The sequence below is a fragment of the Vibrio sp. dhg genome, assembly GCF_003443775.1.
Lineage (GTDB): Bacteria > Pseudomonadota > Gammaproteobacteria > Enterobacterales > Vibrionaceae > Vibrio > Vibrio natriegens.
Map to the genome: position 1 here is coordinate 288,357 of NZ_CP028943.1, position 115,343 is coordinate 403,699.

94 protein-coding genes, 1 tRNA gene, 1 pseudogene and 1 riboswitch (2 of these 97 cut by a window edge) are annotated in these 115,343 nt (G+C 43.6%); of the genes and pseudogenes, 49 read left to right on the forward strand and 47 right to left on the reverse strand.

From position 1 onward, the window contains the following. Positions 1-30, reverse strand: partial view of a class 1 fructose-bisphosphatase gene (gene fbp, locus DBX26_RS01415; RefSeq protein ID WP_020335825.1) — the beginning only. 984 nt of this gene lie to the left of the window's left edge; 30 of the gene's 1,014 nt are visible here — the first part of the coding sequence; the start codon lies at positions 28-30; its stop codon lies off the left edge, out of view. A gap of 311 nt (positions 31-341) precedes the next feature. On the opposite strand from fbp, the gene mpl reads away from it, so the two are divergent. The 5 genes from mpl to thiQ all read left to right on the forward strand — a co-directional run bounded on the left by mpl (position 342) and on the right by thiQ (position 5,946). Further along, positions 342-1,700, forward strand: a complete 1,359-nt coding sequence (gene mpl, locus DBX26_RS01420; RefSeq protein ID WP_118117627.1) for a UDP-N-acetylmuramate:L-alanyl-gamma-D-glutamyl-meso-diaminopimelate ligase — start codon at positions 342-344, stop codon at positions 1,698-1,700. Positions 1,701-1,705: 5 nt separating this feature from the next. After that, entirely contained in the window at positions 1,706-2,341 is a 636-nt protein-coding gene (locus DBX26_RS01425) for a flavin prenyltransferase UbiX (RefSeq protein ID WP_118117629.1), read from the forward strand. 92 nt (positions 2,342-2,433) lie between these two features. After that, positions 2,434-2,582: riboswitch (TPP riboswitch) on the forward strand. A 71-nt stretch (positions 2,583-2,653) separates the two neighbouring features. Continuing rightward, on the forward strand, positions 2,654-3,646 hold the full coding sequence (gene thiB / locus DBX26_RS01430; protein ID WP_118117630.1) for a thiamine ABC transporter substrate binding subunit: 993 nt from the start codon (positions 2,654-2,656) through the stop codon (positions 3,644-3,646). Between the two features lie 9 nt (positions 3,647-3,655). Then, positions 3,656-5,248, forward strand: a complete 1,593-nt coding sequence (gene thiP, locus DBX26_RS01435) for a thiamine/thiamine pyrophosphate ABC transporter permease ThiP (RefSeq protein WP_118117631.1) — start codon at positions 3,656-3,658, stop codon at positions 5,246-5,248. Then, complete coding sequence (thiQ, locus tag DBX26_RS01440; protein WP_065299084.1) at positions 5,242-5,946, forward strand: thiamine ABC transporter ATP-binding protein; 705 nt, start codon at positions 5,242-5,244, stop codon at positions 5,944-5,946. Before thiP ends, thiQ begins: the two co-directional genes overlap by 7 nt. Positions 5,947-6,021: 75 nt before the next feature. On the opposite strand, the gene DBX26_RS01445 is transcribed toward thiQ, so the two are convergent. The 4 genes from DBX26_RS01445 to argR form a co-directional block, all read right to left on the reverse strand. After that, complete coding sequence (locus DBX26_RS01445) at positions 6,022-6,459, reverse strand: universal stress protein (RefSeq protein ID WP_014230704.1); 438 nt, start codon at positions 6,457-6,459, stop codon at positions 6,022-6,024. Between the two features lie 43 nt (positions 6,460-6,502). Beyond that, positions 6,503-9,082: a TRAP transporter permease gene (locus DBX26_RS01450; RefSeq protein ID WP_020335831.1), complete on the reverse strand. Its 2,580-nt coding sequence runs from the start codon at positions 9,080-9,082 to the stop codon at positions 6,503-6,505. Positions 9,083-9,549: 467 nt separating this feature from the next. Continuing rightward, entirely contained in the window at positions 9,550-10,518 is a 969-nt protein-coding gene (locus DBX26_RS01455; protein ID WP_014230706.1) for a TAXI family TRAP transporter solute-binding subunit, read from the reverse strand. A 402-nt stretch (positions 10,519-10,920) separates the two neighbouring features. Then, positions 10,921-11,391: a transcriptional regulator ArgR gene (gene argR / locus DBX26_RS01460; RefSeq protein WP_014230707.1), complete on the reverse strand. Its 471-nt coding sequence runs from the start codon at positions 11,389-11,391 to the stop codon at positions 10,921-10,923. A gap of 358 nt (positions 11,392-11,749) precedes the next feature. Here argR and mdh point away from each other — a divergent pair, with 358 nt between their 5' ends. Next, complete coding sequence (mdh, locus tag DBX26_RS01465; RefSeq protein ID WP_014230708.1) at positions 11,750-12,685, forward strand: malate dehydrogenase; 936 nt, start codon at positions 11,750-11,752, stop codon at positions 12,683-12,685. A 113-nt stretch (positions 12,686-12,798) separates the two neighbouring features. Next, positions 12,799-12,990 carry a hypothetical protein gene (locus DBX26_RS01470; protein ID WP_014230709.1) on the forward strand — a complete coding sequence of 64 codons (192 nt, stop codon included), beginning with the start codon at positions 12,799-12,801 and terminating at the stop codon, positions 12,988-12,990. 123 nt (positions 12,991-13,113) lie between these two features. Here DBX26_RS01470 and ispB read toward each other — a convergent pair whose 3' ends face one another. Beyond that, positions 13,114-14,085 carry an octaprenyl diphosphate synthase gene (ispB, locus tag DBX26_RS01475; protein ID WP_162889654.1) on the reverse strand — a complete coding sequence of 324 codons (972 nt, stop codon included), beginning with the start codon at positions 14,083-14,085 and terminating at the stop codon, positions 13,114-13,116. A 256-nt stretch (positions 14,086-14,341) separates the two neighbouring features. Between ispB and rplU the strand changes: the two genes are divergently transcribed. The 6 genes from rplU to folA all read left to right on the forward strand — a co-directional run bounded on the left by rplU (position 14,342) and on the right by folA (position 18,387). Further along, positions 14,342-14,653, forward strand: coding sequence for a 50S ribosomal protein L21 (gene rplU, locus DBX26_RS01480; RefSeq protein ID WP_005383096.1), 312 nt, complete (start codon positions 14,342-14,344; stop codon positions 14,651-14,653). A 20-nt stretch (positions 14,654-14,673) separates the two neighbouring features. Next, entirely contained in the window at positions 14,674-14,931 is a 258-nt protein-coding gene (rpmA, locus tag DBX26_RS01485) for a 50S ribosomal protein L27 (protein WP_005383095.1), read from the forward strand. Positions 14,932-15,141: 210 nt separating this feature from the next. Next, on the forward strand, positions 15,142-16,317 hold the full coding sequence (gene cgtA, locus DBX26_RS01490; protein ID WP_014230711.1) for an Obg family GTPase CgtA: 1,176 nt from the start codon (positions 15,142-15,144) through the stop codon (positions 16,315-16,317). 307 nt (positions 16,318-16,624) lie between these two features. After that, positions 16,625-17,428: a threonine/serine exporter family protein gene (locus DBX26_RS01495; protein ID WP_065296297.1), complete on the forward strand. Its 804-nt coding sequence runs from the start codon at positions 16,625-16,627 to the stop codon at positions 17,426-17,428. Continuing rightward, the gene (locus tag DBX26_RS01500) at positions 17,425-17,898 is read left to right on the forward strand and encodes a threonine/serine exporter family protein (protein ID WP_014230713.1); all 474 of its coding nucleotides are present in this window, start codon (positions 17,425-17,427) and stop codon (positions 17,896-17,898) included. Before DBX26_RS01495 ends, DBX26_RS01500 begins: the two co-directional genes overlap by 4 nt. A 9-nt stretch (positions 17,899-17,907) precedes the next feature. Beyond that, positions 17,908-18,387, forward strand: coding sequence for a type 3 dihydrofolate reductase (gene folA / locus DBX26_RS01505; protein WP_118117633.1), 480 nt, complete (start codon positions 17,908-17,910; stop codon positions 18,385-18,387). A gap of 73 nt (positions 18,388-18,460) precedes the next feature. Here folA and apaH read toward each other — a convergent pair whose 3' ends face one another. The 6 genes from apaH to lptD form a co-directional block, all read right to left on the reverse strand. Then, the gene (gene apaH, locus DBX26_RS01510) at positions 18,461-19,267 is read right to left on the reverse strand and encodes a bis(5'-nucleosyl)-tetraphosphatase (symmetrical) ApaH (protein WP_118117634.1); all 807 of its coding nucleotides are present in this window, start codon (positions 19,265-19,267) and stop codon (positions 18,461-18,463) included. A 16-nt stretch (positions 19,268-19,283) separates the two neighbouring features. Further along, positions 19,284-19,664, reverse strand: coding sequence for a Co2+/Mg2+ efflux protein ApaG (gene apaG / locus DBX26_RS01515; RefSeq protein WP_014230716.1), 381 nt, complete (start codon positions 19,662-19,664; stop codon positions 19,284-19,286). Positions 19,665-19,729: 65 nt separating this feature from the next. After that, positions 19,730-20,539, reverse strand: coding sequence for a 16S rRNA (adenine(1518)-N(6)/adenine(1519)-N(6))-dimethyltransferase RsmA (rsmA, locus tag DBX26_RS01520; protein ID WP_014230717.1), 810 nt, complete (start codon positions 20,537-20,539; stop codon positions 19,730-19,732). Next, positions 20,536-21,534: a 4-hydroxythreonine-4-phosphate dehydrogenase PdxA gene (pdxA, locus tag DBX26_RS01525; protein WP_118117635.1), complete on the reverse strand. Its 999-nt coding sequence runs from the start codon at positions 21,532-21,534 to the stop codon at positions 20,536-20,538. The genes rsmA and pdxA overlap by 4 nt, the downstream gene beginning before the upstream one ends. Beyond that, positions 21,524-22,807, reverse strand: a complete 1,284-nt coding sequence (surA, locus tag DBX26_RS01530) for a peptidylprolyl isomerase SurA (RefSeq protein ID WP_118117636.1) — start codon at positions 22,805-22,807, stop codon at positions 21,524-21,526. The genes pdxA and surA overlap by 11 nt, the downstream gene beginning before the upstream one ends. A 59-nt stretch (positions 22,808-22,866) precedes the next feature. After that, on the reverse strand, positions 22,867-25,212 hold the full coding sequence (gene lptD / locus DBX26_RS01535; RefSeq protein ID WP_020335841.1) for an LPS assembly protein LptD: 2,346 nt from the start codon (positions 25,210-25,212) through the stop codon (positions 22,867-22,869). A 317-nt stretch (positions 25,213-25,529) separates the two neighbouring features. On the opposite strand from lptD, the gene djlA reads away from it, so the two are divergent. Further along, positions 25,530-26,384 (forward strand): co-chaperone DjlA, encoded by an 855-nt coding sequence (djlA, locus tag DBX26_RS01540; protein ID WP_014230721.1) that lies wholly within the window; start codon positions 25,530-25,532, stop codon positions 26,382-26,384. A gap of 108 nt (positions 26,385-26,492) precedes the next feature. Here djlA and DBX26_RS01545 read toward each other — a convergent pair whose 3' ends face one another. The 5 genes from DBX26_RS01545 to leuA form a co-directional block, all read right to left on the reverse strand. After that, the gene (locus tag DBX26_RS01545) at positions 26,493-27,275 is read right to left on the reverse strand and encodes a DUF547 domain-containing protein (protein ID WP_118117637.1); all 783 of its coding nucleotides are present in this window, start codon (positions 27,273-27,275) and stop codon (positions 26,493-26,495) included. 133 nt (positions 27,276-27,408) lie between these two features. Then, the gene (gene leuD, locus DBX26_RS01550; RefSeq protein ID WP_014230723.1) at positions 27,409-28,011 is read right to left on the reverse strand and encodes a 3-isopropylmalate dehydratase small subunit; all 603 of its coding nucleotides are present in this window, start codon (positions 28,009-28,011) and stop codon (positions 27,409-27,411) included. 11 nt (positions 28,012-28,022) lie between these two features. Beyond that, a complete protein-coding gene (gene leuC / locus DBX26_RS01555) occupies positions 28,023-29,423 on the reverse strand; it encodes a 3-isopropylmalate dehydratase large subunit (RefSeq protein ID WP_014230724.1) in 1,401 nt (466 codons plus the stop codon). Positions 29,424-29,496: 73 nt separating this feature from the next. Next, complete coding sequence (leuB, locus tag DBX26_RS01560; RefSeq protein ID WP_020335844.1) at positions 29,497-30,588, reverse strand: 3-isopropylmalate dehydrogenase; 1,092 nt, start codon at positions 30,586-30,588, stop codon at positions 29,497-29,499. An 81-nt stretch (positions 30,589-30,669) separates the two neighbouring features. Then, on the reverse strand, positions 30,670-32,217 hold the full coding sequence (gene leuA, locus DBX26_RS01565) for a 2-isopropylmalate synthase (RefSeq protein ID WP_014230726.1): 1,548 nt from the start codon (positions 32,215-32,217) through the stop codon (positions 30,670-30,672). A gap of 600 nt (positions 32,218-32,817) precedes the next feature. On the opposite strand from leuA, the gene DBX26_RS01575 reads away from it, so the two are divergent. From DBX26_RS01575 to ilvN, 7 genes are all read left to right on the forward strand, one after another. Further along, on the forward strand, positions 32,818-33,594 hold the full coding sequence (locus tag DBX26_RS01575) for an SH3 domain-containing protein (RefSeq protein WP_118117639.1): 777 nt from the start codon (positions 32,818-32,820) through the stop codon (positions 33,592-33,594). 185 nt (positions 33,595-33,779) lie between these two features. Next, a complete protein-coding gene (locus DBX26_RS01580; protein WP_014230728.1) occupies positions 33,780-34,328 on the forward strand; it encodes a phosphatase PAP2 family protein in 549 nt (182 codons plus the stop codon). A gap of 3 nt (positions 34,329-34,331) precedes the next feature. Continuing rightward, entirely contained in the window at positions 34,332-35,378 is a 1,047-nt protein-coding gene (locus tag DBX26_RS01585; RefSeq protein WP_014230729.1) for an MJ1255/VC2487 family glycosyltransferase, read from the forward strand. A 528-nt stretch (positions 35,379-35,906) separates the two neighbouring features. After that, a complete protein-coding gene (calR, locus tag DBX26_RS01590; protein ID WP_020335847.1) occupies positions 35,907-36,866 on the forward strand; it encodes a LysR family transcriptional regulator CalR in 960 nt (319 codons plus the stop codon). Positions 36,867-37,193: 327 nt separating this feature from the next. Then, positions 37,194-38,993, forward strand: a complete 1,800-nt coding sequence (locus DBX26_RS01595; protein ID WP_118117641.1) for a long-chain fatty acid--CoA ligase — start codon at positions 37,194-37,196, stop codon at positions 38,991-38,993. A gap of 460 nt (positions 38,994-39,453) precedes the next feature. After that, positions 39,454-41,178: an acetolactate synthase 3 large subunit gene (locus DBX26_RS01600; RefSeq protein ID WP_020335849.1), complete on the forward strand. Its 1,725-nt coding sequence runs from the start codon at positions 39,454-39,456 to the stop codon at positions 41,176-41,178. 1 nt (position 41,179) lies between these two features. Beyond that, positions 41,180-41,674: an acetolactate synthase small subunit gene (ilvN, locus tag DBX26_RS01605; protein ID WP_014230733.1), complete on the forward strand. Its 495-nt coding sequence runs from the start codon at positions 41,180-41,182 to the stop codon at positions 41,672-41,674. A 154-nt stretch (positions 41,675-41,828) separates the two neighbouring features. On the opposite strand, the gene pykF is transcribed toward ilvN, so the two are convergent. Beyond that, a complete protein-coding gene (gene pykF / locus DBX26_RS01610) occupies positions 41,829-43,241 on the reverse strand; it encodes a pyruvate kinase PykF (RefSeq protein WP_014230734.1) in 1,413 nt (470 codons plus the stop codon). 432 nt (positions 43,242-43,673) lie between these two features. Between pykF and DBX26_RS01620 the strand changes: the two genes are divergently transcribed. Beyond that, entirely contained in the window at positions 43,674-44,435 is a 762-nt protein-coding gene (locus DBX26_RS01620; protein WP_118117643.1) for a DeoR/GlpR family DNA-binding transcription regulator, read from the forward strand. 117 nt (positions 44,436-44,552) lie between these two features. Beyond that, positions 44,553-46,385 carry a glutamine--fructose-6-phosphate transaminase (isomerizing) gene (gene glmS / locus DBX26_RS01625; protein ID WP_065299096.1) on the forward strand — a complete coding sequence of 611 codons (1,833 nt, stop codon included), beginning with the start codon at positions 44,553-44,555 and terminating at the stop codon, positions 46,383-46,385. A gap of 154 nt (positions 46,386-46,539) precedes the next feature. Here glmS and DBX26_RS01630 read toward each other — a convergent pair whose 3' ends face one another. From DBX26_RS01630 to DBX26_RS01660, 7 genes are all read right to left on the reverse strand, one after another. Beyond that, positions 46,540-47,385 carry a MurR/RpiR family transcriptional regulator gene (locus DBX26_RS01630; RefSeq protein WP_118117645.1) on the reverse strand — a complete coding sequence of 282 codons (846 nt, stop codon included), beginning with the start codon at positions 47,383-47,385 and terminating at the stop codon, positions 46,540-46,542. A gap of 55 nt (positions 47,386-47,440) precedes the next feature. After that, positions 47,441-48,817, reverse strand: coding sequence for a PTS transporter subunit EIIC (locus tag DBX26_RS01635; protein WP_014230738.1), 1,377 nt, complete (start codon positions 48,815-48,817; stop codon positions 47,441-47,443). 1 nt (position 48,818) lies between these two features. Continuing rightward, positions 48,819-49,721, reverse strand: a complete 903-nt coding sequence (gene murQ / locus DBX26_RS01640) for an N-acetylmuramic acid 6-phosphate etherase (protein ID WP_118117647.1) — start codon at positions 49,719-49,721, stop codon at positions 48,819-48,821. Between the two features lie 305 nt (positions 49,722-50,026). Beyond that, on the reverse strand, positions 50,027-50,557 hold the full coding sequence (locus DBX26_RS01645) for an MltR family transcriptional regulator (protein ID WP_014230740.1): 531 nt from the start codon (positions 50,555-50,557) through the stop codon (positions 50,027-50,029). Between the two features lie 58 nt (positions 50,558-50,615). After that, positions 50,616-51,764: a mannitol-1-phosphate 5-dehydrogenase gene (locus DBX26_RS01650; protein WP_118117649.1), complete on the reverse strand. Its 1,149-nt coding sequence runs from the start codon at positions 51,762-51,764 to the stop codon at positions 50,616-50,618. Between the two features lie 112 nt (positions 51,765-51,876). After that, positions 51,877-53,826 carry a PTS mannitol transporter subunit IICBA gene (locus tag DBX26_RS01655; protein WP_014230742.1) on the reverse strand — a complete coding sequence of 650 codons (1,950 nt, stop codon included), beginning with the start codon at positions 53,824-53,826 and terminating at the stop codon, positions 51,877-51,879. A 579-nt stretch (positions 53,827-54,405) separates the two neighbouring features. Beyond that, positions 54,406-56,160 carry a lysophospholipid acyltransferase family protein gene (locus tag DBX26_RS01660; protein WP_118117651.1) on the reverse strand — a complete coding sequence of 585 codons (1,755 nt, stop codon included), beginning with the start codon at positions 56,158-56,160 and terminating at the stop codon, positions 54,406-54,408. A gap of 317 nt (positions 56,161-56,477) precedes the next feature. Between DBX26_RS01660 and DBX26_RS01665 the strand changes: the two genes are divergently transcribed. After that, positions 56,478-57,836: an 8-oxoguanine deaminase gene (locus DBX26_RS01665; RefSeq protein ID WP_118117653.1), complete on the forward strand. Its 1,359-nt coding sequence runs from the start codon at positions 56,478-56,480 to the stop codon at positions 57,834-57,836. A 71-nt stretch (positions 57,837-57,907) separates the two neighbouring features. Here DBX26_RS01665 and DBX26_RS01670 read toward each other — a convergent pair whose 3' ends face one another. Continuing rightward, positions 57,908-58,957 (reverse strand): DUF4382 domain-containing protein, encoded by a 1,050-nt coding sequence (locus DBX26_RS01670; protein ID WP_118117654.1) that lies wholly within the window; start codon positions 58,955-58,957, stop codon positions 57,908-57,910. Between the two features lie 379 nt (positions 58,958-59,336). Between DBX26_RS01670 and DBX26_RS01675 the strand changes: the two genes are divergently transcribed. The 3 genes from DBX26_RS01675 to DBX26_RS01685 all read left to right on the forward strand — a co-directional run bounded on the left by DBX26_RS01675 (position 59,337) and on the right by DBX26_RS01685 (position 61,750). Beyond that, positions 59,337-60,110 (forward strand): EAL domain-containing protein, encoded by a 774-nt coding sequence (locus DBX26_RS01675; protein ID WP_118117656.1) that lies wholly within the window; start codon positions 59,337-59,339, stop codon positions 60,108-60,110. A gap of 236 nt (positions 60,111-60,346) precedes the next feature. Continuing rightward, complete coding sequence (locus tag DBX26_RS01680) at positions 60,347-61,054, forward strand: helix-turn-helix transcriptional regulator (protein WP_014230747.1); 708 nt, start codon at positions 60,347-60,349, stop codon at positions 61,052-61,054. Between the two features lie 405 nt (positions 61,055-61,459). Next, positions 61,460-61,750 carry a hypothetical protein gene (locus DBX26_RS01685; RefSeq protein WP_014230748.1) on the forward strand — a complete coding sequence of 97 codons (291 nt, stop codon included), beginning with the start codon at positions 61,460-61,462 and terminating at the stop codon, positions 61,748-61,750. Positions 61,751-61,892: 142 nt separating this feature from the next. Here the strand turns inward: DBX26_RS01685 and DBX26_RS01690 are convergent, their stop codons facing one another. Continuing rightward, positions 61,893-62,696, reverse strand: a complete 804-nt coding sequence (locus DBX26_RS01690; RefSeq protein ID WP_118117658.1) for a MetQ/NlpA family ABC transporter substrate-binding protein — start codon at positions 62,694-62,696, stop codon at positions 61,893-61,895. A gap of 315 nt (positions 62,697-63,011) precedes the next feature. Here DBX26_RS01690 and DBX26_RS01695 point away from each other — a divergent pair, with 315 nt between their 5' ends. Both DBX26_RS01695 and DBX26_RS01700 read left to right on the forward strand, forming a co-directional pair. Further along, positions 63,012-64,142: a flagellin gene (locus DBX26_RS01695; RefSeq protein ID WP_118117659.1), complete on the forward strand. Its 1,131-nt coding sequence runs from the start codon at positions 63,012-63,014 to the stop codon at positions 64,140-64,142. 531 nt (positions 64,143-64,673) lie between these two features. Further along, positions 64,674-66,041, forward strand: a complete 1,368-nt coding sequence (locus DBX26_RS01700) for a site-specific integrase (protein ID WP_032080360.1) — start codon at positions 64,674-64,676, stop codon at positions 66,039-66,041. A 50-nt stretch (positions 66,042-66,091) separates the two neighbouring features. Here the strand turns inward: DBX26_RS01700 and DBX26_RS01705 are convergent, their stop codons facing one another. Both DBX26_RS01705 and DBX26_RS01715 read right to left on the reverse strand, forming a co-directional pair. Continuing rightward, positions 66,092-67,423: an ATP-binding protein gene (locus DBX26_RS01705; protein WP_118117661.1), complete on the reverse strand. Its 1,332-nt coding sequence runs from the start codon at positions 67,421-67,423 to the stop codon at positions 66,092-66,094. A gap of 288 nt (positions 67,424-67,711) precedes the next feature. Beyond that, entirely contained in the window at positions 67,712-68,506 is a 795-nt protein-coding gene (locus DBX26_RS01715) for a metallophosphoesterase (RefSeq protein ID WP_005392197.1), read from the reverse strand. Between the two features lie 319 nt (positions 68,507-68,825). Between DBX26_RS01715 and DBX26_RS01720 the strand changes: the two genes are divergently transcribed. Next, positions 68,826-69,113, forward strand: a complete 288-nt coding sequence (locus tag DBX26_RS01720; RefSeq protein WP_025506926.1) for a hypothetical protein — start codon at positions 68,826-68,828, stop codon at positions 69,111-69,113. A 13-nt stretch (positions 69,114-69,126) separates the two neighbouring features. Here the strand turns inward: DBX26_RS01720 and DBX26_RS01725 are convergent, their stop codons facing one another. Beyond that, positions 69,127-69,513, reverse strand: coding sequence for a hypothetical protein (locus DBX26_RS01725; RefSeq protein ID WP_005392195.1), 387 nt, complete (start codon positions 69,511-69,513; stop codon positions 69,127-69,129). A 3,324-nt stretch (positions 69,514-72,837) separates the two neighbouring features. On the opposite strand from DBX26_RS01725, the gene DBX26_RS01730 reads away from it, so the two are divergent. The 3 genes and pseudogenes from DBX26_RS01730 to tnpA all read left to right on the forward strand — a co-directional run bounded on the left by DBX26_RS01730 (position 72,838) and on the right by tnpA (position 75,931). Further along, positions 72,838-73,458, forward strand: a complete 621-nt coding sequence (locus tag DBX26_RS01730) for a plasmid pRiA4b ORF-3 family protein (RefSeq protein WP_228084526.1) — start codon at positions 72,838-72,840, stop codon at positions 73,456-73,458. A 786-nt stretch (positions 73,459-74,244) separates the two neighbouring features. Continuing rightward, positions 74,245-75,072 (forward strand): hypothetical protein, encoded by an 828-nt coding sequence (locus DBX26_RS01740; RefSeq protein ID WP_118117665.1) that lies wholly within the window; start codon positions 74,245-74,247, stop codon positions 75,070-75,072. A gap of 430 nt (positions 75,073-75,502) precedes the next feature. Continuing rightward, positions 75,503-75,931, forward strand: a pseudogene (gene tnpA / locus DBX26_RS25625) (IS200/IS605 family transposase). A 484-nt stretch (positions 75,932-76,415) separates the two neighbouring features. On the opposite strand, the gene DBX26_RS01755 reads toward tnpA, so the two are convergent. Then, complete coding sequence (locus tag DBX26_RS01755; protein ID WP_102780345.1) at positions 76,416-76,955, reverse strand: hypothetical protein; 540 nt, start codon at positions 76,953-76,955, stop codon at positions 76,416-76,418. Positions 76,956-77,625: 670 nt separating this feature from the next. Here DBX26_RS01755 and DBX26_RS01760 point away from each other — a divergent pair. The 3 genes from DBX26_RS01760 (at position 77,626) to DBX26_RS01770 (ending at position 80,312) form a co-directional block, all read left to right on the forward strand. Further along, positions 77,626-77,913, forward strand: coding sequence for a hypothetical protein (locus tag DBX26_RS01760; RefSeq protein WP_118117671.1), 288 nt, complete (start codon positions 77,626-77,628; stop codon positions 77,911-77,913). 631 nt (positions 77,914-78,544) lie between these two features. Continuing rightward, the gene (locus DBX26_RS01765; RefSeq protein ID WP_029861041.1) at positions 78,545-79,135 is read left to right on the forward strand and encodes a recombinase family protein; all 591 of its coding nucleotides are present in this window, start codon (positions 78,545-78,547) and stop codon (positions 79,133-79,135) included. A gap of 205 nt (positions 79,136-79,340) precedes the next feature. Further along, entirely contained in the window at positions 79,341-80,312 is a 972-nt protein-coding gene (locus tag DBX26_RS01770; RefSeq protein ID WP_041157130.1) for a hypothetical protein, read from the forward strand. Between the two features lie 454 nt (positions 80,313-80,766). Here DBX26_RS01770 and DBX26_RS01775 read toward each other — a convergent pair whose 3' ends face one another. The 7 genes from DBX26_RS01775 to DBX26_RS01815 all read right to left on the reverse strand — a co-directional run bounded on the left by DBX26_RS01775 (position 80,767) and on the right by DBX26_RS01815 (position 93,147). Beyond that, entirely contained in the window at positions 80,767-82,644 is a 1,878-nt protein-coding gene (locus DBX26_RS01775) for an ATP-dependent endonuclease (RefSeq protein WP_118117673.1), read from the reverse strand. A 53-nt stretch (positions 82,645-82,697) separates the two neighbouring features. Further along, the gene (locus tag DBX26_RS01780) at positions 82,698-84,452 is read right to left on the reverse strand and encodes a restriction endonuclease subunit S (RefSeq protein WP_118117675.1); all 1,755 of its coding nucleotides are present in this window, start codon (positions 84,450-84,452) and stop codon (positions 82,698-82,700) included. Continuing rightward, positions 84,452-85,942 (reverse strand): N-6 DNA methylase, encoded by a 1,491-nt coding sequence (locus DBX26_RS01785; RefSeq protein ID WP_041157132.1) that lies wholly within the window; start codon positions 85,940-85,942, stop codon positions 84,452-84,454. The genes DBX26_RS01780 and DBX26_RS01785 overlap by 1 nt, the downstream gene beginning before the upstream one ends. 139 nt (positions 85,943-86,081) lie before the next feature. Then, a complete protein-coding gene (locus DBX26_RS01790) occupies positions 86,082-87,407 on the reverse strand; it encodes an MATE family Na+-driven efflux transporter (protein WP_041157133.1) in 1,326 nt (441 codons plus the stop codon). A gap of 3 nt (positions 87,408-87,410) precedes the next feature. Further along, on the reverse strand, positions 87,411-88,697 hold the full coding sequence (locus DBX26_RS01795; RefSeq protein WP_041157134.1) for a nucleotidyltransferase domain-containing protein: 1,287 nt from the start codon (positions 88,695-88,697) through the stop codon (positions 87,411-87,413). 56 nt (positions 88,698-88,753) lie between these two features. Further along, the gene (hsdR, locus tag DBX26_RS01800) at positions 88,754-91,198 is read right to left on the reverse strand and encodes an EcoAI/FtnUII family type I restriction enzme subunit R (protein ID WP_041157139.1); all 2,445 of its coding nucleotides are present in this window, start codon (positions 91,196-91,198) and stop codon (positions 88,754-88,756) included. A gap of 791 nt (positions 91,199-91,989) precedes the next feature. Next, the gene (locus DBX26_RS01815) at positions 91,990-93,147 is read right to left on the reverse strand and encodes a MarR family transcriptional regulator (RefSeq protein WP_025508609.1); all 1,158 of its coding nucleotides are present in this window, start codon (positions 93,145-93,147) and stop codon (positions 91,990-91,992) included. A gap of 100 nt (positions 93,148-93,247) precedes the next feature. Here DBX26_RS01815 and DBX26_RS01820 point away from each other — a divergent pair, with 100 nt between their 5' ends. The 7 genes from DBX26_RS01820 (at position 93,248) to DBX26_RS01855 (ending at position 100,902) form a co-directional block, all read left to right on the forward strand. Continuing rightward, positions 93,248-93,412, forward strand: a complete 165-nt coding sequence (locus DBX26_RS01820; protein WP_025500610.1) for an AlpA family transcriptional regulator — start codon at positions 93,248-93,250, stop codon at positions 93,410-93,412. A 456-nt stretch (positions 93,413-93,868) separates the two neighbouring features. Then, entirely contained in the window at positions 93,869-94,684 is an 816-nt protein-coding gene (locus tag DBX26_RS01825) for a restriction endonuclease (RefSeq protein ID WP_041157135.1), read from the forward strand. Positions 94,685-95,195: 511 nt separating this feature from the next. Then, a complete protein-coding gene (locus tag DBX26_RS01830; protein WP_041157136.1) occupies positions 95,196-95,804 on the forward strand; it encodes a hypothetical protein in 609 nt (202 codons plus the stop codon). A gap of 158 nt (positions 95,805-95,962) precedes the next feature. Next, positions 95,963-96,796, forward strand: coding sequence for an abortive infection family protein (locus DBX26_RS01840; RefSeq protein ID WP_041157137.1), 834 nt, complete (start codon positions 95,963-95,965; stop codon positions 96,794-96,796). A 131-nt stretch (positions 96,797-96,927) separates the two neighbouring features. Next, a complete protein-coding gene (locus DBX26_RS01845; protein ID WP_239354750.1) occupies positions 96,928-97,572 on the forward strand; it encodes a hypothetical protein in 645 nt (214 codons plus the stop codon). A 261-nt stretch (positions 97,573-97,833) separates the two neighbouring features. Continuing rightward, complete coding sequence (locus DBX26_RS01850; protein WP_041157138.1) at positions 97,834-99,075, forward strand: SIR2 family anti-phage-associated protein; 1,242 nt, start codon at positions 97,834-97,836, stop codon at positions 99,073-99,075. Positions 99,076-99,078: 3 nt separating this feature from the next. Continuing rightward, a complete protein-coding gene (locus DBX26_RS01855) occupies positions 99,079-100,902 on the forward strand; it encodes an ATP-binding protein (protein ID WP_152919206.1) in 1,824 nt (607 codons plus the stop codon). Between the two features lie 137 nt (positions 100,903-101,039). Here the strand turns inward: DBX26_RS01855 and DBX26_RS01860 are convergent, their stop codons facing one another. The 7 genes from DBX26_RS01860 to rpsU all read right to left on the reverse strand — a co-directional run bounded on the left by DBX26_RS01860 (position 101,040) and on the right by rpsU (position 107,897). Further along, positions 101,040-102,446 carry a HipA domain-containing protein gene (locus tag DBX26_RS01860; protein ID WP_162889655.1) on the reverse strand — a complete coding sequence of 469 codons (1,407 nt, stop codon included), beginning with the start codon at positions 102,444-102,446 and terminating at the stop codon, positions 101,040-101,042. Next, complete coding sequence (locus DBX26_RS01865; RefSeq protein WP_118117681.1) at positions 102,439-102,774, reverse strand: helix-turn-helix domain-containing protein; 336 nt, start codon at positions 102,772-102,774, stop codon at positions 102,439-102,441. Before DBX26_RS01865 ends, DBX26_RS01860 begins: the two co-directional genes overlap by 8 nt. Positions 102,775-103,109: 335 nt before the next feature. Beyond that, positions 103,110-103,185, reverse strand: a tRNA-Ile gene (locus DBX26_RS01870). A gap of 152 nt (positions 103,186-103,337) precedes the next feature. Then, a complete protein-coding gene (rpoD, locus tag DBX26_RS01875) occupies positions 103,338-105,209 on the reverse strand; it encodes an RNA polymerase sigma factor RpoD (protein ID WP_014230751.1) in 1,872 nt (623 codons plus the stop codon). A 99-nt stretch (positions 105,210-105,308) separates the two neighbouring features. Next, on the reverse strand, positions 105,309-107,066 hold the full coding sequence (gene dnaG / locus DBX26_RS01880; protein ID WP_020335861.1) for a DNA primase: 1,758 nt from the start codon (positions 107,064-107,066) through the stop codon (positions 105,309-105,311). A gap of 143 nt (positions 107,067-107,209) precedes the next feature. After that, positions 107,210-107,653, reverse strand: coding sequence for a GatB/YqeY domain-containing protein (locus DBX26_RS01885; protein WP_118117683.1), 444 nt, complete (start codon positions 107,651-107,653; stop codon positions 107,210-107,212). 28 nt (positions 107,654-107,681) lie between these two features. Next, on the reverse strand, positions 107,682-107,897 hold the full coding sequence (gene rpsU, locus DBX26_RS01890) for a 30S ribosomal protein S21 (protein ID WP_001145625.1): 216 nt from the start codon (positions 107,895-107,897) through the stop codon (positions 107,682-107,684). Positions 107,898-108,126: 229 nt separating this feature from the next. Between rpsU and tsaD the strand changes: the two genes are divergently transcribed. Both tsaD and DBX26_RS01900 read left to right on the forward strand, forming a co-directional pair. After that, positions 108,127-109,143, forward strand: coding sequence for a tRNA (adenosine(37)-N6)-threonylcarbamoyltransferase complex transferase subunit TsaD (tsaD, locus tag DBX26_RS01895; RefSeq protein WP_014230754.1), 1,017 nt, complete (start codon positions 108,127-108,129; stop codon positions 109,141-109,143). A gap of 415 nt (positions 109,144-109,558) precedes the next feature. Then, a complete protein-coding gene (locus DBX26_RS01900) occupies positions 109,559-110,374 on the forward strand; it encodes an alpha/beta fold hydrolase (protein ID WP_118117685.1) in 816 nt (271 codons plus the stop codon). A 25-nt stretch (positions 110,375-110,399) separates the two neighbouring features. On the opposite strand, the gene plsY is transcribed toward DBX26_RS01900, so the two are convergent. After that, positions 110,400-111,011, reverse strand: coding sequence for a glycerol-3-phosphate 1-O-acyltransferase PlsY (gene plsY, locus DBX26_RS01905; protein ID WP_020335866.1), 612 nt, complete (start codon positions 111,009-111,011; stop codon positions 110,400-110,402). Positions 111,012-111,262: 251 nt separating this feature from the next. Between plsY and folB the strand changes: the two genes are divergently transcribed. Genes folB through DBX26_RS01920 form a run of 3 tightly spaced genes read left to right on the forward strand, consistent with a single transcriptional unit; the run spans position 111,263 to position 112,920 of the window. Next, the gene (gene folB / locus DBX26_RS01910) at positions 111,263-111,622 is read left to right on the forward strand and encodes a bifunctional dihydroneopterin aldolase/7,8-dihydroneopterin epimerase (protein WP_014230757.1); all 360 of its coding nucleotides are present in this window, start codon (positions 111,263-111,265) and stop codon (positions 111,620-111,622) included. Beyond that, on the forward strand, positions 111,619-112,101 hold the full coding sequence (folK, locus tag DBX26_RS01915) for a 2-amino-4-hydroxy-6-hydroxymethyldihydropteridine diphosphokinase (protein ID WP_065301942.1): 483 nt from the start codon (positions 111,619-111,621) through the stop codon (positions 112,099-112,101). Before folB ends, folK begins: the two co-directional genes overlap by 4 nt. A gap of 15 nt (positions 112,102-112,116) precedes the next feature. After that, positions 112,117-112,920: an undecaprenyl-diphosphate phosphatase gene (locus tag DBX26_RS01920; RefSeq protein ID WP_014230759.1), complete on the forward strand. Its 804-nt coding sequence runs from the start codon at positions 112,117-112,119 to the stop codon at positions 112,918-112,920. 55 nt (positions 112,921-112,975) lie between these two features. On the opposite strand, the gene DBX26_RS01925 is transcribed toward DBX26_RS01920, so the two are convergent. Then, complete coding sequence (locus DBX26_RS01925) at positions 112,976-114,196, reverse strand: multifunctional CCA addition/repair protein (protein WP_118117687.1); 1,221 nt, start codon at positions 114,194-114,196, stop codon at positions 112,976-112,978. A 136-nt stretch (positions 114,197-114,332) separates the two neighbouring features. Between DBX26_RS01925 and DBX26_RS01930 the strand changes: the two genes are divergently transcribed. Beyond that, positions 114,333-115,343, forward strand: the 5' portion of a protein-coding gene (locus DBX26_RS01930) for an ExeA family protein (protein ID WP_118117689.1). The gene runs 639 nt beyond the window's last position; the window shows 1,011 of its 1,650 coding nt (coding positions 1-1,011); it begins with the start codon at positions 114,333-114,335; its stop codon lies off the right edge, out of view.

Sequence of the window (115,343 nt, forward strand, 5' to 3'; positions counted from 1 at the left end):
GAATTCGCCTAGGGTGCGCAATCCAGACATGGTCAATCCTTACATTTTCATTTATTGGGGGTGTTGCGCAACGGGACATCTCTTTATGGATGTTAAACGTTTGCGCTAAACGTAATTTTATGTCGAAGATCTTTTTAATGGTAATGAAGTAACCGTCTGAGATCTCAATTTATTTGTCTTGTCACTGACGAGTTCATCATTTAGTTCAGTGACTGTACAGTCCGTGTTCAGGCTTGTCATTTTTTTGAAAGTGACAACAAGAACAAGGTGAAAGTCTCTCGCTTTTCTGGTGGTTATCGCGATAATGAAAGCATCAAACACGGCATTACAAGGTTAAGTTTATGCACATCCATATCTTGGGTATCTGCGGCACGTTTATGGGTGGCGCGGCAATTTTAGCTCGCCAGCTCGGCCACAAAGTAACGGGCTCTGATGCGAATGTTTACCCTCCGATGAGCACATTACTGGAGTCTCAAGGTATTGAAATTATTGAAGGCTTCGACCCTTCTCAGCTTGATCCTGAACCTGACCTAGTCGTGATTGGCAATGCCATGAGCCGTGGCAACCCATGCGTAGAGCATGTACTCAACAGCAACATGCGTTATACCTCCGGACCGCAGTGGTTGAATGAGTTTTTACTTCACGATCGCTGGGTGCTAGCGGTGTCTGGGACGCATGGCAAAACGACCACCTCAAGCATGCTGGCTTGGGTACTCGAAGACTGTGGTTACCAACCTGGTTTCCTGGTCGGGGGCGTACTGGGTAACTTTGGCGTTTCTGCTCGACTGGGAGAAAGCATGTTTTTCGTTGTTGAAGCGGATGAATACGACAGTGCTTTTTTCGACAAGCGTTCTAAGTTTGTCCATTACCACCCACGCACGTTAATCATGAACAATCTTGAATTTGATCATGCAGACATCTTCGACGATCTTGAAGCGATTAAGCGTCAATTCCACCATTTGGTACGTACTGTTCCGGGCAATGGTCTTATTCTGTCTCCTAAACAAGATCAGGCACTTGCTGATGTACTTGAGCGCGGTTGTTGGACAGAAAAGCAGTTTTCTGGTGAAGATGGCGACTGGCAAGCGCATAAACTGGTCGTCGATGGCTCGAAGTTCGAAGTATCGCTGCAAGGTGAGAAAGTCGGTGTTGTTGAGTGGGACTTAGTGGGCGACCACAACGTGGATAATGCACTGATGGCAATAGCTGCTGCAAGGCACGTCGGCGTGACTCCAGAGTTAGCCTGTCAGGCATTGGGCCGTTTTATCAATACCAAACGCCGCTTAGAACTTAAAGGTGAAGAGCAAGGTGTGACGGTTTACGACGATTTTGCTCATCATCCTACCGCTATTGAACTAACGGTTGGCGGTCTGCGTAACAAGGTGGGTGACAAACGTATCTTAGCAGTACTGGAGCCTCGCTCTGCCACCATGAAGCGTGGTGTGCACAAGAATACGCTGGCGGACTCATTGCACAGTGCCGATGAAGTGTTCTTGTTCCAGCCAGACAATATTGAATGGTCGGTACAGGAAATTGCAGACCAATGCCAGCAACCAGCTTTTGTTGACGCTGATTTGGACCGTTTTGTTGCGAAAATCGTTGAACGTGCAAAGCCTGATGATCAAATTCTGGTTATGAGCAATGGTGGCTTTGGCGGTATTCACGGTAAACTTCTCGAACAATTAAAACAAAAAGCTTAATCCTTATGTCTCACAAAAAACATCAACAAAAAAAAGCCATTACCCTAGCACTTACTGGCGCTTCTGGTGCGCCTTATGGCTTGAGACTTCTGGAATGTTTGGTCGCTGCGGATTATCACGTCTATGTGTTGATATCTTCCGCGGCGAGGGTTGTGATGGCAACCGAGCATGACCTGAAGCTGCCAAGTGGTCCTGAAGCGGCGCAAAAAGCGCTGGTGGAGCATCTAAAGTGTAACCCTGACAACATTACTGTCTGTGGTAAAGATGATTGGTTCTCGCCAGTGGCTTCAGGCTCTGCGGCTCCAAAACAAATGGTGGTTTGTCCGTGTTCGGCAGGCAGCGTCGCGGCGATTGCACACGGTATGTCGGATAACCTGATTGAGCGTGCCGCCGATGTAGTGATGAAAGAGCGTGGCCAGTTGCTTCTGGTAGTGCGTGAAACGCCATTTTCGACCCTGCATCTGGAAAATATGCACAAGCTATCGCAAATGGGTGTAACCATCATGCCAGCAGCGCCGGGTTTTTATCATCAGCCAAAGAGTATCGAAGACTTAATCGACTTTATGGTGGCGCGAATTCTCGACCATCTGGGGATTGAGCAAGGATTGGTCCCGCGCTGGGGATACGACCAACGCTCATAAATAGTTATCTTGCTACGTAGCCTGATCTTCATCTAAGTCCCAAACCCCCTAGCGCAACCTAGCATCGCGAGGGGGTTTGGGTATACAATCCATCCAACTCATCGGGGAGCAACCCCATTTTGTATTGTGTTGATCAATACTTAAGGGCGCTGAGACCTAATGGCTTAACCTAGTTAGGCTACGGGGACCCGTAATACCTGAACCAGATAATGCTGGCGTAGGAATTGAGTCTGGATATTAGCAATCCCAAATAGCCACCTCATACCTGTGCCGCTCAACTAATTTCTCTGAAATACACGTGGAGAGCGAGCAGTGAAAACCACTCTAAGCCTAATTGCCCTTGCTGCAATGACAACAACTTCAGCGTTTGCTGCTGAAAACACATTAACCATCTACACCTATGACTCATTCGCTGCGGATTGGGGACCGGGTCCTAAACTCGAACAAGCTTTTGAAGCGAAATGTGGTTGTGACGTAAATTTCGTTGCTCTTGATGATGGCGTATCGATTTTGAACCGTCTTCGCTTAGAAGGCAGTAATAGCAAAGCCGATATTGTTCTGGGTCTGGATAACAATCTGATGGTCGAGGCACAGAAAACGGGTCTGCTTACAGAGCACAAGGTCGATACCTCTAAAACCATTTTACCAACGGGCTGGGACGATAAAACATTCGTGCCTTACGACTATGGTTATTTCGCGTTTGTTTACAACAAAGAAAAATTGGCTAACCCGCCAAAAAGCATGAAAGAGCTGGTGGAAGAGCGTGATGATCTTAAAGTGATTTATCAGGACCCTCGTACTTCAACTCCGGGGCAGGGTTTGATGCTGTGGATGAAATCAATCTATGGCGACAATGCTACCCAAGCTTGGCAGCAACTGGCTGGTAAAACTGTTACGGTGACCAAAGGTTGGTCTGAAGCTTATTCCATGTTCCTTAATGGTGAGTCTGACTTAGTGCTTTCTTACACGACATCACCAGCTTACCACCTGATTGCAGAGCAAGACGCTAAGTTTGCTACCGCTGATTTTGCTGAAGGGCATTACATGCAAGTGGAAGTTGCGGCCAAAGTGAAAAATTCGAAGAATGCCGAGTTGGCTGACGAATTCATGAATTTCATTTTGAGTGATGAGTTCCAGTCAGCAATGCCAACGGGTAACTGGATGTACCCAGTCACTGACGTTGCCCTTCCAAAAGGCTTTGAAACCTTGAACGTACCAAGTAAGCCACTGAGCTTTAGCGCTGATGAAGTGGCGAAAATGCGTAAGACTTGGATTCGTGAATGGCAAAGCGCCCTGACTTTCTAAGAGTTACCTTTGAATACTGTACCCAAATTAGGCATAGGGGTCGCGATAGTCATCGCGGCCTTTGTTCTTTCTGCGCTGAGTGCTTTAGCTTTTCAGGCTCCGTCTCTGGATGTGTCGCTGATTTGGCATGACCCCTATTATCAGCACGTCACTAAGTTCAGCTTCTATCAGGCTTTTTTATCTACGTTGATTAGTGTGGGTTTGGCGATTCCCGTCGCCCATTCGCTTTCCCGCCGTGAATTTTTCGGTAAGTCATTACTGCTCAAACTGTTCGCTTCCACCTTAGTTCTGCCTGTTTTAGTCGGGGTTTTTGGATTGTTGGCGATATATGGCAACAGCGGTTTGATTGCCCAATGGTTACAAACCTTTGATGCCAAGCTGCCATTTTCTATCTATGGCTTGAACGGTATTTTACTTGCGCATGTGTTCTTTAATCTGCCTTATGCTGCGCGACTATTGTTGCAAACACTGGAGTCGATTCCTGCTGAGCAACATAAGCTATGTGCTCATCTCGGCATGAGCCATTGGGATAAGTTTCGTTGGGTTGAGTGGCCTCGATTAAGACAACAATTGCCACATGTAAGCGGCCTCGTTTTTATGCTGTGCTTTACCAGTTTTGCCACGGTGATGGCATTGGGTGGTGGACCTAAATCGACCACCATTGAGTTGGCTATTTACCAAGCGATAAAATTTGACTTTGACCTGCAGGCCGGCGCGCTATTAGCACTGTGGCAAATGTTGTTGTGCGGTGTGATCGCGATAGGCGTACAAAAGCTGACAAAGCCAGTTTCTATAAGCTCTGGCAGCACATCGGTACAGCAATACTTAACGAAGGATCATGGGTGGTCAAAAGCTTGGGATAGCTTTTGGATCATGGGTGCCTTTTTACTGGTTATCCCACCACTTGCGATGGTGATTATGAGCGGCATAAATCAACAGGTTGGCTCGGTATTAAATGACGAACGTTTTTGGTCTGCGCTATTTAACTCTTTAAAAGTTGCAGCAATGGCGAGCACTCTTGCAGTGGCTGCTGGCGTTTCCATTTTGCTCACCAGTCGGCGTTGGCGTCTGGAGTATAAAAACTCACGGGCGGATCACATTGAGTTGGTTGGTACCATTATTTTGGTAACGCCGGGTTTGGTGATCAGTACAGGTTTGTTTTTGTTGCTCCGTTCTTTTACCGATGTTTTTAGTCTGGCATTTTTTGTCGTCATATTAGTCAACGGTTTGATGGCGCTGCCGTATGTGATTAAGACGTTAGCACAGCCGATGTTACACATTGAACAGCAATATCAATACGTTTGTGCCAGCTTAGGGATGCGAGGCTGGCAGCGATTTAAAGTTGTGGAATGGCGAGCACTACGTAAACCTTTTGCTCACGCTTTCGCAATCAGCTTTATGTTTGCGATAGGGGACTTAAGTGCGATTGCGCTATTTGGCGGACAAGAATTCAGAACCTTGCCGCTGTATTTATTCCAACTGCTCGGCAGTTATCAGATGGAAGCGGCAGCGGTGGTTTCGGTCACCTTACTCTTGCTTAGTGTTGGCTGCTTTACTCTGATTGAAAAAGTATTAAAAACGAAGGAGAGCGCACAATGTTAGTGTTAGATGATGTGCAATACACCTATCAAAGTGAACTGTTTCGTTTTGATTTAACCATTGAACGCGGTCAGATTGTCTCATTGATGGGGCCGAGTGGGGCGGGTAAATCGACATTGTTGGCACTGGTCGCTGGCTTTATCCATCCTGACCAAGGGGATATCCAAGTTGATGGCGAATCCATTGTCGGTAAAGAACCTTATCTGCGTCCATTCTCAATGTTGTTTCAGGAGCATAACTTGTTTGCTCATTTGTCGGTGCGCGACAACATAAGTTTAGGATTGCATCCGGGCTTAAAGCTCACTGCAGACCAAAAGCTTCAGGTTGAGCAAGCCGCGCAGCAGGTTGGTGTTGCAGAGTACCTCGACCGATTGCCAGAGCATCTCTCTGGTGGTCAACGCCAACGTGTTGCGTTAGCACGTTGTTTTGTCCAGCCTCATCCGGTGTGGCTGCTGGATGAACCTTTCTCTGCGCTCGATCCTGTGCTGCGTGAAGAGATGCTTAGCTTAGTGAAAAGGTTGGCTGCAGAGCGGAGAATTACCGTACTTATGGTGACTCACCATCTCAATGATGCAAAAGCCATAGCAAGTCACTTTGCGTTTGTTGCGGGTGGGAAAATTGAGGCTGCAGGTGAGATAGGTCAGCTCTGCGTGACACATTCAAGTGAGGCTTTACAAGCCTTCGTTCGAGCTGCTGGGTAAGCTCTATTGAGCTAGAAAAACAAAAGGTTGATGTAAACATCAACCTTTTTCTTTTGTCTCGATCGTTTAGTGACTTTAGCTTTGTGGCTTCACTACCATCACGTTGACGGGAGAATACTCCACCACCTTGCTGGCTACTGAGCCGAGCATCACCTTATTGATTTTCGAACGCTTGTGGCTTGGCATGATGATCAGGTCAATCCCTAAACGCTTAGCGTGTTCAATAATGGTCGTGTACGGTTTACCTTCTGCCACGTGGATACTATAGGTGACGTCTTCCTTGATGTTGTCTTCCGCAAACGTCGTTAACTGCTTTTCGACATCTTGCTTCATTTTTAGGGCAGCATCTTTCGGAAAGTAAGTCGCGACCATCGACATATGGATTCCAGGTACAACCGTCAGCAAATGGATGACCGCATTCGCTTGCTTCGCATGCCAAACAGCCAGTTCAACCGCTCGGTCTGAGAAGCCTTGATCATTAAGGTCTACCGGAACAAGAATTTGTTTATACATTCAATTTCTCTCACTCAGCCCCCGGTCTCCCGGGGGGAATCGTTTAGGCGCTCAGTTGTTCTTTGCGCATACGACGTTTCTGGTTCATCGCTAGTGCCAGCAGAATCAATAAGCAAGGCACAAACACCCACTCTTTCATTGGGCGATCAGCGTCTTGAACGACCGATTTGATCTCCCAGTCAAAATCGATACCAGAGGATTCAGCAGGGCTACCAAATTCCACCATATCAACGATCATTTTGCCGTCGTTTTCGACCAGCATCAGACCCATTGATGAGATACGTTCTTCTGCGGTTGTTGCATTGTCGTCAAACGGCAGCAGTACAGTTTTTTCAACGTTCTCACCTTCTAGGTTCTGTCCGGCGACACGCAGCTCGATTGATTGTCCGACACTTAGTCCCTCGACAATTTGAGCCACTTCAACCCCTGGGGAAAGTACTTTGGCAGGGAACATCATGTCCCACCAGAATCCCGGGCGGAAGAAGGAAAATGTCAGTACCAATAATAGGACGGTTTCCCACCATTTATTGCGAGTAAACCACCAACCTTGAGTAGCGGCGGAAAATATCAGCATCGCAATAATGGAAGATATTATGGTCAGGGCTAAATGCCACCATGTGTCGATACCCATCAATAGCAGTTGGGTATTGAAGACGAACATGAATGGTAAAATGGCGGTACGGATATCGTAGGTGAAGCCCTGAATACCGGTTCGGATCGGATCTGATTTCGCAATGGCTGCAGCAGCAAAGGCGGCTAAGCCCACTGGCGGTGTATCGTCGGCCAAAATACCGAAATAGAACACGAACAGGTGAACGGCAATCAGTGGAATGATAAGCCCATGTGCCGCGCCAAGCGTGACAATTACTGGTGCCATCAGCGTCGATACGACGATGTAGTTTGCCGTGGTAGGAAGGCCCATACCTAATACCAAACTGATCACTGCGGTGAACAGCAGCATTAGGAACACACTACCACCAGAGATGAACTCGACAAAGTCAGTCATGACCAGGCCGATACCTGTCAGTGTTACCACACCTACCACCGTACCAGCAGCGGCTGTCGCCACACCGATACCAATCATGTTACGCGCACCAGAAACCAAACTTTCCAGAAGATCAATAAAGCCTTCTTTCGTCTGTTCTCCAATACCCCCTTGTTTAGATAGCAAGGCGATTAGCGGGCGTTGCGTTAACAGGATGAAAATCATGAACACGGTTGCCCAGAAGGCAGATAAGCCTGGAGAGAATCGCTCGACGGTTAAACACCAAACCAGAACCACAATTGGCAGTAAGAAATGAAGCCCCGATTTTACTGTTGGCCCCGGTTCAGGTACTTCAGTCAGCTCTTCATCGATATTGATCGCGCCATCTTTTGTGTGATTCGCCGATACTTTAACTAAAGCAACATAAGCAATAAGAAGAGCAACCATCACGATAGGTGTTGCAGCCTCACCAAAGACATCTTTTGTCCAGCCGACGCCGTAGTAGACCAGCGCACTGATGACACAAAGCCCTAAAATGGTTCCGGTGAACGACAACATGCTTTGCAGCATGGTTGGGTTATGACGACGAGGTAAACCTGTCATGCCTGCTTTACATGCTTCAAGGTGAACGATGTAAATCAATGCGATATACGAGATAAGCGCTGGCAGGATTGCCGCTTTGATAACTTCAACGTACGAGATCCCAACGTATTCCACCATCAAAAATGCAGCGGCACCCATGATCGGTGGCGTCAACTGACCGTTAGTAGATGCTGCTACCTCTACCGCACCCGCTTTGGTTCCCGGGAAACCAACGCGCTTCATCAACGGAATCGTAAAGGTACCGGTAGTTACTACGTTCGCAATCGAAGAGCCTGATACAAGGCCTGAAAGACCTGAAGCCACAACCGCGGCTTTTGCCGGGCCACCTCTCATGTGACCTAATAGTGAGAAGGCCACCTTAATGAAGTAAGCACCAGCGCCAGCTCGTTCTAACATCGCACCAAAGAGTACGAACAAGAATACGAAGGAAGTCGAAACGCCTAAAGCCACACCAAATACACCTTCAGTTGTTAGCCATAAATGAGACATCGCTTTATTCAAGCTCGCGCCTTTATGGGCTATGACGTCTGGCATGTATGGACCGGCGAAGGTGTAGGTAAGGAATACCGCAGCGACAAGCATCAGTGGTGGACCAAGTGCACGTCGTGTGGCTTCCAGAAGAAGCACCATACCAATCACGGCGACAACAATGTCGGGCGTGGTTGGCGCGCCTGATCGTCCGGCGAGTTCCGTATAAAAGAGATAGATATAAGACGCTGAAAAGCTACCAGCAAGCGCAAGAATCCAGTCTACAGCCGGAATATGATCGCGTGGGGAATTTTTCATTGCAGGATAAGCAGTGAAAGCCAGAAAGATCGCAAACGTTAAGTGAATCGCACGAGCTTCAGTGTCATTAAGTACGCCAAAATTAAAAATAAATGGTAATGGTGATGCATACCATAACTGAAATAGTGACCAACACAGTGGGACAAACCAGAGGATTCGTCCTTGTATGCCAGATGGGCTACGTGCCCCTGTGTCTGCCTGAGCCACCATATCTTGCACATCTTGTGACGGGGCTTTGTTCGTCGCCATGTACTTTTTCCTTATTATTGATGGTTCTGCCTGTTTTATATGTCGAAAACTCACTTCGCCTCTATCAGTGTAGTGAACTGAGCGAAGTTTGCAGTCGAGTATTCCGCTGCCTGAAATTTAAATGAGGCTCGTTAGAAGCTCTGAATTGGCGGCGTTAAAGTGTTTTCTTGGCATGAGTGTGAGGTTTTAGAAAAACCGACGAATATACCCAGATGATTTCCAGATGCGGGGTCTATCGCTGCCTTCATGGAGAAATGAATCAGCGGTAAAACTGACAAATGTCGGGTGACTTACCGTGACTTTGGAATGTTGCAGGCTCTCAAAACCAGAACAAGTCAGTCACATTAAGTCTGGCATCCAGAAGCACCTTAGGTAATAAACAAAGTATGCTGGCGATCCTGCGACAACCAGCATACTAAATCAGGCAGAAACTACTTGTTCCTGCCTTGCTTTTGAGTCCGTGGTGCTTACTTTAGCAGTCCCACTTCTTTGTAGTACTTAGCCGCGCCTGGATGAAGAGGAATTGAAAGACCTGCTTTCACCATGTCTTCTTTTTTCAGGTTCGCGAAAGCTGGGTGCAGGCGTTTGAATGTGTCGAAGTTTTCGAATACTGCTTTTGCAACATTGTATGCCACTTCATCAGAAACGTCTGTTGAAGTAACCATTGTTGCAGCTACACCAAAGCTCTTAACGTCTTGATCCGTACCACGATACATGCCGGCAGGTACTGTGCTGTACGCGTAGTAAGGGGTACTTGAAACGATCTTGTCGATCTCAGGACCAGTCGCTGGAACTAGCTTCGCATCACATGACGTGGTTGCTTCTTTGATTGAGCCATTTGGGTGACCAACCATGTAAATAAATGCGTCGATTTTGTTGTCACAAAGTGCTTGAGAACGCTCAGAACCTTTAAGCTCTGAAGCTAACTGGAAGCTATCTAGGGTCCAGCCCATCGCGTCCATCACTACACCCATTGTTGCACGGTCACCAGAACCTGGGTTACCGATGTTGACGCGTTTACCTTTCAGGTCTTTAACGTTTTCGATGCCAGAGTCTGATCGAGCAATGATGTTGAAAGGTTCGGTATGCAGAGAGAACATTGCGCGTAGCTTATTGTACGGGCCTTGTGCAGCAAACTCACTCGTACCGTTGTAGCCATGGTACTGCCAATCCGACTGAACGATACCGAAGTCTAATTCGCCAGCACGGATAGTGTTAACGTTGTAAATAGAACCACCAGTCGACTCAACGGAACAACGAATGTTGTGATCTTTACGACCTTTGTTGACCAATTTACAGATAGCACCGCCAGTAGGATAGTAAACACCTGTCACCGAGCCCGTACCGATAGTAATAAACTCTTGAGCGTTAACTGCGCCTGCACCCATAACGGCTGCAGCGATAGCGCCTACTTTGAGTAGTTTGTTAAATGCCATGAAATTCCCTTCCTTATATTTCATTATTTACCCGGAAATAACCATCAATCACTTCTGGAGTTTCCTGTTTGGAAACGGCATCTTTTCCAATCCAATTGTTTGAAAAAGCGAACAAATCATAACAAAAAATTGGCAGAAAATTATCCGACTGTTAAAAGTTATAGCGAATAAACCTGAAGATTGCGTTAATAGCCAGTGATTAAGTTGTTATTTTATTTCTTTTATAACAGTAGTTTACGATTGAATGAGGGGAAAGGAAGGAAAAATTAATAGCGTGATATATATCACAAAAAAATGATTAAAAAATAACCTTAAAACGCGATAGGAGAAGGAAATTGTGAGCTACAGAATAGGATTTATCTTATAGCTCACAATCAGTTAGGTGACTTCAACCTACAGTTGTTAGCCAGTGTATTCGAACAGTTCACACACGGATTTGAACAACTGCTCTGTCGATACTGGCAACGTCGGAGTGATAAAAATAGTGTCATCACCAGCGACAACACCCAAGATGCCTTCAGATTTGCCAAGAGAGTCCAGCATACGAGCGATAAGTTGCGCAGCGCCAGGACCAGTATGGATAACAACTAACGCGGCATTGTGGTCGATATCCAACACGAGTTCACGCAAAGAACTGCTTGTCGTTGGGACCCCCAGTTCTGCAGGAAGACAGTAAACCATTTCCATTTTTGCATTACGGGTACGAACAGCACCAAACTTAGTCAGCATGCGAGACACTTTAGATTGGTTAATACTTTCAAAACCTTGCAGTTTTAGAGCATCAACAATCTCGCCCTGTGAGCCAAAGCTTTCTTCCTTTAACAGGGCTTTAAAAGCTCGAACTAGGTTATCTTGTTTTTCAGTATTGCGCATAGTCATTATGATTCTCTTAATTACGGATCAGCAATTTTGCATATTCTCGCATATATATTCAGACAGTTCCAAAAAGTCCCGAGATAATGCTAGTTACATCACTGTAAATTATAAACAGAATGACATTCCATTTAACGGTGAGTCATACATCTGTTTTATTTCCCGTAATCTATTGTCATTTCAAATGAATAAAAGAATAATCCAACCGTTTGTGTAGCACGAAAATGCGGATTTGCGCGAGGTCGCAAAGCTGGCGTTAATTGATTGTAATCAAGTTGTGATTCCTATAGCTTTACTTGGTTGGTTAAAAACTACCCTACAAATACATTTATAAAAAAATACTCTCAAGGAGAACTACATGAAAGTAGCCGTTATTGGTGCCGCTGGCGGTATCGGTCAAGCCCTTGCCCTTTTACTAAAGAACCGTCTTCCTGCTGGTTCTGATTTAGCCCTATATGATATTGCCCCTGTAACTCCAGGTGTTGCCGCTGATCTTAGCCACATCCCAACACCAGTATCGATCAAAGGATACGCAGGTGAGGATCCAACGCCTGCATTGGAAGGCGCAGATGTGGTTCTAATTTCTGCTGGTGTTGCACGTAAGCCAGGTATGGATCGTGCGGATCTATTTAACGTTAATGCTGGTATCGTTAAGGCATTAGCTGAGAAAATTGCTGTAGTTTGTCCGAAAGCATGTGTTGGTATCATCACTAACCCTGTGAATACTACTGTGCCAATCGCTGCAGAAGTACTTAAGAAAGCTGGCGTTTATGACAAGCGCAGACTATTCGGTGTAACTACACTTGACGTTATTCGTTCAGAAACCTTCGTTGCTGAGCTGAAAGACAAAGATCCAAGTGATGTTCGTGTACCAGTTATCGGTGGTCACTCAGGTGTGACTATTCTTCCTCTGCTTTCTCAAGTAGAAGGCGTTGAGTTTACTGCTGAAGAAGTTGAAGCACTGACTAAGCGTATCCAAAACGCGGGTACTGAAGTCGTTGAAGCGAAAGCGGGTGGCGGTAGTGCAACTCTATCTATGGGCCAAGCAGCGTGTCGCTTTGGTCTGTCTCTAGTACGTGCTCTTCAAGGTGAAGAAGGCGTTGTTGAGTGTGCTTACGTTGAAGGTGACGGTGAGCACGCACCATACTTTGCTCAGCCAGTGAAGCTAGGTAAAGAAGGTGTTGAGGAAGTACTAAGCTACGGTGCACTAAGCGACTACGAAAAGTCTGCTCTAGACAACATGCTAGAAACGCTAAATGGTGATATCAACATCGGTGTTGAGTTCGCTAAGTAAGTTTAAGCGTTTATACGTTTATAAAAAGCCGATCTTAGGGTCGGCTTTTTTGATCTCTTTATTCTGTCTGACGTAAAAGGTGTAACGCCAACAATGTCAATCAGGAGTAGGGTATGGAAGCAAGTCGAATCCGTAAAGGCATGGTTGTAGAGTGCCAACAAGGTGTCGGTACGATTCTTGTCGTTGATCGTGAAGCAGAAACCGTTTTACTGGCTAAACAGGGAACTGACCAGCAAATCGCAGTCACGTTTGACGAGATAGAAGATGACCCGCAGCTACACGGAGGGAGCGACCGTTATTATTAGCTGAGCAAACAACACTGGAACGAGAAAAGGAAGAGCGTGCTCTTCCTTTTTCTTTTCAGCCTTAAACCGCCAACGTCGGTCGGTGGTTAAAATTTATCGCCTTGCTGGTCCGGTTAGCAGTGCTTATCGAGTGCGTTTAACCGCTACATGAGCCAGTGTAACGAGTGCTTCTTTATAATCTGACTCAGGCAGTACAGACAGCTCCGCGATTGCCTTGTCGGCTTCGTCGAGGGCTTTTTGAGTCGTGTACTCTAAAGAACCTGCTTCTTTCATGACAGCGAGGATATCGTCAAGACGATCCATTCCGTTTGCTTTCTCGATCGCTTCACGGATCATCTGAGCATTTTCAGGTGTCGTGTTTCTCATCGCATGAAGTAGAGGAAGGGTAGGTTTACCTTCTGCTAAATCATCGCCAACATTTTTACCCATGTCTTCGCCATCGGATGTGTAGTCCATGACGTCGTCTATCAGTTGGAATGCGGTACCTAAGTACTTACCGTAATTCTGTAATGCGATTTCAACGTGCTCAGGGGCATCATTCAGGATGGCACCAATTTGTGTCGCAGACTCAAACAGGCGTGCCGTCTTAGAGTAGATGACCTGCATGTAGCTTTCTTCTGTCGTGTCAGGATCGTTACAGTTCATTAATTGCTGAACTTCACCTTCGGCGATCACGTTTACGGCGTTACTCATTAACTGAAGGATCTTCATGGATCCTAGCTCAGTCATCATCTGGAATGAGCGAGTGTAGATAAAATCCCCAACTAGCACGCTTGCTGCGTTGCCAAAGGCAGCATTTGCGGTCGCTTTACCACGGCGCATATCTGACTCGTCTACCACATCATCGTGCAACAGCGTTGCTGTATGGATGAACTCAATAAACGCAGCTGCCATGGTATGACCGCTGCCTTGATAACCAAGCGCACGGGCCGACAAAATCGCCAATAGCGGTCTTAGGCGTTTGCCTCCACCACTGACGATATAGAAACCGAGCTGATTGATTAAAGAGACATCAGAATTTAGTTGGGCTTGAATTGTTTCATTCACTTTTGCCATGTCATTGGCAGTAAGCGCTTGGATAGTTTTAAAATCCATTGTATATCCGGCTGAAGTTAGACCCTGCAAGGCTTATTCGATTTATATAATTGTCGAATAATACACTAAAAAACGTTGATTAATACATTACTAAAGGGCATGATTGCCGCACTTTTCTTTGGCGATTAGCTTTTCGCCAATTTTTTCAAAATATGGCTTGTCATAGGGACATCTCTTCTGTAGAATCTGCGCCCTATTGATGATTAGTTTAGCGCACACCCTCACGAAAGGCTGTGCGGAAAAAGCGGAGTAAAATATGTACGCTGTTTTCCAATCTGGTGGTAAACAACACCGTGTAAGCGAAGGTCAAACTCTTCGTTTAGAGAAATTAGACGTTGAAACTGGTGCAACTGTAGAATTTGATAAAGTTCTTCTTGTTGCTAACGGCGAAGACATCAAAGTTGGTGCTCCTCTTGTAGAGGGCGGCAAAATTGTTGCTGAAGTTGTACAACACGGTCGTGGCGATAAAGTTAAAATCGTTAAGTTCCGTCGTCGTAAGCACTCTCGTAAGCAACAGGGTCACCGTCAGTGGTTCACTGAAGTGAAGATCACTGGTATCAACGCTTAATCTATTAGGAGAGTTTAACAATGGCACACAAAAAAGCTGGTGGTTCTACTCGTAACGGCCGCGATTCAGAAAGCAAACGTCTAGGTGTTAAGCGTTTCGGTGGTGAGTCTGTACTTGCAGGTAACATCATCGTTCGTCAACGTGGTACTAAGTTCCACGCTGGTAACAACGTAGGTATCGGTAAAGACCACACTCTATTCGCTCTTACTGAAGGTAAAGTGAAGTTCGAAGTGAAAGGTCCTAAGAACCGTAAGTTTGTTAGCATCGAAGCTGAGTAATTAGTTTTTAACTTAATTACTTAATAGCTTTAAGCTGAATTCAAAAGCCCTGCCGAATCGGCGGGGTTTTTTATTTGTAGGCAGTCGACATATCGAAACTTCTCGGTAGATCCAAAGTGATTCGAATCTGGGAGTTTAGATCTGTCATCTGCTAAAATTGTCGGATGACAAAGTAGATTTAATCCACGCACGAAGTAGTCGGAGTAAAAGATGAAGTTCGTAGATGAAGCTGTAGTAAAAGTTCAGGCAGGCGACGGCGGTAGCGGCGTTGTTAGTTTCTGGCGTGAAAAATTCATCACTAAAGGTGGTCCTGATGGCGGTGATGGTGGTGACGGCGGCGATGTATATATCCAAGCTGACGAAAACCTAAACACCCTAATCGATTACCGTTTCCAACGCTTTTACGAAGCAGAGCGTGGAGAAAATGGCCGCGGTGGTAACTGTACTGGTAAGCGTGGTAAAGATATTGTGATGCGTGTGCCGGTTGGTACTCGTGCAGTTGATATCCACACTAACGAAATCGTTGCAGAAGTTGCTGAACACGGCAAAAAAGTAATGGTAGCTAAAGGTGGTTGGCACGGTCTGGGCAACACGCGCTTTAAGTCTTCTGTAAACCGCGCTCCTCGTCAGAGAACGTTGGGTACTAAAGGTGAAGTTCGTGAAATTCGTCTAGAACTATTACTGCTTGCTGACGTTGGTATGCTTGGCTTGCCAAACGCCGGTAAATCAACCTTTATTCGCGCTGTATCTGCTGCAAAACCAAAAGTGGCGGATTACCCATTTACGACGCTTATCCCAAGCTTAGGTGTGGTTAGTGTTGTACCTGAGAAAAGCTTTGTAGTTGCGGATATCCCTGGTCTGATTGAAGGCGCTGCGGATGGTGCAGGTTTAGGTATTCGATTCCTGAAACACCTAGAACGTTGCCGCGTTTTACTGCACATGATCGATATCATGCCGATTGATCAGTCTGATCCAGTGCAAAACGCACTAACGATCATTGATGAGTTGGAACAGTACAGTGAAAAGCTAGCTGATAAACCTCGTTGGTTGGTGTTCAACAAAGTTGATCTAATGCCGGAAGATGAAGCGAATGAAAAGATCCAAGAGATCTTGGATGCGCTAGGTTGGGAAGACGAGTACTTTAAGATCTCGGCAATCAACCGTTCTGGTACGAAAGAACTTTGTTACAAGCTGGCAGACTTTATGGAAAACCTACCTCGTGAAGAGGAAGAAGTTGCTGAAGAAGATAAAGTTAACTTCATGTGGGATGACTACCATAAAGACGCAATGGCTGGTAAAGACGTTGTTACTGAAGATGACGACGACGATTGGGATGACTGGGACGATGAAGAAGATGACGGTCACGTTGTCTACGTTCGTGACTAATTTTATCATCCGGTAATAATTACCAAGAAAATTTAATCAAGCCGCAATGCCTATTGCGGCTTTTTTTGTATCTAATCATATTTAGATGATGTGATTTACGGCACAATAATACTCATGCCAGTAATGTGTGATCATAAAATTGCGTAGGAAACATCGTTTAAAGCAAGGAAGAATGTGCGGTATTTAGTAGTTCTAATTCTAATATTCTCACGCGACTATAGGCGATTTGGTCCAGCAAGAATGATTTATTAATTTCTGGAACTAGTATCATTAATTATGCAGACCCTAAAAGGACTTAGATGTATCTATGGCATTAGAAACTATACCTACCACAAAGGTATCGGTATCAAATCAAAGGGCGATTTCTCGCCTTGTTGCTCAAGCCGGACAGATGTTGCTTGCTCATGGTGCTGAAAGTACCTTAGTGAGCGATATCATGCGCCGCATTGGCCTTGCTTGTGGTGTTCATGAAGTCGCGGTGGCACTCTCTGCAAATGCACTTGTTGTAACCACGCTGATGGATGGGCATTGTATTACCACGACACGAAGTTGCGCCGATCGTGGTATCAATATGCGAGTTATCACGCAAATTCAGCGTATTTGTATCATGATGGAACGAGGGTTGCTCGATTCAACAATGGCGCAGAAAAAGCTTAATCATATCAGTCCTGAGCGCTATAACCGCTGGCTGGTGGTCTTTATGATCGGGCTATCGTGTGCGGCATTCAGTCATTTAGCGGGAGGGGATATAAGCATATTTTTCATGACTTTCTTGGCCTCTGCTGTCGGCATGATTGTTCGCCAGGAAATTGGCCACCGTCATTTCAATCCTTTACTCAATTTTGCCGCTACGGCATTTGTGACAACCTTAATTTCTGCGCAGGCGGAAATCTATCAGATTGGTAACTTGCCTACGGTCGCGATGGCATCGTCAGTGTTGATGCTAGTGCCGGGCTTCCCATTGATTAACTCGGTAGCCGATATGCTCAAAGGTCATATCAATATGGGGATTGCCCGCTTTGTCATGGCGAGTTTATTAACGCTTGCGACCTGTTTAGGCATTGTGGCAGCGATGAGTGTGACCGGGATTTGGGGATGGAGCATCAGATGAGTACTGTCGATTTGCTGGTTGGATTATTAAACGACATGTTTTTTGCCGCTATTCCGGCAGTGGGGTTTGCATTGGTCTTCAATGTGCCGCATAAAGCATTAATCTATTGTGCGGTAGGCGGCGCGATTGGTCATGGTAGTCGTTATTTAATGATGCAGTTCGGGATTCCTATTGAATGGGCAACCTTCTTCGCGGCGACCTTAGTTGGGATGATTGGTGTGTATTGGTCTCGTCGCTTTTTGGCCCACCCGAAAGTATTCACCGTGGCTGCTCTGATCCCTATGGTTCCCGGCGTGTTTGCCTACAAAGCCATGATTGCGATGGTAGAGATAAACCATTTAGGTTACTCACCTGAGCTACTTGCGACGTGCATGGAAAATTTTCTTAAGGCCATGTTTATTATTGCAGGTTTAGCCATTGGCCTTGCTGTTCCGGGGCTGTTATTCTATCGCCGCAGACCGATAGTATAAGGACCCGACATGATCATTAGTATGATTGCCGCGATGGCAGACAATCGTATCATTGGTAAAGATAATCAAATGCCATGGCACTTGCCGGCTGACTTCGTATGGTTTAAGCGTTGCACCATGGGTAAGCCCGTCGTCATGGGACGCAAAACGTATGAGTCTATCGGACGTCCGTTGCCTGGTCGTCTTAATATCGTTATCAGTCGTGATGAATCTCTAAGTATCGAAGGAGTGACGACAGTGACATCCATCGAGCAAGCATTAGAGGTTGCGGGTGATGTGGAAGAAGTGATGATCATTGGTGGTGGAGCTATTTACTCAGCCTGTCTACCACTCGCAACGAAGTTGTATGTGACACATATTGAGGCAGCTATCGAAGGTGATACGCAGTTCCCTGATTGGGGGAATGAGTTTAAAGAAACTTATTCTGAAGCGTATCAAGCGGATGAGAAAAACGCCTACAACATGCGCTTTACGATTCTGGAAAAATAATGGTTATAAAAAAGCACCGCGAATGCGGTGCTTTTTGTTTGTCGTGTAGGTTTATGTTAAGAAAATGAATCGCTTAACTTAATGCCTGTTGGGTAAAAATTTGTTTATCTTCCCAACGGATCATCGTTAGTTCTCCACCCCAAACACAGCCAGTATCCAGACCAATCACTTCTTCATCGATATGGCCTTGTAATGCCGCCCAATGTCCGAATAGGACAGTCTTGCCTAGCTCCACTCTCTGTGGAAGATCAAACCAAGGAATTAACTCTTCATCTGTCACTTGTTGTGGCGGAAGTTTGCAATCCATGTCCAGGCGTCCATCCGGAAAACAAAAGCGCATACGCGTAAATGCATTGATGGTATAGCGATAGCGATCTAACCCTGTCAGAGAATCATCCCAGTAATCAGGTTTGTTACTGTACATATTGTGCAGTAGCCACGATAGGTGATCACTTTGCAGGATGTTTTCTACTTCGCGTGCGCATTGGCGGGCTGTTGCCAAATTCCACAGTGGTGAAATTCCGGCATGGCACATAACGAAGTCATCATGCTCCGCAAGAAGCGGTTGCTTAGAGAGCCATTGCAATAACTTTTTACAGTCTGGGGCCGAAAAGATTGGGGCGGTTCTGTCTTTATCTTTCAATTTCTTAACGCCATGAGCGACGGCAAGTAAGTGCAGATCGTGATTGCCAAGTACCACTTTGGCACTGTCACCCAATGATTTAACAAAACGTAAGGTTTCTAACGATTTAGGCCCTCTGGCGACGAGATCACCCGCTAGCCAGAGTTGATCATTCTTGGGAGAGAAAGATACTTGTTCTAATAGGCGCTGCAGTTCTTCAAAGCAGCCTTGGATATCACCAACAATATAGGTAGCCACTGACTCTCCAATCTTATTAATTTAAAACATTCGGAATGGCAAGACGGAACGGTTCTATTTCAGCGATGAACTCCTGACCATGTTCATCTAGCATTTTATAGTGTCCCTGCATAACACCGACGGGTGTTTCTAGCGCAGTCCCACTGCTGTAGGTGTATTCATCGTTACTTGGAATAAACGGTTGCTGGCCAACCACACCATCGCCTTCAACGGTCATCTGTTTGCCATTAGAGTCGGTGATCAACCAACGACGGCTAATCAATTGCACAGTTTGCTGGCTCAGGTTTTTAATTGTGATGGTGTAGGCAAAAACGTAGCGTTGTAGCTCGGGATTAGACTGTTCTTCGATGTATTTGGTGTGAACTTGAATTTTAATACAGGGTTGAATGACGTCCATGTACACTCCTTGGAAAAATTAGCAATAAGCCAAACCGACAGGGTTTGGCTTATTGTTTGGTTTACTTAGTGCTGTGGGTTATCCGCCAGCCAGTTCGCCATCGCGACGAATTGCTCTAGCGTCAGGTTCTCTGGACGCATACTTGGGTTGATTCCCAACTCTTCCAGCACTTCTGTACTCAACAGTGATTTGTAGCAGTTACGTACGGTCTTACGGCGTTGGTTAAAGCCTTCACGACATACGCGATCCAGTAAGCGTAAGTCTTTAGCTGGACATGGTAAAACTTCGTAAGGAACCAGACGAACGACTGCTGAGTCTACTTTCGGTGGCGGTACGAATGCTGTTGGTGGCACTTCCAGTACTGGTACCACTTTACAGTAGTACTGAGCCATGACCGTCAGACGGCCGTAAGCTTTGCTGCCTGGACCTGCTGCCAAACGGTTAACCACTTCTTTTTGAAGCATAAAGTGCATGTCTTGAATGTCTTTATGGAATTCAAAAAGATGAAACATCAACGGGGTAGAGATGTTGTACGGCAAGTTACCGAAGATACGTAGCTTGTTGTTCGGTTTTACGAGCTGTGTGAAGTCGAAACGCATCGCATCGCCTTCATGAATCGTTAACTTGTCCGCCAGCTCTGGGTGGTTACGTAAACGCTCTGCCAGATCTCGGTCAAGTTCGATAACGGTGAACTTGTCGACTTCACGACCGACAGGTTCAGTAATAGCGCCCAGACCTGGACCGATTTCAACCAGATTCTGGCCTGGTCTTGGGTTAATCGCTGATACGATACCATCAATAATGTATGGATCGTTCAGGAAGTTTTGACCAAAACGTTTACGCGCTTTGTGTCCTAAATGGACATCATTTCTCATTGTTTCTTCTCTACCAATTCTATCGCATGCGTGAGCGCTGTTCGGAAACTCCCTGTATCCGCCTGACCTGTCCCTGCCAGATCTAATGCAGTACCGTGATCCACCGATGTTCTAATAAAAGGTAGACCAAGCGTAATGTTTACTGAACGACCAAAGCCTTTGTATTTTAAAACTGGCAATACTTGATCGTGGTACATGCCTAAAACAGCATCAGCATCGTTTAAATATTTGTCATTGAAAATGGTATCTGCCGGCAATGGGCCGATCAGATTAAACCCTTTTTCTTGTCGAATCTTTTCCAGTGTCGGAGTGATGGTTTCGATCTCTTCACGACCTAAACAACCATCTTCTCCCGCATGTGGGTTAAGCCCGCAAACATAGATGTTTGGTTGCTTGATGGCAAATTTTTCAACGAGGTCTTTATGAAGAATATCGATGATTTTCTCTAATCGCTCTTCAGTGACGGCTTTTGACACATACGCCAAAGGAATATGTGTGGTTACCAGCGCAACACGCAGTCCTTCCGTCGCCAGCATCATCACAACTAACGGCGTATTAGACTTCTCGGCAAAGAATTCAGTATGTCCACTGAATGCAACGCCAGAGCGATTGATCACCCCCTTATGAACAGGGCCGGTGACAATAGCATCAAATTCGTCATTCATACAGCCTAAAGCGGCTCTTTCTAGCGTTTTTAATACATAGTGGCCATTCGCTTCATTGAGCTGGCCAGCAACCGCGCTTTCTGATATTTCAACATGATCAACGATAAGCGTGCCGGCTTTCTGTGCTTGTGGCGCTTCTTCTGGATTATAATCAGAGAGTTGGACATCGATACCAAGTAATTTGGCTCGTTTCATTAACATGTTCTTATCTGCGCAGACGACGATTTGGTGTGCCCAGTCTTCTTTTGAGAGAGCAAGCACCAGGTCAGGGCCGATACCCGCAGGTTCCCCTGCGGTCACGACAATTCTGCGGACTAAATTAGTTGTCATTGCTGTCATCCACGATTTCAACAAACGCACTTGCACGCAGTTCCTGCATCCATGCGCCTGCTTCTTCATTAAACTTACGGTTGAAGAGAATGCGGTAAGCTTTATTCTTCAATGCAGAGTCAGTACGGTCAACCTGACGGCGGTCCAATACTTCTACGATATGCCAGCCGTGAACGGTTTTGAAAGGTTCACTGATCGAACCCACTGGTAGTGTTTCTACCTGATGTTTAAATTCAGGTACGTAAAGGTCCGGAGTTTGGTAACCAAGTTCACCGTTCTGAGCAGCAGAGCCTGGGTCTTGGCTGTATTGAGACGCTAACTGAGCAAACGTTGCTTCGCCTGCTTTAATGCGACGAGCATATTCATTTAATTGTTTTTTAGCACCGTCATCACTCAGGATAACCGTTGGTTTGATCAGGATGTGGCGTGCGTTAACTTCCGTTACTGCAACAGTTTCCAAGCCTTTTACATCGTCAATTTTCAGAATATGGAAACCAATACCACTACGGAATGGACCGATGATGCTGCCTTTGTTCTGCATATTGATTTGGTCGGCAAAGATGGTTGGCATTTCCTCTTTGCGCATCCAGCCCCAGTCACCACCTTGCAAGGCTTTTGGCCCTTTAGAGTAGGTGTAAGCCATTTCAGTGAAATCAGCGCCGTCATTGAGTTTTTTGGCCAGCGCTTTTGCTTCTGCTTCTACTGCCGACTTTTCTTGATCATCAGAGAAGCGCAGCTGGATATGGCTGATTTTGTATTGAACCGTGGCGTTGGTTTCTTGTGATAACTGTTCTGAAAGGCTGTCTACTTCCGCAGGCAGAATGTTTACACGACGACGCACAAGCGCGTTACGTGCTTCTGACGCTGCAATTTCCTTACGGATTTGCTCGCGGAATTCTGTGTAACTTAGCCCTTCACTTGCAATCGATGCCGTCAGCTGCTCCACACTTTGATTGTTGTTGCGTGCAATTTCTGCAATTGCCTGATTAAGGCGGCTATCGTCGATACGAACGCCGATACGATCCGCTTCCTGGCCTTGAAGCGTATCAAGAATCAGTTTTTCTACTACTTGATCATGCAAAACCTGGGCAGAAGGTAGGCTTTTACCACTTTGGCGAGCATTGGCTTGTAGCGTTTTTAGTGCTGTGTCGATATCACTTTGTAGAATGACACCGTCATTAACGATAACAGCAACCTTATCAAGCTCTACTGGTGCTGCAACGGCTCCGCAAGAGAGTAGGGTCGTAAATAAGATTGATTTCCAAATTTTCATTTAAAATTCCGTCAGTATTTTTAATTAGTGTCTTATCTACTCTAAGACGCTTAATTCGATTAATTGTTCAGATAGAATGGGCGACCATATTTGATTGTGTTATCTGAGCCTTCCAATTCTTTGGCAGCAGTGCCGTTGGTTTGGTTGGTGGCAAACCCTTGAATACCGACGCTAACACTGAAGTTGCTTTCGTATTCTGCTGATGCCCCTGAGCCGCCGATAATCTGGTCTTCCCAGCCTAACAGTTGGTTAGAGTAGGTTAAACCGATATACCAACAATCAGATTGATAGCGTAAGCCTGCTAGCCATTCTAAGTCGTTATTTTCATTTAGGTCATAGTAGTACTGACCACTGGCGGACCAGTTCTGGTTGAATTCGTAAGCGGCAACAATACCTGCCTGAGAAATACCTTTACGAGTAATGGTGTCTAGGTTTTCGAGAATGATCGTATCTTCAATGTATTCACGAGTGACATAACGGTAGTTACTTTGAATAAAGCCGCCGTCGAACTGGTACTCTAACGTGCTGTTCGCAAGTTGCATTGAGCCTAGGTCGATGTCGTACTGAATACCGCCATGATAGAACACGGAATCGTTGTAGTTGAAATCAGCTTCAATCGCCCAAGACGAATAGTTTGTTGTTTCATCTGGATCGGTTGGGTTGTTGCTGAGCTTGGTCTTTTTATCAAAGTAGTAGATTTGACCAAATGAAATATTGAGACGTTCTTTATAATCGTCATCAAAGAAACGTGTGCTCGCACCGTAGCTTAGCTGGTTTGCGGATGCGATCTTATCAATACTACTGTACTTACGGCTACGGAATAGACCGTAGTAATCGGTTTGCAGCAACGTTGTATCGTAGTTGTAGATATTGGTTTGATCTTCTTTCGGTACGTACAAGTACTGGACCTGCGGTTCCAGAGTTTGGGTGTAACCTTCGACCCAGCTGGTATCACGTTCAAGGTAAATTTGCGCATTACTACGGAACTCTGGAATCACACGAGACACTTTTTCATCCAGCTGAAGCTCTAGATCTGAGTCGGTAAGACCATTTAAGTCTTGAGAGTAGTAAGTCGCAAGTACGCGTGCTTCTGTGGTCCAGGCAGACCAAGAGTTTGACAGTGGGATAGTAAAGCCTGGCTCGATATGAAAGCGAGTTGCATCAGGTTTTGCGTTATCACTGGTGTCAAAGCGGCTAAGTTGGCTTTTAACATCAAAGTTCAGGTAATTTCCCCAGACTGGCGTGTAATAGTTTAACGCTAACTGAGGCATCAAACGGTAAGGTTTGTTTTCTTCTTGCAACAAGACCTGGAAGTCACGAACCGATAATGAGGCGTCCCAGAAATCTGAACGGTACTGGACTTCTCCTTCCTGCATCAGTTGACCATCTTCACGGTTACCGATATCAGAGTCGAGATCCAGGAAGTAATCGATATCGCTCACTTCTGAGTAATCGACATCGACAACCCAATGCTTGTCGATAATGCCTTCATGCTTAAACTGGTAGCCCCAGCGTGTTTCATCGGCATACTTTCTGTCTGAATTTAGGTATTCGCCTTTGATTTCACCTTCTCCCCAGCCATCGGTTAGATAGCGGAAATCGGTGTCGAATTTGGTACCACGTTGCTGCATGTAGAGCGTGGTCAGGGTCATATCGTATTGAGGTGCAATGTTCCAGTAGAATGGCACTTCTACTTCCATACCATCGCTAGAACCGTACGATAGAGAAGGGAATAGCAGACCCGATTTACGAGTATTGCCAATTGGCATTGTCAGGTAAGGGACGTAGAAGATTGGAACATCTAACACTTCAAAACGAGGGTGGTGCAGTGTTGCCGTCTCTTCATCCTGGTCAACATCGATACCCGATGCAACCAGACGCCAAGAGTTATCCCCCTGAGGGCAGGAAGTGATAGAACCGTCTTCCAGTTCATAAATCGACTGGCCAGTACGCGCAATATAAGCCGCCGTGCCTCGACCTTGTTGGCAAATGAAGTGGTAGTCTGTGTTCTCGAGAGAGAAAGTGTCTTGATCAATATCGCTGGTGACGCGATCCGATCGGGCTTCGACCTGACCATCATTGAAGGTGACATTACCTTCAGCAACCACGACGTTGTCTTGTTGGTGCAGCGTTACGCTATCTGCGGTGATTTTCTTTTGACCTTGCGTGACTTGGACGTTGCCAGAGTACTGTGCTTTATCGCCACTAATGGCTTGCAGTCTGTCAGCTTCGACTACTACGGGTGCATTTAAAGCGTCCTGCTCACCACTCGTTTCGACCAAACATTGATCTGTGGTGGGCATTTCCTGCACACTATCATGGATATTCGCGTCAGCTTGAGTGGTAGGTACAAACAAGGCGGTGCTGATAGAGGCCGCTAAAAATGTGCGGGAAAAATGTTGCATTGAATCGAACTTTCCTGTGTCACTGTTATACCAATCGTAGTAAATAACTACTAACTTACTTACGGTAATTGATATTACTCGATGGCTATAGGGCTCGTTGTACCCTAGCGTAATAGCCAAATGAATCAACTACTATCGTCGTAAATGTCCCAGCTCATTGACTCGCTGTGGCATAATCGAGATAAAGTAGCTGCAAAGATAAGCAGGCGAATGGCCTAGCCGAAATAAAACTAATTCCATTATCATAAAGGAAATCGTTGCATACGGCACTATAAGACCGCTTTCGTCGATAAAAATTCATTGATAGAGAACACATAATGCATATTTTTGGCAAAATATTAGGTGCCTTTTTTGGCTTGTTACTTGGCGGGCCACTCGGCTTGCTATTTGGCTTATTTGTTGGCCATCAGTTTGATAAAGCACGCCGTTTGAGTCAGGCGGGGTTCTCTACTGGTGGGTTCGGCAAAGGACCGAGTCAGGCGCAACGTCAGGAAGAATTTTTCAAAGCGGCCTTTGCGGTCATGGGACACGTGGCAAAATCGAAAGGTCAGGTCACTAAAGAAGAGATTCAGCTTGCGTCTGCAATGATGGACCGCATGAACCTGCATGGTGAACAGCGCCGTGCAGCGCAAGACGCATTTCGTGAAGGTAAGGAAAGTGATTTCCCGCTGGAAGAGGTGTTGGTTAGGGTTAAGATCTCGACTGCGGGTCGTTTCGATTTACTGCAATTTTTCTTGGAGTTGCAAATTTCAGCCGCCTTTGCCGATGGCGAGATCCATCCAAGTGAACGCAATGTGCTGCACAAAATTGCTCGCGCTTTAGGATTTTCTTCTGAGCAGCTAGAGCGACGACTACACATGCAAGAAGCCGCGTTTCGCTTCCAGCATCAGGGCGGTTTTCATGGTCAGCATCAAGGCCAGTCGTCTGGTGCAGGGTGGCAGCAAGCATCTCAAGCTGATCAGTTAGCGGATGCGTATAAGATCCTTGATGTTTCGGCGGATGCCGACAGCAAAACGGTTAAGCGTGCTTATCGTAAGCTGATGAACGAGCACCACCCAGATAAGCTGATGGCGAAAGGTCTGCCTCCAGAAATGATGAATGTAGCCAAAGAAAAATCGCAAGAAATTCAAAATGCTTATGATCTGATTAAGAAAGTAAAAGGCTTTAAGTAATCTTTTTAGTTCTATCAGAGATGAAAGTAAAAAGGGCACTTGGTGCCCTTTTTGAGTTTTGGGGTTACAGGTGACTCAAAGCTATTCAAACTATTCCACTCAGTAAAATCAGTTGGCTTGATTTAAATTCCAATCGTAGTCGTATTGAACTCGACCGGAAAAGCGGTTGTACTGCGGTGCGTATTGCCTTATGTGATTAAACACGTTGTTCTCTCCACCAAAATCCACTGCAAACCAATCATAAATTGAAGAAATTTGCGCCGTGTCTCCTTCGATAGAAACGCCTTTTTTACTGTTGATAAATGTTTTCGCTGCGCTGTCTAACAAGGTCTGTGTGTTGTCAGCGGTAAACGCCTGAGCTTGCAAGTTCGGGCAGCCTAGGCTCGCACAGTTAACCGCATAATGGGTTCTTGGATCTTGCCAGATGGGGCGCAGGATTCGATGCTCAATATCATTCAGAGTTAAGTTTTGATTATTAATGGTAATAACGTCTTCATCCCAGGGCCCAAAACTAAACAGCCCTCCTAACTTAGTGATCGACTTTATCGGGTAATTATCCAATATCAGATCCACAGTGATGGCGTTGTACAGGTTCACCCAGTAAGCATATTGCTCAGCTTTGCGGTACTGCAAAGGATCGAGTTTTGCCAGGCGCTGAATGTACTGTTTGAGTGTTGCTTTATCCGCTGCCGACACAGCGCGGTAGCGAAATAACGTATTTTCTCCCTGAGTGACAAGATAGCGGTCGAGTAATTGTTGCCACTCTTGGTGAGAGACTTGTGTTTGGCTGGCCTCATTTGAGTGGTTCCAGTAGGGCCATAAATCGGCTTTGGGAGCGGAGAAAACGGAAAAAGAAAATAGGGCGTAAAAGAGCAATAAAAAACGCATCATAGCGATACCGTCGGTTAAAGTTTGTAGTTAGTGTAGACCGGATTAGTGTTTGTTTTCTTACTTTTCTCGACACGTAAAAAAGAAAAAAGGCTGACAATGGTCAGCCTTTCACTTGTTTATTGCCTAAAGCGTCTTAGCGCAGGAAGCTTGGGATATTCGCTTCATATTCCGCAATTTTATCTTCGTGCTGTAGCGTCAAACCGATGTTGTCCAAGCCATTCAGTAGACAGTGGCGACGGAACTCATCGATTTCGAAATCGTACTCTTTGCCATTGGCACGTACTTTGTTCGCTTCAAGATCCACTTCAATCTGTGCACCTTCATTCGCTTCAACGTATTGGAACAGTTCATCAACCTCTTGCTCAGTCAGACGCACTGGCACCATTTGGTTGTTGATTGAGTTGCCATAGAAGATATCTGCAAAGCTTGGTGCGATCATCGCTTTAATGCCGTAATCGGCTAACGCCCAAGGTGCGTGCTCACGAGAAGAGCCACAACCGAAGTTTTCACGCGCAAGTAGGATAGAAGCACCTTGGTAACGTGGTGCGTTCATCACAAACTCAGGGTTTGGTTGTTCACCAGCATCATCAAGGAAGCGCCAGTCATGGAATAGGTGTTTACCGAAACCCAGGCGAGACACCTTTTGTAAGAACTGCTTTGGTATGATGGCATCAGTATCAACGTTCGCTGCATCTAGAGGAACAACTAAGCCTTTGTGTTGTTTAAAACCTGACATCTGTTCTTTCCTTAATCTAGTTCACGAATATCAACAAAGTGACCAGCGATAGCCGCCGCCGCCGCCATTGCAGGACTAACCAAGTGGGTACGACCATCACGGCCTTGACGACCTTCAAAGTTACGGTTTGAAGTCGATGCACAACGCTCCTGAGGACCTAGGCGGTCGTTGTTCATCGCCAGACACATTGAACAGCCTGGTAGACGCCATTCAAAGCCCGCTTCTTTAAAGATGACATCCAAGCCTTCTGCTTCCGCTTGTGCCTTCACTTGCTCAGAGCCAGGAACAATTAATGCTTGAACGTGCGATGCGACTTTGCGGCCTTTAGCCACTTCTGCTGCTGCGCGCATGTCTTCAATACGCGAGTTAGTACAAGAACCAACAAACACTTTATCAACAGGGTAGTCTGACAGTGATTTACCCGCTTCTAGTCCCATGTAAGCCAGCGCTTTTGCTGCCGATGCTTTTTCCACTGGGTCTGAAAAACTTTCTGGTGAAGGAATCGGTTGGTCAACCGCGATAACCTGACCTGGGTTTGTACCCCAAGTTACTTGCGGTTTGATGTCCGCCGCGTTTAGCGTTACTACGGCATCAAATTCAGCATCATCGTCAGTTTTTAGTGTTTTCCAGTATTCAACCGCCGCGTCAAAATCTGCACCTTGTGGTGAGAATTTACGGCCTTTGATGTATTCGAACGTGGTTTCATCCGGTGCAATCAGACCCGCTTTCGCGCCCAATTCGATAGCCATGTTACATACTGTCATACGGCCTTCCATTGAAAGGTCCGTGATCGCTTCACCGCAGAACTCAACCACGTAGCCAGTACCGCCTGCAGCTGTCGTTTTACCGATGATCGCTAGTACGATATCTTTTGCTGTAATGCCCGGAGCGACTTTACCTTTCACTTCGATTTTCATTGTTTTCGCACGTGCTTGTTTTAGCGTTTGAGTCGCTAGTACGTGTTCAACTTCAGATGTACCGATACCGAAAGCCAGTGAACCGAACGCACCGTGTGTTGCTGTATGAGAGTCACCGCAAACAATGGTCATGCCCGGCAGAGTAATACCTAGCTCAGGGCCCATAACGTGGACAATGCCTTGGTATTTGTGGTTTAGGTCGTAAAGGGTTACACCGAATTCTTCACAGTTTTTCGATAGCGTTTCCATCTGGATACGAGCCATCTCGCCAGAAGCGTTGATGTCTTTGGTTGTGGTCGAAACGTTGTGGTCCATCGTTGCGAACGTTTTGCTTACCTGACGCACTTGACGGCCCTTTTCACGTAAGCCATCAAAAGCCTGTGGAGAGGTAACTTCGTGTACCAAGTGACGATCAATATAAAGAATCGGGTTTTCCCCTTCAGCTGCGACAGCAACGTGTGCGTCGTAGACCTTCTCGTAAAGTGTTTTGCCCATTATCACTAATCCTGTGTGCTGCCTCTGATAACGGCTTATCAGAGGCGAATAATTATTATCAATCTAGTTTAACTTATGAGTTCAAGATGTACTCGGCGATCTTGTCACCCATTTCTGACGTGGTCAGTGCAGGCTTGTCGCTTGCTAAATCAGCGGTAAGCTCGCCAGCAGAAAGTGCTTTAGATACGGCGGATTCAATGTCTTGAGCCGCTGCTTCTTCACCCAGGCTGTAACGTAGCATTAGCGCAGCTGAAAGAATTTGCGCCACTGGGTTAGCGATGTTTTTACCTGCGATATCTGGTGCACTGCCGCCCGCTGGTTCGTAAAGACCAAACTTGCTTTCGTTAAGGCTTGCAGAAGGTAGCATGCCCATCGAGCCAGTAATCATTGCACATTCATCCGAGATGATGTCACCGAAGATGTTTGAACATAGCATGACATCGAACTGAGCTGGATCTTTGATTAGCTGCATGGTGGCGTTGTCGATGTACATGTGAGACAGCTCGACATCTGGGTAGTCTTTCGCGATCTCTTCTACCACTTCACGCCACAAGATAGAGCTTTGTAGTACGTTCGCTTTGTCGATTGAGCAAACTTTCTTACGACGTAGACGTGCAGATTCAAAGGCAATTTTAGCGATACGCTCGATCTCAAAGCGGTGGTAAACCTCGGTATCAAAAGCTTTCTCTGTTGCGCCTTCGCCTTCACGACCTTTTGGTTGGCCGAAGTAAATACCGCCAGTCAGTTCGCGAACCACCACAATGTCAAAACCACGTTCAGAGATATCAGCACGAAGAGGAGAAAATGCCTCTAAGCCGCTGTGAATCTGAGCTGGACGTAGGTTACAGAACAGTTGGAAGTGTTTGCGCAGTGGAAGCAGAGCGCCGCGCTCTGGTTGGTCGTTTGGTGGTAGGTGTTCCCACTTAGGGCCACCTACTGAACCAAATAGAACCGCATCAGACTCTTCACACGCTTTTACCGTTGTTTCAGGAAGTGGGCAGCCATGATTATCAATAGCAATACCGCCGACATCGTGCTCATCACGCTCAAAAGAAAGGCCATGCTTTTTCTCGATTGCATCAAGAACTTTGTGCGCTTGTGCCATCACTTCAGGGCCAATACCGTCACCAGGTAGAACGGCGATTTTGTATGATTTGTCTGTCATGTTAATCCTTTAATATTCTAATTTTTAGCTAAATTTTATATCGAAGTTATTCTGTTGTGTGCTTGGAAGTAACGTTAGCTATTAAACAGTCGCAATTTTCTTTTGCTTGATTTCGGCAATCTTGTCGGCACGGTGAATGCTGTTGATTACGTGCAGTAGAGCCTGACCTGACGCTTCTACGATATCCGTTGAAACACCAGTACCATGGTACTTACGACCTTTGTAGTTAGCGATGATATCAGCTTGGCCTAAACCATCTTCACCTTCACCTTTTGCTGTTAAGTCGAACTTGTCTAGCACAATTTCGTAGCCTGTTACGCGGTAAATACACTGGTATAGCGCATCTACAGGACCATTACCGACTGCCGCTTCACACATTTCTTCATCGCCACATTGCATTTTAATGCTGGTGGTTGCCATCACGCTGCCTGATTGCACGCTCAAGTAGTTCAACTTGTAGAAGTCGTCTTCTTCACGAAGGTTAGAGAAGTGCATTAGCGCTTCCAAGTCGTAATCGAAAACTTGTCCTTTACGGTCTGCTAGCTTCAAGAAGTCAGCGTACAACGCATCTAGGTTGTACTCATCTTCTTTATAACCCATGGTCTCCATGTGGCTCTTCACTGCTGCACGACCGCTGCGACTGGTTAAGTTAAGTGCTTGGTTCTTAAGACCAATAGACTCAGGAGTCATGATCTCGTAGGTATTCTTGTTCTTAAGCATGCCATCTTGGTGAATGCCTGAGGAGTGGCTAAACGCGTTGGCACCGACGATAGCTTTGTTACTCTGGATAGGCATATTACATAGTTGGCTGACTAACTTACTGGTACGGTGGATTTCATCGTGTTTGATGCCAGTGCGAACGCCCATTAGTTCTTCGCGCGTTTTGATGATCATCGCGATTTCTTCAAGAGAGCAGTTACCCGCACGCTCACCGATACCATTAATTGTACCTTCTACCTGACGCGCACCTGCCTGAACAGCGGCAATAGAGTTAGCAACGGACATACCTAAATCATCATGGCAGTGAACCGAAATGATGGCTTTGTCGATGTTTGGTACGCGGTTAAATAGCGTTTCAATGATGCCGCCAAACTCACTTGGTACCGTGTAGCCCACAGTATCAGGAATGTTAACGGTTGTCGCACCTGCATTGATTGCAGCTTCAACCATACGGCATAGGTTGTCGATTGGTGTACGACCGGCATCTTCACAAGAAAACTCAACATCATCGGTGTAGTTACGTGCATGTTTGACCGCATTCACCGCCATTTCTAACACATCGTCATAGCTGCGGCGTAGCTTGTCTTCGACGTGAATGGTCGATGTAGCCAAAAATGTATGAATACGGAACTGGTCAGCGACTTTCAATGCTTCTGCAGCAGCATCGATGTCTTTCGCAACGGCACGCGAAAGAGCACAAATTCGGCTGTTTTTAATGTTTTTAGCAATGGTTTGTACTGACTCGAAATCACCCGGAGAAGAGATAGGGAAACCTGCTTCGATGACATCAACGCCCAGCCTTTCCAGCGCATAGGCAATTTGCAGTTTTTCTTTAACCGTCAAGCTTGCTGATAACGCTTGCTCGCCATCACGCAAAGTGGTGTCGAATATAATGACTTGATCGTTCATGTTTGCTTCCTTAATGATTTCTGCACTTTCGTGTGAGTTAATCGTTTACTTCCGGTATTTAGGTATAAAAAAACCCGCATTTGCATGCGGGTTCTTAGAACTTGGTGTGGTTATTTTTCTTCCACAGCCTACCCGCGCGAACTGGTCACGATCAGGAGGAGGCTAAGCAGGATAGAAAAATGAGCTGACATAATTGTTAAGCTTTCCACAAAATTAAGTTAACAAATTAGTACCGCACTCCATGAACTACGTCAACCCTAAAGTCGATTTTTTATTCATATCGGATGAGTCGATTGCAAAGAGGAGTATTTCATCCCGTAAAAAGTGAGCTGATAGGGGGTTCCATGATTCAGTCAAACTCTCGATAAAGATCACGGGTTCATTAGGTTGATCATTAAATAGAGGGATCAGGCTTACAAGCTATCCAGACAAGCATTGAATTGTTGGCTGAGAATCGATAGATAGAGTTTATAGTCTATCTCGAAGTGATGATAACACAGCCTATTGCTTAGATTGGTTCGACAAGACAATAAGGCGTCTTTGTGTTCAGTTTTTGAGGTAGTTCTTGAACTAAGTGAAAGTTACAAAGGCAGAGGATTAATGGCTAAAGCAAAACAATTTGGATGTTCAGCACTAGCACTAACATTGATCAGCTTATCAGGTTGTCAGCTGTTTCAATCACAAACAACTCTGATCGTTCCACCTACCGTTGCGAATGATCAGGCTCAGGTCGTCGCGGTAATTCGTGATCAAATGGATATGTACTTGAGCTACGAAGGCCGAGAGTATTTCTTAAATCAGATGTTGGTTGCGCTGGAGTCTGACAGTCGCGATAGGTTTAAGGGGAAAGACCCAGAAACCTATGCATGGTGGAAGATTTATGTTCAGCCTAACGAATTGCATCAGGCTGAAGTCGTCAGGCCGATGGAAGAGGGCATTGAGGTATACCAGGGATTAGAGTTTATGGATGTACCTTATCGCTCAAAGTCGACATTGCATTTGCGCTCCAAGCCCAGTTCAGATGGGGAAGAACTGAGCTCAGTCAGTAAAGGGGAAGTATTTAATGTTGTCGCGAAAGTCTCCGATCTGCCTTGGTATTTGGTTGAGAAGCGAGGGGTGATCAAAGGCTATGTCCATCAAGATTATGCGCGGAGTAATGTCGGCGAGCGTGATCTTCTTTCTACACCACCCAATCCTTTACTCGCGTCCGCTAAGGTTGCCGATGATAACTTTGAATATCGGTATGAACTTCAGGGAAGCTACACTTGCCGGGTACTCAGCTATGAGTTGAGTAAAAATGGTGAGTTTACCACTGGTGCCTTGCGGGCCTGTCGTAAAAAGAGAAAGGTCTGGTATATCGACGCACCGCAAGCCTAACCCCCATCATGTCCCAATACGTCCATAAATGGCACGTAAAAATATTGATTTGTTCGGCTGTCTTGAGGCCGGGTAAATCACATCGATGCCATTCCTGTCATTAATTGTCCAACTTCCCGTCATGTGGCTGTCACTAAAAACACCTAATTTGCGTAAAAGGCGTTGTCAAAGTGAGGGAAGGTCATATGAGAACGATAGAGACAATTACTCAGCCAATAACGGCCATCGCTAAGTTCGACTTAGCACTTTCTAGCGTTTGTTTACAACACCGCTTTAATCAGCAAGTAGCAAATATTAGCAAAGGGATTTCACACAGTGGTGATGGCCATCTTTACTTAGTTCTCGGAGTACTGGCGTGGTACCTGGATAAGGAGCAGGGGTTATGGTTTCTGCTTGCCGGGCTGCTGGCATTTGCCGTCGAGCTGCCAATCTATTGGACGCTGAAAAACAGTTTTAAGCGTCGCCGTCCTGAAGAACTGAGCGCTTTGTTACCTGCTTTTATTACCCCTTCTGATCGCTACAGTTTACCGTCCGGACATACTGCTGCCGCTTTTGTCATGGCAACACTTATTGATCACTTTTACCCACAACTGGGATTTGCTGCTTATTTCTGGGCGAGCTTGATCGGCTCTGCACGTATCTTCCTCGGGGTGCACTTTTTCACGGACATCATCATCGGTGCGCTGTTGGGAAGTTTGTGTGGTGGGTTTGCTATTTCAATGATCGGAGTTTAGTTGATGAAAATCCTATACGGTGTGCAAGGCACCGGAAATGGTCATATTGCTCGCGCCAGAGCCATGAGCAAAGCATTTGGAATGCGAGATGTGCAAGTCGATTTTCTGTTTTCTGGTCGAGACCCAAACAAGTACTTTTCAATGGAAGCGTTTGGTGATTATCAAACGCGTCGAGGGCTTACTTTTGTGACCGAAAAAGGATCGGTAAACTACGCAAAAACGGCACTTAACAACAATTTGATTCAGTTTTTTAAAGAAGTGAATCAGTTAGACCTCTCTACTTATGATCTGGTGATTAATGATTTTGAACCTGTGACGGCATGGGCTGCCCGTAAGCAGAACAAGCCATGTATTGGGATCAGTCATCAGAATGCCTTCCGTTATCCTGTTCCGCTTAAAGGCGCAAGTTGGCTGGATAAGTCAGTGATTGAACACTTTGCTCCCTCACAACATCATCTGGGTTTGCACTGGTATCATTTCGATCAGCCCATACTGCCTCCTATCATTCATACATTGGACAGTCAGGAACACTGCGATAATTTCGTGCTGGTTTACTTGCCTTTTGAATCTATTGAGGACATTGCTGATCTATTGTTCCACTTTAATCAGCAGTCATTCATTTGTTATCACCCTGATGTGATAGAAAGTGAAGTGATCGAGAATATCGAGCTGCGTCCACTGTGCCATACCAATTTTCAGCATCACCTACATCGTTGTAGTGGCGTCATCGCCAATGGTGGTTTTGAGCTGCCGTCAGAGGCGCTTTCTCTCGGCAAGAAGTTATTGTTGAAACCATTAGCGGGTCAATTTGAACAGCAAAGTAATGTCGCAACACTTGAAGATTTAGGGCTTGCTTCTTCGATGGACAGCTTAGACATTTCAGCGGTTCGCCATTGGCTGAAAGAGCAACAAGCGGAGAGCGTTAAGTATCCGGATGTGGCTCAGGCGATCGTTCATTGGGTGCTGCAAGGCTCATGGGATTCTCAAGAAGAGTTGTCCAGGCAGTTGTGGGAGCAAGTGGACTTTCCGAGTTACGTCTCTCATATCTAAAAAGCCAGAACCAAGAAATTTTTAATGCAGCAGTGTAATAATTACTGCTGCATTTTTATTCACTTTATGTTAGTTTTGATTCAATCGTGCTATCGTTGCTACTGTGCTTTTCTAAGCCAAATTACTCAGGGTTATTGACTGTGTTTCTCTTAAAAAATTTATTCATATTCTCAGTGAATGGGTTTTGGACTCATTTTCCTCACTGTTGAAAACACGACCCATGGGCTTGATTTGCCTGATTTTAGCGATTTTATATTTTTTTATGTTTTTATCAATATATTGATTTTTAAAGGATAAATAAATTAAGGGCTAAAATTTACTGATTAATTGTCAATCTAGTTGCGAAACCCTAATCAATTCGTTGATAGTACGGTTCGAGCCGGAATTATGCGGCCGATAAATATAATAAAAATCAGGTTTTCTATTCGTGAGATAATTGAATCCAGCCGCCGTCTTTTGTGCGAGATGGGATTCTATTCGCTATGAATTCATTGAACCAAATTGACGATTACAAAAGAGGCGCACTCAATGTTAGATAAAAAAGACGCGATGAGCGCAATTGCTAGCTACCGTATGGAAAGTACTTTGCGTGGTGTAGATTTAAACCTGTTAACGGTATTTGATGCCGTAATGCAGGAGCAAAATATCACTCGCGCAGCACACAACTTAGGTATGTCTCAACCAGCAGTAAGTAACGCAGTCGCACGTTTAAAAGTGATGTTTAATGACGAACTATTCATGCGTCAGGGTAGAGGCATTCAGCCAACCCAACGTGCTCGTCAGCTATTTGGTCCCATCCGTCAGGCGCTGCAATTGATCCGCAATGAGCTGCCAAGCTCTGTATTCCAACCGGAGTCTTCAACGCGCTTATTTAAACTGGCAATCTGTAGCCCATGTGACTTACGTTTTGCACCAAAGATTATGTCTAAAGTGGCGCAACAGGCACCGAGCGTTCAGCTTCATTTAGACGCTGAATTCGACCGTCTTCTGTCTGAACGCATGCGTTACCAGGAGATTGATTTTGTGATCGACTACGCTCGCTTTGATGAGCAAGGTTTCTCGAGCACAGAAATTTTTAAAGATGAACTGGTGGTGATTGCTTCTAAAACGCATTCACGTATTCAGGGCATGGTCACTGAAGAGCAGCTGATTAACGAAAAACACGCGAAACTTTCACGAGTGCATGGTCAGCGTAGCTTCTCTGAGCAAGCGTACCGCGAGCTTGATTGTTTGGCTGCGTATGAAGGTTCAAGCCTGAGCAACCTGCTTTATGTGGTAAGCCAATCTGAGCTTGTGACGATTGCGCCACGCTGGATGGCAGAAAATGCGGTAAACAGCGATCAGCTGCAAATTCTGGAACTGCCATTTGCAAGTAAAGAAATCAGTGGATATCTGAGCTGGCACGAGTCTAGTGAGAAAGACAAAGGCCACATCTGGCTTCGTGATCAGTTGATGATTATCTGTGGCGAAGTTGTCGCACAAAAATAAGTGAATATATGAGCTACCGGTTGAGTCCGGTAACTCAGGATGCACTGAGTGTTTGATGCGGAAGGTTCCTCAAATACTCACCAAATTTTACAATTACAAAGCCCCGGAAGGTTTGCTCTTTCGGGGCTTTTTATTTTTTACAATGGTTAATACAAACAGAAAGTTAAGTGCTTTTCTATCCGACTATCGATGGGGTGGTTCGCACTCATTAGTGAAGCCGATCTCTTAATAAAGAGAAGTTTGATATTCGTCAGTTGCGTTTTGCCGCCCTGTGAGTACACTTGCTCGCTCAATTAGCTTACACCTGTAAGCCAAAGGTAAGTAAAAATGGCCAAGTTAGATTTTCATATCGTTAAACGTATTCGTGAACAAATTGCGAAAGGTGATACTCGCGTTGCTCTAAAACACAAAGTGGGCAATGAATGGCAAGGTATTACTTGGCAGCAATTTGGTCAGCAAGTGGATGAACTATCGCTTGCACTTTTGGCTCAGGGATTGAGAGTTCAGGATAAGGTCGGCATTTTCTCAAATAACATGCCGCAATGGACGATTGCTGATTTCGCCGCACTGCAAGTACGCAGTGTGACAGTTCCTATCTATCCGACTAATACGGCTGCGCAGTCGGCGTATATCCTCGACAATGCAGACGTGAAAGTTCTGTTTGTGGGTGAGCAGCCTCAGTTTGATGCAGCCGTCAGTATTTTCGAGCAATGCAGTCAGCTAGAACTGATCGTGGCGATGTCTGACGATATCGAGCTTGGAGATCATCCATTTGTTGCTTCTTGGAAGGATTTTATTGCCAAGGGCAACAGCAGTTACCAAGAAGAGTTGGACGCTCGTGTTGCACAGGCTTGTGAAGATGATTTGCTTACCCTGATTTATACCTCTGGTACAACAGGACAGCCGAAAGGGGTAATGCTGGATTACGCCAATATTGCCGCGCAGCTAGAAGGGCATGACAAACGCTTGAGCCTATCTCAGGATGATGTCTCGCTGTGTTTCCTGCCATTGTCTCATGTGTTCGAGCGAGCGTGGACATTCTATGTCCTGTATAAAGGCGCAACCAACTGTTACCTGAAAGATACAGCGCAAGTGCGAGACGCGCTCAGTCAGGTTCGTCCAACTGTGATGTGTGCAGTGCCTCGCTTCTACGAAAAGATTTTTTCTGCGATTCATGAGAAGGTGTCTCGTGCACCGATCCACCGTAAGATCATGTTTACCTGGGCGGTGAACATGGGCGCTAAAATGGCGCTATGCCATCAGGAAAAGCGTCAGCCTTCAATCATGCTGCGTAAAGCTCATGCTCTGGCTGATAAGCTGGTACTGAGTAAGCTACGTGCGCTATTAGGCGGGCGTATTAACTTTATGCCTTGTGGCGGCGCGAAGCTGGATGAAACCATCGGCCGTTTCTTCCATGCGATGGGCATTAACGTTAAGTTAGGCTACGGCATGACGGAAACAACCGCGACCGTATCCTGTTGGGATGATTACTGCTTTGATCCTGACTCGATCGGTACATCGATGCCAGGCGCGCAAGTTAAAATCGGTGCAAACAATGAAATTTTGGTTCGTGGCCCTATGGTCATGCGTGGCTACTACAAAATGCCAGAAGAGACTGAAAAAACGTTTGATGAGCACGGTTTCCTGAAAACTGGCGATGCGGGTCATATTGATGAAAACGGCAATCTCTTTATCACTGATCGTATTAAAGAGTTGATGAAAACCTCGGGTGGTAAGTACATTGCGCCACAGATGATTGAGGGTGCCATCGGTAAAGATCACTTTATCGAGCAGATTGCGGTTATCGCTGATACACGTAAGTTCGTCTCAGCATTGATTGTTCCGTGTTTTGATTCGTTGGAAGAGTATGCCAAAGAGTTGAACATTGCGTATCACGATCGCGTTGAGTTGATCAAACATCACCAAGTCGTAGAAATGCTCGAAAAGCGAGTTAATGAATTGCAAAAAGAGCTGGCTAAGTTTGAACAAGTTAAAAAGTTTAAACTGTTGCCAAAGGCTTTCTCGATGGATGATGGTGAGCTGACACCGACACAAAAATTGCGTCGTAAAGTTATCAACGACAAATACCAAGATGAAATCGAAGAAATGTACAAGGAAAAGCACTAGTTCGCTTAACTTGAACTCGCTTAGATTTCAAATTGATTAAAAAGTCCCCAGAGATGCCTCGTTCATGTCTGGGGACTTTTTTATTTACCAGTGTTCCTACTGTATTTTCGCCTGGTTAAGGGTGATTTTTCGACAAATATAGAGTTGCATATGAAATAATATTCTTTTTTTAACCAATACGCTCATTGATCATACTGTCTATTTTCGCTTCTCTGGCTGCTCTTCCTTCTATCAATCCAATTCTTGGTATCTTGTTAAGAAATGAGACCTAGATCTCATTAGACCCGTTGATAATAAAACGTTACATTTGTTGGGTAACCTTGCGGGATGTTATGACGAACGCAAGACATAGCCGAAAACGTGGAAGTATTTCGATTAGGCTACGAATAAGCCCTAAACTATGTAAAACCAGACCTATCCGTTGACCTTACGGTGTGGAAACTGGGTAAGGAGAGCAATTATGACAGCAATGTTGTCAGGTGCAGAGATGGTTGTGCAATCTCTGATCGAAGAGAATGTATCGCAGATCTTTGGTTACCCTGGCGGTTCCGTTCTAGATATCTATGACGCACTGCACGCCAAAACCGACCAAATTAAACACGTACTAGTAAGACATGAACAAGCCGCAACGCATATGGCCGATGGCTATGCTCGTGCTACCGGCAAGCCGGGTGTCGTACTGGTATGTTCAGGTCCTGGCGCGACCAATACAATTACTGGTATTGCGACCGCTTATATGGACTCTATCCCAATGATCGTTATATCAGGTAACGTACCGAACAACCTGATTGGTAACGATGCATTCCAGGAATGTGACATTGTTGGTGTCTCTCGCCCAGTGGTAAAACACAGCTTTTTAGTAAAGAAAGCGGAAGATATTCCTGAAACCATCAAAAAAGCGTTTTACATTTCGACGACTGGTCGCCCTGGTCCAGTTGTGATTGATTTGCCGAAAGATGTGATGAATCCGCAAATCAAACTGCCTTACCAGTATCCAGAAAGCATTTCGATGCGTTCATACAAGCCAACCACTTCGGGGCACAAAGGCCAAATCAAGAAAGCACTCAAGTCTCTACTTGAAGCGAAAAAACCTGTGCTTTATGTCGGTGGTGGTGCGGTGATTTCCGGCGCACACGAGCATATCTTTGAACTGGCAGACAAGCTGAACCTTCCTGTAGTGAGTACCTTGATGGGCTTGGGAGCATTCCCTGGCATGCACAAAAACTCGCTGGGCATGTTGGGTATGCACGGTACCTACGAAGCCAACATGGCAATGCACGAAGCTGACCTGATTTTTGGTATCGGGGTTCGTTTTGATGACCGTACGACGAACAATTTAGAAAAATACTGTCCGAATGCGAAAGTTATGCACATTGATATCGACCCATCGTCGATTTCAAAAAACGTGAAAGTAGATTTACCAATCGTTGGTTCGGCAGAAAAAGTGCTTACGACCATGCTAGGTTTGCTGGCTGAGCAAGAAGGTGCAAACGACGAAGAAGCTATCAAAGCGTGGTGGGAAGACATTCAAGTATGGCGCGATCGTCAGTGCTTATCCTATGAAACCTCTTCAGAGATTATTAAGCCTCAGCAAGTTATTGAAACTCTGCACAAACTGACCAATGGCGATGCTTATGTTGCTTCAGATGTAGGTCAGCACCAAATGTTTGCTGCGCTTTACTACCCATTTAATAAACCACGCCGTTGGATCAACTCTGGTGGTTTGGGCACGATGGGCTTTGGTCTTCCTGCTGGTTTGGGTGTTAAATTCGCTATGCCAGAAGAAGAGGTGGTTGTGGTTACCGGTGACGGCAGTATTCAAATGAACATTCAAGAGTTGTCGACCGCAATGCAGTACGACATCCCAGTGAAGATCATCAACCTGAATAACCGTTTCCTAGGCATGGTAAAACAGTGGCAAGACATTATTTACCAAGGTCGTCACTCTAATTCATACATGAGTTCTGTTCCTGATTTTGCAGCAATTGCAGAAGCTTATGGTCACGTTGGTATTCGTATCGAAACGCCAGATCAGCTAGAAGCTGGTTTGCAAAAAGCACTCGATATGAAAGACCGCTTAGTGTTCGTTGACATTAACGTCGATGAAACTGAGCACGTTTACCCTATGCAGATTAAAGGTGAGGGTATGGACAAAATGTGGCTAAGCAAAACGGAGAGAACTTAATATGAGACACATTATTTCATTGCTATTGGAAAACCAACCTGGTGCGTTGTCTCGCGTTGTAGGCTTGTTCTCTCAACGTGGTTACAACATTGAGTCTTTGACGGTTTCTCCTACAGACGACGAAACTCTTTCTCGTATGAATATCACAACGACATCAAACGAGATGCAACTTGAGCAGATTCAGAAACAGCTACATAAGTTAATTGATGTGCTAAAAGTTCAGGAAGTAACAGAGCTTGAGCACCTTGAACGTGAACTGATGATGGTGAAGGTGAAAGCGAGTGGCTTTGCTCGTGCTGAAGTAAAACGCACAGCAGACATCTTCCGCGGACAGATTGTTGATGTCACTGCTTCTCAATATACTGTTCAGTTGGCGGGCACCAGTGAGAAACTGGATGCGTTTATTAAAGCAATTTCGGAAGTTACGGAAGTAGTGGAAGTTGCTCGTAGTGGGGTAGTTGGCATTGCGCGTGGAGAACGTGCGCTGAAGCCTTAACGCTAACCGATAGCTTGCTACCAAGAAAAGCTACCGTGAAAATCGGTGGCTTTTTAAATTTGGTACCAGCCAATCGGTGAATCAGTTTCGTTAAAAGCAAAAACAAAAAAGAGGGCCGAAGCCCTCTTTTTATTTATCTTGTAAACGTTTCGAATTAAAGAACGTGTACAGATGCAGTGTTTGTAGTACCTGAAGCTACTAGAGCACCAGAAACCATCACAACGATGTCGCCTTTGTTACCTAGGCCAGACTCTAGAGCAAGCTCTTTACCAGTCACGTAGAACGCGTCTGTGTTTTCGATAGAGTCAACAACGATTGGCGTAACACCTTTAGTAAGAACAAGCTGTGCAGCTGTCTTAGTGTTAGTTGTTAGTGCTAGGATGTTTGCAGTTGGGAAGTACTTACGTACTGAACGTGCAGACTTACCGCCTTCAGTTGCAACAACGATAAGTGGAGCAGCCAGTTTCTCAGCTGTGTCTACAGCGCCTTTACATACCGCTTCAGTGATACGTAGACGTGGGCTGTCTAGACGAGAACCTAGTTCCGCTTTAAGAACTGAATCAGTACGTTTAGCGATTTGCGCCATGATAGTTACTGCTTCAACAGGGTATTTACCTTTTGCAGTTTCACCAGAAAGCATTACTGCGTCAGTACCATCCATTACAGCGTTAGCAACGTCGCCTGCTTCCGCACGAGTAGGACGTGGGTTGTTGATCATAGAATCAAGCATTTGAGTTGCAGTGATAACCATCTTACGTGCACGGTTACACTTCTCGATCATCATTTTCTGAGCGAAGATTACTTCTTCTGCTGGGATTTCAACACCTAGGTCACCACGTGCAACCATGATGCCGTCAGAAAGCTCTAGGATCTCGTCGAAGTTATCAACACCTTCTTGGTTTTCGATCTTAGAGATGATGTGGATGTTCTCGCCGCCGTTTGCAGCAAGTACGTCACGGATTTCTTGAACGTCAGAAGCTTTACGGATGAAAGAAGCCGCAACGAAGTCAACGCCTTGCTCACAACCAAACTTAAGGTCGTTCTTATCTTTTTCAGATAGAGCTGGTAGGTTTACAGAAACGCCAGGTAGGTTAACACCTTTGTTTTCGCCTAGTGCACCGTTGTTAAGTACTTTACATTTAACTTCAGTTTCAGTAGTCGCGATAACTTCCATCTCGATTAGACCGTCGTCTACAAGGATAGTGTTACCAACGTTTAGGTCTGCTGCGAAACCAGCGTAAGTCACTGCTACAGTGTCTTTGTTACCAACAACTGAAGTGTCAGTTGTGAAAGTGAATTCTTGACCAGCAACTAGATCAACGTCGTTACCGCCTTCTAGTTTGATAGTACGGATTTCTGGACCTTTAGTATCAAGAAGGATTGCCAGTTGTTTGCCAGTTGCTTCCATTACTTGGCGGAAGTTCGCAATACGAGTGCCGTGCTCTTCATAGTCACCGTGAGAGAAGTTAAGACGCATAACGTTCATGCCTGCGTTTACTAGTTCAGTTAGCTTCTCTACAGATTCAGTTTTAGGGCCAATCGTACAAACGATTTTGGTCTTTTTCATGGAAGATACTCTCCGGTAAGTATAGTTACAATTTGAAAGTCGGTTATTTACTCTGAAGTCAGGGCGTTTTTGATGACATTTTGTGCCTGTCACCCACCGATTTTCCGCCACATTATTGAACTTCAGATTCTGAAAGTCTTTCACCAAGTTTAGTCATTTTATGACTTAAAGATCGGTGATTTTGGTTACCTTTTTGTGACTAATCCCACTTTATATGCAGAAAGTTGCAAAAAAATAGCCGTCATTTCTGTAATTTTTTTTCTTTTCGGTGGCGAATTCTACCACCGAATGAATCCAATATCACTGTTTAAGAATTGTCTTAGGACAAGGTTTTATCGAGAAATATTAATTTTTTGGATCGAAATAAATGGACTTAAAAGTTTCGATTTGACTATAATAACTTTCGAAACGAAACTTAAAATCAAAACGTAAATGTCGAAACGAAACACTCAACTAAGAAGACACGCTATTTCTAACCTGGTTTCTAAACTGGGCGAAGTCAGTGTAGATGAATTGGCTCATCAGTTTGAGACCTCTGAAGTCACGATTAGAAAGGACTTAGCTTCTTTAGAGAAAAATGGACAGCTTTTGCGTCGTTATGGTGGAGCGATCGCGATCCCAACGGAAGTTATCCATGAAGAATTGAGTCCAAATGTTTCGACTCGAAAGTTAAATTTAGCCAAAGCGGCCGCATCGCTGATCCGAGACCACAATCGCATTGTTATCGACAGTGGCAGTACGACCGCAGCATTAATACAGCAGCTAAACGACAAGCGTGGTTTAGTGGTAATGACCAACTCATTGCATGTGGCAAATGCCCTCAATGAGCTGGAAAGTGAACCGACTTTGTTGATGACAGGCGGGACCTGGGATACACACTCTGAATCCTTTCAAGGCAAAGTGGCTGAGTCTGTTTTAAGAGCTTATGACTTTGACCAGCTTTTTATTGGTGCTGATGGTATCGACCTGGAGCGCGGAACGACCACATTTAATGAGCTTGTTGGCTTAAGTAATGTGATGGCAGAAGTGTCCCGCGAAGTCATCGTAATGATTGAGTCTGAAAAAATTGGTCGCCGTATTCCGAATCTTGAGCTTGCATGGCAACAGATCGATGTGCTGGTAACCGATGCGGATATACAAGCTGAGCATAAATCACAGATTGAACAGCATGGCGTGAAAGTCATTTGCGCCTAACAAACTTATATTCAAACTAACATTTTTAAATTTACTTCCCTCATGTACGGGCCTTTGCTTGCTGCCTCTATATGAAATCATGGCTAGGGAAGAACAAAACTAAAATCGGAGAAAAACATGTGTGGAATCGTCGGTGCAGTGGCACAACGAGATGTTGCAGAAATTTTGGTCGAAGGTCTACGTCGTCTGGAGTACCGTGGCTATGACTCGGCGGGCGTAGCGATCGTCGATGCTGAAAATAATCTGACTCGCGTTCGTCGTCTAGGCAAAGTGCAAGAGCTGGCTGATGCGGTTGATCAAGAGAAAGTGATTGGCGGCACTGGTATTGCGCACACGCGCTGGGCGACACACGGTGAGCCTTCAGAAATCAATGCGCACCCACACATGTCAGGTGATATCACTGTTGTGCATAACGGCATCATCGAAAACTACGAAGAACTGCGTGAAATACTTCGTGAGCGTGGCTACGTATTCGAATCTCAAACTGATACTGAAGTGATTGCACACCTTGTTGAGTGGGAACTTCGCACGTCAGAAACGCTGCTTGAAGCGGTACAAAAAACAGCGAAGCAACTGGAAGGCGCTTACGGCACTGTAGCGTTGGATCGTAAAGATCCTTCTCGCATTGTTGTGGCTCGCTCTGGTAGCCCGATTGTTATTGGTTTTGGTGTGGGTGAAAACTTCCTGGCTTCAGACCAATTGGCATTGCTTAACGTTACTCGCCGCTTCATGTACCTGGAAGAAGGTGACGTAGCTGAAATTACGCGCCGTGAAGTGACCGTTTACGATGAAACGGGTGAGCGTGTAGAGCGTGAAATCACTGAGTCTAATGCTGAGCACGACGCGGGTGATAAAGGCCAGTACCGCCACTTCATGCAGAAAGAAATCTACGAGCAGCCAAAAGCGTTAATCAACACAATGGAAGGTCGCATTACTGCCGATTCTGTTGTGACGGATGCAATTGGTGTGCATGCAGCAGACATTCTAAGCAAAGTCGAGCACGTACAAATCGTAGCTTGTGGTACTTCTTATAACGCGGGTATGACGGCTCGTTACTGGTTTGAAGATATTGCTGGCGTAAGCTGTGACGTAGAAATCGCATCTGAGTTCCGCTACCGCAAGTTTGTTACTCGTCCGAACAGCCTTCTGATCACGCTATCTCAGTCAGGTGAAACAGCCGATACGCTAGCAGCACTTCGTCTTGCGAAAGAGAAAGGCTACATGGCGGCAATGACCATCTGTAACGTGGCTGGTTCTTCTCTTGTTCGTGAATCTGATTTTGCCTTTATGACTCGCGCTGGTGTTGAAATCGGTGTGGCTTCTACCAAAGCATTTACCACTCAGCTATCTGCACTGTTAATGCTGGTTACTGCGCTTGGTAAGCAACAAAACCGTATCAGCAAAGAGAAAGAAAAAGAGATCGTAGAAGCGCTGCACGCACTACCAGAGCAAATCAATCAGGCGTTGTCTTTTGAAAAAGAGATCGAAGCACTGGCAACGGATTTTGCTGATAAGCACCATACTCTGTTCCTTGGCCGTGGTGAGTTCTACCCAATCGCGATGGAAGCCTCTCTGAAACTAAAAGAGATCTCTTACATTCATGCTGAAGCTTACGCAGCAGGTGAACTAAAGCACGGTCCTTTGGCTCTGATCGATGCCGACATGCCAGTGGTTGTGGTTGCGCCAAGTAATGATCTGCTTGAGAAGCTGAAATCAAATGTTGAAGAAGTTCGTGCACGTGGCGGTCTACTGTACGTATTTGCTGACGCTGATGCAGGCTTTGAAGGCGATGACACAATGAAGATCATCACAATGCCACACGTAAGCGAAATCACTGCAGCGATTTACTACACCATTCCAATGCAGTTGCTGTCTTACTACATTGCTCTGATCAAAGGTACTGACGTTGACCAACCACGTAACCTGGCAAAAGCAGTTACCGTGGAATAACACTACTCATTACCAAGTGAATTACAAAGCCACCTATTACGCAGCGCGTGATAGGTGGCTTTTTCTTTTATGCTCATAGACAAAATAGGGGAAGCATCTTAACAGTGCCGCGAATAAACCCAGTCTGCTTGCTCACATTGTTCGATGGACAGCGTTAAGGTTGAATTTGACGAAGTGAGTCCAACGCCGTGTTCATGCTGACAGAGTCGGTCAGTGTATTGAGTTTGAAAAACAGGATGTCGAAAGCAACCATCTGCAGTAGTTGTGGCGTGACCATACCTAATTGGTTGTGCTCTTCGGTGTAGCTATAAGGAATGACGAAATCCGATAGCTGAGCCACTTTGCCTTTTCCGTAACGAGTCAGTGCGATCACTTTGGCACCGTTGGCGCGTGCTTTTTCAATCGTGGCCAACACTTCTTGTGTATTGCCTCGCGCCGATACCACCAGCAATACATCGTCTTTTTTCAGCAGTGAAGCCTGGACGATTTGAATGTGGTAATCCAGGTTGAACTGAACGTTAAAACCAGAGCGAATCAGCTTGTGGTTGATGTCGGCGGCGACCACCGCAGAAGCCCCAATACCCGAGAGCAGAATCTTGTTTGCCTTGAGCAGTAACTCAGCACTGCGCTCAATGGTATCGGTATCAATCAGGCTTAGAGATTGTTCTATCTTACTGGTAAATAAGTTTTTTGATTTCTCAATGATGGTTTGGGTTGAGTCACTGCTTTCGATTTCTGCATACACAGATTGAGTGGGCAGCTTTTGTGTTTGTGGAGCAAGTGCTGCGAGCTTCAGTTTTAAATCGGGAAAGCCGCTACAGCCGATGCTCTTGGCATAGCGAATCACCGAAGAGTCGCTGATACCCAGTTTAGCGCCGACTTTGGTGGCGCTAAACTTAGCGAGGTCAAACTGTTGCTCAATAATAAAGTGCGAAATTCTTTGCTCGTTCAGGTTAGTGGAATGAGCGAGTACTTTGACTTTATTGATGATGCTTTCCATTGATGCCTCTACAGTGAATTCGTCCCGCCGCAACGAATTGTACGACGGGATGATATTAGCGACTTTTCGCTGTCTTTTCGACTGGATCGGTAAACCCTAAGAGCATCGACGCGATAAAACCGACAATCCATGCACACACTACCGCAAGAAGGAATGATGGAATCTGCCCCTCGCCAACCAGTGGAATGAGAGAAAGCCCAGCAGTACCAAATGGAATGATGATGCCAATCTTGAACGCGGCCATCATGGCACCACCAGCAAAACCGCCAATACAGCCTGCAATAAAGGTTTTACCTAGCGGTAGTGACACACCAAACAACAGTGGTTCGCCAACACCCAGAATACCAACAGGCAGAGCACCAGTGATGGTCTTCTTCAGGCGTTCATTCTTCGACTTAAGGTATACGTACGCCGCTGCGCCGACTTGCCCCATGCCACCCATCGCTAAAATCGGGAATAGATAGTTAAGACCAAAAGTCTCAAGAATTTGTGCATGAATAGGGATAAGACCTTGGTGTAAGCCTGTTAATAGTAGGAACAGGAAGCCACCACCCAGGACACCGCCAACGGCGACTGAACCTGCGGATTCATTAAGTAGTGCAACCGAAACCAAGTTACCTAGCCATACGTTTACCGAATGGGCGATAGGTTGCAAGATGAACAAAGCCACTGCTGACGACACCAAAATCGTCACGGTTGGAGTAAAGATAAGATCGAGACTTTCTTTACAGTGGCTACGGAACCATAGCTCAAACTTAGAAGAAAAGACGCAGACCAACAACACCGCAAACATGCCGCCGCCGCCCGGAACTAACGCGTTACCAAATAACTCGATATTGGCAAGGCCAGGCGCAGCCAAAACTGCAGCCATCACCGCACCAATCGCAGGAGATGCCTGAAGTTCTTTGGCGGTATTCATACCGATCATGACAGAAAGCACGGCGAATACGGCTTTACCAACGACAGTGAATAGCGAGAAGATATCTGGGTTGGCTGCGACAAATTCCGGAGCGACGAGTTTGAAGATGTTCACCATCCCCAGAACTAAACCACATCCGATCAAAGCTGGAATGGTAGGTACAAAAATTGCGGCTAAGGTGTTGAGAGCGCGACGAATCGAAAATGGTTGCGCAACAGGGGCCTCCGCCGAACCTTCCTCAATACCTGCACCTTTCATTCGTTTATTAAGAACGCCAGCGACTTTTGCCGCAGTGCCCATGCCGACGATGATTTGATATTGTTCTCCGGCATCAACGACACCTTTAATACCCTCAACCTCTCGTAGTGCATCCATATTAAATTGGGAGCGGTCTTTAAGCACGATACGTACGCGTGTCATGCAGTTGGTCAGGGTCGCGACGTTATCAAAGCCGCCAATATGCCGTTCAATGTGATCGGCAATGAGTTCCAGATGTTCTATCTTATTTGCCATGCTATTTTCCTTGCAGTAACTGCTGTTTCAGAGGTTGGAAGGGTTGTGCCGCAAGAGCCAACGCTTTAGAAGGTGAAGTGTCCAACGTGTGCAGCAATACCGCAGCACGAACATTGTATTCCACCGCATCCAATAGCTTGGCGGCGGTTAACTCATCCACTTCACAAATTTGCTGCACCATGTGCTGGGCACGAATGCGCAGCTTCTGGTTATTCGCTTTGACGTCTACCATCAGGTTTCCGTGCACTTTACCCAGTTGAAGCATGACCGAGGTACTCAGCATGCCCAGTAACATCTTTTGTGCTGAGCCGCTTTTCATCCGTGTCGAGCCTGCCAGTACCTCTGCGCCGACATCCGGTGCAATAGACACATCCGCGTGTTGCGAAATAAGCCCAGGTCCTCGGGTACTGAGTGCAATGGTTTTCGCGCCGATCTGTCTGGCGTAATCCAGTGCTGAAATGACGAAGGGCGTTCTTCCACTTGCGGCAATCCCAACCACTACATCTTGCGAAGTCAGTTGGCGCTGGCGAAGTTCTGCAGGAGCGGACTCTTTGCAGTCTTCAATGTCTTCCACAGCCGCGAGCATAGCGTCAAGACCGCCTGCGATAATGGACTGGACCAGAGCAGGATCGGTACCAAAAGTAGGGGGGCATTCTGCTGAGTCTAAAACACCAAGTCGGCCGCTGGTTCCTGCACCAACATAGAATAAACGGCCGCCTTGTCTCATCTGCGAGGCAATCAGTTCAACCGCTTTGGCGACATCTGGCAGCACTTTATTAATCGACACCGCAACACTGGCATCGTGGGCATTGAGTAATTCCAGCACTTCCATTAATGGCAACTCGGACAGCTGTTCTGTCTCGGGGTTTTGCTCTTTATTAATGGTGGACGACAACTCACTCATAACTCTCTCCGTTGATAATCGACGGTTAGATGATAATTAAATGTCGAATTCCGACAATTTAAATAGTACGGATTATAGATTGGAGTCACATACGTAAAACGACGTTTCATTTATTTTTGTTGTGGTTCGACTACTTATTGATAGGAGACTTGACGGGGAGTGAATGGTTGTATTAACGAGTGAGAATGTCGAGAGGTGACATTCTCTAAACAAAACACCAGGTCGAGGAGTCGGTGAGCAGAGGTAGCAATAATTCAAAGCAGTAGCCAGTACTGCACAAAGATAGCGTTAGTAATGTTTAACTATTAAAAAGGACTTTCCTTGCCAAGTTCATTGCAGATTTCGACAATGGCGAGGGAAAGCCCTGATTTGATGATTTGTTGTTGGCGCTGAAGTTGAAGCTGATAGAACTCTAAATCGATGTCGTCATCCGGTTCATTGACTTCCAGTTGCACCATGCCCATTTTCTTCACTAAATGCAGCTTTTTGATCGGATCGAGAATGTTTGGGTCAGTGAACTCGTAGTCGGATGCGTCGCTGTTGAGTTGGTTTTTGAGCTTAATGATATCTTCAATATCGTGGTAAATATCGTCAGGTAGTACGCCCAAACCAAACAGTAATTTTAGACGAACAGACAGATCGCCCAGTGGGCCTGAGTCTTGTAGTAGCGGGCCGACAACCGATTGAACAGCGAAGTTATCTTTACGGAAAATTCTTTGTATCAGACCGTCGATCGACTCGTTAAAGACGTCGACCGTGGCAATAAAGAAGCCCCGCACTGAGGGTGCGCCGTTGAGTCGTTCAATGATCTCGGTTTCGTTGATGTTATCTGCCATATACTGAGTAGTTGTTAAGTCGTTATTATAAGGGGAGCATTGCCCCCCTCTGAGTTAATTACAGCTGGTTGTAGAGTGCCTCAATATGAGCCACCTCAGCGCTGTCTTCTGCAAGACCTGTGTATTTCGCGAGCGTTGGCTTCACGCCGACTTCTTTTAATGAAGTTTGTAATTCAACCGCTTGAGGATCGGTGTCGTTAGTGTACTTCAACGCCGCCGCTATCCCTTTTAAAAGTGTTTGATTTTCAGTGCCATATTCAATTGTACCGAGTAATGGCTTCACTAATCTATCATTTGCACCTAATTTGCGAATTGGCTGACGTCCAACGCGGTCAACTTCATCAACTAAGTATGGATTGGCAAAGCGACCCAGAATCTTCTCGATGTAGGCATTGTGCATGTCGCGGTCGAAGCCATAACGACGAATCAGCACTTCACCACTCTCGATCATGGCCTGTTTTACTTCAGCCTGAATCTCAGGATCTTCAATCGCTTCTCGAATGGTGCGGTGTCCTTTCAAGCAGCCCAAGTAAGCCGTAATACAGTGGCCGGTATTTAGGGTGAACAGTTTACGTTCCACAAACGCCATCAGGTTGTTGGTCTTTTCCATCCCTGCGATGTCCGGGATTTCCCCTTTGAATTGTTGCTCGTCAACAATCCACTCGCTGAAGCTTTCTACCGTTACTTCCAGTGGATCATCGTTGGCAGCTTCTGCTGGTGGCACGATACGGTCTACTGCAGAATCGACAAAGCCAACGAGCTCATCGGCTTTTGCGTGCAGTGACACATCAAGATGCTTGTACACTTCGCCTTTTAAATGGGTCGTGCCGCGAACCATGTTCTCACAAGCGATGATGTTCAGTGGTGATTCATTCCCCGCTTCGAAACGTTTGGTGATGCCGGTTGCGATGGTTTTCGCAATGATGTCCAGCACGTTTGGACCAACAGCGGTTGTCACTAAATCGGTTTTTACGATGCGGTCAATCACGTCTTCACTTGCTGAGTTAACTGCGGTGACATGCGTGACTGTGTCGATTTGGCACTCCGTGCCCACCACTTTAACTTTGTATTCTTGTTTATGACTGAGTTGGTCTACCAACGGAGCATCAACGTCAGCGAAAGTGACCTCGACGTCTGCGTCTGCTAAAAGTTTACCGATGAAACCACGACCAATGTTACCTGCGCCAAAATGAACTGCATTTTTCATAACTGTTACCTACCAATGTCTGAAATATTGACTAACGAATCTAGGGTGAGGCCAACCGCATAGGGGGTGACAGCTGACCTCGGTTTGCTCAGGAGCAAATTAAGTGAAGTAATTAAGCGGCTTGTTCGCGGCCAAGGATGTTAAGGATCTCTTCTACATCCGTGGTGCTGGTTAGCTTCTCAATTGCTTCTGGCTCATCAAGCGCGTTCGTAATGGTGGTAATAACTTGGATGTGCTCATCATTTTTAGCGGCAATGCCGATAACCAGTTTCGCTACATCGTCTTCGTCTTCAGTAAATTGGATACCCGATGGGTATTGGCAGATAACAATGCCAGTCTTTTTAACGCGATCTTTCGCTTCAATCGTGCCGTGTGGCACCGCGATAGATTCGCCAAGGTAAGTAGGAACCAGTGCTTCACGATCAAACATCGCATCGACGTATTCTGGTTCAGCGTAGCCAAGTTCAACTAACTTGTTGCCCGCAAAGCGAATCGCTTCTTCTTTGTTAGCCGCGCTTAAACCTAAGTGGATGTTTTCACGTTGAATCTGGAATACAGATGGTTGCTGTTGTTCAAAATTGTCGTCGTTTGCTGCAAGAACCGATACTTTTACCATCTGATCGTCATTGGCAGATGAAGTTTGTGCCGCCAGCAGTTTGGTGACGAGTTGGTTGTACATTTCGCTGTCCAGGAAGTTAGTCAGTGAAATGTGGTGTGCGTTAGGAGCATGCTTACGTGCACGATCCGTCAAATCTTTATGAGTAATCACGATATCTGCACTCTCTGATAAATTGTTAATAGCAAGGTTAGTGACGTGGATGTTCAGACCTGCGTCCTGAACTTTCTTGCGTAGCATGCTCGCACCCATCGCGCTTGAGCCCATGCCGGCATCACAAGCGACAATAATGCTTTGAACTGTCGCAAGGTCTACGTCGCCTTTGCTTTCACTGTTTACCGCTGCATTGTTTTTTGATGCAGATTTCATGTCTTTCATTTGTGAAGTCGCTTTTTCTAGCGCTGCTTTATCGCCGTCTTCTTCTGTCGATGTTTGAGTCTTCATTAACAGAGAGGCTACGGTGAACGACACGCCAGCTGCCGCCGCGATAGAGGCTAGAACACCAACGATCGAGCCTTTTTGCGTCATCAATAGTACCGCGAAGATAGAACCTGGAGACGCTGGAGAAACGATACCTGCGTTGAACATAGTGAGAACGAACACACCTGTCATACCACCTGCGATAGCCGCTAGGATGAGGCGTGGGTTCATCAGAATGTATGGGAAGTAAATCTCATGGATACCACCAAAGAAGTGGATGATAGAAGCACCACCAGCAGTCTGACGAGCAGTACCTTTGCCAAACACCATGTACGCCAGAAGAATACCTAGACCCGGACCTGGGTTTGCTTCAATCAGGAAGAAAATAGATTGACCTGTTTCTGACGCCTGTTGAATGCCCAGTGGTGAGAAGATGCCGTGGTTAATTGCGTTGTTCAGGAACAGAATCTTCGCTGGCTCAACAAAAATAGAAGTCAGAGGTAGAAGGTGCGCTGATACAAGGAAGTTTACGCCTGCTGCTAAAGCACCAGAAAGTACTTTTACAAAAGGACCGATCAGGAAGAAAGCAAGAATGGCACACAGCATACCGATGATGCCTGCAGAGAAGTTGTTTACCAACATCTCAAAGCCACTTTTCACTTTGCCATCGATGTAGTTGTCGAATTTTTTAATCGCCAAGCCGCCCATTGGACCGACGATCATCGCTCCCATGAACATAGGGATGTCTGTACCGACAATCACGCCCATTGTGGTGATTGCGCCGACTACAGCACCGCGATCGCCGCCGACTAATTTACCACCGGTGTAACCGATAAGTAGTGGCAGCAAGTAAGTGATCATAGGACCAACCATTGAAGCCAAAGTCTCATTTGGCAACCATCCGGTTGGGATGAATAGTGCAGTGATAAAGCCCCACGCGATAAATGCGCCAATGTTAGGCATTACCATGTTAGACAGAAAGCGACCAAAATTTTGTATCTTGATCTTAGCATCTGGTGATATCATAACAATTCCCCGTTCGATGTTCTGATGAATATTGTTGTCGTAAACGGTTCGCCAAAACCGCTTGTTTGATTGCTTAGTACCCAATCAATTTATCACACAATTTCCAATTAGAACTGACAACGGGCTTTTCGTGATCTACACCCGCACTTCTTCAGATAAAAAGCATTTTTTAAGTGATGGCGATCAATTTATTGATATGTAACTTAATAACAAAATGCAGATTTTAAATCTGTCAATAAAAATCTTAGTGATCAAATCGATCTTGTTACAAATTTGAATTGAAAATATAATGTGATCAAAATCACTTATGATTTATTTCTGGGATCGAATTAAATATTTAGATCGATCAATATCACACTTTGTCTTTGTTTGGTTGTTGGTGAAAGTGTGATCTGCATCTGGTTGTGTTTTTTTTGAAATTTTGTAACGAGATATGCTGCGCAATATCAGCACATAGCGACTGATTGGCTGGGCAAATGAGTGCGATGTCAGAAATATCGGAAAATTTCGGTTATATTTCTTACAAATTAAAAGGATAGTGCATTACTTGTATCCGCAATGCACTATTTCTCTGGTAAGTTATTTATCGAGGTGTTGTGCTAAATACGTTCGCGTATTTTCCAGCCCCATGTAACGTGCCAGTGTCTTTTCTGGCACTTCGCGTAAGTCCACCATAATTAATCCGTCTAGCGCGTTGTTAAAGGCAGGATCAACGTTAAAGCAGACCAGTTTGCCGTTTAAGCTCAAGTATTGACGCAGTAAAACAGGAACCCCTTTGCCTTCATCAATTCGAGCGATCACACGAGAAAGCAGCTGCAAATCGCCTAACGCGGTGAGCATGCTGGTGTTCCAGTTCAGGTTAGTCTCGGGAAGCGGGTTGGATGGGGTAACGTGCTCTGCACAGGCATTGTCGTAGTGATGCAGTGTCATGGACTGAGCCAGTAATTGACGTGCGGTTTGGCTGTAATCGTTACTTATGCTGACCGGACCAAACAGGTGCGTGTACTCTGGGTTTCTATGTACAAATGTTGCAATACCTTTCCAAAGCAGTAGCAGGGCACTCATGCTCTTTTGGTATTGCTCCGCAATCACCGAGCGTCCCATCTCAATCGATTTACCCATCTTGTCGATAAAGCGCTGGTCATAGTTAAACAGGGTGCGGGAGTACAACCCTTCAACGCCATATTTTGTCATTAATTTATCGACTAACCCCAGACGATAAGCGCCTACCATACATTGATTTTCACGATCCCAGACAAATAGGTGTAGGTAATCATGATCGAAATGATCGATATCGATCGCTTGCCCTGTGCCTTCGCCCACCTGACGAAAGTTGTATTCACGTAGACGACCGATTTCATGCAGTAGAGATGGGATCTGATAAGCGGATGTGCAGTAGACCTCAAACTCACCACTTTCAAGAAGTTTGGCTTCTGCAGGTAAGCTGTGCAGCTCATCGAGTAATTGGCTTATCGGTAACCCTGCCGCAATAGGCAGCAAAGCATTCATCGATGTGGTTTGCCCAGGAGTGCTGGGTTCACGGTTAAGCAGGTAGGTATTGAGTCTCAAATAATTGACCACCTGATCATCACTGAGGTTATTCAGCTCTTTAAATTTAATCGCCTGACCAAAAGATAGTTCAATTGTTTGAGCATTCTTATTAAGCAGCTCTCTACCCAGCATTAACGTTCTTAGCAAAGGATGGATTTTTCCGGCCATATAAAAGCGTTTCGAGTTTTGCCCGTTAATAAATACGGGTACCGTCGTCGCCTTATTTTTACGAATCAGGCTACTGACACTGCGGCTCCACTCTTTGTCTTCTAAACGCTGCTGCTTAGCGTCAACCAGTTGCGATACTTCACCTGCAGGGAAAACTAACAACAATCCGCCGTTTGCTAGGTGTCTGTTCGCCGCGCGCAGTGCTTTCATGTTGGACTTGACCGCGTCTTTGCCTTCAAACACATCTACACCAATAAATAACAGGTCGAGTTCCGGGACGGTTTTAAGGTATTGATTCGCCAAGATTTGGATGTCATCTCGAACCATGAGCAGTAATTCAGCCAGTATGACGCCTTCGACGCAGCCGAGAGGGTGGTTGGCAACAATGACGGTAGAGCCTTGTTTTGGAACGGCGTCGAGTGAGCCATGAGCAATTCGGTAATCGATACCTAAAATCGACAGCGTAAAGCGTAAAAAGGTTTGAATATCTGCATTAACAGGTCTTTGCGCATAGAACTTATCGAGCTGGCTTAATCCAGTAGCCCACTCAGCGACATTTTCACCAATGCCAAATGGCGTTTTACGAGGGAGACGAAAAGGGGTAGTGCTATCCATATTTACCTCAGCGTGCAAGTTTCTAACTGGATAGTAGGAATTACAGATGACAGTTCAGCGGCAAAACAGTGAGTCTTTGGTGACAAAAGGGTGACGATTTATTGAACGCTGAGGCTAGATTCAGAGGTCGGTGCGGAATTTTTGTCCGCTTTAGTTGGGCTTATGCTATGGTAGTTACGGCTCATTATTTGGGCTATTTACATGCCGTCATATCGGTATTATTAATCAAATAAAATCACTCAACATCTTCTCACGTGAAGGTGTAGGTACAAGTCCGATTCCCCTGAAATGGTTGAAACGGCTAAGGATATTTATGAATGGAAACAATCTGGATTAAGAATCCACTCGCGATTTACACTGGCAATGAGCAGGACGCTCGCGGAGGTCTGGTGATTCGCGGAAACAAAATTGTTGAGCTGGTGGCCTTAAATGCCACGCCTGACAGCAAAATCGATTCGATGGTCAACGCCAGCCAGCACGTCATCACTCCAGGGCTAATCAATGCCCATCATCACTTTTATCAAACTTTGACTCGCGCTTATCCCGATGCTCTCAATAAAGAGCTGTTTCACTGGTTGAAAAGCCTTTATCCGGTGTGGGCGAACCTTGATCAGGAAATGATGAGTGTCGCCACTGAATTGGCTTTAGTTGAGCTTATGCGTTCAGGGTGCACGACCGCTTCGGATCATCACTATCTATTACCCAATGGTCTGGAACATGCCATCGATCTGCAGGTTGAAGCCGCACAGCAACTTGGTGTGCGTGCCATTTTCACCCGTGGCTCCATGAGCCTGGGGGAAGATCAGGGCGGTTTACCGCCAAGGCATACTATCCAAACAGAGCAAGCGATAGTCGATGACAGCAAAAGACTGATCAATGAATATCACCAAGACCATGATGGCGCGATGATTCAAATTGCGCTTGCGCCATGTTCCCCATTTTCGGTGACGACGGATCTGATGAAAGAGACAGCACGAATCGCTCAAGATGAGAATGTTATGGTGCATACTCACTTGTGTGAAACCATTGATGAAGAGAACTTCTGTATCAAGCAGTTTGGATTACGCCCGGTCGATTACCTTGAAGATGTTGGCTGGTTAAACGAGCGGACCTGGCTGGCTCATGGTATTCATTTTAACTCTGAAGAGATTCTACGATTAGGTAAAGCGGGCGTTGGGGTCAGTCATTGTCCGACATCCAATATGATGCTGGCCTCTGGTATGTGTAAAAACTTGGAGCTTGAACAGGCCGGTGTGAAAGTTGGCCTTGGCGTGGATGGTTCTGCCTCAAACGATGGCTCCAATATGATTGCTGAAGTCCGCATGGCGATGTACCTGCAACGCCTTCAGTATGGATCAGCAAAAGTAACGCATTTTGATGCTCTGCGCTGGGCGACAAAAGGCTCTGCTCTTGCGATGGGGCGACAAGATATTGGAGAACTAAACATCGGTTATCAGGCTGACATTGCCATGTTTAAGCTGGATGATATTCGCTTCTCTGGCAGTCATGATCCGCTGGCAGCTTTACTGCTATGTGGCGCACAACAGGCTGACCGAGTGATGGTCGCCGGCCAATGGCGGGTCCATGATGGTGAAGTGATCGGTGTGGATTTACAGGACTTGATGGTTCGTCATAGCCGCGCCGCGAAGCGACTGGCAGAGCTGTCCGCCAGTTAATGTCTGACAGACCAAAAATAAAAAGCCGCTTACAAACCAGTAAGCGGCTTTCTCTATTCTATGTGTGAGAACTACAGAATCGGGTAGATGTCTTGTTCTGTGTGTTCACCCTCAACCACTTCTACTGGTGTATAGTGTTGGTACATTAAGAAACCGTCTTCAGAAGTTTCATGGGTATCCGGGCTGTCGATGTATGAAGTACATGTGTAGCCAATGGTGTAAGTTCCTGGACCAATAAAACCAAACTCGTAATCGTAAGTTAAATTGCCAAGTTCATCTTCGGTCTCATTGACATCAGCAATCGCAACTGGTGTGTTAAATTCTGCCGGAGCACCTAAGTCACCCATCGTGCTGCGATCCATCTCACCAGCATATAGGTAAACTGAGTGTACAGCTGGCACGTCGTTAATTGCGTTCCAACTTGCACTGTCTGCTTCACACGCGTTGTACTGTACGGAGCTAACTACACCGCCAATATGGCCAGCCTCTGATGCGTTAACCAAGCTCACCGCATTGGAGTTCATGTTCATATGATCCTGACCTGTTGGATCTGCCAGGCCTTTACGTAGATCAAACTCAACGACGTAGCTGTTATGACCTGTATGTACTTTTACGTACTGACCTTTTTGCGAGAACTTTAGGCGGCCTTGATCGCTGGTATCAGGCTTCGTTCCATAACAGCTGCCTTTGCTGTTCACTACAAGGCCTTTCACTGTGCCGTCAGTTTTTTCGACGTAAGAAAGTGTTGTGTCGTTTAGCTGTTTGCCATCTTTTGCGTACAAGCACATCGCATAATCGCCAGGTGCGATAGTTTGCTCGCTAATGATGGTTTCTGCATTGCTACCTTGATACTGCATCAGGTCTACTTGACGTAATGCACCGTCTTCGCTGACGTTCATAATGATAGCGTCGCCAGTCTTATCACCTGTTTCAGGGTCAAACGGGATTAAAACCACATCTTCAAAAGCTAAAACGACTTTATTTGCATCATCGACAGGAGCATCTGAAACCGCAAGAGAAAAAGTTGCTGCTTCTGTGTCGGATGAAGAGTCACCGCCATTACAGCCAGTCAGTAAAAGACCACCTGAAATCGCGAGGATAGGGTAGGTGTATTTTTTCATATTTCCTCTTTCATTCACATTGCTGATAAATGCAAAGCGTAGTCTTAAAAACGAGAATGAATGTCATCAAAGAGTGATGAGCGAGTAAATTATCAGTGTAATCAATGTCATTACCAAGGCGATTTGGTGGGTTTATATTGGGTCTTGAATCTTCTCTCGCCCGATAATATTTAGTCATAATTTTCTTTTTTTTTAAACATTATTAACTAGTCTGAAGGTAATCATCCATAGCTTTACTACTCTCGTCACAATGTTATTTTTTTGACGGATTAAATTTAAATAAAAGAAAAAACTCATATTTTTTAAATTTATTACGCAACTATAGGATTGCAACAAAAACTCAACTATATTTGCAAACTGTGCAAAAGTAGGAGTGCGTATGTTTACTGTTGAATATTCAACGTGTGGTGGCGTTACAATAAGCAACAAAAATAGCTATGTAACCCTAGAGTTTTTATTGCAGCCAATATACCTCCCTAAATCTGGAGAAACGATCTATTGCGAATGCCTCTCAAGAGTAATTAATGAATCAGGAGAGACATTAAATAGTGAATCCTTCTTCGATAATATTGACGATGAATTCATTAAAACTGTTTTTCTTCTACAGATGGAATATTTTAGTAATATAAAAACGTCTAAAGGTATTTTTTTGAATTTAAATCTATCTGCATTAGAAGATGATGAATTTGTAGAGACAGTTATAAATAAAAATATCTACAATAAATTTCATATAGAAATAAATGAAATAAGCACTTCTATTAAATATAGTAAAATACTAAAAAATATAAAACGACTTCAAAAGTTAGGTATTTTTATCGTTCTTGACGATTATTATGAAGAAAATATAGCGGCTCACTTATCTTTAGGGTTAATTGAATGGGACTATATTAAAATAGATAGGTCATTCTTATTATACAATTCTGGTGATGATGATTGTTTAAAGTCTCTTATTTTTGTTTTACGACCTTATTGTAAACACGGTTTAATAATTGAAGGGGTCGAGACTTACTTCCAGAATGAATACCTTAAAAAATATAATATTTTGGCACAAGGTTATTTTTACTCTAGACCAAGAAAGGTGACTAACGAACGAGAGGATCATCAAGAATCAGAGTTAATGAAGAAAAAATCAAAAGCAAACACTTATCATTGACATTCTAGAATGTGTAATCTGATAGATTTGGCACTTGTCATCTAGGTCATCCCCTCGCGTAACCGATTCCAAACTAAGAGTGTTCGTGTGTTAGTATTGTTTAATCACACGAATAATTGTAGACTCTAATTTACTGTATGCTAATGAATTAAAAACCTTTTTGTCTCATTTTATAGTCTATTCTTTAGCAACAGATCATTTTAATAAGAATAAATTAAAGATATACAGGAATAAAAATGATTAGGAAAAGAGTAATAAATCTTAGTCATAAAATTGAAGGTTCTCTATTTACTCGCAATAGCCATATTATAAGCATCAGTGGTGAAGGGATAATCTTCTATAATGGAGGGATAAAAAAAGTACAGCCTAATGTGGCTATTTTTATTCCACCTAATGTATTAGTGAGGTTTTCATTAAAGTCTATATCTAAAAGTGATCTAATTTTAACCACTTATCATGTTGATGGAATGAATTTGTCTTGTAGGCAAGAAAAGACTATGAATCTGATCAATGCTTATATTGAGGTAAACATACTAGATTTAAAGAATAAAAACACACTAATAGAATTGATAAACCTAAAGTTAGATAAAATAAAGAATAATAAAGTTCTATGTAACTATGAGCCTTTAGAAAAAAAGATTAATGAAATTATAAACAAAGATCTAAAAAGGAAATGGTCACTAGAAGATATCTGCAATCTCACATACACCTCTAAATCCACTCTCACTAGAAAACTCAAAAACAGCCAAACAAGCATGGGGCAGATAATTTCAAACGCTCGCTTAGAGTATGCAACGGTACTTATAACGAATACGAGTTTGAGCGTCGATGAGATTTCTATGCAATCTGGATTTAATAGCACTTCTTATTTTTGTAAAAAGTTTAAAGAAGCCCATGGATTTAGTCCCAGGCAATTCCGAAAGATACTAGCAATGAATAAATAACAATAGTAGGCGATTAATTTTTCCTGGCTAAACAATGTAAAGCACATTTATTTAATAATCTTATGGAGATTTATTTAGATTAGAGCGCTAGTCTAAATATCTCCTCATAACCCTCCAAAAATACCACTTTGTGATTATTGTAAAACCACTCAACAAGATCATAGCACTTTGAATGTAAGTTTTTTTCAATAATTAAAAAAGCTCAAGTTCCTATCAGAGAATCAGTTTGGAAAGCAATATACTGACGTATACCGACATCATTATTACTGACACTTCTAATATTTAAGGTGAGCTATGAGTTGATTACTTGCGGCTCTAAATTAAGGCTAAATTGACTATAATCAAGTTAAGGGCTCGGATAGAGGAGTATGTTGGTCAGACATACTGCTAAAAGGAAGTAGTGCCATGATATACAAATATTTTCTTCGAGAGATATTGGGTTTAGCCATTGTGGTCTGTGTTGTTTTCGGAGTATTGGGTGTACTGCTGGATGTTTTTGCTCTAACAGCATATTTTGAGCATCAAAACTCTATTGCTGATGTCTTTTTCCATGAGTCTTTATACTTTGTTATTTTCTTCATCCCGCCGTATTTTCTCTGGAAACTTATCAATCGCCCAGATCTAGTCGTCGCTAGGCAAAGTTACTTGGCGATGAAGCTTGAAGCAGAACGTCGTCAATACGCTGATCATCTTTAAGAGCAGGTGGCTATTGACCTCAGGCCAGTATCTAAAAAGCACAAAGGCTCATGGATGTTTCCACGAGCCTTTTTCAATATTGCCATTACCTATGCGAAAGGTGATGTCAGAGTACTATCAAGCGTTATGCTGTTTCTAATCCTTAAAATGCAGGCTCAATCGTGCCCTTAAAGGTTTTATCTAAAAAGTCACGAATCTCCTGAGACTGGTAGATCGACACAAACTTCTTGTACTCTTCTTTATTTTTATCTGCTTCGCGTGTTGCGATAACCATAACAGCCAGAGGTGCTTCTTTCGATTCTAGATAGATCCCTTGTTTTTTAGGATCAAGCCCTGATGACATCACATAGTTCATCGTAATGGTTGCCGCATCGACATCGTCTAATGTTCTTGGCAACTGAGCTGCATCAACTTCAACGAACTGAAATGCTTTTGGATTCTCCGTAATGTCTGTCAACGCCGCTTTATGGCCGACACCCGGTCTCAGTGTAATTAAGCCCGCATCAGCAAGTAGGAGTAGGCCGCGACCACCGTTGGTTGGATCATTCGGGATCGCAATGCGCGCATTCTCAGGTAGGTCTTCAAGAGAACGGAACTTGTTTGAGTAAACTCCCATACGCATCAGAATAGATTGGCCGATAGAGACTAAGTGAGCGTTGTGGCTGTTGTTGAAGTTATCTAGAAACGGTTGATGCTGATAGCTGTTGATGTCGATACTGCCATCACTCAATGCTGCGTTTGGTGTTACGTAATCGGAAAACTCAACCACCTCTACTTTAAGTCCTTGTTTTTCTGCTTCTTTGGCGACCGCTTCTACAACTTGTGCATGAGGGCCAACGGTTGCTCCAACCTTAATGACAGAGTCTTCTTTTTGCCCGCACGCCGCTAAGCTCAATGCTGCTATGAAAATAAAAGGTAACTGCTTAATTTGGCTAAAACTTTCCATAATAACTCCATTTATATTTTTTGGACGTCTATACGGCTAATCTATCATAATTATAAAACCCGTCAATGTTTGATCGCTCGGTCAACTACTAATGTCTCCCGTCTTTGAGAATTTTGCTTCTGCTAGCGTATCCCCTACCAGTTGCCTCTCTGTCTTTAAAGGTTGGTTAATCATTTATGCGACGAATGTAATAAAGTTAAATTATTCAACTAATTATGCATAAAGTCACTAAAGTGCAGATGGTTTTGGTCGATATTTAAAATGAGACTTTAGTTCCATAATTTCAGGCAGTAATAATGGAAAGGAGGGCCATGCGTGACATTGAGCCTACACAACAACACCGCTGCATTAGCAACACGACGTCACGTTGCTGATGCATCTGAAGATTTTAATTCTTCAATACTTAAACTTTCTTCGGGAAAAAAGATCAACAGTGCTAAAGATGATGCGGCTGGTTTACAAATTTCGAATCGATTACATGTACAAACTCGAGGGTTAGATGTAGCAGCTAAGAATGTTAATGACGGAGTAGCCATAGTTCAGACTGCTGAAGGATCTATGAGAGAAATATCTCATATTCTACAAGATATGAGAGACCAATCATTACAAGCAGCCAACGGAGCATACTCAATAGCGGATAGGCAAGCTATTCAAAAAAATGTCCAAGCTTTAAAGGATGAGCTTCATAGTATCGCGAGTTCAGCCAACTTTGCTGGCATTAACTTGCTCGATGGCACATATGGTAAGAAAGCACTTCAAGTGGGTTCCAATAATGAAACGATTCTCCTTGAGCTAAAGGATATGCGCTCTAGCGCTTCATCGATGGGTGGAAAGATATTTGTTGCACAAGAAGCCAAAGGTGCAGACTGGGTTGTCGGGGAAGATGGCCACAAGCTCAGCATTGATTTCATTGACAAATCTGGGAACGATGTGAGCCTTAACATCGAAGCTAAAATTGGAGATGATATTGAAGAGCTTGCAACTTATATCAACGGACAGCAAGAGTTTATTACAGCATCGGTATCGGGTAGTGGTGAATTGCAAATGTTTGTTGGTTCTTCTGTTGCAGAAGATGAGGTTTGTTTTTCTGGATGTCTGGCTAAAGAGTTGAACTTCGACAATGGCCGTAAGTCGATTGTTGAGAACATCGATGTAACCAGTACAGGAGGAGCCCACGAAGCGGTCGCTGTCATTGATTCTGCATTGAATTATGTGGATGGACATCAAGCAGATATGGGAGCACTTCATAATCGATTTGATCGCATGCTCTCTAATTTAACTAATATGCATGAAAATATTAGTGCATCGAAAGGAAATCGTACTGATACAGATTTCGCAAAAGAAACAACTGAAATGACTCGAGCTAAAATTCTTCAACAATCTTCATCATCTATGTTAGCTCAAGCCAGAGTAATTCCTAATGCAGCTTTGAACCTGCTGAATTAATAGTGTGTGATTTAATATCTGTATCTCAATGGCTGCTCATGTGTTTGTAATGCACATGAGTATCTATTGATGAGAAAACTTTAGAATACCAATACTAAGCAACGAATTAGTTGTTCTTGTGCGATTTTATGCTTACTAAACGGCTGGTATTGGTATACGACGGGCGTGGTACTTACCTGGCAAAGTTCACAACCAGAAAAGACAAAGGCCCGTAGATTTCTCTACGAGCCTTCTGAAATTTGGTGGCCCCTCGCAGACTTGAACTGCGGACCAATCGATTATGAGTCCTACCAGGTTCATTTTTATGAGTATGCAATGCTTGGTAATTTCTATTAAATTCAAATATTTATCTGTTTGTCTTTGTTGCGTTAGTTTGCATTGATTTTCATGTCACTTTTCTCTTGTCTGACCCATTACCTGACCTAGCTTTGCTTAGGTAGGAAGTTTGTCAATATCATTTTTGGCTGCTTTTAGGTTATGCCTGTTGACCTAGAAAGTTAACTTCGCCAAAAAAGACAAGAGAAAATCAGAATGTTAACTGTTACTAAAATTCAATCCGCGACCAGTCGTAAAAATTCCTATTATCTCTGGGATCAGTCAGGTCAACGAGGTATAGGGCGTTTGGGTGTAAAAATTTTCACTAGTGGGAAAAAGCAGTTCGTGTTTCGCTACTACCAGCAACAGAAAGAAAAATTTATCTCAATCGGTTTATTCAGTACACGTGCTGGCAGTATGACTCTTACAGAAGCTCGCGAGAAAGCCCAGGTCTTCTCACAACTGTTGCTCGGAGGAAAAGATCCTAAATTGCATCTTGAACAACAAGAGAGCGAGCAGAAAAAAATTGATGCAGAGAGTAAAAGCTTAGGAACCATTGATGAGCTATTTCATAGCTATACGGAGCGCATGAAAATAGATGGAAAGAGAACGTATGAAGACGTGCGAAATGCGCTGGTACGAGAATTCTATCCATATATAGACAGAAACACCAAAGCGTGTGATGTAACGACTGATGATATTAAATACGTTATTAGTAAGATGATCCAGCGCGGAGCTATCACCCAAAGTAACCGAGTACGTAGCTATGTGATGGCGGCGTTTAACCATGGGATGCGCTTTGATAACGATCCTCGCTATTTCTCTTTAGAGTCGAAATTTGGCATAAAATACAATCCAGTAGCACCAATTCCTAAGCAAAAAGACGGAGAGCGCATTGGTGAAAGGTTCTTAGAATGGCGAGAGTTACGGCGTCTGCTAAAAGATCTTCGTGAAAACTATGATCTTGTACCCATCGGACAAGATTTGAGGCACTTACTTCAACTGTGCATCTATCTAGGGGGGCAACGACCGTATGAGGTGATTACACTTGAATGGTGGAATGTTGATTGGGAAGAAAGATTTGTCTGCATTACCAAAGAACGTTCCAAGAACAAAAAAGATCATATCGTACCGTTGAACGGATTGGCTTTTGAAATACTTCAGAAACAATATGAGCTTTCTGGTGGTGGACGATATGTTTTTCCAAATCCTAAAGATGCAGAAGAACCCATGAGGACTAGTTCAATTTGTCGTGCAGTGACTCGTTATCGCGATGCCGTGGGGTTCGATAAGTTTGTGCCTAAGGATTTGCGTCGAACGTGTAAAACTTTGATGGGGGCATGCCGAATCAGCAAAGAAGTCAGGGATCGTATTCAAAATCACGCCTTACAAGATGTAAGTACACGTCACTATGATCGCTATGACTATTTTGACGATAAGTTAGGTGGGCTTGAAACCTGGAGCAGTAAATTGAAAGAGTTGATTGGATATGTTCCACCAGCGTTGTCAGTTGTACCTTCCGCTGAAACGTTACCTTTTCCAGACATTAAAAGTACTCAGTCGCTAAGAGCTAATCTTAAATAAAGATTGTTTTTGAAAGCCCCATTGGGGCTTTCTGTTAATTTTGTTACTACCTAGTTCTTGTCTAGATCATTCAGGTGATCAAGTAAGTATTCGGTGTAGTAAAGCGGCATCACGATGTGCTCTTTCTCTGTTGCTGGAGAGCCTTGAGTACCTGTAAGTTTGATTGTCTTGTGGGGCTTGCATTTCTCGATGTAGGATTGCAATGATTTCGCACGAGTTCGCTTACCGCTTTTTACTTCTACAGGTACGATTCGACCTAGGTCATCAGCGATAATGAACTCTATCTCTGCTCTTGCGTCTCTCCAAGAGAAGCTTGGTTCAATACCTAGCGCAGCGATTTCCTGTTGAACATGGTTTTCGGCGACATATCCCTTGTATTCATAGCCTTGCTGTTTGATTTCACGGTAACCAGTGCCGAGCATATGGTTCAATAGCCCGACATCAAAGAGAAATAGTTTAACCGTATTTTCCTTTTGATAAGCAGCTAAAGGAGAACGAGGCTGCCCTTCAATAGGATGATTTTTTAAAGCAAGCCGACACTTGTGAAGCCATGTAATCGCACTTTCATATTCAGCATAGCGAGACTTGCGTTCGTGAACTCCCTTGAACTTAAACCGTTTAACGGAGTCGTCGAATACCGAAGATAGTTGAGCGGGAATACTTCGAAATACAGATTCGATTAGCTGTGCGTCCACTTTTCCAGAGTACTTTCCGAAATCACGCATGTAGCCCTCAATTAAGTTCCTATGGACTTCAGATACGGCTTCAATGCGTTCAATAATACTGAGTTCTGAGTTTTCGAACCATGAGTTTACGGCTTCAGGCATGCCGCCAACAAAATAATAATCGGTCAGTAGTTCGATTAATTTTGTATGAGCAGCTGAAGAGTTCAGCTTTTGGTCAAATGCTTTGTGAAGTGCTTTTTCTCCAGATGCCCACAAGAATTCCCTGAAAGTCAGTGGCCTTAAGTTGTGCTGCTCAACTTTTCCAACGGGAAAGGACGTGAGCAATCCGATATTTGAACCACTGGCCGCAACATAAGCTTTGGGAGCCTTTTCTGCAAAGTACTTAAGAGAGGTGACCGCTCTTGGACATTCACCAATTTCATCTAAAATAAGGAGATCTGTCGATGGTTCGAAGATTTCTCCTGTTAAGAGTTCAATGTTGGTGATGATGTCATCAGGGTTTAGAGAGCCTGAAAAGGCTTCCATTAACTCAGGGCTTTCTAGAAAATCGATTCTTAGGACATTTTCGAATGTACTTCCTAATAGTTCCTGCAATAGGAATGTTTTACCAGTTTGTCTAGCACCGTCAATCAGCAAAGGCTTCCTTGTCGGCTTGTCTTTCCAGGTGAGTAGGTTTTCAAGTAGTGTTCGTTTCATCTAGCCACCTCAGTTAAAGTGCTTATCTGGTCGATTGTTTATTACATAAAAATGCGCAATAAAATGCAAGCATTAACATTTAAATGCGCATAAAAATGTATTAAATAACACTTTTATGCGCGTAAAAGTGTTATGTGTGTATTTGTGCGAATGATAGTGTTGGGATTGTGAAGGGAGGTGATGAATCTATGCATCATTTCTGATTGGTTGCTTGGCAAGGTGATCAATTATCGCAGCGAGAAAGCCCTAACGGACTTTCAGATGCCGAAGTTTCTTGCTGTCTAGCTCTTATAGGTAATAAGCTTTATTAGTAAGTAATCCACTAGTTAATAAGCTGACAGAACCCTTGGGGTTAGAAATGAATGTGGTACTACCGTCAGCGATCACTTTCTCTACAGCATCATGTTGATGCCCTGCAACCCAATACCTAGCTCTTGAGATCAACTCATTACTCAACCCTGCATGATAATACGGAGCATAATCGCTGCTGGCATTTTGCTCGAAAGCAAAAGCTTCTTTAGATGGAAGGTGGTGAGATATTGCTATATCAACTTTCTCTGGAAAGTTGTTAATGAATGCTTTGTGCTGCTCTTCAATCATTTGATGGCTGATGTACTTTGTATCATTCATCAGTTCTGAGTACGCATCAATCAGTGTAGACGAGTATGTGTGAATAGGAAACCAAAGAGTTCCCCCATAAATGCTATATCCATCTAAATCAATTGACTCATTATTCAAAAAGAACAGGTTTTCAGTTGTATCACTATGAGCCTTAAGCTTGGCTAGTACGGAACCCCTAGAATCTTTGAGAACGTCAGAGTTAGCACTAGATTTGCACCCCACGGACGTACTTCTATGGCGGTAGGATTTACTCTTATTGCTATACCATTCATGGTTTCCTGCAATCATTATCACAGTCTTAAAGTGGCGGCAAAGTACATTCTTTACATACGCCATGCCTAAGAGGCCGTTCGCTGTGTCACCTGCAACGACTAAAGTGGCTTCGTTATCGAAGCTATACCAGAAATCACGGCGTATTCCGTGAATGTCGAGATGCAGATCGGAAACAACGTAAAACTTCAAACTATCATGACCTTAGAGTTGATTGACTTCTCCATGGTACAGGGGTTTTTTAGATTAGAGAAGTGAGCACATACGCTAAGTGCTTTAACATCAGTAGCTTAAAGTGAAACCTCCATGGAAGACAATGATTGGACGCTTTGTTTGATTTTTCGGCACTAAGATTTAGACACTAACTTTTAGTGTCTAAATCTTAGTGGTTTATAACTGTCTGAAATTAATCGTTTTTATTGTAAACAGTTAAGATTTTTTGCTGAGGAAACTTCTCAGAGGCTGGCGAGAGTGTAATTGTGCTACAGCCGTGTGTACGGCAGGCATTTTTATGAGCGAGGCTGATATGAAGAACGAGGCTAAGGCTACAAGAAGTGATAACGAGCAAGCCGAATCAAAGGATAGTAAGGTTACGCTAAATGGACTTCTTGACTTGCTTGATCACGCTATCTTTACCAATACTGATAAGCTAGTTGAAGTAACTGAAGCCCTCAAAATAGAACTGGAAGAGATCATCGATGGCTATCAAGTTGGCCTAGACGGAAAGTATCAAGAACAATCACCATTCGAGTCTGCACAGCATGAAGCTGTGCTACCCAAGCGGCATGCGCCGCAGTAACGAGTGTTCGGTATCATGCAAGATAGCCTTCTTGCAGTGTATTCTCTAATTCTTTGCCGAGAATAATCTCAAAGTCAGTAAATACAGCAATAGGGCGGCAAGCGTTGCCCTTTTCCTCTAACTGGATGAATCCTTTTGATGATAAGTCGTCGAGAGTTCGTGAGAGTTCGCGGATATGATGACCGCTAATCTCCGCAAGCTCAGCTAGACTTTCAGGCTTTTCTCTATTGATCAGCAGCATTAGTTCGATATTCTCATTACACAGTAGCTTTGAGGCTTCATTTAGTGACGTGAACCAAAGCGTCGGTAGATGCTTGTTATGGCTAATGTTGCCTGCGGCCACACTAATCATATGCCTACGAATGAGATCTTCCGATGCAACCCCAATGCGAGCTTTCATGAGTATCCTTCTCAGAATGAAGTAACGGAACCCTAGTGTATACGACGCTGTTCTGAAAGAAAAAGTGGATAGTTATATTCGCTATGCGAATGGACGCCATTTTCATGACAGAGAGGTCAAGAGAAACAACGATATCCTATTGTCATCGATCCCCTTTCGATTCAGCGACCTAAGGTCTACGAGCGATCTCTAAAAGCAAATTGCTATGGTCTATGAGTGATCCTCTTTTAGTGGGTATAGCTATAAATCATTGTATTTACTTTGTTATTTTTTAAAAAAGGAGCCTGGTCTACGTGCGATCTCAAGAAGCAATTTTCTGTGGTCTATGAGCGATCCTCACCATAGAAGCCAAGGTGAAGGAGCGAGCAGAACGAGATACGTGAGTGGTTAGATAGAATAGAAGAACAACGATGCCAAAGTACGGCAAATGGTTATTAACTCACTGATAGTAATGGAAATTGTGATATTTTTCGATCGCGTAACCTTTGACCGATCATAAACATCGTTGGGTCAGATTCAAAAATCTATCTTAGAGGTCAAGGAAAACAACGATACCAGTTGACGCCACTTTCATGATCGAGAGGTCAAGGGAAACAATGATGTCCTATTCTCATCGAACCCTTTCGATTCAGCCCCCCTAAGGTCTACGAGCGATCTCCAAAAGCAAATTTCTATGGTCTATGAGTGATCCTCTTCTCCATGGATTTTACTTTAAACTATTGTATTTACTTTATTATTTATTTAAACGCTCTCGGTCTACGAGCGATCTCAAGAAACAATTTTCTGTGGTCTATGAGCGAGCCTCTCGATAAAAGCCAAGGTGCAGGAGCGAGCAGAACGAGATACGTGAGTGGTTAGATGAAATAGAAGAACAACGATGCCAAAGTACTGCGAATGGTCATTAACTCGCTGATAGTAATAGAAATTGTGATGTGTTGCGATGACGTAACCTTTGACCGATCATAAACATCGTTGGGGAAGGTTCAAAAATCCATCTTAGAGGTCAAGGAAAACAACGATACTAGTGAACGTCACTTTCATGATCGAGAGGTCATGAGAAACAACGATGTCCTATTCTCATCGACCTCCTTTCGATTCAGCGACCTAAGGTCTACGAGCGATCTCTAAAAGCAAATTGCTATGGTCTATGAGTGATCCTCTTTTAGTGGGTATAGCTATAAATCATTGTATTTACTTTGTTATTTCTTAAAAAAGGAGCCTGGTCTACGTGCGATCTCAAGAAGCAATTTTCTGTGGTCTATGAGCGATCCTCACCATAGAAGCCAAGGTGAAGGAGCGAGCAGAACGAGATACGTGAGTGGTTAGATAGAATAGAAGAACAACGATGCCAAAGTACGGCAAATGGTTATTAACTCACTGATAGTAATGGAAATTGTGATATTTTTCGATCGCGTAACCTTTGACCGATCATAAACATCGTTGGGTCAGATTCAAAAATCTATCTTAGAGGTCAAGGAAAACAACGATACCAGTTGACGCCACTTTCATGATCGAGAGGTCAAGGGAAACAATGATGTCCTATTCTCATCGAACCCTTTCGATTCAGCCCCCCTAAGGTCTACGAGCGATCTCCAAAAGCAAATTTCTATGGTCTATGAGTGATCCTCTTCTCCATGGATTTTACTTTAAACTATTGTATTTACTTTATTATTTATTTAAACGCTCTCGGTCTACGAGCGATCTCAAGAAACAATTTTCTGTGGTCTATGAGCGAGCCTCTCGATAAAAGCCAAGGTGCAGGAGCGAGCAGAACGAGATACGTGAGTGGTTAGATGAAATAGAAGAACAACGATGCCAAAGTACTGCGAATGGTCATTAACTCGCTGATAGTAATAGAAATTGTGATGTGTTGCGATGACGTAACCTTTGACCGATCATAAACATCGTTGGGGAAGGTTCAAAAATCCATCTTAGAGGTCAAGGAAAACAACGATACTAGTGGACGTCACTTTCATGATCGAGAGGTCATGAGAAACAACGATGTCCTATTCTCATCGACCTCCTTTCGATTCAGCGACCTAAGGTCTACGAGCGATCTCTAAAAGCAGATTTCTATGGTCTAGGAGTGATCCTCTTCTAGATGGGTGTGTCTGTAAGATATTGTATTTAATTTATTATTTCTTTAAAGGCTCTTGGTATGCGTGCGATCTCAAGAAGCAATTTTCTGTGGTCTATGAGCGATCGTCTCCATAAAAGCCCCCAGGTGCAGGAGCGAGCAGAACGAGATACGTGAGTGGTTAGATAGAATAGCAGAACAACGATACCAAAGTACTGTAAATGGTCATTAACTCACTGATAGTAATGGAAATTGTGATATATTGCGATGACGTAACCTTTGACCGATCATAAACATCGTTGGGTAACGATTCAAAAATCTATCTTAGAGGTCAAGGAAAACAGCGATACCAGAGGACGTCACTTTCATGATCGAGAGGTCAAGAGAAACAACGATGTCCTATTCTCATCGAACCCCTTTCGATTCAGCGACCTAAGGTCTACGAGCGATCTCTAAAAGCAAATTTCTATGGTCTAGGAGTGATCCTCTTCTAGATGGATGTAATCATAACCTGTTGTATTTTAATTATTATTTCTTAAAAATGATCCTGGTCTACGTGCGATCTTAAGAAGAAATTTTCTGTGGTCTATGAGCGTCCTCTCCATAAAAGCCCTGGTGCAGGAGCGAGCAGAACGAGATACGTGAGTGGTTAGATAGAATAGAAGAACAACGATGCCAAAGTACTGCAAATGGTTATTAACTCACTGATAGTAATAGAAAATGTGACATTTTTCGATCACGTAACCTTTGACCGATCATAAACATCGTTGGGGAAGGTTCAAAAATTTATCTTAGAGGTCAAGGAAAACAACAATACCAGACGACGCTGCTTTCGTGATCGAGAAGTCAAGAGAAACAACGATATCTGAATAGCCACCGACTTTATAGACATGCTTCGGTTAGACTCGTTTACTTGGTTTTATACAATTCAACTTATCCGAAGTGCACGATTTTGATCACAGATTTTGAGCACCAACTATAACTCGTTTGTGCCCCAAACCGCTTTAGTGAGCTTTGTCAGTATCGATACGCAGGGCTTCAGGTGAGCTAGATTTTCTAATCCCAAAGTAACGACAACCTTCAGTCCTTATCAGAATAGTGAGTGTACTCAGCAGACATAGGTCTGATATTCTCTTATAGAGCAGCGACCGTTATAACCATAACTGATAAAATTGGCAGCTCTTAGCATGAAAGCGTCTCAATTACCTGATATTTAGGTTCATTCTTATCTATAGGACTAGTAATCAATGATGCACCAAAAGATTCTTCGATTTAAGATATCGTTATCTGATAGCAACCCTGAAATTTGGAGGGAGATTGATGTTCCTGACCATTACAATTTTTGGGAGTTACACGTTGCCATTCAAGATGCGTTTGGATGGCTGGATTACCATCTGCATGAATTTACACCAAGGAAAAACGGACCAACAAAAGGTAAGCCAATAGGTATTCTGGAATCAGAGCATGATGATCGTGTAGTTGCTGGTTGGGAGTTTTCAGTAAAAAAATACTTCACATCATTAGGTAATACCATCGATTATATATACGACTTTGGTGATAACTGGCATCATGAGGTGGTGTTAGTTGGTATGTTCCTAGCACCACTGGATTCTGATTATCCTCAGTGCATCGCAGGAAGGAGAGCTTGTCCGCCTGAAGATTGTGGCGGAATGAACGGTTATCAGGATTTGCTTGAAGTAATCTCAAATAAAAAGCACGAGGAATACAATGGTACTGTTCAGTGGCTGAAAGGACATGCCAAAAGTTATTGGCCACATAAGCCTGAGTCTTTCGATTCCAAGCGCGTTAAATTTTCAGACCCGTACCATCGGTGGTGTGTGGCATTCAACCAGCCTTATGAGCCATAAAAATGAACAAGAGTTCGAAACTTGACTTACGCAACTCACATTAGTCAGGATATTTAAGTTTGGTGGAAACGCACTATCGCTAGGGAACGTGAGTTGTACTTTCATTAATGCCTGTCACCAGAAAAAGTTCTATAGCTATGTCAGAGAGACTCTGTAGGAAGTGCTCGGTTCGAAGCCTGTGACTGTTGGCATTCTCTAAGTAGAAAATGCCCCAAAATGATTTTGAGCTAAGACCGTCGGCAATACCTTGTCGATAGATTGACCTATTTTTCCTAATGACTAACATTAACATGTTCTAAGGAAAGTATATGGGGTATACGGAATGCCAAGCAAGCGATCTGAGCGACATACATTTTCATTCGATGGTGGCGATAAGCTTACCACTATTGGCGCGAGCTTTTTTGTTTCGTATCTATACCACCTGCATGTGGACTCCACCCACAGAAATTGGGCTTTAATTAAAACGCAACGTTCACGTATTAGCACGATAAACAACTCTACGAGATATTATCGCGCTTGGTTATCACATGTTCAAAATATGAGCGACGAAAACTTGAACCGCAACACTCTTGGTTTGAAAGGGGCTGATATCAAAGCAATGGCTCTGGCAATACAACAAAAACTATGAAATGGCTGCTAATTGTTAAAAGATTTTTTCAAAAATCTTCAGTGTCCCAAAGTAAGCTAATGATAATAATCTTTTCTGTTTTTTCGTCTCTTTGACTAAATTTATCTAATATAAAATTAAGTGTCTATTTTTTCAAATTTATATTAGGTGCAGTCTCAATGGATAAAAAACATATAGAACAAAAGGTTAACGAAAGTTTAGTAGGTATAGATAACCCTGAGATGCCTATATATCGAATTTTCCCATTATGGTTTTTCGAAGAGCTTCTTCGCTTTAAAAGGTTAACCTTCGTTTCACCCAAAAGTTGGGAAGATCCATACGAAATAATTGGTGACGCCATTGCAGTAAGTTATGTTGAGGATGGTACATGTAAGCAGGATATTATTAACCAAGAGCTACCACCTGTTTTTGCTCAATGTTGGTCTGCGACACCTGAGTCCGATACATTACTTAGAGCATACAGTCGAGTGGTAAAAGATCCGCACTCTAAAAGAAATACATGCCCCAAAGATGAGGGGGTACGAGTTAAAACCACACCAAGAAAACTCATGTATTCGTTGTTGTCAAATGCTCCTAGCATGCTTTGTGGTACTTGGTTTATGGGGGCTGTCAACTATCTAGATAGACAATCGTTATTCAATGATATAGGGAATACAATAACAGATAACGGACTTAAGGTTTATTCTAATCCTAATTATAGAGCCAAGCTTCTCTTGCTTAAGAGAGAAGCTTTCTCTCATGAAAACGAGTTACGAGTACTATTTATACAACGTGATATTCAACCGACACGCTCTTTACTACAAGTTCAGATTGATCCTAATACGCTTTTTGATGAAGTCTCTTTCGATCCGCGTCTTGATGAATTTGAAAGAAGAGAACGTGAAGATGTGGTAAGAAATTTGGGGTTCACAGGCACTATTAACAATAATGACCTTTATCAAAGAATACTTCTTCAAATCAGTATTGATAAATTGAATGCACCGTAACAAAAATTTATGGTTTCAAGATACTTTTCTTATCTTGTTGAAACGGTTTAGACCTATACATTTAAATCGTTTCTGTCCAAAAAATGGGTCGAATTTGGTATGATACTTTAATACTTACTTTGTAGCTCGATTCATGCTGGGTGTAGCAGTTAGTATGAATCTTTATTCCTGGCTGCGTATTACTTACGACGATACGAGCAGGGTTTCTTGACCTTTTAGTATGATAAGTTTTTCCTCTCCTACAAAGGTTGCATGATAGGAATATCAAAGGCGGCTAAAAGCCGCGTAGCAAGCGTTATGTTTACAGGGAGTATTTATTTTGCCATTGAGTGATAAAGCTAAATTAGCCTTTCAGTTTTTTATTCTGTGGATACAGAAAACCACGGGTTTACCCGTGGATGAATGCCTTTGGAGACGGTACGATGGCTAAATGCAATATTACACCTCGTCCCATAGTGTTTATTACACTAAATATCACATAGTTTGGGTGACTAAGTACCGTCGTAAAATCCTGAATCCTGGTATGTGCAGCTACCTACGAAAGATAATGCCAAAGTTACTGCGAAGTTTACCTGGCGTTGAGATCTAGACGATAGGCTTTGATGAAGATCATCTGCATATGATGATGCTTATCCCACCGAAGTACAGTATTTCAGACGTCATGGGTAAACTAAAAAGCCAATCGTCGCACCACATGCGAAAAACGTTCAGTTGGCTAAGTAAGGTTTACTGGAAAGAGACCATTGTTTGGTCGCCAGGTTACTTTGTCAGTAGCGTAGGCGTGAATGAACAGGTTATAGCGAATTACGTTAGACATCAGGGCGAAAAGGATTCTGGTCAACTCCGCATGGAGTTGTAACAGTAAGTACCCCGTGCATGCACGGGGGTATCTACTCAAAATCATGGTCAACAAATTACTGTTGAAGATATTGAAAATGCTACTGGCTGGGCTAAAAGTACAGTAAAAACCTACATTAATAAAAAATGGAAAGTGGAGGTTTTAGAAAAATCTACATCAAATAGGCTTTATAAAGTTATTCTTAACCCAGAAACGACTGAAGATCAGTTTAATGATTTACAAACTCAAGTAGACAAAAGAGCACGGTAAGGTAAACATAACAAATTGTTCAAGAGTGATTCGGCATGCGTGGCATTTTTGCTATAAGTTGGTTTAAGTGATTAAGGTGGTATGCGGCAGCATCAGTATTGCGTTGATCACCTCAACAGGGCGTTAATTTCACATATGTTTGCTAATCCGTTACATCCTAATTTAGTAAAACAACTGACAAAGTTTTGTCCAAAAGTGAGTTGTGTGTGTGTTTTTTGGGAGTGCCAGCATCTGCCTACTTGTGATTCGTCACTATTAAGTGCGTGTTTCTTCCAACCCTTTTCAAATCTCGAATCGCAGCTTCTTTTTTCGCAATCCGCAGAGGCCGATCTGAAGTTATCGTATTGCTGATAATGTCAATATCAGCACGTTTCGTATGTGTGAACTCGATAACGCCGTAGGGAGTTCTAAACTCCCCTTTACGCCCCGTTGTCATGATAGTAATTCTGTCGGTCATTACTTGAGAAATGACACTGTATTCTGAGAGTGCCGATTCTAGAGAGATGTAATTATACTCTCCCCGTCGCAAGCATTTAGCAATATATTCAATAGTATAACCACCTCTATGACGGCTGTATGAGAATACATAAACACCATTGCACACCCTCTCTAGTACTCCTGCTTTTACTAAACGCAGCAAGCTTTGCTGGAATGCTGTAAGTGAATCATCAAAAAATAATCTCCTGAGATCACTCTTTCGATAAACATGTATACCTCGCCTGTCAAATTTATGCAGGCGCTCCAATGCATCCTCAATATTCACGTCAATGCTCATAAGTAGTCAAAAAAAGTAAGTATGACATATATTTTTGTCCACTTGTGATTGAAGTTAAAGCATCGGTAGTCGCTGATACCCTAGTGATTCCTGACTTATTTGTCAGAGTTAGGATCCTAACTCTGAATCTATGATGAATATGGTTCTTTGAGGAGGGGGAATAGCGTCACCAATAGTCAGAATCTGTTCTCTATTCTCGGTTAGGATCCTAACTCGGAACTTATGGGGATGATTTTGGTTGCTTTGAGGTGAGGAAATGGCAGCACTAATCGTCAGATGCGATGTTCATTCTCGGTTAGGATCCTAACTCGGAACTTATGGGGATGAATATGGTTCTTTGAGGAGGGGGAATAGCGTCACCAATAGTCAGAAACTGTTCTTTATTCTCGGTTAGGATCCTAACTCGGAATCTATGATGATAAATATGATTCTTTGAGGAGGAGAATCGCAACACTAATAGCCCAGAGTCCGATCATTTTCATTTTTGGTAGGAGTTAAATTAATTATTGTTTCTCTAATTTAATAATTAAAAAATCAAACGGTTTTTATTTAATAATTAAATGTTAAAGTGATTTTTAAATAGTATTAAAAGGTCCTTTACAAAGAGAATATTACTTGATAAATATAATGGTCATTGAGTTTATCTATATATATCAAGAGGGTTGTCGATATGTCTAAAGTTCTAGTTTATTCTAAACGTAATCGTGAGATGAGTTATCTATCCGTAAGAGAAGAACGTGAAAATAAGCTCAATAATTTTAAAGTGATCTACAATGAAATTTCAGATGAAGAAGCATTACGCAGAGCAAATTCTATTAATTTAGATGAAAAGAACAATGTTCCAAAAGTTCGTTTGAAAAGAAAATATATTAAAGAAAAGAAAGAATGCCGAGTGCCAGGCTTATATGGCTGCAACCGCTATAAGTCAAGAAAAAATGAGACATTCAACGTATTCTAACGCTGTTCTTTTTTTGCACAAATCTAAAGCCAGTGGACTTTTATCAGACAAATGATGAAAGCCTTAAAAATTCCGTCATCAAAGCTCGTGGCAAGAGAATTTGCCAAGACTGGCAAGCAATGTGCCACTACTGGCATTGAAAGTGCCAGTAGTGGCAGAAGAATTTCTGCAATAATTTAGACTTATTTGGGTTTAACCTTCATTTTTGTAAAAGCTAACCTTATATTAGAATTATAACTTTATAATAGTTATAACAGTTATAATAGTTATAACATAAAAAATTAAATAAATAAAATTTAATTTTTTATGTTGGATTTTAATGTCAAGGTTTTTTTAACTGAGTTTGTTTTTTATTATATATAAATAACTTTAGAGTAATGATTTTTATCTATGCGTAATAATTTATTTACTCGATTTTTATTAAGGCAAAGGTGGTTTGCCTTAATTATCGACTTAACTAGTCAACTTTAGCGAGATGTAAACACCCCTGTAGTATCAACAAACATCCGTTTTCTGATACCAGACGGGAATGAAGTGTTTACGGTCTCATAAAGTAGTGTTCGGATTTTTATGACACCCAATCGATTGATGATACCAATTGTGATGCCAAAAGGAGTGAGTAGTGGATAGTATGGGACGGACATTCGCTTATTGTCGTGTATCGACTAGTGAGCAAACTGTGTCAAATCAGATCTTAGCTATCAGAAATGCTGGCTACGATATTCAAGAACACCGAATTGTACATGAAACAGTTTCTGGTAGTGTGCCTGCAACAGAACGACGTGAGTTCAAAATGTTGATTGAGCATAAACTAGAGCCTGGGGACAAACTGGTGGTACTAAAGCTTGATCGACTTGGAAGAGATAACATCGATGTTCAGCATACGATCAGTATGCTGTTAGAAAAAGGTGTAACGCCAATATCTCTAGATCTGCCAACCGCTGATCTAAGCTCAGCGGAGGGACGATTGATGCTGCAAATGTTCTCAGCATTTGCTGAATTTGAGCGAAACCGAATTCGGGAGCGAACATTGGAAGGGCAGGCCAGAGCTAAATCTGAGGGTAAGCGGATTGGACGACCAGAAGCCATCAGTACAACTCAAAAAGTTCAAGAATGTAGATCAAGGGGACTGAGCCAATCCAAAACAGCTCATGCTCTAGGCATCTCCGTCCCCACGGTCAAGCGACATTGGAACAAGCGGTTAACTGAAAGTATTCAATGAAGAACAATGTTCCATGATACCGAGAGGTGGAGATCTACCAGTCAGTAGTAGTTATTAGCGAAGAGGTTTAAACGATATTGTAAGAACCTTGTTCTTCCTTAACGTAAGGCTACTAAGATATCACGCTGATATTTGATACAAGAACATTGTTCTGACTGGAAAATCGGATAACCTTTTTGTTAGGAAACGACGCTGACAGAAAGGGATGCTTGTGGGCTTATTCATCAATACTCAAAAACTAACGGTAGCAAAAGAGGATCACTTAACTGAATTCTTCGCTGCTGCGTTAAGGTCTTCAGAACGTTTCAATCGAGCATTTGTTAGGTTGATATTTGGAGACCAAGATAGCAGGTTGATCAGCAAGGTCGAAACACAAGTTATCTATCCAGGATGCCGACCAGACATGCGTCTGATATTAAATGATGGTTCAATTGCTCTCTGTGAGAATAAACTCGACGCAGCCGAAACGATCGGTAATGTTGAGAGTGGCAACCTCTTTCAATTGGAGCGATATCTACAACTGCCTGTTGATCACGTGATTTATATTCGCTCTGAGTTACTGCCGCCTTCATGCCAAGTTATGAGCCATTCTAAGTATCTATCTCCGATAGAAAAAACTCATTATTTGTGGCGTGATATTTACCCTTTGTTATGCGAAGACTCCAATCCAATCGTCAAAGAATTACGAGATGGTTTTAAGAGCATGGGATTTGTTCCTGCTCACCCAGTGATTGGCGATCTGACACGCAATGCGCCTAGAGCACAAAGAGAGAATTTCTCTAAATTTTGGATGCCGACAACGACTGCGGCAATTCAACAAGGTTGGAAGGTAGCAATTGGAGATGTAGTCGAACGATACTTTTACCACGAAACAGCAGAGCTTGCTCGGGAAGTGTTCGTAAGCCCAATAAACCCTACCCGATTTCTGATTCGTTACACACCGCAAATATCTCAATGTGACGCTCTATTAAGCGCACTCGATACCGTTGAAAGTAAAGCCGAAGCACTGGTAGTGGTAACGAAAAAAACGGTGCCACGAGCGAGTGGATTAGTCACTGTGATAGATGTTGAAACTCCTATGAACAATGTTCTACCAGAGCAACTAAAAACAGTGGAACAGATAGAGTCTAAGCTCAAAGCGTATGTATTGCCTTATCTCACGCTAGCTTTTAAGTAACACCTTTTTGATATGAGCAACCATCTCGATAGTGCACTGAACTGTACTTGGAACAGTATTCTTATCCCAATCTTAAAATAGTAAAGAGTGGGTATTTGATTAATCAATAAAAAAACTGTGTGGAAGATCAATGTTCTCTGAGTAACGAGTTGATGTAACTGGGGATTGGTGAGCTTGCTATTGATACTGCGAGAACATTGTTCTCGCTTAAATTATCAAAACCTAAAGATTGAGTATTTGATTAACAAATAAAAAATCCTTCGAGGAGAACGATGTTCTCCTCAAAGATTGTTACTTGCGACTTTGGGTAGCTGAATCAGCCTGCTTTTTCTACAACCATGCCACTTTGCTCTGCAAAGTGAATCAATCGAGTGATATTACTTAGGCTCCATTGGTCGGCGTCAGTGCGGTGAGGTTTTTGTTAGTTATATTATATAGGCTCATGTTCGCTCCCTTATGCACATCGCTCTCTTATCCAGTCAAGCATTGGACGAAATACTTCAAAGTTCTCGGGAGGTAGAGTTGGTACTACAGTTTTAGCAAAATTAGTTTTACAGCCCTGGAATTGAATTAACTGCCCTCCTGGTACATTTTGGTTTGTGAAAAATGGTGCAGTTAAATCCAAACCATAGAACAGATGCTCAATCATACAAAAAGATGCGCCACCAAAGTGCTCCTCTAATGCCTCATTTTTAAACACTTGTCTCTGGATATCTGGGTGTTGAGGGACTGGAAGCATGATAGCGTACGCTTCACCGCCGTCCCACTTCTTGACTAGTCCATTCGAAACATTGTCGAGCAAAACTTGGCCGTTAAGGCTATTCCATTGATTATAGGCCTCATCAAAATCGAACAGGGCGAACACCTTGCGGCCATTCATTTCATTGTGTATGCGTTGATCAGTGATCAATTGATTTATATAGGAGCAACTGAATGCATAGAAGGGAATAAATGGCATTTCAGTATCTGGATATAGCTTGTACCATGCAGACTTTATTATTAATGGATCCGTACTGCCCTCCGTAAACAAAACGGGTTTATTTTCTATGTGGATGGCGTTTAAGACACTGAGCATTTGTTCTTCTTCAGTGTAAGTAATAACACCTTGGCAAAGGCGTCTAACCGATTCTCTTTTTGGTAGAGTAAAAGTTCTGACAGATCCTTCATGCTCCTCAAAGTACCTTATTCTAGTCTGTGGGCTACTTATTAAGGATACCGCGCTGTGAGTCGTTGTGATTATGTGGTTTGTTGATGCTGCTCTTCTGGATATAGACTGTATCTGCTCTGAGCATTGTGCTTGCCATTCAGGATGTAAGAAAGAGTCAGGTTCATCCATGATAGTGATACTATTGGCTGACTTAAAAATTTCACTTATCGAATACAGGTAAATGGCTTGAAATTGCCCGTCACTAAAAACGTTTGACGCCACATCGGTGTTGTCTCTTAACTTTATATTCAGTACAACAGATTTTAGCATCCCTAATGTTTTGAAGTTATCTAACATTCGGAAAAAGTCATGAGCTGTATTTGTTGCAAAGTGTTCTTTGATGCGACGGATTGAGTAATATCTCTGGTAAGTATCCGAGCCTGCTAAGTAGCCTTCAGTTCTAACTCCTTCTGCTATAGGGGCGTTACAGTGAGTGTCTAACTCATCCAACATATTTCTGGTTGTACCTGCAAGTTTCCAATATTTCGAAGGATCTTCTTCATCTGTGGATTGAACGTCAAAACGCGCTGTAGTTGCATAGTGAGGGCGTTCTAACTCGATTCTTAGTTCATCATAAATTTCATCAATTGAAAGTTTCTCAAAAACAAACGTCTTTGCGATTGAATCATCAGGAAGAAGAGAAAAGACTGTTAGTAATATATCGTTGTAACTTTTATTGAGGCCTATGAAAGGTCTACTGTCAGTTTGATCTGCTCTAACAAGATTTGTAGCAAACTTTTCTTCGAATGAACTCAGATGCTCACTTACAGTGGAGTTGTGCCCAGCGTAATAGGTTAAGATATAATCAGGTAGTGGTGTCTGACCTACGGTTGCTCTATTGCGTCCATTTATAATGAGCTGATTCACATTTGAGTTGTATTCTATAGTTTGAGTTGAACCTTCGATTTCATAAGTAAGGTTATAAGAGAAGAATATATCATACCTGTTGTCTCGCCAATCATATTGGAATATATGTCTGAAAACCTCTAAGAGTGCCTCTATGAAGTTGGATTTTCCTGAACCGTTTTTACCGACTAAAGTTTCGATAAATGATTCCTCTGAGAAGTCTAAAGTGAATTCATTAAGATTCTTGTAGTTACTTATGTATAGTTGCTTTAATTTCATGATTCTTGTTCTTATATGAAAAAGCAGCTTACTTTGAGCTGCTTTTAAGACTTTTAAACCAAACGTTTCACAATTGAGTTAGCAATATTCAATTGTTTTAATTTGGATTTTTCTATTGTTCTTCTCAGAGAATTGCATGCCGAAATCAGCTGATTGACTTTACTGACTATCTGTTTTTGTTCGTTTAAAGGCGGTATAGATACCAGCATTGACTTCATCAATGTACCGTTAACATTGGCTTGCCCGCATTGTTTTTTAATGTGTGGTTCAACTTGAGTTGTTCTAAATAAAGGTGTGTTCATCGACAAGTTAATGTAATCTGGAAGTACATTTCTAGAGTTACAGCGAATTCTGATTAAATAGGACGCAAATGAGTATTTATCATCTTCACCTTTAAAAATGCCTGTTTTACCTACTAGCTCCGCGCTATTGGTACGATTGTAGAGTATGTCGTTGTTTTTTAAATATAGGCTTGGAAGTTCTTCTACATCAGCGCTCATCATTTTATGGTCGCCTAATATAAGTTGACCATTTTGTATATCTCCCATTTTTAATACAGGGACGCCGCCAGGAAATGGGTCAACAGTTTTTTGTGATGAACCGTACTCTATCAAGTTGGATAGATTATCAATCCTTTCCCATACCCACCCACTCGGCAGTTCAAACGGCTTTTCATCTTCAGCAATCGGCGGCAGTGCTTTTTGCTTCTTGATTTTCTTATCTTTGACTAACTGTGCTTTTTCTTCCGCAATTCTTTTCAGTAACTCAGAAGCAGGCTCATCGGTTGGATCTTGCGGAACAAGCTTACCCATCACTGCCAGTTGTAGAATGGTTTGCTTAAGCTGGTCGATACTCTCTTCAGTGGTGAATAAGGTATCGAAATGCTCACTGATTCGCGCCCAGTTTTGCATTAACTCGTCAGCATTGGCAGAGCTGGTGAGTGTGTCCAACAGAGTTGTTACCAGCACTTGGTGCGCTTCAATACTGTCTTCGGTTTGTTGCTCAAGCTGGTCGCAAAGCGCCATTAGCTCATCGACTTTGGCGACGATGCGGCGTTGCTCAGCGCTTGGTGGTACAGGAATTAGACCGAAAAAAAACTGTTTATCATTGATTGCAGGATAAGCAATACCAGTTTGAACACTCTCAACATATTCAATAAAGCTTGGAGACCTAAGGTATCTATAAATATACGAACTAGAAATACCGCTCAAAGGATGGATAATTGCAAACGCAGTACTAGCTATAGGCTCAGGATTAAAGTCTCTGTCAATGACAGCAATATTTAGCAAATATGGTCGTACCGTTGAGTAAATAACAGTATTTTTCTGGACTAATTTTCTAGCTCGGGATGGCGCCTCAGAATGTTCTAAAATGCTTGGTTCGTCTATATAGCCTAACTCTTTATTAATTGAGCCAACATCCACGTAAGTAAACGTTTTATCTGGCTTTTTCTGACCAAGGTCACGGCCTAAATCCTCAATTCTTGCCCATTTCCAACTCGAAGGAATATTAAAGGGTAAAGAATTATCATCAATTGGTTCATACTTTCTTGGTTTCTTAATCTTCTTTTCTTTAACTAATTGCGCTTTTTCTTGCGCGATACGCTCAAGCAACACAGAAGCAGGCTCATCATTAGGATCTTGAGGAACAAGCTTGCCTCGCACAGCCAACTCCAGAATTAGCTCACGCAGCTTTTTAACACCGTAAAGCTCCAGTTTGTTGCTGCTACCGCGACCAGAGGTCGATTTGGTCTTTACTGCCGACGTCCAAATATCAATATGCTCGGTAATCAGGGTTTCGACTGCCATTATTGTGCTCCACCTTGCTTTTTACCTTGAATGGTAGAGCTAAGCGCATCACCGAGAATGCCTTTCAGTTGGTCACGCAGTGCTTTGATGTCTTGTTGTTGCTGCTGATAGTTCGCCAGTAACTCTTCAGGATCATGGCTGACGATTTCGTCCTGATACGGGTTTTTAATATCAAGGTTAAAGTTGCGCTCGATAATATCCTCAATCGACACTTTCCAAGCTTGCTTGGTCTCGATACGGCTAGCGAATCCATCGGCCTCGTTACCCCACCAATCGATCTCTTGCTGGAACTCCTCAAACTTCATCGGTTTGGTTTTGCTGTAGTTCTTCACGCCTTCTGGGTAAGGGTGCTCATAGAACCATACTTCTTTAGTTGGTTGGCCTTTGGTAAAGAACAGGATGTTGGTCTTAATGCCTGTGTATGGGTTGAACACGCCATTAGGTAAACGAACAATCGTGTGCAGGTTACACTCTTCTGTCAGCATCTTTTTGATTTTGGTTTTTACACCTTCACCAAACAAGGTGCCATCAGGCAGCACCACACCTGCGCGGCCATCTTTATCCAATACTTCCACAATAAGCTGCAAGAACAGGTCAGCCGTTTCACGAGTCTGCATTTCGGCAGGGAAGTTCTTTTCAATCCCGTCCTCTTCTGTGCCGCCAAACGGTGGGTTAGTCGCAATCACATTGATATTGCTATCCCAACTTGAAAGCGGCTTATTGAGCGTGTTGCCGTGCTTGATCTGATCAGGGACTTCGATGCCGTGGAGCATCATATTGGTGATACACAGCAAATGTGGCAGTTGTTTCTTCTCTACACCATGGATTTGCTTTTGCAGCGTTTGGTGGTCGGCTGCGCTTGTTACGTAGTTCTCTTTAACGTGATCGAACGAGCAAGCCAGGAATCCGCCCGTGCCGCAGGCGGGATCCATAATCTGCTCACCCAGTTTAGGGTCAAGACGATTGACGATAAAACGAGTCACTGCACGAGGGGTATAGAACTCACCCGCATTACCTGCGCTTTGTAGGTCGCGTAGGATTTGTTCGTAGATATCACCAAACAGGTGGCGTTCTTTAGAGTCAGTAAAGTCGATCTCGTTGAGCTTGTTAATCACTTGGCGCAGCAGTGTGCCATTTTTCATGTAGTTGAAAGCATCACTAAAGGCTTCTCTCACCACAAAACCACGTGGGTTGGTGTCTTTCGGTGCGGTTAGGTTTTTTAACGTCGGGAATAGGTCATCATTGATGAATTCCAGCAGCTCGTCACCCGTAATGCCTTGGTTATCTGCCGCCCAGTTACGCCATAGATATTTCGCAGGGATGGGTTCGCGGTAATCATCTAACTCGAACTCTAGCTCTTCCTCTTGAGCATCAAACACTTTAAGGAATAAAAGCCACGACATTTGGCCTAGACGCTGCGCGTCACCATCAACACCCGCATCTTTACGCATGATGTCTTGAATAGACTTGATAACTGAACTGATTGACATGAAGTTCTACTACTAAATAGCTGAAAAATTGGGGCAGATTGTAGCATTTCTACGTCAATGTGAGTACTGGAAAGGGGAGAGGTGATGCCCAATAACGGTGGAGGTTAGTGGGCATTTATATCTATGAGAAATATATAAATTAATGGCTTACTGGTTGTTGATTCATGCTCATTTTGCTCCGTAAGGCAAGGTACAACACCCAAGTGATGAGTGCATCAGCAGTAATGCCCAAGCCGAACATTATGGCGATTCGTTCAAGCGTAGGTACAAAGATACCGATTTGATAAAGCACAAAAGCACAACCGTAAAACAAGGTGTTTACGATAAGTGATTGATATAGCATCAAATCCGTGCGTCCAATACCATAAAAGTAACTGTCTATGACATTGTTTAAACTGAAAATGACATAGAACCCAACCATTAGCCAAACTAGACTGGTGATTGATTCTGGGTTCTCTATCCCCATGACATTGGCTATAAAGCTGTTCCAAAGCGGTGCGGTGAGTATCCAAACTGCAATGATTCCTAACGTTATCCAAAGGTAGCTATTGACTCGCTCAGATGTTAACCCATTGTTTGTCGCAGCATCTTGCTTAACCAGTTGTCCTAATGTCAAAACGGGAAGTAGTAGCCAGCCCCAAATAAATTGATTAGCAACCCAGAACGTTCCCGCTTGTTGTACTTGGTTAATCAGCTGAAGAATCATGACAATAAAGGCAGTATTTCGCACGAGTGACTCAAGCCCTGACTTCCATCCAATCTTTGCCCATTCTTTGAGCCATTGCGATTGATCACTGTTAGAAAACTTGAAGCTCAGAGTGATCCCTGATTTCGATAAATAAATCAGGGCAAATAGTGCGAGAAGACTATTGACTACGATATTACTCAGAGCAATACCATTCACTCCTAACTGAAGGGAGTATGGTAGTTGACTGACGAAGACGCTGTCACAAAGGACAGTCATGAGCATTTGTACTATTAGGAGACCATACAGCGCCTTTCGTTCATTTCGTAGGACGAGAACCAAAGACAAAAAAGCATAGAAGCTAGAGAGCAAAATAGCGGCAGATTCCAATCGAATGTATTGGATCGTTTGGGCCAATAATTCAGCCTGTTGCTGCATAGCATCTACAAAGTTCGGGGCTAGCCACAATACCATTAAGGTCACCACAAAGTAGCAAATTAAGGTAACCAAAAGAGATAGACTGGCTCGTTCACGAAAAGCTTCATTACTATGAATAACTCTGCCTAGAATAAATGCTAGAGGGATAAGTAATGCTTCGCTGAGGACTTCATATCCTACATTTAGCCATGCAACTTGTGCTGCAATGCTAAAAGTCCATGGGCTAGGGATGCTGCCCAAGAAATGGATTCGTGTAGTTGAGTAGATTAATGGTATTAAGCTTGTCAGAATCAGCACTAGCCACAGTTGGTAGTTGATTGTTTTTATTTGATGATGTTTCAATTTTTAAGCCTTGTTATCTTCATTAGAGATCTCGTGGAGAAAGCGACTCTCCACAGAGAAATAGCCATTACTTTTAATCAGTTGTTTCTTTCTAAGCCGTTCGAACAGTGAGATTAGGTACTGATAAAGTTCAGTATATTGCACTGTATTGATATGAGTTGCTGAGCAGTTAAATACTTGCCATGGGAAATCAATCAATGTTGTAGCAGCATGTTTGGGAAGGTAGTTGTGTTTAAACTCACTTAGCAATAAATGTTCTAGCTGAACACAATAGTGCTGGATGATAGAGCAGTGAAAGTGGTACTTGTAACTGTCGTTGTTAGCGATAAGGTTCGGTAAGGAGCAAAATAAAAAGTAAACCTGAGCAGCCAACTCTTTGGCTTGCTTTCGCTCGCTTGTATGTGTTTTGGTAACGGCGTCTAATTGTTCTGCAAGGCCAAGTTCACCCTTTAAAATAGTGAAGTGAACGTTGTAGATTTGTGACTCACGATAATAAAGAGAAATGTCAGACAGCGATTGGCCTACAACGATTTCTATAAGCAAACGGTCTTGTGTTCTAAGAGTGATTTTCGACCCCAAAATATCGGTATGAGCCAATTGTTCGCCGAACAATCTGAGGAGCCTTTCATACCAACCCTGAACCGAAATCGATGACTGAATAAATAAATCGATATCAGAGCGCTTTGTTAACTGATTAGCGCCCAAACTTCCGTAAAGTAGAGCTGTAGATACGCTTGTATCTGTGCTCAATACTTTATTAAGTTTACTGACCCAAGTGTGTTGAGATAATGGGAAGTCCGCCCAGAAGGCATCAAAGTTCTCAGAGAAGTCAAAGCAGTAAGACTGCCAAATTTGTCTTTGCCAGTGAGTTTCTAGTTCCGTCGGTATGATTTTATCTTTCAAAAATCTAATAGTTTCATCAACAGCTTGCAGTTTTTTGTAGGCCGATGGGTAAGGGATTTCTGAGTATTTCTCGTCATCAATTGCATTGATGCTCTGCTCAATATCTCTAGTGCAACAGATTAATATGCCTGTTTTCCTATCTAATTGATTGGTAAGAAGGCTAGCTGTTTGACCGTATCCTGTAAATTCAACAATCGCATTTTCCTGTTGTTTAACCGCAGCAAGGAAATGCTCACAAGCAAGTTGCTCACCTTGCTCGGTTCCATCGCCCAAGCGAATTCGATACTCATCTAATGACAAATAAGTGAACTCAGGCAAACGTCCTTGTATTTGTTCGCTTAACGTTGTTTTGCCTGAATTTAGGTTACCAAAAATATAGATATGCATTGTGACTTGAGGTCGTTAACCAAGCTAAAGAAACTCTAGCTTGGTTTAAATGGTGATTAGGCTGATTGATAAATCTCAGCTTCCAACTCAGAAATTGCTTCTAAATACTGCTCTTTACCACCAAAGCACTTTTTGACGATCTCAGCAGGGCGTCCCATCTCGTCAAAAGGCTTAACTTTGAGTACATGAATATTCTCAATCTCTTGAACGCCTTCGTCTGCGTACTTGTCTAGTAAGTTGTTCAACACCTGCTGAGCCGTTTCACCGTACTTAGTGAAGTAGTTGCGCTTTTTGACGTTGTCAGCGCGTTCTTTTCTAGTGAGTGCTGGTTGGTCATACACGACATGACAAATCATGTCGAATGGGTCGAGATCTTTGCCGACTTCCAACTCTAATGCTTCCCAGATGATACCTTCCTCTGCCAGTTCATCAATGATTGCTTGCTTTTTATCGGCATCTTGCCAGCGCTTAACAAAGTCATCCATTGAGGTGAACTGTTTTGCCATCGTCTTGCGGGTATAGTCTTTGAACGATTCGGTTACGAGTTTACCGTCGGAATCGTAGTATTGAACACGTTCGGCAATGGCTTTCACCGTTACACCGTTGACATGGAACTTTCTAACTCGGTTTTCATCCTGCCAATCATCATCGGAATTGCTACGGTCAGAAGGAGATAAACCTGAGTCGTATGGAGCTTCAGGTTCTTGGATACTTTCAGGGTCGATATCTTCCCCTTCAAATGGATCATCTTGTTCAAGTTCATCCTCACCATCGATGATCTCATCGAGTCCTTCATCGGTATCAAAGTCTTCTGGTTTTGTCTCTTTAACTCGCTCAGGTACTCCATCAAAGCGCTCATCAGCGAACAGTTCAGTCGCCTTTTTGAAGTCGAGAATGGTAAACCATAGCTTTCCGTAACGATCATCAATACGAGTACCACGACCGATGATCTGCTTAAACTTGGTCATCGACTGAATGCCCTGGTCAAGAACAACCAGTTTGCAAGTTTTTGCATCGACACCTGTTGTCATGAGTTCTGAGGTGGTCGCGATAACAGGGTAAGCCTTTTTGGGGTTGATGAAGTTATCAAGCTGAGCTTTGCCGATTTCATCATCACCAGTAATTTTCATTACGTATTTTTCATTCTTAGCAACTTGCTCAGGGTTGCAGTTGATCAGCGCTCGACGCATACGCTCTGCGTGGTCAATGTCATTACAGAACACAATGGTCTTCGCCATGGGGTCGGTGCGCTTGAGATAGCTGGTGATGGTCTGTGCAACCAGTTCTGTTCGCTCATCAATGACCATAGTTCTGTCGAAGTCTTTCTGGTTATAGATCCTGTCTTCGATGACTTCACCATGTTTATCGACTTGTCCTTTGGTTGGTCGCCAACCTTGTAAATCTACATCGATATCTACACGCACAACTTTGTAAGGGGCTAAGAAACCGTCTTCAATACCTTGCTTTAGAGAGTAGGTATATATGGCATCGTGAAAGTACTCGGTGTTAGACACGATATCGGTTTCTTTCGGTGTCGCGGTTAGCCCTATTTGAGTCGCTGAACCGAAATACTCAAGAATCTCGCGCCATGCGCTGTCCTCGGCGGCACTGCCACGGTGACACTCGTCAACGACAATAAGGTCAAAGAAATCAGGATCGACCTGTTTGTATGCTTTTTGGTGCTCTTCTGGGCCAGTCAGAGCTTGATATAGAGCTAGGTGGATTTCGTAAGCGGGATCGACTGTTCGACCAGTGACTTTGGTCATAGCGGGGCCAAACGGCTGGAAGTCGTTGGTCTTAGTTTGATCTATCAGAATGTTTCTGTCCGCCAAAAACAGGATGCGTTTTTTGGCTCGGGACTTCCATAGCCGCCAAATAATCTGGAATGCAGTGTAAGTTTTGCCCGTCCCCGTTGCCATAACCAGTAGCACACGGTTTTGTCCTGCGGCTACCGCTTCTACGGTTTTGTTTATCGCTTGTAGCTGATAGTAGCGCGGGGACTTGCCGCTACCATCATCATGGTAGTCTTGAGTAATGACTGGAAGGTGCTCGGTTTTGTAGCCTTTCCAAACGCAGTATTTGTCCCATAGTTGCTGAGGTGTTGGGAAGTCTTCAAGTCGAATTTCAGTTTCGAGTTGAGCTGGGTTGGTTTTGTCGTGGAAGATAAAACCGTCGCCATTTGAGGCAAAGACAAAAGGGACTTCAAGTAAGTTGGCGTAGTCTAGTCCTTGTTGCATACCTTTGCCGACTTCATGCTTATTCGCTTTAGCTTCGACAACGGCTAGAGGCATGCTCGGTTTATGGTAAAGAACGATATCCGCAGACTTAACCTTTTTCCTCGCCGCTGCTTGACCACGAACAATGACCTTACCGTCACGCAGTTTAACCTCTTGACGGATTTGAGACATATCATCCCATCCTGCATCTTTGATAGCAGGAAGAATGAATTTCGTGATGATGTCGGTTTCGGATAGCTTTGATTTATTGATTGTCGATTCCATGCGATTAGCCAGCTCAGTACAAATGCATTTCATGACTATACCAAAGGATGCATAAAAGCAGAAAAGATACTGACTTATCAGTGAAGTGGGTAACGGTATGGGTGAGCCTCTAAGGCTAAGACTCTGAACATGCTGCCATCAATAGGCTTATGTGTGCAGTGAGAGTTTTGTGATGAGGCTAATCAGTAGAAGTTGTTGTCGAAAAGTGACAGCCTTTGTTCGATTAGAATAAAGAACTTTCTGAAAGTTTTCCCCAATACCACTGAGATATTATCAAAAATATACTCTTGATCTGGGATGTGGTTTAAATTAAATATTTTCTTTACCTTGAATGTAATCTATAGGAAATAAAAAACAAAAAAGGTTATTTTTATTTATTAAAATAATGCACTGTATGTTTGCCTAAGTTTTTTTAGCCAAAATTGCTTGGCACATTGTTTTGCCAAGATTGGCAGCGAAACTGTCAAGGATGGCAGAGGAAATGCCACAGCGGGCAGCGAATCTGCCAATGGTGGCACTAAAATTTAGACCTAAAAATTAGAATATTCCGTTTAAGAGTCCAAAATTTAATAGATGAACGTTATATTAGAATTATAAATTTATAATAATTATAACAGTTATAATAGTTATAACATGAAAAAGTCAATAAGTAAAAACTATTTTATTGCCATAATTACCTTGGCTCAATTTAATAATTAAATTATTCGTAATTATATTTATGATTTTTATTTGATTTAATAATTAAAAATGCAAAATAAATTCGATTGTTTTTTGCACAGTTACTTTGCTGTTTAGGGGAGCAATTGATGTTTTTTAATGATCTGGTGTATGCGTTGTCTGCTAAGCCCAAGCGTTCTGGCGATATCACTTAAGTTAATTTTGCTATTCGTGGCTAGTTGTTGTTTTAACAGCTCTTTGATCAACTGGTGTTGTTCTAGATTAGCCCCATATCCAACGTCTGGGCCCCGCTTAGTTTCAATGCTATTGATTCGTTCTACACATTCGAAGCGATGCAAGATCCCAATCAGTGTGGTCCAAGTATTCAACTCATTGAAAAGCGTTAGGCACTCTTTATCACTCCACGCGTTTGGTTCTTTAAGATCTAAACATCTCACTATCGCGATACACCATGATGACCATTGACCAAAATCATCTGACTTGATCTGATTTATTTTTTTATAGCTCGCTGGGTAGTTTACTTTACATGTCTGAACAATGTTCTTTGATAGCGAGAGCCAGTCTCCTGCCTTCGCGCTATCTTTACAGTGGCGTAGAAATACTCGTGGATGCGGCGCATAGCCGCCGACCAGATCATACAGTTGTCGTCCCAGATTTTTCTGTTTGTTAGGTTGTGCTAGATACTTTTCGTAAGCTGCACTGTTCTGGTTGGGCAGATATTTCAATGCAGTGATAGCTGCGTATTTTTGCTGTTTATAAAGTTTAGTGGACTTGATGGGATGGTGTTTTTCGCAGTAGTAGTGAGATCGGCTGCGTAGACGCCAGCATAGTGCGCAGTAAGGTAGAACACTGTTCCAACGAACCTCTTCCTCTTGATGTTGTGGCGTAAGTGAACGCAGATCCTTTAAGCCCAACAGTACTTGATCGGCATAATTGACGCGTCGTTGAGTATGAAGACCGAATCCACGTAAAGCTAGCACCGTTTCAATAAGTTTAATTGTTTTATTTAATCCACCGTAACTTTCGATGATCTCGGCAAGATGGATAGCATTAGAACTGCTGTACTTTTTGAGTATGGTTCCATGTTGTCTGAGTAACTTGGTAAACCACGTTTCCAGAACAATGTTCCGAGCGGCATCAACAGCGTATAAATAGCCAGAACGACGTCGCTGAGCAATTTTACAACCTTGAGATTCTGACTGGCTTTTTAAGTCATTAATTGCTGTTTCTAGCTGTACTCTCAATGCATTGCGCTTTTGATCTAAGTCCATTCGTTATCATGTCAATATGGTTTGTTGCTTATTCTATATTATGATTTGGGCGATGAGAACCTAAGATGCAACTAAATAATAGAGAAATAAAGGTAATAAAATGTTTGTAAGACAAGAGCAGTTAGCGAAAGAGATCGGGGTAAGCGTAAGTACTTTGTGGCGTTGGCGTCGGGACGGAAAAATGCCACCTGTTGTTACGCTTAGTTCTAGAGTTGTTGGGTGGCAGAGAAAGGACATTGAGGAATGGCTAGAAGAACAAAAATAGATGCGACTTGTTACTGCGAGAACAGTGTTCTCGCTTAATCTTCGTAAATATAAAGTAAGTCATTGTTTACATGATTAATAACACGAATAAAAAATGCTCTTGCAGGAACCTTGTTCCTGCTTTTGTCTATCTCAGGGATCCAATTTCTTCTTAAATCTTCATTAGTTGAACGGAGAACGATGTTCTCCGAAATGACGAAAGGCAGAGTCAGGCATTATCCGATTCGTGTCTGAGTATTTCAGGCAAAGGCTGATAGCTTTCAAACGCTACTGCGAGAACACTGTTCTCGCTCACATCATCAAAAACTAAAGTTTGGTCATTTAATTAATAAATAAAAATGCTCTTGCTAGAACAATGTTCTAGCTGTTTGTTCTCCCACTAAATACATGATTTAACTCTATGTATTAGGTCTGGCAATTGTGCTTTAATGCATTTTGATGCTTATTGGGAGGAGTTATGGCTCGGAAAAATGATGGAATTATTTGGCATTTGATGGATGCGCCGTGGTGGGTGAGTATCTTGTTCTCAGCAGGAATTTATGTTGGTTTATCTTTCCTATTGCCAGGCTTAGCGGCTCGCAGTGATAACTTCATCTTCAATGCCATTGGGCCGAATCTTCCGCGAATGGCACCGTATTTTGCTTTTTTGTTTTTAATTCCTGCTCCAATTGCGTTCTTTAAGCAGTATCAGCGAAAGCATAATTATCTTGCGACGACGTCTCAAATCAGAGCACACAAAAACACGACTCCGCTTAATTCCCTCAATTGGGTTGAATTTGAAAGCTACATTGGCGAGTACTTTAAGCAGCAAGGCTACGACGTTAAACAATCTTTCTCAAAGCAGGCAGATGGTGGGGTTGATATTTGGTTAACTAAAGACGGTGAGTTGAGTCTTGTACAATGTAAGCACTGGAAAGCTAGAAAAGTCGGAGTTCAAGTCTTAAGAGAAATGTATGGTGTGATGATCGACAATCGTGCTAGCAAAATGATCATCGTAACATCGGGAGATTTTACTTCTGAAGCTATCGCCTTTGCTCAAGAGAAGCGCCTGTGGTTGGTTAATGGTAGCGAGCTAGTCTACATGATTGAAGATGGTCGTAGCTTTATGAATAAGCCAGTCATTGATGAGCCTACACCCGATCCTCATTCCAAGGTTTGCCCAAACTGCCAGTCTAGCCTTGTGATTCGTGTTGCTAAAAAAGGTCGTAATGCGGGTAAAAGTTTCTATGGTTGCTCTGCTTATCCTAAGTGTCGCTACACTTGCGACTGTTGAATATGAGTGAGGGTTCAAGCAGTCTAACCTTATAGAAGGGTGTTCTCAGAACATAAAAGTTAACCTTTTGAGTCTAGCTGCCTGAGAAGAATACTACTGCGAGAACACTGTTCTCGCTCAAATCATCAAAAACTAAAGTTTGCTCATTTAATTGATAGATAAAAAAGATCTCTCAGCGCAGAACTCTGTGGTGGAAAATGTGTTACCCATTATCTTTCATAAGTGGGTTTGTCAGAACCAATGGGGTAATGAACGCAAGCTCTGAAACACTTTTGCCCCAAAACTGCTTAGCTCAAGATTCCTGACCACGTTCTTAAGTCAGTTATTGACCTATTTATCCTAATGGCAGATTATGAGTCTAGTTGAGCACTTATAATTATACAGACATGTTCAGCAATTTTTGAGTGGAAGGAAGAATAAGACCTATAGAACAGCATGTTGCTGCTATGACGTCTGTATTTTATGAAGACAATGTCTGTTAAAAAGACACTGTTAAAGGTCAGGAGAATAAATGAAACATCTTAGAACGTTGATAGTCATTTTACTGATAACGGTGATTCTTACTATTGCTCCGTACTTTTTCAAATTTCATGATTTATATCAATATGCAACAACACAAGACTTTGCGAATTTTGGTACGTATATCAGTGGGATTCTAACTCCTATATTTACTCTTGTTTCAATACTGTTTCTAGGTTTGCAGGTGATTGAGTCAAGCAAGCAGTCAAAGCTGGATAGAGTAATATCCGAGCATAAAATATCGTTAGATAATTTAATTAGCTCCCTCGCAAATGAAAAGCATCTCACGGAAGTAGAAGATCAAGCATATCAATCCTATTTGAGAGGTGAAAATGTGTACTTATCATGTTCGGAGTTTTACAGAAACAACTCTCGGATGATTGAGTCATTTGGCGTAGTTTCACAAACGCTATCTCATGTTAAGAAGTTAGATGAAAAACAGTACAATATCTCAAGAGGTTTAGTTATTTCAGCCATTGACAGGGATAAGTTAGGTAAAGTTGAAAGGTTAAAGTTTTATCTCGATAACTACCGCTATAGTAGTAATCCAGAACACTATAGCTGGATTTGTGAAGAGTCTAAGCAATACGTGGAAAAGTGACCTTTAACCAACTGTTCGAAAGGGATTCGCAACGCGTGGCATTTTTACTATGCGTTGGTTTAAGTGATTAAGGTGGTGTGCGGCGGCTTTAGCATTGCGTTGCTCACCCCTTAACAGAGAGTTAGCTCACAATCATCAATTTTTAATTAAGAGGCAATATGAGAAAAGACATTCCCGCGCCCGTAATAGCGGTTTTATCAGACAATTTATCTGCACTCGAAACTCATGCAAGTCTCGATAACCTTTTCTTATATGCTGATGCTCCAGGTGAACCGCCTGAAGGTTCTAAACCCGTTAAAGTTCAAGCGTGGCTAAGACGAATTAACAAAGAATCAGGCGAACCACTAAAAGTCCTTGGTAAGTTGATTGAAACGTATATGGAGTTACCAAAGCAAGAAGAGGAAGAGGTCTTCCTGTGGGGAACTAACGTTACAAATCATAAAAAGGAATTCAAAGAAAAGCTTGAGTCAATTCTTGCGCAGTGCAATCTAACTTACATTAATGGCGGTATTGTATCTGATGGTAGTTCAGCTCCAAGTCGCTCCTTGTCTGACTTAATTAAAGGTAGAGACATTCCCTCAATTGAAGCTGAATTTACAAGAGCGCTAGCAAATGTAAACTCTGAGCCTAGAGAATCCGTGTCAGCAGCTTGCAACATTTTGGAATCCATATTTAAGGTCTATATTGCTGATGAGCAATTAGCACAACCTCAAAAGCAAGATCTACAAAACGTTTGGAAAGTTGTGCGTGGTGATTTAGGTTTCGATCCTAAATTACTTCAAGATGATGACTTAAAAAGAGTGTTATCAGGCATTCTGTCAATTGTTGACGGTATTGGAGCATTTCGCACACATGCCAGTTCAGCGCACGGTGAGGGTCGAATTATGTATAAATTAAAACCTCGTCATGCTCGTTTGGCAATTAACTCTGCGCATACAATAGCGATGTTTGTGCTTGAAACTTGGGACGAAAAACGTAAGTCAGCGAGCTAACAAACTGTTTAAGAGTGATTCGCAACGCGTGGCATTTTGGGTTTGATTCAGCTTATGTGTTTAAGGTGCAATGGTTTAGGTTTGGCGGTAGCGTTGCTCACCTTAATGCGGCTAGGTTTTTGGGGAATAATTTGAATAATCTAATTCGAGATAATATAGCAACTATTGTTGCTGTTTTTATTACAGGTATAAGTCTAGGTGCTTTTTTTATAAAGTTTCACTCAGGTCTCTCAAATGAGCAGAGTGACTGGGGAAGCTTTGGTAGTTATATTGGCGGCGTTCTTGGTCCTTTGTTTGCGTTTTTGGCGTTTCGTGCAGGTCTAGAGAATTTAAAATTTGTTAAAAATCAACAAATTAGCTCTGAGACGCTAATCGCTATTCGAGCTTATGAGAAAGATCTTAAAGGTTTGTATGAGATGGTTGTAACTTGTGATGAGCCATGGCATTGGACGTACGATATGGGAGGAGAGTATGCAGGGTTGAAAGAACTTCCATTAAGCACTCTTTTAAAAAGTGATTCACTAGACTGGGAATATCACTTGTCAGTACTTAAAGAGAGTCCCAAGTTACGACGCCAACCCGATGGTTCTTTGTTTCAAGATAATGAAATATGGTTACAAGCTCTAAATGCGTCCAACGGGCTGTTTCGGTATATCGACTTATATCAGAAACAAGGCGGCGATCAGTCAATAATTGATTATTATACTAGTGCTTATGAGGTTACTTACAATCGGCTTATACATAGTGAGATAGTACAAACCCATACAAACGTTTAAGGTTTCAAGATACTTTTTCTAATCCAAATTTCGCACGTTAAAACCCATACTCTAAATTGCTTCTGTCCAAAAGAGAGTTTAAGATCTTTAATAGATCCCTTCCTCAGTTCGTCTTTCAATTTTGTGCTTAATAATTCTAAAAAATACTATATCTACGTATATCAAATTGATGTCTTTGTAATCTCTGCATCTTCCCCACAATTTAGCGCACAGGTAATATGATACAATCAGCGTATTGTGCGACTCTTCGGATACATAAAAATGGCAGAGTTATTTTATCAAGGTAGCAGTGAAATTGATCGAAAAGACTTAGAGAGTCATTTGTCCTCTTTGTGTCAACTAGAAAACGTAGGGGTATTACTTGGAGCAGGCGCTTCGAAGAGTGCAGGTGGTATGGTCATGAAAGAGATTTGGTTAGACTTTAAATCTCGAAATGAACCAATGCTTCCGATATTGAGAGATCAGTACAAACTGATTAGCCAAGAGGAGATTGATGCTGGTTCTGTCAATATTGAACTTTTGATTGATGAAGTGCTTAAAAACAAGAGCGTGGTGGATACTTGGCAGCAAGACTCAACTGCTTTGTTTAATGTCTTGGTTGAACTATATCGCTCAGTAACCAAAGCTGCCTTATTGGTAAATTCAGACTTTCCTGAACTTCATGTAGGGAAAAATGAGAAGTTTGATAAACACAGAAATTTACTAGAAAAGCTGCTGTCAAATCGCCAACCAGGTCAAGCTGCACCATCCATTTTCACTACAAATTATGATTTAGCCATAGAGTGGTCAGCGGAAGAGTCAGGGATCAACCTCATAAATGGCTTTTCGGGCATTCATTCAAGAACCTTTCAACCTCACTCCTTCGATTTAGGGTTTCGTAATATAAACGCAGTAGGAGAAGCTCGTTTCGGACATTACAACATGTACCTATACAAGCTTCACGGTTCATTGACTTGGTATCAAGATCAAAGCGGGGAAGTCATCGAATGCACTAGTTCAAAAGCTTACCAAGATTTCATTAACCCTCTCATAAAGAATAGTAATTTCACTGAGAATCAACGTCTAATTTATCCTGGCGCCAACAAGTACCACCATACAATTGGTTTTGTATATGGTGAAATGTTTCGCCGATTTAGTGAGTTTTTGACTAAACCACAGACCACTCTATTCGTTAATGGTTACGGTTTTGGAGATTACCACATCAATAGAATTATTCTTGGCGCTTTACTTAATCCATCTCTTCATATCGTTATCTGCTATCCAGAATTGGCAGAGCTTTGTGCAAACAGTCAGCTTCAAAATGGATTGAGTCAAGCCCAACGATGCATTGATAAAATAAGAAAAATGAAACTAAATCAAGTCACAATCATAGGTGGCACTGAAGCTTACTTTGATAACTTCGTGGATTTGATTCCAAAACCTGTTTTGTTCCCTAAAAATAATGCAGCCAAAGTGATAGCTGAAGCTATTCAAGACCTTGGTTCAAGTAACAATGGGGAATAGGCAATGAGCTACAACGATATGTCCCAAATAGGATACGTAGTATCTCTAGAAGGCACTAAAATTCGGGTAAATCTGTTAGATAGCCATAAAGGGCAACTAGCTTCACATAGAGGTGGGGTGAACTCTGTGTCTCAACCTGGAGATTTAATAGCTTTTGAAGCAGGTAGGCATCTGATAGTAGCACGTGTGACCGATATGTCCTTTGTTGAACCAGAAAAAGCACACGCTACTAAGTTTGGTACGATGAATGTATCAGACATACCGTTAAGACAATTAGTTTGCCATGCTATTGGACACATAAAATCAACCGAAGACAGACTCCACTTTATTTCTGAAAACTGGATGCTACCTCCTTTAGGAGCTAAAGCTCTTCCACTAGATAAAGATCTCTTAAATATTGTGTTTGGCATATCAGAGGAAGAACTAAAATTTTCCTTAAGGCTTGGCAGCGACGCCAGAACCCGTACAGTAGAAATTCGAGCGGGTGTAAATAAGTTGCTAAGTAGGCATTTAGCGGTACTAGGAAGTACTGGGTATGGCAAATCTAACTTCAATGCTTTGATCACAAGACAGATAGCAGAAAATTTTCCGAGTTCAAGAATTGTAATCTTCGATATTAATGGAGAGTACGCTCAAGCGTTTGAAGGCTTGAAAAATGTGCGGCAAACCGTATTAGGGATAGGCACAAATATTGAGTCTGATGATATGTTTTCAAAGGAGCACGTTAACTACCATCGGATACCTTATCAGTCTCTTGGCTGGGCTGGTTTAATCAAGCTACTTAGACCGAGTGACAAAACACAATTACCAGCACTGCGAAACGCACTGCGTTCTTTACCTTTTGTGAAGACAAATCCAGCAAATCCGAATGAAATGTTGGTAGAGCAATATGATTCAAGCTCTGGTATTACAAATAGTTTCGCCCTAGTAGATGATTGTAGTCCAAACAATCAAGCTAATTTAAGCTCCTGGTTAAATGTTCTTCAACAACAGTATGTAAAGAGGCAAGTTCAATGGCCTCCGTTCAAGGCAATAGCCAACTTAGTAGCAGAATTTGGCTGTGTGGCTGCGAGTCGAAACGCTGGTTCAAGTGAAAGGAATGCTTTCAATTATGGAAATGTACTACCTCTGATTAAAATTATCCATCAGCTTTCCGAAGACTCTCGTTTTACAGAAGTATTAGACACATCTGGTGGACAAATCATAAATGCAGCAAAGACTTGGGACGCTCCTCTACAAGATGAAGTTGACTATATTTTTGGTAAACCAAAAGGAACTCCTCAAGATTGGAATGTTCACATAATCAACTTGAAAGGACTAGCAGATGATTTATCCCCGTTAGTTCTAGGCGCTCTTCTCGAAATGTACGCAGAAGTACTCTTTAAGCGTGGGCAAAATAATAGCTACCCAACGTTACTCTTATTGGAAGAAGCTCATCAATATCTGCGTGACCCTTATGCTGAAGATGCAAATCAATTAAAAGCTTATGAGCGATTGGCTAAAGAAGGTCGCAAGTTCGGTTGCTCATTACTAGTTAGTACACAGAGACCATCAGAACTTTCTTCTACTGTTTTGGCCATGTGTTCCAATTGGTTATCATTGAGATTAACTAATGAACGAGATCTCAATGCATTACGACATGCTATGGAAAACGGAAATGAAACTGTATTAAGCGAGATATCTGGTTTACCTAGAGGAGATGCTGTGGGATTTGGCTCCGCATTCAATATTCCAGTGAGAATGACAATTGATGAGGCAGTACCTGGACCAGCCTCAACAGATGCCAATTTTGCTGAGGTTTGGAGTGATGGGGAATCATCAAATTGATTGAATACTAGAACTAAGCTTTTTACTAATTGCCCAAATCCAGCTTATCCGAACCAGATGGTGTAGAGCAGTAATTCTAAGTAATTTCTGTCCAAAAATAATTTATAAATTGCTTACTATAGCCCATGCATTAGCCATTAAAGAAGCTCACTCATTTCTGGCACACTGTTGGCTTGCTCTAGCAAGTATTCACACTCTGTTTGGATGAGTGAGACGCATAGTTCTATGTGTTCACGTTCTCGATCCTCGATTCCTTGAGCTTCGGTAAGTTCAATCGCTTCCTTCAGGGTGTTTTTTATAGCACCAACGGTTTCTACCATTATGGAAGCCATTTTGGTGCCTGAATAACCCAGCAGAGCGCCGAATTCAGCTAAATCATAGCTGGTGATAGGGCGTTTGAAGTTACCTTTTGGCGGATTTTGAAAGTCTTCACTTTCCCAATCTCCAATCGACATTGCAAAATATTGAGGGATACTGGCGGCACGCCCCTCATCAGCAGACAACTTACCGCTTCGTGAGTTGCGTTTTGTTCCCTCTTGAGCGATTGCTTCTATGTTTACTAAATCATAAAAAGGGGTCAGTTCCAGGCCTTTAGGGGTGACGAAGAAGCTAATATTTTTACCATGGGCATCGTAGTTTAGCGTTACTAGATTAAAGAGCATCCATTGGGTGAGCTTTAGGTTAGTGATGACCGTGTCTATGGTTTTGACGCACAGTAGGCGTGGGAAAGAAACGCCATCACGCATATATACGCCATCGCCTTCATCCCCATTCTGACGCTCGTATTTGTAACCTGGTGGTAAGTCAGTTGCCTGACAGCCATCAATCACATGTTTTCGTTGAACGACATCACGAGTCGCGATATAGGCACGATCGAACCGCTCAATTATCAGTGTCCTAGTCTTCCCAATGCGAGTTAACTCAACATTAGCGACGTCCAAACCTGCTAGCTTGGCTAATGTCATGCAAAAGAACTCATTAACAGCAATACACGGTGCTTTACCGCTTTCAAATTTCAGAATGTAGTTCGAACTTAATTTGCCTTCACCAAACCCCCACTCATCACCGCGCTTAAGTAAGTTTAACTTGTTTTGAACACCAGCAACCGAAAGGCGAACCTTACCGTCCCAATACACTAATGGCGCTAGATTTCGCTCTAGTCGTTCTATTAGTTCATCATCAGGTACAGATCTAAAGCTGGTTTCCCCAGGTTCTGAGCCTGGAACTCGAAAAGATAGTGCGCCAGATGTTTCCGCACCAAGCTTACGAATCAGCCCGAATGTATTGCTTTTGGAGATAGTGGTGTTTTGTATCATCTCCTCAAAGGCTTCTCCTTCAGGAAGGAGATTTCTGAGGTAGTTCTCAATACTACGTGGCGAAGCCCGATCATCGAAAGGGATGTGTGGCGAAATCGGGAAACCAGTGTGTTTCCATTCATCTTCATAGATGAATGAGAACTCTGTTTCTGTTCCGACAGGAAGAATCAAACGACCAATTTTGGTATTCGTACCGATAAACATGTCTAACTGTTGTAACTTACTCATACCAACCGTCCTCATTGCTTCTCACGCTGTTTTCAGTTTGGGAGGTTATTTGGCTATGTGGACGAACAAATAGGTTTAAATCGATAAGGCGTAAAGATAGCCCTAAGATGTCCATGAGGACGAGTACATTGGCAAAGGTGACACTGCTATCGCCTTTTTCTACTTTCATGACTGTTCTACGAGATAAGTTGGCTTTTGAAGCGAGATCATCAATACGCCAGCCTCTATCGGTGCGCTTTGAGCGAATGGCGCTCCCCAGCGTTTCCATACTGAACTCGGTATTCAAATCAGGCATAGGTTGTGCCTTTACCATCTTACCTTTTTTCATAAGTGCCTTTTAATGTACTTTTGTCACTATTAGGTTCGTCTTAATATATAAGTTCACTATAACTCACTTTTGTTGTGACTGTATAAGAAATTATCTATAAGTGCAATTTAAGTTACTTATGGTTGGTTTGCGAGTTCAATCCCTCTCTTTGTTCTCTATGAGAGAGTTTTATCAGCCAGAACGACATATTTGGCAACAGCGTAGTATTCGGATTAGTATTGGAAGAAGGCAGAGAAGAGTGCGTGATCGGGGCTTACCTGACCCATTACCTGACCCAAAATCGTCAGGTACAAAAAAAGGTTAGTAAACACTACGCTTACTAACCTTCTTGAATTTGGTGGCCCCTCCCAGACTTGAACTGGGGACCAATCGATTATGAGTCGACTGCTCTAACCACTGAGCTAAGGGGCCTGATAGGTCAACGATTATAGGGGAAGCGCTGCGAGGTGTCTAGATACCAACATGGCTAATTGCGCTTAGTTTTTATCCACTTAGCACAGTGGATAATAAAAAAGGTGACCTAGAGTCACCTTTTTCGATTTTTAAAGCGTATTAGCGCCTGATTACTCGTCCAGGAAGCTGCGCAGTGTTTCTGAGCGGCTTGGGTGACGAAGTTTACGTAGTGCTTTTGCTTCGATCTGACGAATACGTTCACGAGTAACGTCGAACTGTTTACCAACCTCTTCTAGAGTGTGGTCGGTGTTCATGTCGATACCAAAACGCATACGAAGTACTTTTGCTTCACGTGGCGTTAGACCTGCAAGCACGTCTTTTGTCGCGCCTTTCAAGCTTGTCGCTGTTGCAGAATCCAATGGTAGTTCAAGCGTCGTATCTTCGATGAAATCACCTAGATGCGAATCTTCGTCGTCACCGATTGGTGTCTCCATTGAGATTGGCTCTTTAGCGATTTTCAGAACTTTACGAATCTTGTCTTCCGGCATCTGCATGCGTTCAGCAAGTTCTTCCGGTAGCGGCTCACGACCCATCTCTTGTAGCATTTGACGAGAGATACGGTTTAGTTTGTTGATCGTTTCGATCATGTGTACCGGAATACGAATCGTACGAGCTTGGTCTGCGATTGAACGAGTGATAGCCTGACGGATCCACCACGTTGCGTATGTCGAGAACTTGTAACCACGACGATATTCAAACTTGTCTACCGCTTTCATCAAGCCGATGTTACCTTCCTGGATTAGATCCAAGAATTGTAGACCACGGTTGGTGTATTTCTTCGCGATAGAAATTACCAGACGTAAGTTCGCTTCAACCATCTCTTTCTTCGCACGGCGAGCTTTTGCTTCACCGATAGACATACGACGGCTGATGTCTTTAACGTTTTGTACGCTCAGAGACGTCTCTTCTTCAATCATTTTTAGTTTAGTGATTGAACGACGGATCTCTTCTTCGTTACGTTTGATTTTCTCTGCGTATGGTTTGTCAGACGCTAGAATCTCATCTAACCAAGCATCACTTGATTCGTTACCAGTGAACAGAGCGATGAATGATTTCTTCGGCATTTTGCCGTATTCAACGACTGACTTCATGATCAAGCGTTCTTGAGTACGAACGCGATCCATAGACGTACGCAGCTCATTCACCAAGTGATCGAACTGTTTTGGTGTTAGACGGAATTCTTTGAACACGTCTAGCATCATTTCATTAGCAACGGTTGCTTTCGGGCTTTCGTAGCCGTATTCGTTGATCGCTAACTGCAGATTTTGGTATGTACTACGTAGCTGATTAAACTTCTCCAGAGCAAGTTCTGGATCGATACCAACATCTTCTTCAGTGTCTTCTGAATCGTCGTCGCCATCTTCGTCTTCGTCGTCATCATCAACGTCTGTGTCATCTTCATCTTCTAATTGAGATTCAGATAGCTCAGAACCGATGTGTGTTGCTGTAGGTGCAGCAGTATCTTCTGCATCTGGGTCAACAAATCCAGAAATTAGATCCGTAAGGCGAAGCTCTTCTGCTTGAACTTTATCAAACTGTTCAAGAATGTACGGGATCGTTCCGGGGTATTCAGCAACAGATGATTGAACTTGGTTAATACCTTCTTCAATACGTTTTGCGATGTCGATTTCGCCTTCGCGAGTCAGTAGTTCTACTGTACCCATTTCACGCATGTACATACGCACTGGGTCTGTAGTACGACCAATTTCACTTTCTACGCTAGAAAGTGCAGCGGCTGCAGCTTCGGCTGCATCTTCATCGGTAATATTTGTGTCATCATTTAGTGCTAAATCATCAGCATCAGGAGCAGTTTCTACTACCTTAATGCCCATATCATTGATCATCTGAATGATGTCTTCTACCTGTTCTGAATCTACGATTTCAGCAGGTAGGTGGTCATTTACTTCGGCGTAGGTCAGATAGCCTTGTTCCTTGCCTTTAATAACAAGTGACTTTAGCTGTGACTGCGGATTTTGATCCATAGACGGTATCCAACTTCGTAATCTGGTGAAGGAATCAGTATGCGAAATGCAAACCACTAACTATAACAAATTAAATTGATGCTGACTAATTAAACAGGGTTACGCTTTTAAATCTAGCATAAGTGCTAGCAGCTCCCTTTTCTCTTCGGCTGATAAACCGACACTTCTTGCTTTGGCCTGCAGGTTTTCAATTTGCTTTTCTACGCACTGGGCGATAATTTTGTCCAGTGAGTCTAAAAATATTTCTTCTTGATTGTCTTCATCGAGTGGAATGTCCCAGCTCGCAAGACGAGACAGAAGTGCCTCATTCTGGCTATTTCGCCAGTGCTCTAATAATTGGCCTGTGTTTATATGGGGATGCGCCTGGCATTTATCAAGTACATCTACAAATAAACTGAGGCCTGGTATGGATAAATCTCTCACTGTGGAAAGGTCCGGTACCATTTGAGCATAGCTCGGATTTTGAATAAGTAGAGCAATAACCTCACGCATTGGAGTTCGTTTGATCTCTTTGTGCGGTTGAGGTCGAGTTTCGTTTACTTTTTTACGTGATTGACGCAGGCGGTTATCAAAGCCTGTACGTTCATCAAGTAGCTTTTCGAGTAGCTCCTGAAAGTATGGATCAGGAATCCTGTCTATCAAGGCACTAGCATAAGCTCTGAGTGCCGATTTACCTTCATTATTGCCCAGGTTTATTTGGTGCAATTCGATCAGGTTATCAAATAGATAGCTCGATAGTGGTGTCGCTTGTTCAATTTGCTGTTCGAAGGCCGCTTTGCCGTATTTTCGAACAAAGCTATCTGGGTCTTCTCCATCTGGTAAGAACAAGAATTTCAATGTGTTACCAGTTTTTAAGTATTGAAGCGCGTTTTCTAGAGCTCGCCATGCGGCTTCTTTACCAGCTCGGTCACCATCGTAGCAACACACCACCGTGTTTGTTTGGCGAAACAGCATTTGAATGTGATCGCCTGTGGTCGAGGTGCCTAGTGAAGCGACAGAGTAATCGACGCCATATTGCGCTAAAGCGACAACGTCCATATAACCTTCAACCACTAAAACTTGTGGTGGCTCTCGGTATGCCTGCAGTACTTCGTAAAGGCCATAAAGCTCTTTACCCTTGTGGAAGATAGGCGTTTCCGGAGAGTTAAGGTATTTAGGTGTGCCGTCGCCCAGCACTCGGCCACCAAAACCAATCACTCGGCCGCGGCGGTCGCGAATCGGGAACATCACACGGCCACGGAATCGGTCGTAGCGGTTGCCTTTGTCGTTTTCAATCAACATGCCGCCAGACACGAGCATGTCTTGAGCGTCTTTCTGCTGGCCGAAGTTTTTACGGACTAAATCCCACTCGTCAGCCACGTAACCGATGCCAAATTTCTGCACGATTTCGCCAGATAAGCCACGGTCTTTAAGGTACTCAATAGCCACTTTATTTGCTGGCTGCTTAAGTTGATTACGATAAAACTGAGCGATGCTGCCCATTAAATCGTAAAGATTTCGTTTCTCGCTACTGCTGGCTTGTGGGCCCGATTTAAACTGGCCACCGCCACTGCGCTGCTCACGTGGAACGTCCAGACCTAGATACGAGGCAAGCTCTTCAATGGCTTCCACAAAGTCCAGGCGTTCGAACTCCATGATGAAGTCGATGGCGTTGCCATGCGCACCACAACCAAAACAGTGATAAAACTGTTTCTCTTGGCTAACGCTGAAAGAGGGCGTTTTCTCATTGTGGAATGGGCAACAAGCGCCGTAGTTTTTACCTTTTTTCTTAAGTTTCACGCGTGCGTCGACGATATCGACAATATCAAGCCGAGCTAGAAGGTCATCGATAAAACTGCGAGGGATGTGTCCAGCCATAAAACCTAACAAAAAAGAAAAATCATGATTGGTGTGAATGAGTTACTGAGAAAGTTTGCGTGCGACTTTGAGTTGCTTCATTCAGATACAAACAAGCCGTGCGTTCCAAAGGATAGCACGGCTTGCTGCAATTGGGTGGGGTATTAAGCCAATTTAGCGCGAACTAAATCGCTTACTTTACCCATATCTGCACGCCCTTGAATTTGCGGTTTCAAAACGCCCATTACTTTACCCATGTCTTGCATGCCAGCTGCACCAGATTCTGCAATTGCATTCTCGATAAGAGTAGCAACTTCATCGTCTGTCAGTGGTTGAGGCATAAAGTCCTCAAGAACCGTAATTTCTGCTTTCTCCGCATCAGCAAGATCTTGACGACCCGCTGCTTCATACTGCGTTACAGAGTCGCGACGTTGTTTAACCATCTTAGTCAATATCGCAATAATGTCGTCGTCGTTCAGAGTAATCTGTTCGTCAACTTCACGTTGCTTAATTGCTGCTAAGGCTAAACGAATAGTACCAAGGCGCAATTTGTCCTTGGCTTTCATCGCTAATTTTTGCTCTTCTTTGAGTTGTTCAATCAGAGCCATAACTAAATTCCTCTACGGAGCTCAGTTATTAGTACAGGCGAACGCGACGAGCGTTTTCGCGAGCTAGCTTCTTAGCGTGACGCTTTTGAGCTGCTGCTTTAGCGCGTTTGCGAACTGTAGTTGGTTTTTCGTAGTGCTCACGACGACGCACTTCAGAAAGGATACCTGCTTTTTCGCAAGAGCGCTTAAAACGACGTAGAGCAACGTCGAACGGTTCGTTTTCACGTACTTTAACTACTGGCATATGCCTTTCACCTCAGGGGTTATTCGTTAATGCTGGCATTCAACAGACCAAATCACAATTATTTGGTCACTTACCAGCTGATCAAAAATGGTGCGGAATTTTAATCCGATCACAACTGCTTTGTAAAGCCTTTTATCGATTATTGTCTGTACAAAATTTGTTTGCAGCACCAAGGCAAGGTAATATGACGCCCAAATTTCCTCTATATAGAAAGCATACTGAGATAACCATGCGTATTATTGGTATTGAAACCTCTTGTGACGAGACTGGCATCGCGATTTATGACGATGAAAAGGGTCTGTTGTCACACAAGCTTTACAGCCAAGTAAAACTTCACGCGGATTATGGTGGTGTGGTGCCTGAGTTGGCTTCACGTGACCATGTGAAGAAAACCATTCCTCTTATTAAAGAGGCGTTAAAAGAAGCGAACCTCACTTCAAAAGACATTGATGGTGTGGCGTACACCGCTGGCCCAGGTTTGGTTGGGGCGTTATTGGTTGGCGCAACCATTGGTCGCAGTATTGCTTACGCTTGGGGTGTGCCTGCGGTACCTGTTCATCATATGGAAGGCCACTTACTGGCGCCAATGCTGGAAGACAACCCACCACCGTTCCCGTTTGTAGCGGTATTGGTATCTGGTGGTCACTCTATGATGGTTGAAGTAAAAGGCATTGGTGAATACCAAATCCTGGGTGAGTCGATTGATGATGCGGCTGGTGAAGCTTTTGATAAGACAGCGAAGTTAATGGGTCTGGATTACCCTGGTGGTCCGCTGCTTTCAAAGCTGGCTGAAAAAGGCACGCCGGGGCGCTTTAAATTCCCACGCCCAATGACAGATCGTCCGGGTCTGGATATGAGCTTCTCTGGTCTGAAGACATTCACGGCGAATACTATTGCGGCGAACGGCGATGACGAACAGACTCGCGCAGATATCGCGCTGGCATTTGAAGAAGCGGTTTGTGCAACGTTGGCGATCAAGTGTAGGCGAGCACTGGATCAGACTGGTATGAAGCGTATTGTTATCGCAGGTGGTGTGAGTGCGAACCGTCGTCTACGTGCAGAACTGGAAAAACTGGCGAAGAAAGTCGGTGGTGAAGTTTATTACCCACGTACAGAGTTTTGTACCGACAATGGCGCAATGATCGCTTATGCGGGCATGCAGCGTCTGAAAAACGGTGAAGTATCGGATATGGCAGTCGAAGCCCGTCCTCGCTGGCCAATCGATCAACTAACGCCGATTGCGTAAGCGTATTTATCTTATACCCAAATAACCTCGAGATGCTTGGTTCAGCGAGAATGACTTGGCTCTCAGACGCGGCAACGATTTGAAGATCTAGTGGTACTAAATCAAAAATCGTTAACAAAGGCTGTGAGTCAAGACAACTCGCCCTTCGGGAGCGTGTCACTGACACAATTTCTGCGTCAAATAACTTGGAAAGAGCTTGCTATTCCGCTGCATTATTTTCCTTGAACTAGTATCAGTGACAACGCTCTGAATCCTGCATCTTGAAGTCATTTGGGTATATACAGGCCTCTATTCATAGAGGCCTTTGTTTTTGATAACAGAGCACATCAATAACAGGTGATTGTATTTTGCAATAACCTCGGGCTGCTTAGTTCATTGACAACATCGGATAGAAAAATAAGTAATGGATATAGCAATGAATAAATTTGAAATTGAAGGTCAGCAACTTGCGTACCTGGATAAAGGTGAAGGGCCAGTTTTGCTATTTGGTCACAGCTATTTGTGGGATAACCAAATGTGGGCTCCACAGGTTGAAGTTCTCAGTCAGTTTTATCGCTGTATCGTGCCGGATTTATGGGCACATGGTGAGTCTGAGGCGGCACCTGCATCAACTCGCTCTTTAGTGGACTATGCCCAGCATATGTTAGCGTTGATGGATCACCTTGAAGTGGAAGAGTTTTCTATTGTTGGTTTGTCTGTTGGTGGCATGTGGGGCGCGGAGTTAACTGCTCAAGCACCACAGCGCGTGAAGTCGCTGGTATTGATGGATACTTTTATTGGCTGGGAGCCAGAAGTCACACACAAAAAGTACTTCGCAATGCTCGATACCATCACTCAAGTTCAATCGGTACCTGAGCCGATTGTTGAAGCGGTTGCGCCGCTGTTCTTTGCCAACAATGTTGAGCAAGCAAACCCAGAGCTCATCACATCATTTAAGCAAAGCTTGCAAGCACTGCAGGGTGAGCGTGCGGTTGAAGTAGCGCGAATTGGTCGAATGGTCTTCGGTCGACGTGATGTGATTGAAGATTCGGAGAAGTTTGCTTTGCCTACGTTAATTGCCGTAGGACGTGAAGATAAGCCTCGTCCTGTGTTCGAATCTTATTTGATGAATGATTGCATTACAGGCAGTCAGCTGGTTGAGATCCCAGAAGCGGGTCACATCAGTTCTCTTGAGCAGCCTGAGTTCGTCAATCAGATGTTGTTGAACTTTTTAAACAAAGTTCACTCTTAAAGTTGCATTCAACAAAAACTCGGCACTATGCCGAGTTTTTTTCTGTCAGATTCTTTTGGCCAATTTTAGGCTCTTCGCCGGATAATAAACGCCGGATGTTCTGGTGATGTTTGAATACGATCAAGCAACACAACATCGCTACAGGTAAAGTGTACTGTGGCTTGAACATCCAGGTATAAAATGGCGTGAGCAATACAGTGACCAGTGCTGCAAGGGACGAATAGCGGAATATAACCGCAACGCAGAGCCAGGTCAGCATCACTAAAACTGTAAGGTCGAGCCCGATTGGTGCAATTGCCCCGAACGCAGTGGCAACGCCTTTTCCGCCTTTGAAATGGAAGAAAATAGGGTACATATGGCCAAGGCAGGCGGCGATCGCTATGACACCAAGGATGATCGGGTTAATCCCAAGGAAGTAGCCTCCCCAAACAGGAATGGTGCCTTTGAGCATGTCACACAGCAAGACAGAGAGGGCAGCACCTTTACCACCAATGCGTAATACATTGGTCGCGCCTGGGTTATTAGAGCCAACTTTGCGCGGATCTGGCAATTTTAAGAGACGACAAATCAACACCGCACTGGAAATAGAACCCAGTAAATAGGCGGCCATCGTCATTATCAGTGCCAGTGCGTCCATAGAAGTCCTTGATGGATTGGAATTTAATGCTCAGTTCCAGCGTAATTGCTATCATAGCGTGAATCTGCTGCTAGCAGAAACACTCTCTACGAAGGAGCTTGCATTATGTGAGTTCCTGTATATAAAGGTGTTTTGCAGTTTTTATACCTAAGCAACTTTATGCTGACCTGATCATAAGTTGCTTAGGTATAGAATATTACGATCAAATTACCCTCAATGGGTATCCGACCTCTGAAATAGAAGGACATAAGATGGCTCTGGATAAAGTGTTTATTGAACAATTAGAAGTGATCACCACAATTGGCGTGTACGATTGGGAACAGCAAATTAAACAAAAGCTGGTACTTGATATCGAAATGGCACATGACAATAAGCCAGCTGGCAAAAGTGATGATGTTCAAGATGCATTAGATTACTCACAAGTGAGTGAAGCGGTATTAAATCACATAGAGAACGGCCGTTTCTTGCTGGTAGAACGTGTGGCGGAAGAAATTGCAGAGTTGATCATGCAACGTTTCTCAGTGCCTTGGATTAAAATTCGCTTGGCAAAACCAGGCGCGGTTCCACAAGCTCGCGCTGTTGGCGTCGTTATTGAGCGAGGTCAGGCATGATCACCGCTTATATCGGTGTTGGTACGAACATAGACAGAGAGCAACACGCAAAGGTTGCTTACAACGAGCTGCAACAGCTTGGAGAAGATCTTCTTGTATCCCCGATATATGAATGTGAGCCAATTGGTTTCAGCAGCCAGAATTTCTACAACTTTGTGATTACTCTTCGCACTGCATTGTCATTAGAAGAGTTTAGTCATCGCCTTCGTGAGATTGAATTTAAGTGGGGGCGAGAAGAAAATGCGCAAAAGTATCAGGATCGAACACTCGATCTCGATATAGTGTTGTTCGGTGAGCTCATCTCTACACAAAAGCCCGAACTGCCTCGCAGTGATATCTACAAATATCCTTTTGTCACAAAGCCTTTGTATGATCTCAACCCACATTTGGTTATTCCTGGTGATGGACGCACGGTCGCGGATATATGGTACGCGATGCAACCAGTTGATTCTCTCAAACCAGTTTCTTTTTCACTTTAAATTTGAGTTGTTTACATGAGTTATTTGGAAGCCTTTATTTTGGCTCTGATTCAGGGTCTGACGGAGTTTTTGCCGATTTCCAGCTCCGCACACTTGATCCTGCCTTCCGCTATTCTTGGTTGGGAAGACCAAGGTCTTGCATTTGATGTTGCCGTTCACGTCGGAACCTTGATGGCCGTGGTGATCTATTTCCGTTATGAAGTGATCACGTTATTTCGGGCGTTGTTTGCCTCTATCTTTAAAGGTGATCGTGGTAAAGAAGCGAAACTGGCATGGATGATCGTACTGGCAACGATTCCTGCTTGTGTGTTTGGTTTACTGATGAAAGACATCATCGAAGTGTACCTGCGCAGTGCCTATGTGATCGCGACGACGACAATAGTGTTCGGTTTATTGCTGTGGTGGGCGGATAAACACGCCAAACAAGTGGCAAACGAATATCAGACTGGCTGGAAGAAAGCGCTATTTATTGGTATCGCTCAAGCATTAGCGATGATTCCGGGAACCTCTCGTTCTGGCGCGACGATTACCGCAGCGCTGTACCTTGGCTTTACTCGTGAGGCCGCTGCGCGTTTCTCGTTTCTGATGTCGATTCCAATCATCGCGCTTGCAGGTAGCTACCTTGGTATGAAGCTGGTTACCAGTGGCGAACCCGTGCACATTGGGTTTTTACTGACGGGCATCGTGACGTCTTTTGTGAGTGCGTACATATGTATCCACTTCTTCCTCAAGATGATTTCACGTATGGGGATGACTCCATTCGTTATTTACCGTCTGATTCTGGGTGTGGGCCTATTTGCTTTCTTACTTAGTGCCTGAGTCCTTATTTAATCAAGCGCCCGCTCCATGTTGAGCGGGCGTTTTTGTTTGGTCGCTATTTATTAAGCGCGATTTTTACCGCTTCAATCCGTCTCTTTTCTTGTTCATCTCGAATCGCTGGCCCTTTAAATCCATCCTGAATGATAGCCTGAACATCCACCGCTGCTGCGGCTTGATAGGCTCGGGTAAAAATCTCCGCTTGAGGATAAGGCTGATCTTCTAAGCCTTTTCTACCTGCATGGTCAGCCTGACAGCAGATTAAAATGTCTTGCAGTCGATCGGCTTTACGCCATACGTCGAACTTGTTGAGAACTTTGATGATGGTTTGCGGTTTTAACTCTGCTGCTCGGTGAATGTTGGAATGCTGTTCGCAGACCATTAAGGCTAAATCACGAAACTCATTGGGTACGCGAACGCGTTCACACAGCTTTTTAATCAGCTTGAGGCCTGTATGGCAGTGCATTTTGTGACTTGGCCATTCACGCTTTGGCGTCACGCCTTTACCGAGATCATGCACTTGTGCCGCAAAGCGTACTGGCAGAGAAGCGCTGAGTTTCGCGGCTTGTTCGGCGACCATTAAGGTGTGAATACCGGTGTCGATTTCAGGGTGCCATTTCTCAGGTTGAGGCACCCCAAACAGGGCGTCAATTTCTGGCAGGACAACCGCCAGAGCTCCGCATTCACGCAGTACGGAAAGAAAGACATCCGGTCGAGGAGAAGACAAAGATTTATGCCATTCCTGCCACACCCGTTCTGGTGTCAGTGTGTCGAGCTCCCCGGATGCAGACATATCACGCATCAGTTGCATGGTTTCGTCTGCCACCTTAAAACCCAATGGCGCGAGCTTGGCTGCAAAGCGGGCCACACGCAGGACTCGAAGTGGATCTTCAATAAACGCATCAGAGACGTGGCGTAGGAGGCGGTTGTTGAGATCGTCTTGGCCGCCGTAGGGATCGTACAGCTTTCCCTTGTCATCCATTGCCATGGCGTTGATGGTTAAGTCTCGACGAATCAAATCTTCTTCCAAGGTAACATTTTGATCGAAGAAGCATTCAAAGCCAGTATAACCCGAGCCTGATTTTCTCTCTGTTCGTGCCAGTGCATGTTCTTCTTTGGTTTTAGGGTGAAGAAACACAGGGAAATCTTTACCGACGGCGGTATACCCCTGTTCAAGCATCATTTCTGGGGTTGCACCAACCACCACCCAATCATTGTCATAGTGATCAATTCCAAGTAATTGATCCCGGACTGCACCACCTACTAAGTAAACTTGCACGAACAACCTCTTAATTTACTGATATGTCGTTGGACATTGTAGCAAGCAATGGTACTTTTCTTTACTCCCAATAGAAGATGCATCTATGTTTATTAGGGGCAGTTTCAAAGTGGGCGGGTTTTTAGCTGGAGATCCTATGTATAAGGACTTTTTTGGGTTTGTTGAGCAACCTTTTTCGATTGTTCCAAACTCTCGTTATTTGTATCTGAGTCAACGTCATAAAGAAGCGATTACGCACCTCAAAGCCGGATTGGGTGATGGGGGCGGATTTGCCATGTTGACAGGAGAAGTAGGGACGGGGAAAACCACCGTGGCGAAAGCCATGTTGGCCAACTTGGACGAGACCACCAAGGCGGGTTTGATTCTTAATCCAACGTTTTCGACTCGAGATCTTCTGGAGGCGATTTGTGATGAATTTAAAATTGTCTATCCGCAAGATGCGACGTTAAAACAGTTAAACCAAGTGATTCATCAATACCTGCTGCACAACCATAATGCTGGCTGGCAAACCTTGTTGGTTATTGATGAAGCGCAGCATCTGGTCGCGGATGTGTTAGAGCAACTTCGCTTGCTGACGAATTTAGAAACAGAGACCCGAAAGCTGCTTAAAGTCCTTTTGGTGGGTCAGCCAGAGTTACAACGCTTATTACAAACCACCCAGCTACGCCAGCTAGCTCAGAGAATTACTGGTCGTTACCACCTCTTGCCTTTGGATGAAAAAGAAACCGAGGATTACATCGCGTTCCGGCTTCATACGGCGGGGGGCAATCAACAGTTATTTAATCGTAGTTCGACCAAACTGATCGCCAAGTACAGTCATGGTATTCCCAGGCTGATTAACCTCATTTGCGATAAAGCTCTTAACATGAGCTATCACCAGGGCAGCACAGTTGTAGACAAACAGACCGTTCTGCGCGCTTGTGAAGAGGTTATGCAATTTCAGGCCGATATTTATCAGCAAGACAACAAATCTGGACAAATGGTATCTCGTCGTCCATTTAGCTGGCCAGCTTGGGGAACAGCTGCGATTGGGGTAGCTGCCGCGCTTGGTGTCGGTTGGGCGGTCATTAATCATATGCCGATGAAGCCCATTTACCAGTTTGTCGAAGAGACCGTTGCCATCAGTGCTCCTGAGCCGGTTGAGTCA

What these genes read in the sequence shown, in the direction of transcription:
- DBX26_RS01770 (WP_041157130.1), top strand. Translation starts at nt 79,341, where the DNA reads ATGCTTGTGGGCTTATTCATCAATACTCAAAAACTAACGGTAGCAAAA.
- DBX26_RS01445 (WP_014230704.1), bottom strand. Translation starts at nt 6,459, where the DNA reads ATGTATAAACAAATTCTTGTTCCGGTAGACCTTAATGATCAAGGCTTC.
- DBX26_RS01760 (WP_118117671.1), top strand. Translation starts at nt 77,626, where the DNA reads ATGTCTAAAGTTCTAGTTTATTCTAAACGTAATCGTGAGATGAGTTAT.
- DBX26_RS01685 (WP_014230748.1), top strand. Translation starts at nt 61,460, where the DNA reads ATGATATACAAATATTTTCTTCGAGAGATATTGGGTTTAGCCATTGTG.
- apaG (WP_014230716.1), bottom strand. Translation starts at nt 19,664, where the DNA reads ATGGACGTCATTCAACCCTGTATTAAAATTCAAGTTCACACCAAATAC.
- rpsU (WP_001145625.1), bottom strand. Translation starts at nt 107,897, where the DNA reads ATGCCAGTAGTTAAAGTACGTGAAAACGAACCGTTCGACGTTGCTCTA.
- leuD (WP_014230723.1), bottom strand. Translation starts at nt 28,011, where the DNA reads ATGTCAGGTTTTAAACAACACAAAGGCTTAGTTGTTCCTCTAGATGCA.
- DBX26_RS01840 (WP_041157137.1), top strand. Translation starts at nt 95,963, where the DNA reads ATGAGAAAAGACATTCCCGCGCCCGTAATAGCGGTTTTATCAGACAAT.
- DBX26_RS01665 (WP_118117653.1), top strand. Translation starts at nt 56,478, where the DNA reads ATGGAAACAATCTGGATTAAGAATCCACTCGCGATTTACACTGGCAAT.
- DBX26_RS01720 (WP_025506926.1), top strand. Translation starts at nt 68,826, where the DNA reads ATGAGCGAGGCTGATATGAAGAACGAGGCTAAGGCTACAAGAAGTGAT.
- DBX26_RS01500 (WP_014230713.1), top strand. Translation starts at nt 17,425, where the DNA reads ATGAGTACTGTCGATTTGCTGGTTGGATTATTAAACGACATGTTTTTT.
- DBX26_RS01780 (WP_118117675.1), bottom strand. Translation starts at nt 84,452, where the DNA reads ATGGCAGTCGAAACCCTGATTACCGAGCATATTGATATTTGGACGTCG.
- plsY (WP_020335866.1), bottom strand. Translation starts at nt 111,011, where the DNA reads ATGGACGCACTGGCACTGATAATGACGATGGCCGCCTATTTACTGGGT.
- DBX26_RS01575 (WP_118117639.1), top strand. Translation starts at nt 32,818, where the DNA reads ATGGCTAAAGCAAAACAATTTGGATGTTCAGCACTAGCACTAACATTG.
- DBX26_RS01730 (WP_228084526.1), top strand. Translation starts at nt 72,838, where the DNA reads ATGATGCACCAAAAGATTCTTCGATTTAAGATATCGTTATCTGATAGC.
- DBX26_RS01705 (WP_118117661.1), bottom strand. Translation starts at nt 67,423, where the DNA reads ATGAAACGAACACTACTTGAAAACCTACTCACCTGGAAAGACAAGCCG.
- hsdR (WP_041157139.1), bottom strand. Translation starts at nt 91,198, where the DNA reads ATGGAATCGACAATCAATAAATCAAAGCTATCCGAAACCGACATCATC.
- DBX26_RS01885 (WP_118117683.1), bottom strand. Translation starts at nt 107,653, where the DNA reads ATGGCTCTGATTGAACAACTCAAAGAAGAGCAAAAATTAGCGATGAAA.
- argR (WP_014230707.1), bottom strand. Translation starts at nt 11,391, where the DNA reads ATGCGCAATACTGAAAAACAAGATAACCTAGTTCGAGCTTTTAAAGCC.
- folA (WP_118117633.1), top strand. Translation starts at nt 17,908, where the DNA reads ATGATCATTAGTATGATTGCCGCGATGGCAGACAATCGTATCATTGGT.
- rsmA (WP_014230717.1), bottom strand. Translation starts at nt 20,539, where the DNA reads ATGAGAAATGATGTCCATTTAGGACACAAAGCGCGTAAACGTTTTGGT.
- DBX26_RS01850 (WP_041157138.1), top strand. Translation starts at nt 97,834, where the DNA reads ATGGCAGAGTTATTTTATCAAGGTAGCAGTGAAATTGATCGAAAAGAC.
- DBX26_RS01795 (WP_041157134.1), bottom strand. Translation starts at nt 88,697, where the DNA reads ATGCATATCTATATTTTTGGTAACCTAAATTCAGGCAAAACAACGTTA.
- dnaG (WP_020335861.1), bottom strand. Translation starts at nt 107,066, where the DNA reads ATGGCTGGACACATCCCTCGCAGTTTTATCGATGACCTTCTAGCTCGG.
- djlA (WP_014230721.1), top strand. Translation starts at nt 25,530, where the DNA reads ATGCATATTTTTGGCAAAATATTAGGTGCCTTTTTTGGCTTGTTACTT.
- DBX26_RS01595 (WP_118117641.1), top strand. Translation starts at nt 37,194, where the DNA reads ATGGCCAAGTTAGATTTTCATATCGTTAAACGTATTCGTGAACAAATT.
- DBX26_RS01690 (WP_118117658.1), bottom strand. Translation starts at nt 62,696, where the DNA reads ATGGAAAGTTTTAGCCAAATTAAGCAGTTACCTTTTATTTTCATAGCA.
- DBX26_RS01580 (WP_014230728.1), top strand. Translation starts at nt 33,780, where the DNA reads ATGAGAACGATAGAGACAATTACTCAGCCAATAACGGCCATCGCTAAG.
- DBX26_RS01670 (WP_118117654.1), bottom strand. Translation starts at nt 58,957, where the DNA reads ATGAAAAAATACACCTACCCTATCCTCGCGATTTCAGGTGGTCTTTTA.
- DBX26_RS01830 (WP_041157136.1), top strand. Translation starts at nt 95,196, where the DNA reads ATGAAACATCTTAGAACGTTGATAGTCATTTTACTGATAACGGTGATT.
- leuB (WP_020335844.1), bottom strand. Translation starts at nt 30,588, where the DNA reads ATGACAGACAAATCATACAAAATCGCCGTTCTACCTGGTGACGGTATT.
- ispB (WP_162889654.1), bottom strand. Translation starts at nt 14,085, where the DNA reads ATGGATTTTAAAACTATCCAAGCGCTTACTGCCAATGACATGGCAAAA.
- DBX26_RS01585 (WP_014230729.1), top strand. Translation starts at nt 34,332, where the DNA reads ATGAAAATCCTATACGGTGTGCAAGGCACCGGAAATGGTCATATTGCT.
- calR (WP_020335847.1), top strand. Translation starts at nt 35,907, where the DNA reads ATGTTAGATAAAAAAGACGCGATGAGCGCAATTGCTAGCTACCGTATG.
- DBX26_RS01470 (WP_014230709.1), top strand. Translation starts at nt 12,799, where the DNA reads ATGGAAGCAAGTCGAATCCGTAAAGGCATGGTTGTAGAGTGCCAACAA.
- DBX26_RS01740 (WP_118117665.1), top strand. Translation starts at nt 74,245, where the DNA reads ATGGATAAAAAACATATAGAACAAAAGGTTAACGAAAGTTTAGTAGGT.
- DBX26_RS01755 (WP_102780345.1), bottom strand. Translation starts at nt 76,955, where the DNA reads ATGAGCATTGACGTGAATATTGAGGATGCATTGGAGCGCCTGCATAAA.
- DBX26_RS01860 (WP_162889655.1), bottom strand. Translation starts at nt 102,446, where the DNA reads ATGAGTAAGTTACAACAGTTAGACATGTTTATCGGTACGAATACCAAA.
- DBX26_RS01920 (WP_014230759.1), top strand. Translation starts at nt 112,117, where the DNA reads ATGAGTTATTTGGAAGCCTTTATTTTGGCTCTGATTCAGGGTCTGACG.
- DBX26_RS01425 (WP_118117629.1), top strand. Translation starts at nt 1,706, where the DNA reads ATGTCTCACAAAAAACATCAACAAAAAAAAGCCATTACCCTAGCACTT.
- DBX26_RS01675 (WP_118117656.1), top strand. Translation starts at nt 59,337, where the DNA reads ATGTTTACTGTTGAATATTCAACGTGTGGTGGCGTTACAATAAGCAAC.
- DBX26_RS01815 (WP_025508609.1), bottom strand. Translation starts at nt 93,147, where the DNA reads ATGGACTTAGATCAAAAGCGCAATGCATTGAGAGTACAGCTAGAAACA.
- mpl (WP_118117627.1), top strand. Translation starts at nt 342, where the DNA reads ATGCACATCCATATCTTGGGTATCTGCGGCACGTTTATGGGTGGCGCG.
- DBX26_RS01825 (WP_041157135.1), top strand. Translation starts at nt 93,869, where the DNA reads ATGGCTCGGAAAAATGATGGAATTATTTGGCATTTGATGGATGCGCCG.
- DBX26_RS01660 (WP_118117651.1), bottom strand. Translation starts at nt 56,160, where the DNA reads ATGGATAGCACTACCCCTTTTCGTCTCCCTCGTAAAACGCCATTTGGC.
- DBX26_RS01620 (WP_118117643.1), top strand. Translation starts at nt 43,674, where the DNA reads ATGTCGAAACGAAACACTCAACTAAGAAGACACGCTATTTCTAACCTG.
- DBX26_RS01700 (WP_032080360.1), top strand. Translation starts at nt 64,674, where the DNA reads ATGTTAACTGTTACTAAAATTCAATCCGCGACCAGTCGTAAAAATTCC.
- rplU (WP_005383096.1), top strand. Translation starts at nt 14,342, where the DNA reads ATGTACGCTGTTTTCCAATCTGGTGGTAAACAACACCGTGTAAGCGAA.
- DBX26_RS01455 (WP_014230706.1), bottom strand. Translation starts at nt 10,518, where the DNA reads ATGGCATTTAACAAACTACTCAAAGTAGGCGCTATCGCTGCAGCCGTT.
- pykF (WP_014230734.1), bottom strand. Translation starts at nt 43,241, where the DNA reads ATGAAAAAGACCAAAATCGTTTGTACGATTGGCCCTAAAACTGAATCT.
- DBX26_RS01600 (WP_020335849.1), top strand. Translation starts at nt 39,454, where the DNA reads ATGACAGCAATGTTGTCAGGTGCAGAGATGGTTGTGCAATCTCTGATC.
- thiQ (WP_065299084.1), top strand. Translation starts at nt 5,242, where the DNA reads ATGTTAGTGTTAGATGATGTGCAATACACCTATCAAAGTGAACTGTTT.
- rpoD (WP_014230751.1), bottom strand. Translation starts at nt 105,209, where the DNA reads ATGGATCAAAATCCGCAGTCACAGCTAAAGTCACTTGTTATTAAAGGC.
- DBX26_RS01820 (WP_025500610.1), top strand. Translation starts at nt 93,248, where the DNA reads ATGTTTGTAAGACAAGAGCAGTTAGCGAAAGAGATCGGGGTAAGCGTA.
- rpmA (WP_005383095.1), top strand. Translation starts at nt 14,674, where the DNA reads ATGGCACACAAAAAAGCTGGTGGTTCTACTCGTAACGGCCGCGATTCA.
- DBX26_RS01725 (WP_005392195.1), bottom strand. Translation starts at nt 69,513, where the DNA reads ATGAAAGCTCGCATTGGGGTTGCATCGGAAGATCTCATTCGTAGGCAT.
- DBX26_RS01495 (WP_065296297.1), top strand. Translation starts at nt 16,625, where the DNA reads ATGGCATTAGAAACTATACCTACCACAAAGGTATCGGTATCAAATCAA.
- lptD (WP_020335841.1), bottom strand. Translation starts at nt 25,212, where the DNA reads ATGCAACATTTTTCCCGCACATTTTTAGCGGCCTCTATCAGCACCGCC.
- DBX26_RS01785 (WP_041157132.1), bottom strand. Translation starts at nt 85,942, where the DNA reads ATGTCAATCAGTTCAGTTATCAAGTCTATTCAAGACATCATGCGTAAA.
- glmS (WP_065299096.1), top strand. Translation starts at nt 44,553, where the DNA reads ATGTGTGGAATCGTCGGTGCAGTGGCACAACGAGATGTTGCAGAAATT.
- cgtA (WP_014230711.1), top strand. Translation starts at nt 15,142, where the DNA reads ATGAAGTTCGTAGATGAAGCTGTAGTAAAAGTTCAGGCAGGCGACGGC.
- DBX26_RS01630 (WP_118117645.1), bottom strand. Translation starts at nt 47,385, where the DNA reads ATGGAAAGCATCATCAATAAAGTCAAAGTACTCGCTCATTCCACTAAC.
- leuC (WP_014230724.1), bottom strand. Translation starts at nt 29,423, where the DNA reads ATGGGCAAAACACTTTACGAGAAGGTCTACGACGCACACGTTGCTGTC.
- DBX26_RS01655 (WP_014230742.1), bottom strand. Translation starts at nt 53,826, where the DNA reads ATGATATCACCAGATGCTAAGATCAAGATACAAAATTTTGGTCGCTTT.
- DBX26_RS01765 (WP_029861041.1), top strand. Translation starts at nt 78,545, where the DNA reads ATGGGACGGACATTCGCTTATTGTCGTGTATCGACTAGTGAGCAAACT.
- DBX26_RS01645 (WP_014230740.1), bottom strand. Translation starts at nt 50,557, where the DNA reads ATGGCAGATAACATCAACGAAACCGAGATCATTGAACGACTCAACGGC.
- mdh (WP_014230708.1), top strand. Translation starts at nt 11,750, where the DNA reads ATGAAAGTAGCCGTTATTGGTGCCGCTGGCGGTATCGGTCAAGCCCTT.
- DBX26_RS01865 (WP_118117681.1), bottom strand. Translation starts at nt 102,774, where the DNA reads ATGAAAAAAGGTAAGATGGTAAAGGCACAACCTATGCCTGATTTGAAT.
- DBX26_RS01545 (WP_118117637.1), bottom strand. Translation starts at nt 27,275, where the DNA reads ATGATGCGTTTTTTATTGCTCTTTTACGCCCTATTTTCTTTTTCCGTT.
- DBX26_RS01635 (WP_014230738.1), bottom strand. Translation starts at nt 48,817, where the DNA reads ATGGCAAATAAGATAGAACATCTGGAACTCATTGCCGATCACATTGAA.
- DBX26_RS01680 (WP_014230747.1), top strand. Translation starts at nt 60,347, where the DNA reads ATGATTAGGAAAAGAGTAATAAATCTTAGTCATAAAATTGAAGGTTCT.
- DBX26_RS01900 (WP_118117685.1), top strand. Translation starts at nt 109,559, where the DNA reads ATGAATAAATTTGAAATTGAAGGTCAGCAACTTGCGTACCTGGATAAA.
- DBX26_RS01450 (WP_020335831.1), bottom strand. Translation starts at nt 9,082, where the DNA reads ATGGCGACGAACAAAGCCCCGTCACAAGATGTGCAAGATATGGTGGCT.
- DBX26_RS01855 (WP_152919206.1), top strand. Translation starts at nt 99,079, where the DNA reads ATGAGCTACAACGATATGTCCCAAATAGGATACGTAGTATCTCTAGAA.
- pdxA (WP_118117635.1), bottom strand. Translation starts at nt 21,534, where the DNA reads ATGACAACTAATTTAGTCCGCAGAATTGTCGTGACCGCAGGGGAACCT.
- tsaD (WP_014230754.1), top strand. Translation starts at nt 108,127, where the DNA reads ATGCGTATTATTGGTATTGAAACCTCTTGTGACGAGACTGGCATCGCG.
- DBX26_RS01775 (WP_118117673.1), bottom strand. Translation starts at nt 82,644, where the DNA reads ATGAAATTAAAGCAACTATACATAAGTAACTACAAGAATCTTAATGAA.
- DBX26_RS01650 (WP_118117649.1), bottom strand. Translation starts at nt 51,764, where the DNA reads ATGAAAAATGCAGTTCATTTTGGCGCAGGTAACATTGGTCGTGGTTTC.
- murQ (WP_118117647.1), bottom strand. Translation starts at nt 49,721, where the DNA reads ATGAGTGAGTTGTCGTCCACCATTAATAAAGAGCAAAACCCCGAGACA.
- ilvN (WP_014230733.1), top strand. Translation starts at nt 41,180, where the DNA reads ATGAGACACATTATTTCATTGCTATTGGAAAACCAACCTGGTGCGTTG.
- leuA (WP_014230726.1), bottom strand. Translation starts at nt 32,217, where the DNA reads ATGAACGATCAAGTCATTATATTCGACACCACTTTGCGTGATGGCGAG.
- folK (WP_065301942.1), top strand. Translation starts at nt 111,619, where the DNA reads ATGATCACCGCTTATATCGGTGTTGGTACGAACATAGACAGAGAGCAA.
- folB (WP_014230757.1), top strand. Translation starts at nt 111,263, where the DNA reads ATGGCTCTGGATAAAGTGTTTATTGAACAATTAGAAGTGATCACCACA.
- surA (WP_118117636.1), bottom strand. Translation starts at nt 22,807, where the DNA reads ATGAAAATTTGGAAATCAATCTTATTTACGACCCTACTCTCTTGCGGA.